Below are 98,737 nucleotides of genomic sequence, written 5' to 3'. Positions count from 1 at the left end.
GCCGTTGGAAGGAGAAGGATGCCAGACCAGCCAATGAATACGAAGCGGTCGCGCTTGAGCCAGTCATCGAGGACGTCGAACCATCCCCGCTGTGGCGCGCGTCCTACAGCGATCGTCATGAGAGGTGCTTCATGAACCGTTACACGAGCGAGCCTAGGGGGGGATCACCGAAATGGGGCGGCTCCCCGCACCCATTTGCAAGGGATGAGTAGAAATGCGCATTTCTGAACCGACGGGATGCCGCCCCCTCCGCGAAGATGACGCATCGATCTTTTCCAACGCTGTGTACGTCATCGAACTGGCCCTGCGCATGAGTCCTCTCCCTGTGTCTGTCCAGCGGAAAGAACTGGCTGATGCCGATGCGCTGTATCAGCAGATCCGCCAAGCCATCGACCACAGCCAACCCCGTCTCCTGGAGCTCACCTGCGAGAAAGTGGAGGGGAAAAAAGTGACGCTGCTGGTTAGTGAGGTTCTCGCTGTTCAGCTTTATGAGAAGGCTTCGGCGACGGGTGGCAGCAAGCGACCCGGCTTTTCCCTTGATTCCTGAAACCGCCACCGCTGAACTAAGCGTTGAGGCCGTCAGCCATCGTTGGCCGAACGGCCATCAGGCCCTCGATCGCTGCAACCTCGTGATCCCAGGCCCTGGCCTATGGATGCTGGTGGGAAGCAACGGAAGCGGCAAAAGCACCCTGTTCCGCCTGATTTCAAGACTTTTGGAACCGCAGAGCGGACAAATTCACTGCCGAACCAAAACTGCTCTGGTCTTTCAAAACCCCGACCATCAACTGTTGCTTCCCAGTTGCGGCAGTGACCTGATGCTCGGGATGGACTCCCAAGGGCTGGGGAGGCAACGCCAAAGCGCAGTGCGTGACCTGCTGAAACAGTTCGGCCTCGCTGAGATGGAGAACCGACCCATTCACAGCCTCAGCGGCGGCCAGAAACAACGACTGGCCATCGCTGGAGCCCTGGCGAGTGACGCCGGCCTGCTGCTGCTAGACGAGCCGACCGCCCTGCTGGACCCCGAGAGTCAGACCACGGTGCTGAATACCGTGCAACGCCTTTGCAGAGACGCTATCCAACCGATCACAGCCCTTTGGATCACCCACAGGCTGGGGGAGTTGAGCTTCGCTGACGGTGCAGCCCGCATGCGCGATGGTCGAATTGGCCCTTGGACGAGTGGAAGGGAACTGCAACGACGCTTGCAGGGCGGCGCATTCGAGAGGTAAGGTCTCCGGGAGCCATTCCTCGGTAGCTCAGCGGTAGAGCGGTCGACTGTTAATCGATTGGTCGCAGGTTCGAATCCCGCCCGGGGAGCTTTAAAGCCACAGCATCTGCTGTGGCTTTTTTATTGACAAAAAAAGGAATTTCGTGACGGGTGATTGCCCGAAGCGGAAGACTTCCTAAACAGCTGATCGAGAAACAAAACTAAAAAAGCCTTCACATCGCTGTCACTGCAGACGATCTCCTGCAAACAAGCCCATCACTGACTCGCCACCCAAAATCTGCAGACACTTGAAAAGCTTGAGAGAATCTGCTCAGCGTTAATCCCGACAGACAAGCGCTCCTTTTTCTCCAGCCGCATTGCCGCCGAACCAATGAAGCCTTGCATCCTGCTAATCGAAGATGACCAGGACATGCGCGACCTGGTGAGCGGTCATCTCGAGCACAGTGGCTTCGACGTGCAGCGCGCCGACGACGGCATCAAAGGTCAGGCCCTTGCTCTCCAATACACCCCCGATCTGATCCTGCTGGATCTGATGCTGCCGAAGGTGGACGGTCTCACCCTTTGTCAGCGTCTGCGGCGAGATGAGCGCACAGCGGGAATACCGATCCTGATGCTTACAGCTCTGGGTGGCACCAAGGACAAAGTCAGCGGTTTCAATTCAGGTGCCGATGACTACCTGACCAAACCCTTCGATCTGGAGGAGCTTCAGGTCAGGGTCAAGGCCTTGCTGCGTCGCAGTGATCGTGCACCCGTTGGATCGAGCAATCACAACGAAATCCTCAGCTACGGCCCCCTCACCCTTGTGCCCGAGCGCTTTGAAGCCATTTGGTTCGATCAACCCGTGCGGCTCACGCACCTGGAGTTCGAACTTCTCCACTGCCTGCTCCAGCGTCACGGACAGACCGTGGCTCCCTCGTTGATCCTCAAGGAAGTCTGGGGCTACGAGCCTGATGACGACATTGAGACCATCCGTGTACATGTCAGGCACTTGCGGACCAAGTTGGAACCCGATCCGCGCAAGCCACGGTTCATCAAGACGGTGTATGGAGCGGGCTACTGCCTGGAACTCCCCACTAGCGCCCAGATGGATGGCCTTGAGGACGTGGTGGCCATGGCCCGCGAGGAACGCAAGCAGCAAGGCGATCGGGCCTCGGCCTGATCGCCGCTCTAGGCGGCCTTTGTGACGGATGGGGTGAGGTCCAGCAGCGCCACCTCCCAGGCCAGACGAGGCTGTACGAAAGAGAGCAACTGACCGCGCAGCATGTCCAGTCGCTTGAGCATCGCAGCGGAGCTACCGCAGTGCCAAAGCCGATGTTGCCACCAGCCGATCAGCCACAGCTGCTGCTCGCCATCGAGGGCTTCGCACAGATCGCGCGCCAACGACAGCGCCTCCATCGGATTGGCAGGCAGCGCGTTGAAGCGCTGAACCAACTCCTCCGGGACACCCGCCAGGCTGCGGCGATGGTCGATCAAAGCGCCTGGAGAACCGGCAGCCAGCGCCAGCAGTTCTGGCGCGTCTTGAGCCATGGCATCGGTGCGTTCGAGTACTTGTGCCATGGCCTCGGGATTGAGCCTGAGAAAACGGATCAACTGACAACGGGAGCGAATGGTGCTGAGCAGCCGCTCAGGGGCTGATGTCAACAGGATCAGCACCCCATGGCCTGGTTCCTCCAACGTTTTAAGCAGGGCGTTTGCCGCTGCCTCCGCCATCGCTTCGGCGGCTTCAATCACAACCATGCCTCGCTGGGCCTCCACGGGCTGCCGTGCCAAACAGCGGCCAATGTCTCGAATCTGCTCCAACCGCAACTGTGGCGGGGTCCGGCGACTGAGTCCCGCCTCCTCGGCTTCCGCACGGGTGAGCAAACGCCCCTGATGCTGATACGTGGGCTCAACCCAAAGCAGGTCAGGATGATTGCGCTCCAGCAAGCGTCGCCGCTCCCGGGCAGAGGGCTGACCATCAGCCAGCAGACCCTCCAGAAAACGAACTGCCGTCAGTTGACGCCCGACCCCCTCGGGGCCGGCGAAGAGGTAGGCCGGTGCCACGCGCCCCTGGGCGAGGGCTGCCGACAGCAGATCAACGGCGAGGGGCTGGCCGATCAGATCCTCAAACAGCGCGCTCAAGCCAAATGCTCCTGAAGCTGACGTTCCAGAGCAGCACTGACGGCACTCGCTGACTGGTCAGCAGCGATGGAGCACCAGGAGCGCTGCTGCGCCAACTGCGCAAAACCCTGCGAGACCCGTTCCAGGAATGCAGCTCCCTCCGCTTCGATGCGGTCTTGCTTGTCCCCAAGGCGCCGCTCAAGACTGGCTTGAACAGGAAGGCGCAGCCAGAGGGTGAGATCGGGCTGCAAGCCGGTGGTGGCGATCTGTTCAAGCCGTTGAATCAAGTCTCGATCCAAGCCACGGCCATAGCCCTGATACGCCAGGGTTGATCCGGCGAAGCGATCACTGAGAACCCAGTCGCCAAGTTCCAGGGCCGGACGGATCAACGTTTCAACGTGCTGAGCCCGATCAGCGGCATACAGCAGCAACTCGGCGGTGGGGGCTGGTGCCTCTTGGTCGACTGTATGCAGCAGGAGTTCACGAATCGAGCGTCCGAGGGGGGTCCCTCCGGGCTCACGGGTACAAACCAAAGAAGCGCCCTTCGGCATCAGACCGCTTGTGGGCAACCAATCGACCAGATGACGAATCTGCGTGGTCTTGCCGCAGCCATCAATGCCCTCCAAAACAATGAGACGTCCAGTCATGGCAAGCGAAGAGCCAAGGCATTCATCACCACGGTGATGGAACTCAAGGCCATCAGCAGCGCTGCCAGCGGAGGCGACAACAGCACGCCGTGGCTGGGGAGCAGGACTCCCGCAGCAACGGGGAGAACGATGAGGTTGTAACCGAAGGCCCAGAACAGGTTCTGCCGCACCTTCACCAAAGTTCGGCGGGCCAGGCTGAGGGCTTCGGGAAGGTTGTCGAGCCGATCGCCAAGCAGCACAAGACCAGCGGAGTCCTGCGCGATCTGCGTTCCAGTACCGATGGCGATCCCAAGATCAGCCGCGGCCAAAGCCGGCGCATCGTTAATGCCGTCGCCCACCATCGCCACCCGCTCGAGCTGACGCAGCTGCTCGAGGCGTTGCAGCTTCTGCTCCGGGAGCATCTGCCAGCCCAGATCATGCGCCGCGAAACCCAACTGCTGACCGAGGCGGCGGACAGCCGCCTCCCGGTCACCGCTGAAGACCGAAAGGGTCAGATCATGGGCCCGCAGGCGTTGCAGCGCAGGAGCGACATCCGGACGAATCTGATCCTCGATCTGAATCAGTCCTAATAGGCGATCACCCACAGCAACCGCCACCACCGAGCCTTCAGCCGCAGAGAGCCAGCCCTGAGCTGCTGGGGAGATGTCCACACCCTGCGCCACCAACCAGTCGGGCTTTCCGACACGAAGCCTGGCCGACGCACCATCCAGATAACCTTCCAGCCCCTGACCGGACACAGTGCGCACGTCATCGCACTCCAGCAGTTGGAGCTCCCGGCCCTGGGCCTCCTGCAGCAGGGCATAGGCCAAAGGGTGACGGCTGGTTTGCTCCAGGCTGGCGGCAAGTTGCAATAAACGATCCGGGTCATCCCCGTGCACATCGGTCACCAGAGGGCGACCCAAGGTGAGGGTGCCGGTTTTGTCGAAGACCACATGATCCAGACCCGCGGCGGTTTCGATCACATCGCCACCGCGGAACAGCCAACCGCGCCGCGCTGCCAGGCCGGTGGCCACCGTAATCACGGTTGGAGTTGCCAGACCGAGGGCGCAGGGGCAGGCGACAACAAGCACAGCGATCGACAGTTGCAAGGCCAGACCAATCGGGGTACTGGCTCCATGTCCCAACCCCCCGTGATGCGTCTCATGGGGCATCGCATGGTCATGGGGCATCCCGGGCGCTGAAGCCTGCAAGACCTGGGGCCAATGCTCCGCACCGAACAACCACCAGAACAGAAACGTTGCGAGAGCCAGGCCAATAACGCCATAGCAAAAGCGGCCCGCCACACGATCGGCAAGGCCCTGGATGGGGGCCCGACGGGCCTGGGCCTGCTCCACCAAGCGAATGATCCGGGCAAGAGCGGTTTCGGCGCCAACTCGGGTGACCTTGAACACCAGGGTTGCCTCCAAATTGAGGCTGCCGGACGACAACTCGATGCCGGGCTCTGCCTGCAACGGCAAGGGCTCACCGGTAAGGCTCGACACATCAACGGCCGAAGCCCCCTCAAGCACCACTCCATCCACCGGCACGCGGTCACCCGCCAGCAACTGAACGGTTTCACCGGGCCTGAGAGCCCCGACGCGCACCTCACGAATCGCGCCGTCGGGCAACAACAGGCGAGCCGTGTCCGGCTGGAGCCGGGCCAGTTGCTGCAACGCCTGCCCGGTCCGAAAACGGGCCCGTTCCTCCAAGAAACGTCCAAGCAGGACGAAGCCCAGCAACATCACCGGTTCATTGAAGAAGCAGGGCCAACCCACCTGGGGCCAGACCAACGCCACCAGGCTCGCCACATAGGCACTGCTCACCCCCAGGCCCACGAGGGAGTCCATGCTGGGAGCCCCTGCACGGGCAGCGGCAACACCACCCACCAAGATCGGACGGCCTGGCCCGAGCAGAGCCACCGTTGCAAGCGTGGCGTGGAAGGGAAGGGTGCCGATCAGAGGCAGCGACAGCTGCCCTGCCTCACTGAGATGCCCAAGCACAGACAGCAGCAGCAGCAGTAGGGCAACCATCAGCTGTCGCCATTGCTGCCACCAGCCCGGCAATGCTTGGCCGGCAGCCGCCGCACCGATTGGGTCGTCCAAAGCGCGCTCTTTGGCCGGGAACCCCCTGTCTGCAAGGGCTTTCAATACCCCAGCAACATCACTCTCACCCGCGGTGAGATCGAGCCAGGCCGAGCGGCTGACCAGATTCACATCGGCACGCTGGACACCAGGCTGGTCCAAGAGGGTGGTTTCAACAGCGCGAACGCAACCGCCGCATTTCATCCCTTCCACATCCAGGACGACGGTCTGAACCGCAGGGCTCACAGGTGTTTACGCAACAGGGATCATTACGAGCAGGCTAGGTCGGGCTCTGATCCCGTCAGGATGGGGGCCAGTCCGCCGGAGCGCCGTGCCCCGCAGCAACCGCAACGACAACTTCATTGACAAGAGCTTCACGGTGATGGCGGACCTGATCGTCAAGCTGTTGCCGATCAATGCCCGCTCGAAGGAGGCCTACGTCTATTACCGCGATGGCCTCTCTGCACAGAACGATGGTGATTACGCCGAGGCGCTGGAGAACTATGAGGAGGCCCTGAAGCTTGAGGAGAACTCCACAGACCGGAGTGAAACCCTCAAGAACATGGCCATCATCTACATGTCCAACGGCGAGGAGGAGCGGGCCATCGAGACCTACCGCCAGGCTCTCGAAGAAAACCCAAAGCAACCCTCCTGCCTCAAGAACATGGGGCTGATCTACGAAAAACGGGGGCGAATCGCCGAGGAAGGCGGTCGGCAGGACGAAGCCGATCGCTGGTTTGACCAGGCGGCCGATGTCTGGACCCAGGCCGTGCGCCTCAATCCCGGCGGTTATCTCGATATCGAGAACTGGTTGAAGTCAACAGGCCGCAGCAACGTCGACGTCTACTTCTGAATTAGGTCGGATCGGGCTGCACAGCATCACCGAGCGCCAGCACCAAGGCCTCGGTGACGTTATCGGCCTCCAGAAGAGCTAGATCAAGGCCCGACGCCAAATCTCCGAGGCCACTGCCCCGGGGCACGACAGCCCGTCGAAACCCCAGCCGTGCCGCTTCCTGGAGCCGCAACTCCAGCTGGCCGACAGGGCGCAGCTGTCCCCCCAAACCGAGCTCTCCGATCAACACCGTGCCCGCGGGAAGGGTGAGGTCTCTGAAGCTGGCAACCACCGCAGCAGCAACCCCCAGATCCGCCGCTGGCTCCTCCACCTCCAGACCACCCGCAACGGCGAGGTAGCAATCGAAGCGCGAGAGCGGCAGTCCCATGTGCTTCTCGAGCACCGCAAGGATCTGGTGCAAACGATTCGTGCCGATCCCTGTGGCCGTGCGGCGCGGGCTGGCATAGCTGGTGACATTCACCAGAGCCTGCAGATCCACCACCAGCGAACGCGTGCCCTCACAGGCCACGATCGTCGCCACACCGGACGCACGGGCATCGCTGAGGAACAGCTCACTGGGGTTGCCCACCTCGGCTAAGCCACCGCTCTGCATCTCGAACAAACCCAACTCATGGGTGGCGCCAAAGCGGTTCTTGACGGCACGCAGCAGGCGGTGACTGGCGAACCGGTCACCTTCGAAGGTGAGCACGGCATCCACAAGGTGTTCCAACACCTTCGGGCCGGCCAGCATGCCTTCCTTGGTGACATGGCCCACCAACAGCAGGGAAATGTTCTGGCGTTTGGCCAAGCGTTGCAGGGCAGCCGCACATTCGCGCACCTGGCCAACCGACCCTGGAGCACTGGTGAGATTGGCGTCATGCAACGCCTGAATGCTGTCGATGATCGCCACAGCGGGGCGAAGCGCTTCCAGCTCTTCCAACACCAGTTCCAGATCGGTTTCGGCCAGCAACTGCAGCTCCGATGCACCTCCAGCGAGCCGCTGCCAGCGCAGCTTCACCTGCTGCGCCGATTCCTCAGCACTCACGTACAGCACCGATGCACCGGCCGCCATCGCCGAGGCGCTCTGCAGCAGCAATGTGCTCTTGCCGATCCCCGGATCGCCTCCGACGAGCACCAGAGAACCGGGTACGAGGCCTCCACCCAAAACACGGTCAAATTCAGCGGAGCCGGTCGCCAGGCGCTGCAGCGGTTGATCCTCCAGCGAGGCCATGGCGGTGGACCGTCGCGGCGCAGCAGCCACCTCTGGATCCGGGGCACTGCGGCGACGACGGCCATCGGCTGGAGGCTGAGATTGCTCCACCAAGGAATTCCAGCTGCCGCACTCGGGGCAACGGCCAAAAAACTGTCGGGCACGGGCTCCGCAGACCTGACAGATAAAAACAGCGGTGGACTTGGGCACTGCGAACTGTGAAGAAAGTTGCCGTTGAATGAACGAATCAGGGGGATGCCCTTTTATTTGTGGCGAGAAGTGACTAACGCCTCGTTGCCCATGACGGCCACGGCTCCCACCAAGGAAACGATCCTCGTGGTCGACGACGAGGCATCGATCCGACGGATCCTGGAAACCCGGTTATCCATGATCGGGTACAACGTGGTGACTGCCTGCGACGGCACCGAAGCCCTGGAATTGTTCCCGACCTGCACTCCCGACCTCGTGGTGCTGGACGTGATGATGCCGAAGCTGGACGGCTACGGCGTCTGCCAAGAGCTGCGCAAGGAGTCGGACGTACCCATCGTGATGCTGACGGCCCTCGGCGACGTGGCCGACCGGATCACAGGGCTTGAGCTTGGGGCCGATGACTACGTGGTGAAGCCCTTCAGCCCCAAGGAGCTGGAAGCCCGCATCCGCTGCGTGCTGCGACGGGTTGAGAAGGAACAGGTGGCGGGCATCCCTAACTCCGGGGTCATTCAGGTGATCGACTTGCGAATCGACACCAACAAACGCCAGGTGTTCCGTGGCGACGAAAGGATCAGGCTGACAGGCATGGAATTCAGCCTGCTGGAACTGCTGGTGAGCCGTTCCGGTGAACCGTTCAACCGCGGCGAAATCCTCAAAGAGGTTTGGGGCTACACCCCGGAACGCCATGTGGACACCCGGGTGGTGGATGTTCATATCTCCCGCCTGCGATCCAAACTGGAGGATGATCCGGCCAATCCCGAGTTGATCCTCACAGCTCGGGGCACCGGCTACCTGTTCCAGCGCATCGTCGATTCCGTTGCCTCCGAAGGTCCCTGATCCCGCCCCGGCCCCTCAGCCGCGGAACAAGACCAACCGTCCTCGGGCGATCCGTCGCCTGGTGATCTGGTATCGGCGCAACGCCGCCGTCACAACCATCGTGGATGGTGCTGCCAACTCAGCAACGGCAGCGGGATCGATGGCGGGCAACGTGGCGGAAACCGTGGTTTCCGGAGCGGGCACGGTGGCCAGCAGCGTGCTCCAACCTCTGGTGTTCGACCCTCTCCGCTGGCTGCAGGGGGGCACCGACACCGACGACATTGACGATGCGGAGCGTCTCTGGGTCGCCGTTGATGGCATGGGCGGTGACCATGCGCCGGGGCCGATTCTGGAGGGATGTCTGGACGCCATTGACCGGCTGCCTCTGAAGATCCGCTTCGTGGGGGAAATCGAGCGGGTCATGGCCGCCGCCAACAGCCTCGGCCTGCGCGAATCCCTAGAAAGTGCAAGGGCAGCAGGGCATCTGGATCTGGTGGCCAGTGGCCCCTCCATCGGCATGGATGACGAGGCCACGGCGGTGCGGCGCAAACGGGACGCCAGCATCAATGTGGCCATGAACCTCGTGAAGAAAGGGGAGGCTCTCGCGGTTTATTCAGCCGGGAATTCCGGCGCGGTGATGGCTTCGGCGATTTTCCGGCTGGGACGGCTGAAGGGCATCGACCGACCAGCCATTGGTGCACTGTTCCCAACCAAAGATCCCGGTCAGCCGGTGTTGGTGCTCGACGTAGGCGCCAACATGGACTGCAAACCCGCCTATTTGCACCAGTTCGCCCTGCTGGGGAACATCTACAGCCGTGATGTTCTCCAGGTGAGTCAACCGCGGATCGGCCTGCTGAACATCGGCGAAGAGGAATGCAAGGGGAACGATCTCTCCTTAAAGACCCATGAACTGCTGCGGGATGAATCCAGGCTGCATTTCGCCGGAAACTGCGAAGGCCGTGATGTGCTCTCGGGCAATTTCGACGTGGTGGTCTGTGATGGATTCACCGGCAATGTGTTGCTGAAGTTTTTGGAATCCGTCGGCAGTGTTCTGCTGGGGGTGCTGCGGGCGGAGTTGCCCCGGGGGCGGCGCGGCAAGGTGGGATCAGCGTTTCTGCGCAGCAACCTGAAACGCATTAAGAAGCGGTTGGACCATGCCGAGCACGGTGGGGCGCTGCTTCTGGGCGTCAACGGCATTTCCGTGATCGGCCATGGCAGCAGCCGGGCCCTCTCGGTGGTTAGTGCCCTGCGCATTGCCCACTCCGCTGCGAGCCATGGCGTGATGGAGGATCTCGCAACACTGCATCAGGGTTGTGATTGACTGACGCGACGTCCTTCAACCTCCGCTTTGGTCGAGCCGCTCAGCACAACCAGAGGGGTGTTGTTCCGAGGGTCTGGCAGCGCGACGCCCAGCCGCTCCATCAGCAACGAAGAGCTCGGCCAGCGGGTTGAAACCAGTGATTCCTGGATTCGGAGTCGTACCGGGATTGCCGCACGACGTGTGATCGATGCGGATGAATCCCTCAACGAACTGAGTGGATTAGCAGCGGAACGGGCTCTGGCCATGGCTGGTTGGTCTGCCGACAGCCTCGATCTGATTGTGTTGGCGACCTCCACCCCAGACGACCTGTTCGGCTCGGCGCCACGCCTGCAGGCTCATCTCGGTGCCACCAATGCCGTGGCCTTTGATCTCACCGCCGCTTGCAGTGGCTTTCTTTTCGCCGTTGTCACCGCTGCCCAGTACCTGCGCAGTGGGGCGATGCGCCGCATCCTCGTGGTGGGAGCCGATCAACTGAGCCGCTGGGTGAACTGGGACGACCGACGCTCCTGTGTTCTGTTCGGTGATGCGGCCGGCGCCGTGGTGCTGGAGGCATCAGACAACGGCCAAGACAATCTGGAGGGATTCCTGCTGCGCTCTGATGGCAGCCGAGGCGAGGTGCTCCAGCTTCCCCAGGTCAGCGAGCGCAAGTCCCTTGTGGGGAACGCCAGCCATCAGTGCGGCGGCTTCGAACCCATTCAGATGAACGGGCAGGAGGTCTACAAATTCGCGGTGCGCGAAGTGCCAGCCATTCTCGAGCAACTGCTCGAACAGAAAAGCGTCGCCGCAGATGCCGTGGACTGGCTGCTACTGCATCAGGCCAACCAACGCATCCTTGATGCAGTGGCAGATCGCTTCTCTGTCCCATCCGAGAAAGTGCTCAGCAACCTGGCGCACTACGGCAACACATCGGCGGCCACCATTCCCTTGATGCTTGACGAAGCCGTGCGCGATGGACGCATCCAACCCGGGCACCGCATCGCCAGCAGTGGCTTCGGAGCGGGATTGAGCTGGGGTGCAGCACTCTTCCGCTGGAGCGGGCCCGCCTAATCTCCGGCACGGTCAGCAGAACACAGCAATGGCGATCGCCTGGGTCTTTCCCGGTCAGGGCTCTCAAAAGGTGGGCATGGCAGAAGCGCTGCTCAGCATCGATGGCAGCCGCGAACGTTTCGCCACAGCCTCCGAACTGCTGGGGCGCGACCTCTTGGCGATCTGCCAGGGCGAAAGCGGCGGCGGTGATGGACCGGATGATCTCAACGACACCCGCAACACCCAGCCCGCCCTGTTCGTGATCGAATCGCTGCTGGCCGACAATCTGCAGCAGCAGGGCCGCGAGCCTGCACTGGTGGCCGGCCACAGCCTGGGCGAGCTGGTCGCCCTCTACAGCGCTGGTGTATTCGGGCTGGACACCGGCCTGCAGCTGATGAAAACCCGCTCAGAACTGATGGCGAGCGCTGGGGGCGGTGCCATGACGGCCGTGATCGGCTTCGATCGCGGTCAGCTGGACGACCTGGTGGCCGCCACGGACGGCGTCAGCATCGCCAACGACAACAGCGATGCCCAAGTGGTGATCTCCGGCGCTCCAGAGGCCGTGCAGAGCGTGAGTGAAGCCCTGAAATGCAAGCGCGCGATCCCTCTGGTCGTTTCCGGGGCTTTCCACTCTCCTTTCATGGCAGAGGCTGCTGAGCGCTTTGCCGCTGCACTGGACCAGGTGCCATTCCAAGATGCCCGCGTTCCGGTGCTCAGCAACAGCGCTGCCAGCGCCAGCACCAGCGCTGACGAGCTCAAACAGCGCCTGAAGCAACAGATGACAACAGGGGTGCGCTGGCGAGAAACCATGGCGGCCATGACCGACAGCGGCGTCGACACCCTGGTGGAAATCGGACCGGGGAACGTGCTCAGTGGCCTGGCGAAACGCAGCATGAGTGGCGTGACCACCGCCCAAATCGCCGGGGCGGGAGACCTCGGACAGTGAGTCAATCCAGCCTCGTCCCCACACCCAAGCCGAGCTTCACCTACAGGCTGGTCAGCAACCTTCTGGTCTTCCCTGTCTTTCGCTTGCTGTTCCGCGGCTCGACCGCAGGCAACAACCGAGTACCCATGCAAGGGCCTCTCGTGGTGGTGGCCAACCACGGCTCCCATCTGGACCCCCCCTTGCTGGGCCATGCCCTGGGGCGCCCTGTTGCTTTCATGGCGAAGGCAGAACTATTCAGCATCCCGCTGCTGGGACGCGTGATCCGGGCCTGTGGTGCCTACCCCATCCGGCGGGGGGCCAGCGATCGCGAAGCGATTCGAACCGCGACGGCACGGCTCGAGGAGGGCTGGGCCACCGGCGTTTTCCTGGACGGCACGCGACAAAGCGACGGCCGGATCAACAACCCACTCCCCGGAGCGGCCCTTCTGGCGGCGCGTACAGGCGCCCCACTGCTGCCGGTGGCCATCCATAACAGCCACCGCGCCTTGGGAACGGGGCGCAGCTGGCCGCGGCTGGTGCCCATCCAGCTGCGTATCGGTGACCCCATCCCGGCACCGGCCAGTCGCCGCAGGCCCGATCTGGATGCCACCACCGCCCTGCTGCAGGAACGCATCAATGCTCTGCTGGATCAGGGTCCGCAGCATCCCTGAGGTCTCGACCCGTCATCACCCAAGCCACAGCGCGCAGCCAGTCACTCCATTTCTTCAAGCGACCCTCCTGCATGCAATCCGTACGGCACTCCACGGGAACTCCGGTGAGCTGAATTCCACGGCTGCCAGCCACCACCTGGCCCACCGCCATCGAGCGGGGCAAGTGGTCTTCGCTGGTCACCAGCAAGACATGGCGAACGCCATCCGCCTGCAGCTCGTCCACGACAGAGGTGAAGTTGCTGAGGGTGTCACGGGCCCTGTAATCGAGGGTGACGCGGTCTGGATTGAAGCGCTCTTCACTGAGCATCCATTCGGCGTACTCAGGATTGCTGCCACCGCTCACCAGCAGCGGCAGATCAAGCTGACGCGCCAAGCGGGCACCCATGCGTTCCCGGTCCACATCACCTCCAAGCACAAGAACGAGTTGCGGTGGGCTGCGATCCAACAGAGCCTGGCGATAGGGAGACAGCGGTCCGGGCCCCAGCAGCCAGGCCATGAGGCCGGCACCCAGCAGCAGCCCTGTGCGCACTCCCGCCATCAGACCTGTCCAACAGGAGAGGTGGGATAGATCGGCAAGACCTTGGCCCAGGGCAGCGCAGCGCCAGCGGCATGACTGCGTTTCAACAGCTGCAACAGGCGCGCCACATCCTCAGCCACATCGAGTTGAGCCCCAAGGGCTGGCTTGGGAGAGCATCCCTCCGGCAACAACGTCGGCAGGCTGAGTTCGTGGACCTGCCCCGCGGTGACCTGGTACTGACCACCAACCACCCCCCTGCGGGGCAACTCCTGAGTGATCCAGAACGGTTGCCCATGATTCGATCCGAGCAGTTGCGACTCCAGGCGTGGCGCCATCAAGGCGTAACTGCTTACTCCGAGCAGAGGGCAATCCAGCTGTTGCGCCAGGGTGCGCGCCATCACCACCGTCAGGCGGGTGCCGGTGAAGCCGCCGGGCCCCGTCGCCACGGCAAGGCCCTGCAATTGAGGCCAACGCTCAGGGGGGAGGAGCGCCTGAACGCGCGAAATCAAACTGTTAGACAGCCCCCGTCCATCCGGATGAACCTGCACGAGCGGTCCTGCTCCAGGCTGCTCAGGATCCAGCAGCGCCATGCCAAAACGATCCGAACAGCTGTGCAAGGCGAGCAGCAGCGGCAAGGCCGTCATCGGGGCAACTCCTGTCCTGGACAGCAACGCCGCCATCGACCGGGATCTGCCTTAAAGCTTGAGCAGGACCGAACATCCCACTCAACCCCGGCCTGACCATTGGGGAGATCGATCACCGACACGTGAATTCTCGGCGCATCTGGCTCAAAATCCGGGGTCTCAGCAAGATGCGGAACGCCATGCTGACGCTCAACTGCGTGATAGGCCTGACAACGGTCGACCCAGCTGCAGTCCACGCAGATGCACATGCCTCCCAAGGCCGTTCACTCCCCCATTCTGATGGTCCAAGGCTCTGGCGACGCACTGCTTGAACAGTTGCGAGCGCGACTGGCTCCAGCGCAATGGCCGCTACCCCTGAAACGGCTCCCCAAAGGCACAGCGCTGGTGGGCGGGGCAGTTCGCGATGGATTGCTCGACCGTCTCCAGGATCAACCCGATCTAGACCTCGTGGTCCCGACCGACGCCATCGCTCTGACCCAGGCCCTAGCCCAGGAGCTCCATGGCACCTGTGTGGTGCTGGACACGGAACGGAGCATTGCTCGGCTGGTGCTCGGAGGCTGGACGGTGGACATCGCCCGACAGGACGGCGCCTGCATCGAAGACGATCTCTGGCGCCGCGACTACCGACTCAATGCCATCGCTGTTTCGCTCCAACCCTGGGGGCAGTTGTGGGACCCCACCGGTGGGCTGAACGATCTCCAACAAGGTTGCCTGACGGCTGTGTCGGAAACCAACCTCACCGACGATCCCTTGCGGCTGCTGCGGGGCTTGCGGCTAGCGGCTGAGATCCCACTCACAATATGCAGCCAAACCATGGGCTGGATTGAGCGTCATGCCTCACGGCTGCCTGAGGCGGCACCGGAGCGGATCCTCGCGGAACTGCAGCGCCTGGTGCGGGGCGAGCACGCCGATGCGGCGATCGCAACCTTAAAGAGCGTGCCGTTGCTTCGCCCCTGGGCCGCCGAGGGGCAACCTCCAGCGCCCTCTGACACGGAAGGGATGAGCAAGGAGGAAATAGCTGTCGCTCTGCCCTTGGCGCGGTTAACAGCCCTCATCAGTGATGACGGCATGATCCAACTCCGAGCCAGTCGGGCCCTGCGACAACGCTGCGAACGCCTGCGGTTCTGGCAGCAGCGCACCGGCCTGGCACCGGAGTGTCTGCCGGAAACCGATCGACTGAGATTGCATGACGAGCTTGAACGGGATCTCCCCGCCCTCGCCCTGCAACTGCCAATGCCCGAGAAAGAGATCTGGCTGCGGCGATGGCGAGACGCTGACGACCCCCTGTTCCACCCCAGAGCACCCATCGACGGCAACAGCCTGGTCAATGCCCTGGAGATCCAACCCGGCCCCCTTCTCGGACGTCTACTGCATCATCTGAAGCTTGAGCGCGCCTTCAAGAGGATCCAGACCACGACTGAGGCCATTGAGGAAGCCAAACATTTCTTGACCCGTGAAAGCGAGGCTCTGTGATTAACTTTGCAGGTGTCAATGATGACGGTCAGACACCGACAGATCGCATTTTCTTTCCTTCATGAGCATCCGCCTGTACATCGGCAACCTGCCGCAGACCTTTGAAGAACAGGAGCTGGTGGCTCTGCTCAAGTCAGTGGGAGAGGGGATTCGGTTCAAGTCGGTTCTCGACCGCGAAACCGGCAGCTGCCGTGGATTCGGCTTTGCCAATGTCGATGACGCCAAGGTCGCCGATGCAGTGATCGAACAGCTGAACGGCAAAGAGTTCGGTGGCAGCTCCCTGCGGATCGAGCGTTCCGAACGACGGGAGAACAACGCCGGTGGCAACCGTCGTGGCGCCCCCAATGCTGCAGGACAGCCTCAAGTGGCCCGCAAAGCGGTGAACAAGGTGGTTCACAGTGACGAGAAGAGCGAAGGCGCTCCCGACCCCCGCTGGGCTGGTGAGCTGTCCAAGCTCAAGGACCTGCTGGCCGACCAGAAGACGGCAGTCTGAATCCGTCAGCGATCTGGTTGAGCAAAACGCTATTCAGCCCCTGCCGGTTTTACTGGCAGGGGTTTTTTGCTGACTCGAACCTCAGCGTGCCTGGGCCAGGAGGAACGAACGCGGCAGATCGAGCAGCTTGTTGACCTTGGCCACGTAGGCACGGTGATTGAACACGTCGTAATCGACGCGTTCAATCTCATCCAAGATTCCCCGATAGAGCCGTAACGACGTCCACACCGGCCAGCGCGCATCGGCGGAGAGCCAGCGCACCCCGGCTTCAGAACGCGCAAACCAGTCGCGGGCCCGCTCCAACTGGAATCGCATCAAGGCACGCCAGGAACTGTTGAGCGTTCCTGCCATCAACTCATCTTCTGAATATCCGAAGCGCTCGAGGTCTTCTTGCGGCAGATAGATACGACCGCGGCCCCGATCTTCACCCACATCCCGAAGGATGTTGGTGAGCTGGTTGGCGATCCCCAAAGCGACGGCAGCATCGGATGTGTCTGGGGAGTCACTCCAGGGAGCTGAGGTGTACGCCTGATCGACACCCATCACTCCCTGGGTCATCAGGCCAACGGTGCCAGCAACGCGGTAGCAGTAGAGCTTGAGGTCCTCGAAGCGGGGATAGCGGGTCCAGGTGAGGTCCATCCGCTGTCCCTCAATCATGTCGAGATAAGGCTGGATGCCCTGGGGAAACCGCTCCAGGGTGTCCACCATCACCGCATCCAGATCGTCCTCCACCCGTCCGGCGAACAAGGCCCGGGTTTTCTCCTCCCAGCGGTCGAGCCGCTCAGCAAGCTCCTCCACAGGACGCGCCTGAGCCTCAGCGCTATCCATCAACTCGTCCGTACGACGGCACCAGACATAGATCGCCCAGATGGCACGCCGCTTCTCTGGGGGCAGAAGCAAGGTGCCGATATAGAACGTCTTGGCCCACTCAGCGGTCTCCCGACGGCAGGCCTCGAAGGCTGCGTCGAGATCCGGGGAGGCGAGGGGCATGGCTCAGGCCGTCACGGGCTCACTAGACGAGGTTGATGATGCCAGCTGACCTGTCTTGCGGTCCACCGCACCGGCGCAGAGCTTGCCACTCAGCACGGCGCCTTCCATCGATGCGAGATAGCGCTGCATTGTGTAATCCCCGGCCAGGAAGAAGTTCTTGATTGGGGTGGTCTGATCGGGGCGCAACTGCTGACAACCAGGGGTCGTTTTGTAGACGGACAAAGGGGTCTTCACGACCTTGTATTTGCGCAGTGTGGCGGAATTTTCACCACCAAAATGCATCGGGAACAGCTTTGTGAGCTCGCCCATGGTGGCCTCGATGATCTCTTCATCAGGACGACCGATCCAGTCCTTGGCTGGCGCGAACACCAGCTCGAGCATTGACTTGTCGGGGTCTTCATACTCCCTGCAAGTGATGCTCATGTCGGCGTAGACGCTGAGCAGGGGCGACCGGCTGAACAACAGATGGTCGATATCGGTGAGCTTGCGATCGAACCAGAGGTGCAGGTTGATCACGGGCACACCACGCAGACCATCGAGCTTGCTGAAAACCTCCATCTGCTTCCAGGGCTCGGGCAAGAGCAGCTTGAAGGGATCAACAGGCAATGCGCTGACATAGGCATCAGCGGTGAGATCGAAGCTCTCCTTGCCCTTCAAGCCGCCGATATGGAAGGCCGCTACAGAACCATCCTCATTGAGCTTGATCTCCCGCAGGGGACTATCGAGGTGCACTTCCCCTCCGAGTGATTCGATGTGCTCGACCACCGGCTGGCAAAGCCGCTCCGGGGGCGCGCCATCGAGGAAAGCCATCTTGGAGCCGTTCTTCTCCTGCAGGAAACGATTGAGCGCTGTGAGCACAACCGTGGCAGAGATTTCATCGGGATCGATGAAATTCAGCGCCTTGCTCATCGCTAAGAACACTTCATCGTTCACCCGCTCGGGAATGTTGTGGACCCGCAGCCACTCGGTCCAGGAATACTTGTCGCACTCTTCGACATACCCCTGACCCCGGAGCATCGCAGGCACAAGGCCCAGGCCGAAGCTGATTTTCTCAGGCCAGCTCAACATGTCGTTGTTTCCCAGGATCGCGGCCACACCATTCACAGGGGCTGGCAGATCAGGAAAATCAAAGCGGCTGTAGGTGCCTGGTTCCTCCTGCTGATTGAAGATCATCGAGTGGCTCTTCCACTGCAGCCGGTCTTCGATGTTCAGCTCTTTAAAGAGCTGCAGCATGTTCGGGTAAGCGCCGAAAAAGATGTGCAGGCCGGTCTCGTACCAGTCGCCGTCTTCGTCTTTCCAGGCTGCGACCTTGCCGCCGAGAACATCCCTGGCTTCGACAACGATCGGCGTGTGGCCGGCATCCGCCAGATATTTGGCACAGGAGAGTCCTGCAAGACCAGCTCCGGCAATAGCGACGCGCATGCGGCCGTCTCAAAAGTGAAACCAACCTTAAAAGGGCTTGCCCCCCGTTCGCTTCTTAAAGTCGTGACAGCTTTCTAGTGGGCGCGTCTTGGCTGACACCCTTCTCAAGTGCACCACCCGCCACGTGCGCCTGTTCACAGCGGCCCTCCAGGATGAGGATCTCGTTCCTTCGGACGACCAACTCACCTTGGATCTGGATCCCGACAATGAATTCCTGTGGGACGACGCCAGCCTCACCAAGGTGCAAGGACGCTTCAAGGAACTGGTGGATGCCGCGGCCGGCGGCGAACTGAGTGACTACACCCTGCGCCGCATCGGCACCGACCTGGAGGGATTCATCCGGCAGCTGCTGCAAGCAGGAGAACTGAGCTACAACACCGATGGCCGTGTGCAGAACTTCTCCATGGGCCTGCCCCGCACCCCTGAACTGTTGTGACCCGCTCGCGGTACGACCGAGGTAATCGCGGACCACGGGACAGCCGTTACGACCGGTCTGAGCGGGATCGCTACGACCCCCCGCAGCGTGGTGGATACGGGCGACCACCAGGTCCCCCACCGGGAGGTGGATCTCAGGGCCCCTTCCAATTCAGCACCCTCACCGTTGCTGTTTTGGCAGGCGTTCTTGTGGTGGGGATCGGCATCGGCAGTGCTGTCACCAGCACGACTCAAGGTGACCAGGGCAACATCGCCAGTTCCCAGCAACTGGACATGGCTGTGCCAGACCCGGAATTCTGCCGGCAGTGGGGGGCGAGCGCCTTCGTCATGGACATCGAGATGTACACAACGCTCAACCCTTCCAGCAGCTTCGTGACCCAGCCAACGCTGCAACCGGGTTGCGTTATCCGCCGGGAAAACTGGTCGGTGCTGCGCAAGGAGGGGGCCATCAGCTCCGAGCAGGAGCGTGAATGCAAACAACGGATGAATACCTTTGCCTACATCGGCTCTGTGCGGGACAAACCCGTGGTGCGCTGCGTTTACCAAACCGACATCACTCAGAACAAATTCCTGACCCGTGGCGTGGCTGACGACTCGGTCGGTTTGACCCCAGAAGCAGATCAGTTCTGAATCAGCGGCTCCCCCATCACCTCAGGCACAGCTTTTGGTGCCTGGCGTATGGGGCTGTCGGCACTGGCAAAGACAGGTAAGACGTCATTGCGAAAGGCCACCGAGGCCCGTGAGCAGTAGCGGGCGGGATGGGTGATCAGCTTGAGCTGGCGCCGCACCTGCAGATCGGCCACTTGAGGGCGGTGAATCGTTCCCGCCGATAACTCCCGCTCAATCGACACCACGGGAACAAAGGCGGCACCAAGGCCCGCCTGAACTGCATTCTTGATCGCTTCAAGCGAATTCAGTTCCATGTCGATGCGCAGGCGCTGCACATCCAGGCCGGAGCGGGCCAGGAGCTGATCGACCATCTTCCGGGTGGTCGATTGCGCATCCAGGCAGACGAAGCCCAGGCGATAGAGGTCTTCCTTGGTGAGTTCAGCCAGTCGGGCCAACGGGTGCTTCACCGGCAGCACAAGCGCGAGCTCGTCACTGGCGTAGGGAACCACCTGCAGCAGTTCATTGAGTTCCGCCGGCAATTCACCGCCAATGATGGCCAGATCGATCTGGCCATTGGCCACACTCCAACCGGTTCTCCGGGTGCTGTGGACCTGGAGCTGCACCGATACCTCCGGGTATTTCTGGCGGAACAAGCCGATCATCCGAGGCATCAAGTAAGTGCCGGTGGTCTGACTCGCACCGACAATCAGGGAGCCACCTTTGAGGTTGTGGAGATCATCCAAAGCCCGACAGGCTTCATGGCACTGGCTGAGGATGCGGTCGCAGTAACTCAGCAGCAAATGGCCGGCTTCCGTCAGCTGTGCCTTGCGCCCGCCGCGATCGAACAGCGACACCTCCAATTGCTTCTCCAGGTTCTGGATCTGAAGGCTGACGGCGGGCTGGGTGACGTAAAGACTGTCGGCGGCTTTCTTGAAGCTGCCCTCGCTAACAATCGCGCGAAGGATCCGCAGTTGGTCGAGGGTGAACGGCAGATCGGCCACCGCGGAACACCCGGGGGAACGTTTGAAATTTAGGACTGCCGGGGCCGCCAGCCAGAATCACGCCCTTCCCAGGCAGCCCCTATGGCCTCCACCCACCACAGCAGCATCGTGATGTTGGTGCTGCTGATCCTGTTTGCGGTGATTCACAGCGGTGGAGCAGCCCTGCGCACCCGAGCTGAGGCCGTGATCGGAGCACGGGCCTGGAGACTGATTTTCGCCGCGGCAAGCATTCCCTCGGCCGTGGTGGTGATCGGATGGTTCCTGGCCCATCGCTACGACGGGGTGCGGCTGTGGAATCTTCAAGGCGTCCCCGGGATGGTGCCTGTGGTGTGGATCGGAACAGCCGTCAGCTTCTTCTTTCTCTACCCAGCCACCTACAACCTGCTGGAGATCCCGGCGGTGCTGAAACCGCAGGTGCGTCTTTACGCCACAGGGATCATCCGCATCAGCCGGCATCCGCAGGCCATCGGTCAAATTCTCTGGTGCCTAACCCACGGCCTCTGGATCGGCAGCAGCTTCATGTTGGTGACCTGCGTGGGCTTAATCGGTCATCACATATTCGCCGTCTGGCATGGCGACCGGCGTTCGAAAGCTCGCTTCGGTGAAGCCTTTGATGAACTCAAGGCCAACACCTCCATCGTGCCCTTCGCCGCGGTTCTGGATGGACGCCAGCAGCTCCAGTGGCAGGAATTCGTCCGACCCGCGCAACTCGGCATCGCCATCGCCGTCGGCATCTTTTGGTGGGCCCATCGCTTCATTCCGACCGCTGCAGGGTTGATGCGCAATTCAGCACTCCAGAACCTCCTGGGCTGAGCTGCCTACACTCGCTTCAACCTGCTGCTTGCGGATGCCCTCGGCCGAGGAACTCGCCTGGCTCATTCCCGTTTTGCCCCTGTTCGGCGCCGTGCTGACCGGGTTGGGATTGATCAGCTTCAACCGCACGATCAACCGATTGCGCAAACCCGTTGCGCTGCTGTTGATTTCCTGTGTCGGTGCAGCTGCGGTACTGAGCTACAGCATCCTGTTCAACCAGCTCAATGGGGCCCCACCGGTCGAGCATCTATTCGTCTGGGCCAGTGCGGGCAGCTTCGTTTTGCCGATGGGCTACGTGGTTGATCCGCTTGGGGCCGTAATGCTCGCGCTGGTCACCACCATCGCCCTGCTGGTGATGGTGTATTCCCATGGCTACATGGCTCACGACAAGGGCTATGTGCGCTTCTTCACCTACCTGGCTCTGTTCAGCAGCTCCATGCTGGGGTTGATCATCAGTCCCAATCTCCTGGAGATCTACGTCTTCTGGGAGCTGGTGGGCATGTGCTCCTACCTGCTGGTGGGCTTCTGGTACGACCGCGATGGTGCCGCCCATGCAGCCCAGAAAGCCTTTGTGGTGAACCGAGTCGGTGACTTCGGCCTGCTACTGGGAATCCTTGGCCTGTTCTGGGCCACCGGCAGTTTTGATTTCCAGGGCATCGCCGATGGTCTGAAGAACGGCCTGGCCAATGGAACGGTGGCCCCATGGGCAGCACTGCTGCTCTGCTTGCTGGTGTTCATGGGTCCGATGGCCAAGTCGGCTCAGTTCCCACTCCATGTCTGGCTGCCCGATGCCATGGAGGGTCCGACACCTATTTCAGCCCTGATTCACGCCGCCACGATGGTGGCTGCAGGGGTTTTCCTGGTGGCCCGCCTCGATCCGCTGTACGCCCAATTCCCCATCATTCAAACGGTGATTGCCGTCGTCGGCACAATCACCTGCTTCCTGGGGGCCTCCATCGCCCTCACCCAGATGGACCTCAAGAAGGGGCTGGCTTACAGCACCGTCTCCCAGCTCGGCTACATGATGCTGGCCATGGGTTGTGGAGCCCCGGTTGCTGGCATCTTTCACCTGGTGACTCATGCCTTCTTCAAGGCCATGCTGTTCCTGGGTTCTGGCTCCGTGATCCACGCCATGGAAGAGGTGGTAGGTCACGAGCCCGTGCTCGCCCAAGACATGCGTCTGATGGGTGGCTTACGCAAAAAGATGCCAGTCACCTCGATCACCTTCTTCATCGGTTGCATCGCCATCAGCGGCATTCCTCCCCTGGCTGGCTTCTGGAGCAAAGACGAAATCCTTGGTCAAGCCTTCAACAGTTACCCCCTGCTGTGGGTGGTGGGCTTCATGACTGCGGGAATGACGGCCTTTTACATGTTCCGCCTGTACTTCCTCACCTTTGAAGGGGAGTTCCGCGGCAACGACACCGCCATGCAGACCCAACTGCTCACGGCAGCTGGCAAGGATCCTGCGGAACACCATCCCCATGGCGGCAGCGTGCACGAGTCCGCCTGGCCCATGGCCGCACCCTTGGCGGTGTTGGCGGTGCCTTCGGTGCTCATTGGTCTTCTCGGAACACCCTGGAACAGCCGCTTTGCAGGGCTGCTGAATCCTGAGGAAGCTCTCGAGATGGCAGAACAGTTCAGCTGGGGGGAATTCCTGCCACTGGCTGGGGCTTCAGTGGCTATCTCCGTCGCGGGCATCACCCTGGCTGTTCTGGCCTATGCCCTGCATCGGATCGATCTGGGTGAAATGGTGGCTGGCCGCTTCCCCACGGTGAATGCCTTCTTCGCCAATAAGTGGTATCTCGATGTGGTCAACGAAAAGTTGTTTGTGCGAGGCAGCCGCAAACTGGCCCGAGAGGTTCTCGAAGTGGACGCGAAGGTTGTTGATGGTGTTGTCAACCTCACCGGACTTCTCACCCTCGGAAGCGGCGAGGGTCTGAAGTATCTCGAGACCGGACGCGCTCAGTTCTATGCCCTGATCGTGTTCGCTGGAGTGATTGCTCTGGTGGTGCTGTTCGGCGTCATCGGCGGGCCGATCTCTTAAGTCTCAATCGGACATGTGTGTCATCGCCTATCGAGGTGATGACACAGCGCCCATGATTTCTACGATCCAACCAGTAAGGGTCGGATTCACAGCGTGTTCGAATTCGCAGTCGCCGGACTTGGCGACCCGGTGCAGGCCACAGTGCCATGGCTGAGCCTATCGATCCTGGTTCCGATCGTGGGTGCACTGCTGGTTCCTCTCGTTCCCGATGAAGGGGACGGCAAAAAGGTGCGCTGGTATGCCCTGATCGTGACGCTGATCACCTTTCTGATCACCGTTGCGGCGTACCTGACCGGCTATGACCCCAGCCTGAGTGGCCTGCAGCTGTCCGAACGGGTGAGCTGGCTGCCCGATCTGGGGCTCACTTGGGCGGTTGGAGCGGATGGGCTCTCGATGCCGCTGATTCTGCTCACCAGCTTCATCACAACCCTGGCTTGCCTGGCTGCTTGGCCGGTGAGTTTCAAACCGCGCTTGTTTTATTTCCTGCTGCTGGCCATGGACGGCGGCCAGATCGCCGTCTTCGCGGTGCAAGACATGCTGCTGTTCTTCCTGGCCTGGGAGCTGGAGCTGATCCCGGTGTATCTACTTCTGGCCATCTGGGGCGGCAAGAAACGCCAGTACGCAGCCACAAAATTCATTCTCTACACCGCTGGCAGCTCCCTGTTCATTCTTTTGGCCGCCTTGGCCATGGGATTCTTCGGCGGTGGCACCCCCAGCTTTGAGTACACCGCTCTTGCCGCCAAGGACTTCGGCACGGGCTTTCAACTGCTCTGCTACGCCGGGCTGCTGATCGCCTTCGGCGTGAAACTGCCGATCGTGCCGCTGCACACCTGGCTCCCGGATGCCCATGGCGAAGCCACAGCACCGGTGCACATGCTTCTGGCCGGCATCCTGCTGAAGATGGGGGGCTATGCCCTGCTGCGGTTCAACTGCGAACTGCTGCCAGCGGCCCACGCTCAGTTCGCACCGCTGCTGATTGTGCTGGGGGTGGTCAACATCATCTACGCCGCCCTCACCTCTTTCGCCCAGCGCAACCTGAAGCGAAAGATCGCCTACAGCTCGATCAGCCACATGGGTTTCGTGCTGATCGGCGTGGGCAGCTTCAGTGCCCTCGGCACCAGTGGCGCCATGCTCCAGATGATCAGCCACGGGTTGATCGGGGCCAGCCTGTTCTTCCTCGTGGGTGCCACCTACGACCGCACCCACACCCTTCAGCTGGATGAGATGGGGGGCATTGGCCAGAAGATGCGGATCATGTTCGCGCTGTGGACCGTTTGTGCCCTCGCATCCCTGGCTCTGCCAGGCATGAGTGGATTCGTCAGTGAATTGATGGTGTTTGCAGGTTTCGCAACCGATGAGGCCTACACCCTGCCCTTCCGCGTGGTGATCTGCGCACTGGCCGCTGTTGGCGTGATTCTCACGCCGATCTATCTGCTCTCGATGCTGCGGGAGATCTTCTTCGGCAAAGAGAAGGAGGAGCTGGTGTCCCACACCAACCTGGTGGATGCGGAGCCGCGTGAGGTGTACATCATCGGTTGCCTGCTGGTGCCGATCATCGGAATTGGGCTCTATCCCAAGCTGATGACCGACAGCTACCGCAGCTCAATTGAAGCCCTGGTGAACCGAAACCTGGGCGCCATGGAGCAGGTGATGTCACCAACGGCCCCCTTGATTCGAGGCCAAGCAACGGTTCCGGCAGTGATCCAGGCCCCCATCGTGGGCACTTCATAAAACACGTATCGATTCTTGTTCGGGAGCTACCAACTGTCCGTAAGTTGAATTATCGCTCCTCCAGAACATGCGCCAGATCAACTTCGGCCTGATCTTCTCCTTTGGATTGATCACCGTGTTTTTCACGCTGGCGAACACCAACGCAACCACCGTGCATGTGTTGCCAGGCATGGAATACACCCTGCCTCTTGCCGGTTTGTTGCTTCTGGTGGCTGGATTCGGTGCAGTAGCGGCGTGGTTTTTTGCCGCCTGGACGGGAATGCTCAACAACGTGGATCAATTCTCCAAAGCCAACGAATTTGAAGCGCAGCAGGTGCGCATCCAAGAGCTGGAAACCGACCTCAACCGCTATCGCTCCACCGTTGAAACCCAGTTGGGTCTCCTCCCCGCCGCCACCGTGACCGCCAGCGCTGCCGAAGGTGATGAATCCGGCGACAACTCGGCCGACTGAGGCCTGATCGCGCTGATGAATCGCTGAAACAGCCCCCTGGCAGCAACCGTTTGCGCCCGATACCTTGCCGGAAGAGGGTGAATTGACTTGCTCCAGGTGGCTCCCAACGACGGCGCTGATGCTGGAGCCCGCCTCGCGATCCGGCTGTTGCAGAACGCAGCGGAGAGTGGAGATCTCGATCCGTGGGATGTCGATGTGATCGCTGTCATCGACGGATTTCTGGATCAACTCAGACAACGCATCGAGGTTCCCGGTCAGGTGGCTGCCGTCTTGGCCGGACGGGGCGGCAGTTATGAACGGGACCTAGCCGAAAGCAGCGAAGCCTTTCTGGCCGCCTCTGTACTGGTGGGGCTCAAAGCAGAAATGCTCGAGGCCAGCATGCTGCCTCCCGCCCCGGAGATCGAAGACCACTTCGACGCAGACTTTGATGAGCAGGGCTGGCTTGATCCCGCCTTCGATCTGCCCCGACGGCCGGAGAAGCACCTGCTGCGGCGGCCCGTCGCTCCACCGCCATTAAGACGCCCCGTCACCCTTGGGGAGCTGATCGAACAACTGGAATCGATCGCAGAGCAACTGGAATCGGACGAACTGGAGGCGCGACGGCGGAAACGGCAGAAGCGCTACAGCAACCGTGAAGCCATCGCCCAGGTCGCTGGACTGGCCCACCGCGAAAAACTCCCGGAAACCACCGCAGCGCTGGGGGTGTTTCTCAACGGTTGGGAGACTGCCCTGGACTGGGTGGGCTTCGATCAACTCGTGGAGCGTTGGGAGGTCGCCGCAGCCGCTGACCTTGACCGTGACCGAGTCGGGGTGTTCTGGGCTCTGCTGTTTCTCTCCTCCCAAGGCCGGGTTGAACTCGAGCAGGAGGGCTGGCTTCACGGCCCCTTGCGACTGAAATTCATCCCTGCCAGTGGCACCGCGACACAACTACCGATCCGCAGCCTTCAGGTGCCAGATCCGTCGCCGACCCGGACAGTCGTGGCGGCTTAAGACCGGGTCTATGGTCACTACCTTGTACTGACCCCCGTGAAACGCCAATGAAGGCGATGATTCTGGCGGCTGGCAAGGGGACGCGGGTTCAACCGATCACGCATGTGATCCCCAAGCCGATGATTCCAATCCTGCAGAAGCCGGTGATGGAATTCCTGCTGGAACTGCTCAAGGAGCACGGTTTCACCGAAGTGATGGTGAACGTCTCCCACCTCGCCGAAGAGATTGAAAATTACTTCCGGGATGGCCAGCGTTTTGGCGTTGAAATTGCGTACAGCTTCGAAGGACGGATTGAAGACGGAGAACTGATCGGCAACGCGCTGGGATCCGCCGGCGGACTCAAAAAAATCCAAGACTTCCAGCACTTCTTCGACGACACCTTCGTGGTGCTCTGCGGTGATGCACTGATCGATCTTGACCTCAGCGAAGCGTTGCGTCTGCACCGTGAGAAGGGTGCCATCGCCAGCCTTGTCACCAAGCGGGTCCCCAAGGATCAGGTGAGCAGCTACGGCGTTGTAGTCACGGATGACCAGAACAGAATTTCAAGCTTTCAGGAAAAACCCAGCGTTGAGGAAGCCCTCAGCGACACCATCAACACCGGCATCTACATTTTCGAGCCGGAAATCTTCGAGCACATCCCCTCGGGTCAGCCCTTTGACATCGGCTCTGATCTGTTCCCGAAACTGGCCGAGCTCGGGGCACCCTTCTATGCCATTCCGATGGATTTCGAATGGGTGGATATCGGCAAAGTTCCCGACTACTGGCAAGCCATCCGCAGTGTGTTGATGGGCGATGTGCGTCAGGTCGGAATCCCCGGCAAGGAGGTGCGCCCCGGGGTTTACACCGGCCTGAATGTGGCCGCCAACTGGGACAAAATCAACGTCTCCGGACCCGTTTACGTGGGCGGGATGACCAAAATCGAAGACGGTGCAACGATCATCGGACCCACCATGATCGGCCCGAGCTGCCACATCTGTGAGGGTGCCACGGTGGACAATTCGATCATCTTTGACTATTCGCGCATCGGCGCCGGCGTCCAGCTTCTAGAGAAGCTGGTGTTCGGCCGCTATTGCGTGGGCAAGGACGGCGATCACTTCGACCTGCAGGAAGCATCCCTCGACTGGTTGATCACCGACGCCCGGCGTCAGGATTTAGTGGAACCGTCCCCCCAGCAGAAAGCCATGGCTGAGCTGCTGGGTACAGATCTCACCCAGGCAGCGAGCTGAGTCCGGCTCGATCCAAAATCATCGGGATACGCTCCTCCGCCTTGATCGCCATCAAGTGCACACCACTGACGATGCCGAGATAACGCTTCACCTGCTCAGCGGCGATGGCCACCCCCTCCATTGCGGGATGCTCCGAACACTCAAGCCGATGGATCAATTCATCGGGGATGCATGCCCCGGGCACAACACGGTTAATGAACCGGGCATTCTTGGCTGACTTCAACAGAAACACACCGGCCAACACCGGCAGACCCAGGGGCGCAGCCAGCTCATGCTGAAAGCGCTCAAGAGCTGAAGGATCCATCACCATCTGGGTTTGAACGAAGCGGGCTCCCGCGGCCTGCTTGCGATGCAACCGGCGCTGTAAACCGCTCCAGCTCCTGGATTGCGGATCAGCGGCACACCCGGCGAACAGCGTGGTCTCCCCGTCCGGCAGGGTGCCCTGAACGGGATCGACACCGCTGTTGAGAGCCTGCACCTGCTGCAACAGCTTCACAGACTCGAATTCATTGACCGGACGCGCATCCGCCTGGTCTCCCGCGCGCACCGGATCTCCGGTGAGACACAACAGATTGCGGATCCCCAACGCGTGGGCCCCAAGGAGATCAGCCTGCAAGGCGATGCGGTTGCGATCCCGACAGGCCATCTGCAAGACGGGCTCCAGACCGGCCTCAAGCAGCAACTTGCAGGACGCCAGGCTGCTCATGCGCATCACGGCCCGGCTGCCATCGGTCACGTTCAGCGCATGAACGCGGCCCCGCAGCGATTCAGCCATGGACAACATATGCGTCGGATCCGCACCACGAGGCGGCATCACCTCGGCCGTGAGGACCTGATTGCCGGCCTCAATCGCGCGCTGAAGCGCCGTCCTCAAATCCCGTTCCATTTCACCGGCCCACTATGCAGGATCGGAGCAACGGTCCGGACTAGCATGACGCCATCGGTGGTCACTCATGTCCTCCCTCGACGGAATTGATCCCCTTGGGATCTCCCTCTCAGCCAGGGAGGTCGAGATCATTGAACTCGTGGCAGAAGGACTGACCAATCAAGAAATCGCCGACCGTCTCACCATCAGCAAACGAACGGTCGACAACCACGTGAGCAACGTGTTCACCAAAACCGGTTCCAAGAACAGGGTTGCTCTACTCAACTGGGCGATGGACAACGGCAAGATCTGCCGGGACGGCTTCAATTGTTGCGTCCTTCCAGAAAACGATCCCCCCTCACCCTGATGGTGGAGATGACAGGTTCCGGAAGACTTTGCAAGGAGCTGGGACCGACAGGAATCCGAAACAAGGTGGCGTATTCGAGGCAAGCCTCAACACTTGATCCCGCAAAACGGAGCATTCCAGTTGTGTCGTAAAGACCCACCACTGGAAACGATCACCGATCAGAACCCCTCAAAGCTAAAGGAAATCTGAAGATAAATCCAGCCCGGCCTTAAATCCAGCCCAAACGGCATCGATCCTGCAGCGGCCAAGCCTGAATCGGGTGCTGCGACAGCACCGCATTGCTCCAACGGGACTCCCCTGTGATCTCCTGACCGCACCAGGGCGGAATCACCAGGTCAACCTGAGCCGATGCAAGCTCCACCTCCGCCAGCACCAGGGGCGCATTCTCCCCCTGAAAACAATCCACAACCCAGTCTCCACCAGGGCAATCCAGCTGATGACGGACTTTTTCCAGACGGTGCGGAGCCAGATCCCAGAGGGCCTCGGCATCCGCCACCGGAATTGGATATTCGAACTCGTGGCGTACCAGACCAACGGCATCAGCAGCAGCTTTAAGGGTGAGCCAGGCCTCATCCCTTCCGCGCAGTCGCATCCGGACCGTCACCCCCTCAGCACTAGCGGCCAGGTACCCCTGTCGTAGGGCCTGCCCGGGGCCGGCACTGCTGCGCCAGGCGTCAGAACGCACCAGAAAACGTCGTTCGATCTCCAGAGCCATGAATCAATTCTGGGACGGCTGCGCCGCCTGCAGGCTTCCCGCCCAGTGAAGCTTGTGCGACAGCGTTCTGTAATAGGAGGGACTTTGGTTCAGCAGCACCATCAGGGCATGGTGACGCGCCTGCTGAACGACACAGCACTCGCCTGGTTCCAGAACTGTGCAGCCCACACCGTCCTTCCAGAGCTTGATGCGGTGATCGCCGGCACCCAGGGGCCAAATCGTCAACCTTGCCCGGGGTGGCACCACCAGCGTTCGGCTGGAAAGACTCATCGGGCAGATCGGGGCGACGATGATGGCATCAATACCGGGATGCAGGATCGGCCCTCCCGCCGCCAGGGCGTAACCGGTGGATCCGGTCGGCGTGGACAGGATCAGGCCATCTCCACGCACCTGGTCGACCACTTCTCCATCGATCTCCAACTCCAGGGTGCAAGTGGGCGAAATCTCATCGCGATAGGCCCTCAGATAGAAGTCGTTGAAGGCCCAGTGGTGCTCTTCGTCATCTTCCAGATCCGGCTGTTGCAACAGGCCAGGGGACGCCGTTCGTTCTTCAGCGGAGCGGCGATCGACCATGGCCTGAAGCATCATGCGCCGTTCGATCGCGAACTGATCGTCCTGAAGTCGCTGCCAGATCTGATCGCCACGCAACACCCGGCGATCGTGGGTGAGAAAGCCCAGATGCCCTCCCACATTGATGCTCAGGATCGGGATGTCATGCACCGCAAGATGACGGGCAGCCCCAAGAACCGTGCCATCCCCCCCAAGCACCAGAGCAAGGTCGGGCAAAGCATCTTCAACAGCCAGCAAGCCAGGGAAAGGGTTCACCCTCGGCCCTGACATCGCGGTCACAACATGCGTTCCAAGGGCTTTGAGCTCCTTGGCGCATTGGCGAGCTTCCCTCTGAGCAGGCTGACTATCGGCCCGATAGATCACCCAGACCCGATCGAGACGCATGATCCAGGTGTGCGGGAATTACCAGCGCAGCAGGTTGAACTGCTCCATGTCGACGGTAACGCGATTGCGATAAAGCGACAGCAGGATCGCGAGACCGACCGCAGCTTCAGCAGCAGCCACCGTGATCACAAACACAGCAAACACCTGACCTCGGATCAGATCGCCATCCACAAAGGATGAGAAGGCCATCAGATTGATGTTCACGCCATTGAGCATCAGCTCGATGCTCATCAACACCCGAACGGCGTTGCGGCTGTTGATCAGTCCCCAGACACCGATGCAGAACAACATTGCGGCCACCAGGAGGTAAGCCTGCAGGGAAGGAAGCGTTGAAAGGAAATCGCTCATCAGTCCGCTCGGTTCATCAGCAAGGGAGTACGGGCCTTCTCGATCAGGCCCTGGTCAGCCACTTCACCGGTGACCACATCGGTAGCCAACACATCGCGGCGGGCCAAAACGATCGCTCCGATCATGGCCATTAGCAGCAGCACTGAAGCCACCTCAAACGGCAAGAGGTAGTCAGTGAACAGGTGTTCACCGATGCGGGCGGTGGCCTCCTCACCCACGGCGGCGGGGCCTGGAAGCGACCAAGGCGTGGTCACCACAACGCGGACCAGAAGAGCCAGCAGACCGGCGCAGACGCCAGCTGACACCACCCGTCGGGTGGTGAGGTTGGCGATGGCCTTCAAATCCTCCCGTTTGTTCACGAGCATGATCGCGAACAGGATCAGCACATTGATGGCGCCGACATAGACCAGGATCTGGGCAGCGGCCACGAAGCTCGCATTGAGCAGCAGATAGAGCCCTGCAACAGCTGTGAACACACCGCCAAGCAGAAAGGCGGAATAGACGATGTTGCTGAGTAGCACCACACCCAGGGCACCAACCACCACAACGGCAGACAGCACCAGGAAACAGATCAGCTCGGTGGTGGTCGCGATGGTCATACGTCGCCCTCCTTGTCCTCACTGGAGGATTGTCCCTCATCCTTGACGGCTGGCTTCTGCGGCGGCGTGAGGGTCTCCAGAACCTGGGAGGGAAGCTGGCCGGCCCGCGGGCGATCTGCAGGCACGGTGTGGGGATCCAACTCTCCTGCGGGGAGATATGCCAGCTCGCGCAATGGAATCACCGAAGGATCCGTGGTGACGCTGGTGGGGAGCCGCCCCAAGGCAACGTTGTCGTAGTTGAGGCTGTGGCGATCAAACGCAGCCAGCTCATACTCCTCAGTCATCGAGAGGCAGTTGGTGGGGCAGTACTCCACGCAATTACCGCAGAAAATACAAACGCCGAAGTCAATGGAATAATTCCGCAGCTCCTTTTTCTTCGTCGCCTTGTTCATCACCCAATCCACCACCGGCAGGTTGATCGGGCACACCCTCACGCACACCTCACAGGCGATGCACTTGTCGAATTCGTAGTGAATCCGGCCCCGATAACGCTCGGACGGAATGAGCTTCTCGTAGGGGTACTGCACCGTGACCGGACGGCGCTGCATGTGGTCAAACGTGACCGAAAAGCCTTGGGCCAGATTCCGGGCTGCATCGACTGCATCCCGGGTGTAATCACCGACCTGTTTGAGGAAGCCGAACATGGTCTGAAGGGGAGAGAACGAAGCGGAGCCGGAAGCGCAGAAATCCTAGGTAGGAAAACCTAGCCGCCGAATGCAACGGGGAAAGCGAGCTTGAGGGCTGCTGTCACCAGAAGATTCACCAGAGACAGGGGCAGCAGGAACTTCCAGCCCAGGTCCAGCAGCTGGTCAATGCGCACGCGGGGGGTGGTCCAGCGCAGCAGGATGGCCACGAACACCAGCAGATAGGCCTTGAGCACCGTCATCACGATGCCAACCGTCCCGGTGATCACCTGCACCACCGGTGCATCGATGGGCTGGTTCAACCAGCCAGCCAGCCACTCCACAGGGATTGGGAAGCCCCAGCCACCGAGATACAGAACACTGACCAGAACGGCGGAGAGCACCAAATTGATGTATCCGGCCAGATAGAAGAGGGCAAACTTCATGCCCGCGTATTCGGTCTGGTAGCCGGCGACCAACTCTTCTTCGGCTTCAGGGAGGTCGAAGGGAAGGCGCTCGCACTCAGCCAGGGCACAGATCCAGAAAATCAGGAAGCCCACCGGCTGACGCCAAATGTTCCAGCTGAGGATGCCTGCTCCGGTCTGCTGATCAACGATGTCGACCGTGCTCAGCGAGTTGGTCATCATCACCACGGCAAGCACTGCTAAAGCAAGGGGGATCTCGTAGCTGATCGACTGCGCTGCTGCCCTTAGGCCGCCAAGAAGCGAATACTTGTTATTGGAGGCATAACCGCTCATCAGCAGACCGATGGGCTGAATACTGCTGAAGGCGATCCAAAGAAAGATCCCAACGCCAACGTTGCTAATCAGCAGGTTCTGGCCAAAGGGGATGATCAGCCAGGAAATGATCACCGGCACCACCACCAGCACCGGGCCGAGGGTGAACAGCAGGCTGTCGGCCCGCGCCGGAATGATGTCTTCCTTGACCAACAGCTTGAGGCCGTCCGCCAGAGGCTGAAGCACGCCCAGGGCACCGGCATATTCCGGACCGATCCGCTGCTGAACGGCGGCGGAAATCTTGCGTTCCAACCAAACCGACACGAGAACACCCACCACTGCAGCCACCAGGACCAGCAGCATCGGCAGCGGCAGCCAGAGCAGTCTCGCCACTTCTGGAGAGAGGCCTAAGCCTTGCAGCGCCTGGCTAAAGCTCAATTCCAGGTCAAGTCCCGGACTCACCATGGTGTCGACGGAAGTGGGTGCAACTTAGGCGGCCGGAGCCGAAACTCGCTCCTCGATGGGCATCCAGGAGCGTGGCTGTGACCCGGAATAGATCTGCGAGGGCCGAAAAATCCGGTTCGCCCCCAGCTGCTCACGCCAATGGGCCAGCCATCCGGCGACCCTGGCGATCGCGAAGACAGGCGTGAACAGATCCCTGGGAATACCGAGCTTGCGGTAAACGAGCCCGGAATAGAAATCCACGTTGGGATAAATGCCTTTCGGGCCGAGCCGGGATTCCGCTTCCTGCTCAATCGCCCGGGCCACGTCGTAGAGGTCGTCATGGCCAAAGCTGTCAAACATCTCCTCAACCAGCGACTGAAGGATCACAGCGCGGGGATCTTTGACCTTGTACTCGCGGTGGCCGAAACCCATAACCTTCCGCTTGGACGCAACGGCATCGTCGAGGAAGGCACCGGCGTTCTCGGGGCTTCCCACTTGCTCCAGCATGGCGAGAACATCTTCATTGGCGCCGCCGTGGAGCGGCCCCGCCAGGGTGCCGACGGCCGAGGCCACCACGGCATAGGGATCCGTCAGGGTGCTGGCGGTGACACGGGCACTAAAGGTGCTCGCATTGAGGCTGTGCTCGGCATGAAGCATCAAACAGCGATCAAAAATGCGCGCCGCCAGGGGATCAGGCTCCCGCTCCGTGAGCATGTACAGGAAATTGGCGGAGTAGGCCAGATCATCCCGAGGCTGAATCGGATCTTGGCCTTTGCGAATCAGCTGAAACGCCGCCACCATCGTCGGGATCTTGGCAATCAGCCGCACCACCGCGTCATAGATGTATTGCGGGTCGTCAATGGCCCGGCGGGAATAAAACAGGCCGAGGGATGCTGCACTTGATTGCAGGGCATCCATCGGATGGCCGCTGGCCGGGAAGCACTTCATCATGTCCCGCACCCGGAAGCTGACACGCCGGTGCATCTGCACCGCGTGCTCAAACTGCGCCAACTGATCGCGGCTCGGCAGCTCTCCCCAGATCAGCAGGTAGGCCGTCTCCAGAAAGCTGCTGTTGGCTGCCAGATCCTGCATCGGGTAGCCGCGATAGGTGAGCAGCCCCTGGTCTCCATCGATATCGCAGATGCCCGACTGGGTCGCCGGAACACCGTCGAGGCCTGGCCGCAGTTCGATCCCGGTCCGCGCATGGCGCAGGTCTCCTGTCTGCTGCTGGGCCACCACCTGATTGCCTCTATCAGCAACCTAAATCTTCAATCGACAGTGCCGGGCGAAGCAAGGCCTGCAACTGCCACTGGCCCGCCGAACAATGCAGCTGGATCACGCCGGCTTTCTTCAACAGCAGGCCACCAGGGGGACACCCCAGAAGCATGCAGGCCAGGTCTCCAAGATCCGGCTCATGGCCCACCAGGCCGAGCCGTCCATCGACCGAGCTCAGCAGCGTTTCAAGGGCCCCTCCTGGCTTGAGGCGTTCGTCCACCACAAGGCGTGAGGCGAGCCCCGCCTCTAGGGCCAGTTCCGCCGTTTGCAGTGCCCTGCGGTAAGGACTGGACAACAGGCGATCGAGCCTCAGCCCCCGTCGCACCAAGGCTGCCATCACCAGTTGCGTGCGCTGACGCCCGGCCGCGGTGAGGGGGCGATCCGGATGATCCCGCCCCGCCTGGCGGGGTTCTGCGATGCCATGCCGCAGCAGAACCAGTTCAGCCGAGTTCGAGGCGGGCATGCAAAGGAATCTCGGTACCGCCCTGCTCCAGACGATCAGCGTCGACGGCGAACGCCAGACCCCTGACCTGGTCCTGCAAGGGCCGCCCTGCCATCACCTGCAGCAGCCCCCACGGCCGCCATTGACCCAACAGTGATCGAGCCGGGGCATCCGCCAAAAGAAGAGCCTGCACGGGCTGGGAGGCCGATACGAGCTCCTGCCACTGGTTCACGAGAGGCTGAAGGGCACGTCCGTTCTGACGCTGCGCCAGAGCCATCAACGACTCACCCCACCAGTTCAGAGAGGACGAGCTGACCTGAGCCACAGCCAGCTGGGCATCCACTCCAGGCTGGCGTCCCCGCTGGCGAACAAGACGCGTCCACACACTCAAGACCTCACCATCTCCGTCCAGCTCAGACCGGGTCAGGCCTTGCTCCTGCAGACGTGCATCCACCGCATCCCTGGCGGGACTTTGAGAGCGCGTGGCCAAGAGCCAGCCCTCGGACTGGTCTTGCCAGAGAAGAGGGCCTTCATCGGACTGAACAACAGCATCTGCAGCCGGCTGGTCCCGCAACTGCTGCGCGAGAACCGGGCCGAACCACTGGGCCAGCGGATGGCTTTCGCCCGGATCCAACAGACGTGCTGGACTTTGCAGCTGCGCCAGCCAACGGCCATGTCCACCAGCCGAGGCGGTCAGATCCGTCAGGTCAGGCCATGGGGCGGAAGCAATGGCTTGCTGGAACCCGAGCCGCCCATCCACCGCAAGGGTCGAACCCTCCGGCCGAAGCGAAGCCACAAGCCCGTTCAGATCCTCGCGTTGGGCTACCACCTCAGGAAACTGCAACCAATGCTGAAGGGCGTGTGGCGATGCCGTCAGCAGCGCCACACCCTGACCGAGATCAGCGACCTGACGCTGCAGACGTTCATCCCCCAGCTGATGCTGATCCGGAAGCTGAGAGACATCGAGGGCCTGCTCCAGCACGCCCCGGCCTGAGGCCACCAAGAGCAGGTCGTCATCAATCAAGGCCGTGGCCAGAGGTTGGGGGTCATGCCCCACCAAGGCCCCCTGGCCGCTGATCACACCGATGCCGCGGTAACTGCTGATCTGCAGATCGGTGCCCGCCAGGCTGCGGGTCTGCCAGAACCGTTGCAAGAAACGCCTGGCGCCATCGTCATCCCGACTGGTCAAGGCCAGAACCCAGCCGGCGTTGGAGGCGCCATCGGTGAGGGTGAGGCTGACTTCCTCACCAAGCCAGGGCTCCAGCTCAAGACCGAACTGCAGGCCCGCCAAGGCGAAGACCCCCTCACGCCACTGCCGTGCACCATCGCGGGCATCGCGGCGTTCCGATGCAGGGGCGACGGCCTGGGCATAGGCGGGCAGACGTCTGAGATCGGCCAGCCAGTGCAGGGATAAATCGGCATCCCTCGGCACAAAGCGAGCCGCCCGGGGCAGACGCAAAGGCTGCTCAGCCAGATGAAGGGGGCTCTGGCGATCCATGGTCCAAAGCAGACCAGCAGCCAGAAGAAGCAGCGACAGCAGCACAGCGCCGGCAGCGCTGAGGAAGGGGCGGGCCTTCATGGGCCGGCGTTCTCGGATCCCTTCATCTTTGTCCATCAACGCAGAATGGCGCCATGGGCCAATCCCAACCACAACCAATCCAAGCCTCCGAATTGCAGCAGTGGCTGCAAAGTGAGCAGCCTTCACCCCAGCTGGTGGATGTGCGTGAGGCGGCTGAGCTCGCGATCGCACCTTTCCCCGGCGCAGTTCTGCACCGACCCCTAAGCCAATCCAATGAATGGCTCACGACGCTGCAAGCTGACCTCAAACCCGATCAAGCGGTGGTGGTGGTTTGCCATGCAGGCGTTCGCAGCTACCACTTCGGCCTGTGGCTGCTGGACCAGCCCTGGGGCCTCGAGGTATGGAACCTTGAGGGAGGAATTGATGCCTGGAGCCTGCAGGTGGATCCCAGCGTTCCCCGCTACTGATGAGCAAGCCCCTGTCCCTTCGGCAAGAACAGGTGCTTCAGGCGACGGTGCACCATTACGTCGACACCATGGAACCGGTGGGAAGCCGCACCCTGGTGCAACGCTTCGGCATCCCAGCCAGCTCAGCCACCGTTCGCTCCGCCATGGGGGCTCTAGAACGTCGTGGTCTGCTGCATCAACCGCACACCTCAGCCGGACGCATTCCCAGTCCGATGGGATACCGGCACTACGTGAATGCGCTGCTGCCTGAACCAGGCGTTGCCGTTCAGCACCTGGAACGGGAGCTGACGGGCCTAAGCCTGCGCTGGGCGGGTCTCGATGACCTGCTGATGCATCTGGCGCGGCGACTAACGGATTTCACCGGCCTGATGAGCCTGATCACCCAACCGCAGCAGGAGAACCGCCAACTGGAGACGATCCGTCTGGTGCCGAGTGGTGATCGACTGCTGGTGATGCTGGTGGAAGCCAATGGCAGCGCCAGCCATCTCAACCTGCGCCTGCCGCACGGCGCCGAAGCCGAACTCACCGCAATGGAACGCTGGGCGTCGGCGCAGCTCGAAGAGGGCGAGCTGAACTGGGAGGCACTGCCCAGGCAGTTGCAACGCAGCGGCGCTGTGCTGCGCAGCGCCCTCGACCAGCCCACTCCCACCAACAACCCCACGTCTGTAGTGGTGCATGGCCTCTCAAGGCTGGTGAGCGAACCGGAATTTGAAAGCACGGCAAGCCTTCGACCGCTGCTGGAACTGATCGACGAAGAACCCTGCACCTTGATAAGTCGCGGTGCATCCGCACGGGTGTGGATCGGCGGCGAGCATCCGCAGCCTGCGTTGGAGGCGTGTGCGGTGGTTCAAGCCCCCTATCGCTGCAACGAGGGGCTCGGGCACGTGGCCCTCGTAGGTCCCATGCGCATGGCCTACGCCACGGCACGCGCTGCGGTGCAGTGCGTAGCCCGACATCTTGAGTTGCTGCTGGCTTGATACCTGAGCTCTAAAGCTGATCCCCCAGCTTCTCGGCCACGGTGTTGACGTCCTTGTCGCCTCGGCCGGAGCAATTGATCACCACTTCAGTGCCCTCGGCCAGGGTTGGGCAGAGCTGCTCCAGCCAAGCGAAGGCGTGAGCGGTTTCCAGGGCCGGAATGATTCCCTCCAGCTCACTCACCAACCGCAGGGCATCCAGGGCCTGCTGATCGGTGACGGCCGCATATTCCGCCCGGCCGATTTCACGCAGGTAGCTGTGCTCAGGGCCGACACCGGGATAGTCGAGACCAGCCGAGATGGAGTGGGCCTCCATCACCTGGCCGTCGCCGTCCTGCAGCAACAGGCTCATGGCGCCATGGAGAACGCCGGCACGGCCTTCGGTGATCGTTGCGGCGTGGCGGCCTGTCGCCACGCCATCGCCGGCGGCCTCAACGCCGATCAGGCGAACAGAGGTGTCCTGAACGAAGGGGTGGAACAGACCCATGGCATTGGAGCCACCACCCACACAGGCCATCAACACATCCGGCAGCCGTCCGAAGGCCTCCTGACACTGCTGCTTGGACTCTTCACCAATCACCGCGTGGAAATCCCGCACCAACATCGGATAGGGATGCGGGCCAGCGACGGAGCCCAGGATGTAGTGGGTGGACTCGACGTTGGTCACCCAGTCGCGGATGGCTTCACTGGTGGCGTCCTTAAGGGTGGCGGTGCCCGCCGTCACCGGTTGGACCGTGGCGCCCAGCAAGCGCATGCGAAACACATTGAGGGCCTGGCGGCGCATATCTTCCGCACCCATGTAGATCACGCACTCGAGGCCGAAGCGGGCACAAACCGTGGCCGTAGCGACGCCGTGCTGGCCCGCACCGGTCTCAGCAATGATTCGCTTCTTGCCCATGCGCAGCGCCAGCAGGGCCTGCCCCAGAGCGTTGTTGATCTTGTGCGCACCGGTGTGGTTGAGATCTTCTCGCTTCAGCCAGATGCGGGGGCCACCGTCGGAGCGGCGGTAATGAGCAGTAAGACGCTCAGCTTCGTAGAGCGGTGTCGCCCGACCGACGTAGTTCTTCAGCAGGCGGTTGAGCTCAGCAGTGAAGGCCGGATCATTCCAGGCCTGGGCGGCCGCCTGCTCCAACTCCGCCAAAGCCGGCATCAGGGTTTCAGGCACGTACTGCCCCCCGAATCGGCCAAAGCGACCATGGGCGCCGGGACGAACCGCCGGCTGCAAGCTGGAGGGATCCGGAGTGCTGGCGTTGGGCAAAGTGCTGGTCACGGATCGACGTTGGAGCGTCGGCTCAGCGTAAGCAGGCGATCACACGGTGCCGTGGGTCGCAGGCACGGATGCTGGGATTCCGGAACCCGGCCTCCTGCAGCGCTGCGGGCAGATCCAGGGCGAAGTACTGCTCAATGAAGGGCTCTGTGCTCTTGAGCAACGTGGCCACCGGCGCCGGCAAGCGCTGCAGCACGGACGAGCCAGGGTCCTGATCCACCATCAGCAGAACACCACCAGGCCGCAGCAACCGGGCCGCTTCGGCCAGGACAGCACGGGTCGCCCCCTGGGGAAGCTCATGGCAGACGAACTGCAGGCTGACCAGATCGACTGAACCCGAGGCCAGCCCGGTGGCTTCGGCGGCGGCATGTCGCCAGTCATGCACAAGGCCCTGGGGGTCACGCACGCGGGCCACCGACAGCATCTCTGGCGACAAATCCAGGCCGATCAGCGTCGGAGTGTGCACAGAGCTGGCTGCGGCACGGGCGTTCAGCCAGCGGGCCAGGGCCTGGGTGCTCACCCCGACGGAACAGCCCAGATCCACGACACGGTCGATCGATGCGGGGAGCAACGGTTCTGCCACAGCATGGATGGCATCGCGGAGTCGTGCCTGAGCCTCGGCAGGCTTCAGCGGCTCCTCCGGCCAAACCCGCAAGGCCATGGCATCGGTGGCCTGCTCTGCTTCAGCGGCAGCCTGCCAGCAGAGGTTGCCCTGCTCATAGGCATGGAATCGAGATAGGTAATAGGCCGGCGGGGTGAGACCTGCCGTAGTGCTGGCAGCCAGCAACGGTGCTGCCGCCTGCTGCAGCTCCTTGCGTCGGGCCCGCCAAGGAATGCCGTTGCGCTCAGCCGTACGAATGATCAGCTGCCGCGCCTGGAAGAACAGGGGACGACGCAGCAGACCGATACCGATCAAGGCCTCGATCAAACGGCCGAGGCCGCGGCTGGAGTCGGCCCAGCGCGGCGTTGTTGTGGGCGCAGCATGGGTGGTCATCGACAATGCAATTCGATTGCGACGGGTGGATGCCGAAGGGCGGCTGGCAGGAATTCAGCAGCGCTGACAGTCTGCAGCGACCGAGCGGGGCGACGACGGAGCCCACAGCAAAGTCTCAGCAAATGGTGCGGGTGCAGCCCACTCGCGGCGGCAAGGGGGGCAAAACTGTGACGGTAATTCGAGGCTTGGAGCTTGATGCTGCGGGCTTCAAGGCTCTGCTGAAGAAACTCAAAACACGCATCGGCAGTGGCGGCACCGCCAAGGATGGGGTGATCGAACTTCAAGGAGATCAGGTCGACCTGACTCTCGAGCTGCTCAGCAAAGAGGGATACCGGCCGAAACGAGCTGGTGGATAAGTGAGAATGACCGCCACTTCATGCCGTGGCCATGACTGCCAGCCCCACCTACGGAGAACTCACCAACAAGGGTGCGTCCACCAACATCGCTTGGCATGAAGCCTCCGTAGGCCGAGACGAGCGCTCGAAGCAGCGCGGCCATCGCAGCGCCATCCTCTGGTTCACCGGACTCTCCGGTTCCGGCAAAAGCACCCTGGCCAACGCCGTCAATGCGGCTCTGTTCGAGCGGGGGCTCGCCACCTATGTGCTGGACGGGGACAACATCCGCCATGGGCTCTGCAAAGACCTGGGTTTCTCCGATGCCGACCGGGAGGAGAACATCCGCCGCATCGGTGAAGTGGCCAAGTTGTTCCTGGATGCGGGGGTGATCGTGCTGACCGCCTTCGTCTCCCCCTTCCGCGCTGACCGCGACAAGGCCCGTGGCCTGGTGGAGGACGGCGACTTTCTCGAGGTGTTCTGCGCTGCCGATCTCGATGTCTGCGAATCCCGCGATCCCAAAGGCCTTTACGCCAAGGCACGGGCTGGGCAGATCAAAGAATTCACCGGCATCTCCAGCCCCTATGAAGCCCCAGAAACGCCCGAGCTGAAGATCGACACCGGCAAGCAGGATCTGGCCGACTCCGTGGAGCTGGTGATCAAGGCACTCCAGGAGCGGGGGGTGATTCCGGCGGCCTGACATCGCCAGCCCTGGCGGCATCGGCCAGGGTCTTGATGCAACTGGCCACCGGAACCGCCAATAGCAGTCCCAGGAGATCCCCAACGCCGTAAAGGGCGCCCACCCGGGCGCCGATCGGCAAAGCAATCAGCAACCAGGCCGGTTGCAGCCCAACGATGCTGCCCATCAGCCGCGGTTGGATGACCTGATCCACGATCTGACCAACGACGATCGCCGCGGCGAGCAGCTCGAATCCTGTGCGGGGATCCTGTACTGCCAAAACTGCACTCACCGAGACAATTGACACAGCGCTGGCGTAAGGCACCAGGGTGGTGAATCCGATCAGCACAGCGAACAACACTCCGTAGGGGATTTTCAGGGCGGTGAAGACCAGAAGCTGGCCGCCACTGAGGATCAACGCCAGCACAACCTGCCCGGCGAAGTAGCCCCGAAAGGTGCGCTCGAGGGTCGTCTGCACCAGCTCCCGCCAGCGATCCGGCAGCCAACGGGCCAGGCCTTCGACGATCGGATCCGCCCCAAGCAGCAGAAAAACCGCCAGCACCAGCACGATCACCACATTGATCGTGGTGCCCACCGTTGCCCCCAGAAGTCCCAACAAGCGCTGGCTCAGCTGCGTGGCCAGGCGACTGAACTGGGACACCAGATCGCTGCTGAGATCAGCGAAATCGGCGGGCAAACCATGGTCCACCGCCCAAAGCTGACCCCGGTCGATCCACTGCTCTGCGGCCGTCAGCAGGGACGGTGAGGCACTGATCAATTGGCTGAGCTGTTCAATCAGCAGCGGCACCAAGGCCACGGCCGCCCAAACCAAAAGCCCCACGGTCACCAGAACAACGCTCACGATGGCCCAGGCGCGGGGCAGGCCCCGTTGCGTAAGCCAGCGGCAGGGCAGATCCAACAGAAAGGCAATCAAGGCCGCGGTCAGAAACAGCCCAGGGAACGGCGCGAACTGAACCAGCAAGCGCTTCAGCACAAAGGCGTTCAAGCCCAGCACGGGGAGGAGAAGACCGAGACGCAACCAGGCGGGCCAGGGCGTCATCGAGAGGATGACGCATTTCGATCAGTGCTGATCAAGAGAAGAAAGCTTGGAAGCGGAACTGACGTAATGGCACCAAAAACTGAGCCAGGCGGCAATCCCAAGAAACTTGAATCCCTCTTCAAAAATCTGCACCGTCTCGTAGGAATTCGGCCAAAGCCCTTGAAGAGCATCGGTCAGAACCGACAGGCCCAACAGCACAACGGAAACCAAAAAAGTGTCGCCACCGAAGCGCCGAAGGGGGCCACGGAAGCGGAACAACAGCAGACCGGTGAAGAAGGCGTAGGTGATGTAGAGGAACGCCTCACCGAGGTAGCGGTCGTGCACCAGGAACATGTCGTCGAGGCAAAGCCATAGCGAGAAACCACCCCCACAGAAGGCAAATTGCCGGTTCAGAACGGAACCTTGGATCTGCCGGGTGGACGCCGCAAACAAGGCAATGGCAGCCGCCGCCATCCAGAGCAAATAGCCCACGCTTGAGAGAAAGCCCTCCCCCAGAGGCGCTTTGCAGGACTGGGCCAAATCCTTCAACACCATTTTGGCGCTGATGCCCTCTGAAGCACTCCAGCCCAGCGCAATCGCATAGACGATGGCCGCCGGCACCACCGCCCAAAGCAGCGTGGAACGAAGCGTGGAACGAACGGGAACACTCATGAATCCATCTGGGAGAGGTAATCCGTGCTGCCCAGATCAACCAGGCGCGCATCCTTGGCCACCACAGCATCGTGGAGGCTGCTGCGGTAAGCCTCAAGTTTCCTGGCCAAGCCAGCATCCGCCACCGCCAGAATCTGAGCCGCCAGCAAGCCGGCATTGAGGCCCCCACCGATGGCAACGGTGGCAACAGGGATCCCACCCGGCATCTGCACAATCGAATGGAGGGAGTCGACCCCCGAAAGCGCCCGGCTTTTCACCGGCACGCCAATCACGGGCAGCGTGGTGAGGGCAGCCACCATGCCAGGGAGATGGGCAGCCCCGCCGGCACCGGCGACGATCACACCGAAGCCCTGATCCCGGGCGGCCTGGGCGAAGCTCACCATCTCCAACGGCGTGCGATGGGCCGAGAGCACCCGAACCTCCACCTCCACCTCCAGCTCGCGCAGGATGGCGGCGGCGGGATCCATGGTGGGCAAGTCAGAGTCACTTCCCATCACAACGGCAACTCGGGGGAGCACTGGCGGCACAACGCAGAGGGGCAAGACTGCCATCGTCTCCCCCCATGGCTGCCGAGGCCAGTGTTGCGTTGATGCATCGGATCACCAACGTTCGTTTGCCTGGTCCCCTACCTGGCGACGGAGACCAGCGCTATGCCGTCTGTTTGGACTCCCAGGGGCTGATTTGCCGCATCGAAGCGATGGGCACTGAGGACCAACAGACTGATGAGAATTGGAACGGCGACTGGCTCAGCCCCCGAGGCGTCGATCTGCAGCTCAACGGCGGATTGGGGCTGGCCTTCCCGGAACTGACACCAGCAGATGTGCCCCGTCTTGAGGAGCTCCTGGAGCTGTTATGGCGCGATGGTGTCGAAGCGATCGCGCCAACCCTGGTGACCTGCGGCATCGCGCCGCTGCGCCAGGCCCTGGCCGTGCTGCGGGAGGCGCGGGAACATCACCGTCCCGGCCGTTGCCGGCTGCTTGGTGCCCATCTGGAGGGCCCCTTTCTGGCGGAGGCCCGCCGCGGTGCCCATCCCCGTGAGCACCTGGCACGCCCCAGCCTGAAAGCCCTGGCTGAACGGATCGGTGGGTTCGAGACGGAGATTGCCCTCGTGACCATGGCCCCCGAACTGGAGGGAGCCGCTGCGGTGATCCAACGGCTGCGGGAGCTGGGCATCAATGTGGCCCTCGGCCATAGCGCCGCCACTGCCGAGCAGGCCAGTGCCGGTTTCGATCAGGGGGTGGGCATGCTCACCCACGCCTTCAACGCCATGCCGGGCTTGCACCACCGGGCGCCAGGCCCGCTGGGAGAGGCCTGCCGGCGCGGTGGGATCGCCGTGGGGCTGATCGCCGATGGCGTGCACGTGCACCCGACGATGGCCCTGCTGCTGCAAAGGCTGGCACCGGAGCAGACGGTGCTAGTGAGCGATGCCCTCGCCCCCTATGGCCTTGCCGACGGGGAACACCGCTGGGACGAGCGGGTGCTGGTGGTGGAGAACGGCACCTGCCGCCTCGAGGACGGAACCCTGGCAGGGGTGACCCTGCCCCAACTGGAGGGGGTTAAACGTCTCGCCCGCTGGAGTGACGCCCCCAGTGCTGCGATCTGGAGCGCCACGGTGGCGCCACGCATCGCCATTCAAACCAGCCGGTCGTGCGTCGATGCGCTACTTGGCCGATCTATCCAAGACCTCCTTCGCTGGAGTATCGACCAAAAAACATTATCGTGGCGAAATGCACAACTAAGCCCATGAATTACAAAGCTTTGGGCCTGAAGCTTGGGCTAGTCATCATGACAGTGAGCGCAACAATCACAGGCGCAACAGCTATCGCAAACGAGATGCCATCCTGGGAAGGAAGCATCGTTAAAGTTGGAACAGTTGATGACTATCTCCCCTGCTCGGATCAAATCAATCAACACTTCGAAGGCCTCTCCATCGATATCTGGAGAAGAATTAGCGAAAGACTCAATATCAGTTACACAATGCAACCAATATCAAGCTTTGACCAGGCGGTCGCACTCGCAGCGAATGGGGAATTCGACCTGATCGCTTCCTGCCACGAAATCACACCCGAACGACTGCAATCCATCGAATACGCAATCCCCTACACCACCGGGGGAATCGTGATCGCAAGCCAACAAAGCAAAAAGCCAGTCATCAGCCTTGTAGGCAAAATCATTCAGAACAAAATTGTTGTTCGATGTAGCTTCCTACTTATCGTAATAACAGGCCTAACGGCATGGTCATCTAGTTACTTCAACAACTCAAGACCCGCGTCAAAGCTAAAAGCCAGGCGACTTGCGAAAGCGTGGACATTTTTGATACTCAATGATGGCATTGACACAATTGTCGGAAACAAGATCCGTGATCACATTACAGTTTTAATCACAAGCCTTGTGCATACACTGCTAATGGGAGCCATTATCGGAACGACAGCAACAATTATCTTCGAAGAAAATATCACAAAAAGAACAAACGAACTAGCCAACAAGGAACTCTACCAACTTCTCCAACAAGGCCTGGCAGTGCAAAAAGAAACATCTAATGCTCACTGGCTAGAAAAACAGATGAACAATACAGGAATCACGCGCAACATGGGCGCAACTCCGATATATGCATCAGACATGCAACACCTAATGGAACTAATTCAAGGAAAAAGTGATCCAAAGCCAAAGCACATGGTAACGAATATAACCACATACAAAACAATACTCAAGCAATCGGAACTAGAAGATGAATTCGAACTCTCCTACCAAATGCCAAGCAAAACACCGCAGGCTTTCGTCTTCGGAAGCAACATCAATCAAGAACTCAAAAAAGCGATCAATGTTGAAATAGCAAAATTGAATAGAAGCGGACTGACAGAGCAAATTGAGAAAGATTGGCGCGACTAAGGCCACCAAGGGCGGCAAGCACTCAGGAACACAGATACATGATCAGCAATATCCAGTGGTAACATGATCAAAATCGTTTAAACACAGTGGCAGCGGAACAGAAGCTTGAAATAAAAGAGAATGAAAAAAAGGTCGTCAAAGGTTATTTCGAAACCACGGGATTTGATCGCTGGAATCGCATCTATAGCGACAGTGATGACGTGAACAAGGTGCAGCGCAACATCCGTATCGGTCACCAGAAAACCGTCGATGAAGTGCTGGCTTGGATCAAGGAGAGCGGAGAACTGAACCAGGCGAGCTTCTGCGACGCCGGCTGCGGCGTCGGCAGCCTCAGCCTGCCGCTGGCGGCCATGGGGGCTGGGTCGATCAATGCAAGCGACATCTCCGAGGCCATGGCCAAGGAAGCTGAGCGCCGGGCGCGCGAGGCCGGCCTCGACATGGCCAAGCTCAACTTCTTCGCCAGCGACCTGGAAAGCCTGAGTGGCTCCTTCCACACGGTGTGCTGCCTGGATGTGTTCATCCATTACCCCCAAGAACCGGCCGAGGAGATGGTGAAACACCTCTGCAGCCTCACGGAAGAGCGGCTGATCGTGAGCTTTGCGCCCTACACGCCGCTGCTGGCTCTGCTGAAGGGCATCGGTCAGCTGTTCCCTGGCCCCAGCAAAACCACCCGGGCCTACACCTTGAAGGAAGACGGCATCGTCAAAGCGGCAGAAGCCTGCGGCTTCAAGCTGGTGCGCCGCAGCCTGAACAAAGCCCCCTTCTACTTCTCGCGGTTGATCGAGTTCCGCAAGGCGTGACATCGAGGCGTCGTCCACCCCTTCACGGGGTGGACGCGCTCAACGTTTTTGAGTTCAGAACTGGAAGGTCACACCCCCGCTCGCGCGCCATGTGGTGCCACGGTCGCTGGCCCAAAACTCCATGCCACCTCTTCCGTACAGCTTCACCGAGATGCCGTTGAAGTTCTGCACCGTGTAGTCCAGACCCGCCTCAAGCAAGGCGCCGTTCTCGGTGCCCAGCTGTGAATCGAAATTCACCGTTTTCTTGGTGAAGTTGTAGCCAATCTCCTGGCCCTCGTTCGCCTGGTTCCAATCCGCCAGCCAGGCAGCACGCAGACTCGGCACCAACAGCGACCGCTCGCCGGTACGGATCGGCACCGACAGCCTCATCCCCAATTCCGTCTCCGCAAAGTTCGTCGTGCGGCTCTTGTACTTCAGCCGCAGGTTCTTCTCCGTTCCATGGCTTTCGGAGAAGCCTTGTTCTTGGTTCCGCGTCCACACCACTTGGCCTTGCGGTTCCAGCACCACGCCACCGGTCTTGAACGGTGCACCAATCCGCAGTGCTCCCAGATAACTGGTGACGCTCTTGTCGCCCTTGGCGGTGTTGCCGCCCAAATAGCTATTGATGCGCAGGATGTGGCGCGACTGCTCGCCGCTGAATTCACTCGCCCCCAATAGACCCTGCAAATAGAAATGGCGGGTGGAGTATTGGGCAGTGATGCCGCCGCCCCATCCCTCAGGGTTCCAGCTGCCACCACCGGTATCACCGCTGAGCTGGTTCACATTCAGATCGCCGTAATTCGCATAAGCACCGATCTGGAAGCTCTCGCTCAGCGCCACATCCACACCAAAGCTGGTGCCATAGGCGCTCAGGTCGTAGTCGTTGTACAAAATCGACGACTCATCGGCCCTGCTGTTGCCGCCGAATCCCTTCACCCAAGCGCTTACGCCATCACGCTTGGCCAGATCCAGCTCGTCGTCCTGCTGATCGACAAGGCTCACCCCATCAAGCTCAATTACCACTTCTTCTGTCTCAACCTCAACAGCAACCTCGCCATTCACCTCCACATCGGCGACCTCAACCTCTGCCACCGCTCCTTCCACATAGGCAGTTGCTTCTCCATCACCAAGCTCCTCAGCCTTCAGCCACAGCGGTTGCACGGGGTCCGCCTGCTCAATCACGGCCTCTTCTTCCACAACGCTCTCCTCAACAACTTCTTCTGAAATCAGCAGTTCCTCGAACTGACGCAGCGGCTGGCGATCAAACACCGCATCCACCAGCAGGTTGTTGTGCAACGCCAAACCACGGCCCGCCGCATCCACATTCCGTGGGGCTAAGCCACTGCCCACCAACTTTGCCAATTGCCCGTAATCAAAGCCCAATAGCAGATCAATCTCCTCATCTTCTACACCGTCGAGCACGGCGTCAATAATCTCCACCGCAACCTCTTCCTCCTCTTCCCAAGCTTCATCCTCATCACCATCAATATCACTAATCACGTCGCACAAGTCGTCATCTTCTTCACAACCGGGAAGTGGATCAGGCTTATCGTTTTTGCATTCATCGCCCTCACAGACCGGCTCATCCGGGTCAGGCTTATTAGGCTCTTCTTTACACTCTTCAAGGGCAGGGTATAAGTCGCAGATCGGCGGATCCGGGTCAGGCTTATTAGGCTCTTCCTTACACTCATCAGAGTCAGGATGCAAGTCGCAAATAATCTCATCCGGGTCCTTTGCTTCAACAACAAGCTCTAAAGAGCCTTCGGCTAAATAACCCTTGTAAAGAGCTGGGCCATCTTTGGCGTTCTCTTCACCGATTCCATCGAAGGAAAAAATCTGATCTTCACTAACAACAATATATGTATTTTCGGCAAGATCATTAATATTTTCGACGTTTCCATCAATAATTTGATACCGTGCTTTGCCATCATCATCCAACTCAACATCGTGATATTCCTCAGGAATTGCAACAACAAGGGTCCCGCTATCATAGTCAAATGACTCACTCACACGTAAAGGAGGGTTCGTTCTTCCATCCAAAGAGGTGATGATCCCTCCTGGATTTGAATTCTCCAAAGAGTAAGCATCTAGCGTAATTGTCTTAGACACCAACGGCTGATCAGGAGAAACAAACACTTTTCCACCTTCTTTAATACTAAGCCGATCAATCTTGAATTCACCCTTACCCGTGGGCTCTGATCGCAGATCGAGCTGGCCAGTACCAGTCACGAATGTCGGAGATTCCCGAGGAATCGCAGACAGATTAGCGAGCAACAAAATACCATCGTCAACGGTTGTCTCGCCCTGGTAGGTGTTAACACCAGAGAAGGTGAGTGTGCCATCGCCAACTTTCATAAAGCCACCACCACCGGAGATCTCTCCAGACACAGTGGTAGCCATATCCAAACCACCAGCAGTCAGCATCTGATCTTCAGCAATAACAATATTTCCAGCACCTTCAATCGAACCAACCTCATCGCTATTAGCAACTTCATACGTCGCATCATCGGAAATAGAAACCGCTGTGGAGTTGCTCAGCGTTCCAGTAACTCGCAAAGTACCCTCAAGGATATTGGTATTACCTGTATAGGTATTTTCGGCAGCAAGAGTGGTTATACCTTTTCCCGTAAAAGCAAGATCACCCACACCCGAGAATGAAGCCACAAAAACATCCTTGAAGGCACCATTAAAGGCTGTATTAATACCGTCATTATCAATTGTTCCGCCTTCGGAACCAACCCAGAAAGGAACATCTAGTTCAGTATTAGATACTTCTCCAGGAACATCTTCAACCGTGACAAGAGTACCGCCCTCAAAGACTGGAGCGTAGCGATCTTGTGCAACCACATTCTCCCCAGAATCATAAACACAAGGATTAGTGGCACTTTTTATTAAGCCATTGGGACCATTTCCGGTTGTTGGCCTTTCGCCTGCAGAAATCGCATTAACTGCACAGCCACCAAAGGCCTGAATTCGATTATCATTACCCCCTTCAGTGTAATATTGAATTGAATTCCATTCATACATTAATCCCTCACCCCTGGTCGAATCATTATCTGGCCTCTGCGTGCCTAATAGTGGAGGAGAGCCTTTCCAATTTCCAAAAATAAATCCACCGCCATTATCATAACCGTTTAGATTTAAATCACCATTAGCATCTAGCAGGCCTTTGGTCTCTGCATAACTTCGATATCCATCCGAAAGGCGCTCTGCCAGCTTCTCATCATCTCCCCAAGGAAAGAATTTTCCTATTTTTTCGTCAGTCCACCATTGCCCTAAAGAGATTCCAGGGACTTCCTCTATTTTTGGATTTGACTTTGGATCAGACCACGTGTAGTAATTAATTGCATAGTAACCGTCATCACCCTCGACAACTGTTTGCATCTCTGAGGGCAAAGTATAAATTTTTACTACGCCGCTACTGGCTATCTCTGACCCGACCGGCGAAGGAGCCGCCTGTGCATGCGCAGCAGAAACAGATAGAGCAATGCCCAGAGAGAGACCTGAAAGCAATTTTCTGGACACCGGACACAAAAAAGATCTTTCTTGGTTTTAGCAGCGCTACCAAAGCATGCTATACAGAAAATATTGACTTTTGACTTACAGTTAGAAAGGACCATGAAAGATGCTGAACGAGCGCCTCTTTCTTGTTCATCTTTCTCAAACTACAATATTTTTACGCTAGTCATCACAGGCCTGCCTGCAACCAACACCCGATCCAAAAAAAATTGCATCTAGCAAGACTAAAAATAAGCATCTCTAGTCATCGCATTGGAATCGATGGCCATGGCCCTCCAGCCGGCAAGCATGCAACCGATAACCCCCATCACCGGGGGTTGCTGTTGCTGAAATCTCACGATTGAGCAAGTACAACGGATCGCCCAGCAATGGGCTGCCCAGCTGCGCCAGGTGGATTCGGATCTGATGCGGCCTGCCTGTGGTGATCGTCACCTGCAAGCGATCGCCCTGAGCCGTGCGCTCCAACAGCTCCAGCTCGGAGTGGGCTGAGAGCCGTTTGCGGATCGGCTTCTCCTCCAACGGTTCCGGCCCCCAGATCCAACCGAGCAGCGGATGCGGCCGTTCCACCACATCACTGCTCACCGTCAAAGACTGCCCCAACTCCAACCCCGGCACCCGCTGGCTCCAGGCCTGATACACCTTTCGGCAACCACCATCAGGCCGGAACTGCTTCGACCAAAGGGCACGGGTTTGCGGCGAACGGGCACACACCTGCAATCCAGAGGTGAAGCGCCCCAAGCGGTGCACCGGCCGCGCCCCTGTGGGTTCGAGCAAGGCGGTGAGGGTGTGGCGCAAAAAGCCACCACCGGGCATCACCGGCAAGCCCGAGGGCTTATTGATCACCAACAGGTCGCCGTCATCGTGGATCGTCTCCCACTGATCGGGGATCGCCTCCTCCAGCCATGGCGGACGCCGCCAGCAGAGAACCTCTCCACCCTGCAGCGCTCGATCCTCTGAGAGAAGCGCTCCGTTCAAATCCAGCTCACCGGCGGCGATTCTGTACTGCCACACTGCCCTATCGGAGTGGCGGTAGCGATCCGCCAACCATTCGCTCACCAAGGTGCCGGAATCGATCCGCGGCACCTTGTCGCGGTAGGTCCAGCCGTCGTTAAGCGCGGCCGCCTTCAAGTCACCAGACGGTGCTCCAGCGCATAACGCACCAGTTCCGTGCGGCTGGAGGTACCCGTCTTGTTGAACAGACGGCTCACGTACTTCTCGACATTGCGGATCGAGGTCTCCAGCTGACGGGCGATTTCCTTGTTCATCAAGCCTTCTGCCACCAGCTGCAGCACACTCGCCTCCCGCGGCGTGAAGCTGTGCACCACCGGCTCGGTGGAAGGCAGCGCTTCCGCCTGGGCCAGCAGCGAGCGGATCTCGGTGATCTGCTTGGCCATCTGGCCCATATCGGTGTCGGCAAAGCGAGCCGCTTCCTGCAGCAGCCGTTGCTGACGCTGGGCGACGTTGCGCACCCGCGCCACCAGCTCATCAGGATCGAAAGGCTTGGGGATGTAGTCATCCACTCCGGCGAGATAGCCCTGGGTGCGGTCTGCCGTCATGCCCTTGGCGGTGAGGAAGATCACCGGGGTGCCGCCGAGCCGTTCATCCGCCCGCAGCTTCTGCAGCAAGCCATAGCCATCGAGCCGCGGCATCATCACGTCGCTGATCACCACATCCGGCAGCATCTGCTGGGCCTTGGCGAATCCTTCTTCCCCATCCACCGCGGTGGTCACATCGAAACCTTCGTCTTCCAGGTAGGCCTGCACCGCTGTGCGCAGACCCGGCTCGTCATCCACCAGCAACAGCCTTGGCGTGGGCGCCGCGGCCTCTACGGATTCATCGGTGGGGGTGGGCGCGTCGCTCATGGCCGGAATCGCTCTGGTCGCAATGTATGGAGACCGAGCTCATCGAGCTAGTGCGGGTAACTGCTCCTGCTGTTCGGGAATCAGGGTCGAATAGCCCAGATCCAGAGCTTTTTGACGCAACGTCGCGGGATCGGTTCCCGCGACCTCCGGCACGCAGGCTGCCCACCAAACCAGGTGATCCTCCCTGTTGAAATCGGTGATCGGGCCGCCGGGATTAAGGGTGCGCACGTACACCACCAGCGGCGTGCGTTTCACCCGCACAGGCTTGGTGGTGGAACAGTTGACGCTCTCGATATAAACGTTCAGATCCGACGCCGACTCCTCCCACAAGCTGTAGCTGCGGGTATCGGGATTCGAAGGCGCTGGCGTCACCCCATAGATTCCGATCGACAAAGTGCCGACGGGGGCCGGTCGTTCGATCAACACCTTGAGATCGGCCGGCCGGGATTGGCGCATCTGCTCCAGCACCTGCTCACGATCAAAGCCGCTGACAGGCTGCGCGCAGACCAACCAGCCCAAGCCCAGCAGAGCCATCGGCAATCGCAGACCCATGCCAGTGCTGTTTGCAATGCAGCACCATGATCGCAACATCTGCCTGATTCGTCCTGAGCGGTTCCGCTCTCGCCTTTGATTTCCAAGCCACCACCCCCTGTGCGGCTGAGGTGGTGGAGGCGATGGCGCCCTTCTGGAGTGCGGAATGGGGCAATCCCTCCAGCCGTCAGCATCGGCTCGGCCTCAGCGCCTCTGCAGCGGTGAAGCTGGCGCGACGTCAGCTGGCGGAGGCTCTGGAGGTGACCCCGGAACGGCTGGTGTTCACCAGTGGTGCGACGGAGGCCAACAATCTGGCGCTGCTGGGCCATGCCCGCGCCCTAGGCAAGGCCCATCTGATCAGCGTGGCCAGCGAACACCACGCCGTGCTCGATCCCCTCAAGCAGCTGCAGCGGGAAGGCTTCAGCGTGACCCTGCTGACCCCAGGCCCCGATGGACTGATCACTCCGGAACAGCTGGAGGAGGCGATCACCCCCGACACCCGGCTGGTGAGCGTGATGGCAGCCAACAACGAAATCGGTGTGCTCCAGCCGCTGGAGCAGCTGGGTGCCCTCTGCCAGGCCCATGGCATCACCCTGCACAGCGACGGGGCCCAGGCCTTCGGGACGCTGCCGCTGAACCCCGACGCCCTGGGGGTTGATCTACTGAGCCTCAGTGCCCACAAGCTGTATGGGCCCAAAGGCATCGGCGCCCTGGTACTGCGGGAGGGCATCGCCATCGAACCGCTGCAGTGGGGGGGTGGCCAGGAAGCAGGGCTCCGGGCCGGCACCCTGCCCACCGCCTTGATCGTGGGCTTTGCCGCGGCAGCCCGCCTCGCGCTTGAAGAGCGGGATGAGCGCAACAGCCGGCTGCAACGCCTGCGCAATCAGCTCTGGGAAGGCCTGCAGCAGCGCCTTCCCGGCGTGCTGCTCAATGGAGCGCTGGAGCCGCGCCTGCCCCACAACATCAACATCAGCCTGCCTGGGGTGAACGGCAGCCGCCTACATCGGGCCCTGCGCCCCCACCTGGCCTGCAGCAGTGGCTCCGCCTGCAGCAACGGCGCTCCATCCCATGTGCTGCAAGCGATCGGTCGCTCACGCGCTGAAGCCGAAGCCTCGCTGCGCCTGAGCCTGGGGCGCGAAACCACAGCAGCCGAGGTGGAACAGGCCATCGCCGTGATCCACGACGCCGTCGCTGCCGCCCAGCTCTGATCCCCCTACGTTCCATTCGACTGAGCTAGATCCATGAGCAGCAGGGCCGAACTCTCCGTCGGGACCGCCATCCAGGAAGGCTGGCGTGCTTTTCGCCTGGCCCCCTGGGTCTTTGTCGGTTTTGTGCTGCTCAGCGCGCTGCTCGCCCAATTGGCCAATCTCATTCCCGTCCTGGGCGCGCTGGTGGCGACTCTGGTGAACCTTTGGGGCGGCGTCGGCCTGATCCGCGGCTCCTGGATCGCCCTGGAAGGCACCGCCCCCAGCTTCGAAGACTTCACCCGCTGGAACGGCTCTGCCGCCTGGCGCCTGTTCAGCCGACAGTTGGTGCTGACTCTGCTGCTGCTGCCCATCGCCCTGCTGGTGATCGTCGTGGCCCTCAATGCCGCAGATGCCTGGACCGTGTTTCGACCACTGATGAACCTGGCGTTAACAGTGGACCCCAACGATCCGCAGCTTGCAGACGCAGGCAGTGCGGCCGCCCTGGAGCTGGCGCTCAACGTCAGCAGCAGCCCCCTGGCGTTGCTGACCCTGGCCGTCGGCTGGCTGTTCGCCACTTACATCCAGGTGAACCAAAGTTTCCTTGGCTTCATTGCGCTGCTGGAGGATCTAAACCCGATCGCCACGATCCAACGGGGCATCACTGTGGTGCAGGGCCAGTGGTGGCAGGTGCTGGGCCTGCTGATCCTGCAGGTGCTGATCCTGCTGTTGGGGTTTCTGGCCTGCGTGGTGGGTTTGGTGGCCGCCGCTCCGGTCTGCATTTGCATCACCGGCGCTGCCTACCGACAGCTGTTTGGCCAAGAAGACAAAACCGGCTTCATCAGCCCTCACTGACCCTGCAGGCCAGGCGCCATTTGGCACTGCGGCTGCGGGGATTGGCCTCTTCCTCTTGGTCGGTGGCCACCACCGGTTTGCGGGTGATCCGTTGCAAGCGCTCATCCCGCAAGAAGGCGGTCTTGACGCGGCGGTCTTCCAAGGAATGGAAACTGATAATCCCGAGCAGGCCCTCAGGCTCTAGCCAGTCGGGGGCCTGCTGCAACAAGCGATCCAGCACCCCCAGCTCATCGTTCACCGCAATGCGCAGGGCCTGGAAGGTGCGGGTGGCTGGGTGAATCCGCCCTCGCCGCGCCTTGGGGGGGTAACAGCCCGCCACGGCATAGGCCAACGCGGCGGTGCCGCCATAGGCGCCGTTCTCCTTGATGTCGGCTTTGATCCGCCGGGCGATGCGGCGAGAGAGCCGTTCCTCCCCATAGCCATAGATCAGATCCGCCAACTCGTTTTCCTCCAGGCGGTCGATGAGCTCGGCCGCGGTCTCCCCCTCACCCCCCGCGTTCATGCGCATGTCCAACGGACCATCGAGGCGAAAACTGAAACCCCGCTCCGCCACATCCAACTGGGGACTGCTTACCCCTAAGTCAGCCAGCACCATCACGGCGGGCTCGGGCGGCACAAAGTCGGCAAAGTTGGTGGCAACGATCGAAACACGCTCTCCGAAGCACGCCAAACGCTCTGCCGCCGCCGCCCGGGCCGTGGCGTCCTGGTCCAAGCCAATCAAGCGCAGGCCTGGATGCTGTTCCAACAACAGGGCGCTATGGCCGCCACCACCGAGGGTGGCGTCAATCAACAGGCCCTCCGGGCGAGGGATCTGCCGGGCTGCATCCAGCACCGCATCGGCCAGTACGGGCACATGGCTGAAGGGGGGCACAAGCCACAGGCGAAGACTCCTTAAGATCTACTCATCGATCGGACCACCGCTCCCATGACGCAGCTGGAAACGCGCACGGAGCCCATGGTGGTGAACTTCGGGCCTCACCACCCCTCCATGCACGGGGTGCTGCGGCTCGTGGTCACCCTCGATGGTGAGGACGTGGTCGACTGCGAACCGGTGATCGGTTACCTCCACCGCGGTATGGAGAAGATCGCCGAGAACCGCACGAATGTGATGTTCGTGCCCTACGTGAGCCGCATGGACTACGCGGCGGGGATGTTCTACGAGGCGATCGTGGTGAACGCCCCGGAAAAACTGGCTGACATCCCGGTGCCCAAGCGGGCCAGCTACATCCGGGTGCTGATGCTTGAGCTCAACCGCATCGCCAACCACCTGCTCTGGCTTGGACCCTTCCTGGCGGACGTTGGGGCCCAGACACCGTTCTTCTACATCTTCCGCGAGCGGGAGATGATCTACGACCTCTGGGAAGCCGCCACCGGCCAGAGGCTGATCAATAACAACTATTTCCGAATCGGCGGCGTCGCCGCCGACCTGCCCTGGGGCTGGCTGGAGAAATGCCGCGATTTCTGCGACTGGTTCGGCCCAAAAATTGATGAATACGAAAAGCTGATCACCAACAACCCGATCTTCCGGCGCCGCATTGAAGGCCTGGGAACGATCGAGAAGAAAGACGCCATCAACTGGAGCCTCTCCGGCCCGATGCTGCGGGCCTCCGGCGTTCCCTGGGATCTGCGCAAGGTCGACCACTACGAGTGCTACGACGACTTCGACTGGCAGGTCGCCTGGGAGAAAGAAGGCGACTGCTACGCCCGCTATCGCGTGCGCATCGAAGAAATGCGCCAGTCGCTCAAGATCCTCCGCCAGGCCTGCGACATGATCCCCGGCGGCCCCACCGAAAACCTCGAAGCCAAGCGCCTCAACGAAGGCAAGGGCAGCGATGCCACTGGATTCGACTTCCAGTACGTGGCCAAAAAAGTGGCGCCCACCTTCAAGATCCCCAACGGTGAGCTCTACACCCGGCTGGAGTCGGGCAAGGGGGAGATCGGCGTGTTCATCCAGGGTAACAACGACGTCACCCCGTGGCGCTTCAAGATCCGCGCTGCCGACAGCAACAACCTGCAGATCCTTCCCCACATCCTCAAGGGACACAAGGTGGCCGACATCATGGCCATCCTCGGTTCCATCGACGTGATCATGGGATCAGTGGACCGCTGATCAACGCAGCCGGCAACGCTCCTTGCGACTGAGCCAGAGCAGGAGCACCACCAGCAATGGGGTCAACAGATCTGTGTAAAGCACCGACCCGGCATTTGATGGAGCGGTGTTGCTGTCGACCAACAGCGACACCACATGGCCGACACCATCGGCAAAAAACCAGCTGCAGTAGCCGACCATGGCTGCCAGCAGATAGTCGCGGCGTCGGTACCAAAAACTGGTGAGGCCCAGGAGGCCGATGGTGAGGTTGGCGTAGGCCACTTCGTTCTGGAAGGGGCTGTTGGACCAGCCGATCTGTTCAGCAATGAACGGACCAAACGCCAGATGAGCCACAAAGCCGTACACACCGCCGATCCCCAGAACCCAGAAGGCGATCCAAAGCAGGGATGCCTCCGCCCATCGATCAAGCCGCCAGGCTCTGCGGGTCTGCAATGCAGCCAGGACCAGAGCCAAGATCAAGCTCCAGACCGGCACATTGGCCAGCAAGGCACGACTCAGAGCTTCCATTCCCTCATCCGTCCAACACTGATCAGACTGTGGCCAGGTCAGCTGGTCGCATCAAGCTCTGAACCGTTTTCTTCGTCGGCTGCAACGCACGGGTTATCTGCTGCCCGCGACCCTGACGGGCACGTTATGGCTCAAGGGCCTGCATCCAGCCCTTCCGGGCCTTGGCTGCCCCCTTCGCGCACTCACGGGCATGCCCTGCCCCACCTGCTTTCTGACCCGAGCGACGGGAGCAGCCCTCACCGGTGATCTGAGCGGCTCGCTGCAATGGCATTTCTTCGGCCCCATTACCGCCCTAGGGCTCATCCTCTGGAGTGGCCTGGCTCTCTACCAACGCCGTCTCATCCCAAAAGGCCTGCCCCTCTGGCCCGTTCCCGTCGTTGGTGGAGCTTTGATCAGCTACTGGCTGCTGCGCCTAAGCAACAACACCTGGCCCAGCGGCTGAACCCTCAACGCAACAGGCCGCGCTCATAGGCCATGTTCTGGAGGAAAAAGCTGGCCATGGGGATCACCACAAAGCCACCTAAACCGCAGGTGATCAGGGCAAGAAACGACACAACGATGCCCGTCAACACCTCAAGGCCCACAAAGCTCAAACCGTTCTCCGAGCGGTAGACCACCTGAAACGACTGGGCGAACGCTTCACCGATGCCCATGTCGGTGACAAAAATGCGATTCACAAACACCGGCGTGACCAACGCCACCGCAATGCCGGGAAGGATGCAGAGCAGAAAGCCAATGGTGGTGGCGAGCGAAAAGAACAGCCCCGCCAAGAGATAGCGCCCCCAACGGCTTGTGAGCAGCTGAGCAACCGCTGAAATCGTCACCACCTCACCACGCTCGTAATAGAGGGCAGGAACAGCCACCAGCAACACCGACAACAGGCTGGCCAGGAGCGAGAAGGGCAGCTGAACCAATTGGGCCAGAACAGCCCCGAGCCCCAGCGCCGCATCGCTGCTGCCAAGGGTCGCGGACACCACGACGATGATCAGGGCATAAGCGAGAACACCGAGCAGCGACAGCACGATGGAGCCCACCCAGATCACCAGAACCACGGGGACGTGCTGCAGAAAGGCCTGCCAGGCCTTCTGAATAGAGGGGCGCTCATGAGCGATCGGCGCGGCCATGGTTCAAGCTGAACTTCTGTCAGGGTGACAGTCGGCACCAGCTTCAACAACACAACGCCATGACCTCTGCCCCCTGGCTGGAGCTGAGCCGAACCGTGCGCTTCAGCGACACCGACGCCGCCGGTGTGATGCACTTTCAGCAGCTGTTGGGCTGGTGCCACCAGGCCTGGGAAGAAAGCCTGGAATGCTTTGGTCTTCCGGCTGGTTCGGTGTTCCCCGGCGGACGCGGAGAGCAACCCGGCGTGGCCCTGCCGATCGTGCACTGCCATGCCGATTTCCGTGCCCCGGTGCAGGTGGGCGACAAGCTGCTGATCCGCCTGGAACCAGAACGGCTCGATCCCAGCAGTTTTGCGGTGAACAGCCAGGTACTGCTGGAGGAGCAGCTTGTCGCCCTTGGCTGCCTGCACCACATAGCCATCGACGCCAAAACGCGTCGCCGCTGTGCCCTGCCCGATGGGGTGGAGCGGTGGCTGGAAGCATCAAGCATGGGCCGAATCCAACCGCTGTAACCACTCCCGCCAGCGCTGGCGCTGCCATTTCCCCAGCGCAGAAGGGGCCAAGTCGGGGCACAACACCCAACGCCGTGGTGTCTCCGGCGGCTCCCAGTAACGCGTAAGGGTCGCAAGGCGCTGAAGCACCGCATCGTCAGCGCTGCCCACCAGCGCCACCAGCGTCTGCCCCCACTCCGGATTGTCAACACCCAGCAACAACACGGAACTCACCGGAAGCGATGCCGCCTGCACCGCCGCCATCAAACGCTGCTCGAGCTGCTCAGGAAACACGGTTTCACCACCGGAATGAATGGCGCCATCCATTCGCCCCACGATCTGAAGGCCTGGGGTGAAAGCGGCTCGATCCCCAGAGCGCCACCAGCCATCCGCATCCGTGAGCTGTTCGAACCGATCCGGCTGATCCGCACACCAACGTCCATGGGCCAGCCGATCGGTGCGCACCTCTAGGGCGCCATCAGCGGCCAGGCGAAGCTCCACATCTACCAATGGATCCCCACAACCCTGCTCACCATCCAGGAAGCGGGCCGGCGGCAAGGCCGCCACCATCGCCGCCGTCTCAGTGGAGCCGTAACAAGGCGCCAGGGGCAGCATCAAGGCGCGAGCCTGCTCCGCCAACGCAGGCGGCAGAGCAGCACCACCGATCCATATCAGCTGCATCTCCAGCAGGAAGGCCACCCCGTCGGGATGGACCAGCAGCCGCGCCAGCTGCGTGGGCACCAACGAAAGCAACACAGGCTTGGTCCCCCAGGCGGGCAGGCTCCGGCAACACGCGAGCAATTCGGTGGGGTTTTTCATCAACCCCGGCTGCAACTGCTGATGCGAGGCACCCCAGCAACGGGCTCGCCACCAAGGCATCAGACCACTGACATGCGCCATCGGCAGTGGATTGAGCAGCAGGGTGGCGGCGGGGTCGAGAGCCATTCCCTTTATCCAGTGCGCGGTGGCTGCTGCCGAACGGTCCAGATGGTCCAGGGGCTGGGCGCAACAACGGCTGCCGCCACTGCTGCCACCACTGCGCACCAGCACCCCCGGCCCTGGCGGCAGATGATCGATGGGAGCAGCATCCGCCTCCGGCGACAGGCTCACCCACTGCCCTGCCGCCAGACCGCGCTCCAGCTGCTCGAACTCGCTCATATCGCCGCGGCCCAGACCACCTCTGGATCGGTGGAAAACAACGCCCCCGATGGCGTCCAGCCGGGGGCAAGACCCGGTGCCGCCGGCGTAGGGCCCTGCGCCTGAAGCCCGGCCAGATGCTCCAGCCAACGCCGACCGATACCGGTTTCGAAGGCTGTGCTCACCATCCGTTGGGGCACCCCCGCCTGCAGCTCCCGCAACAGCACTCTGGGATCACCCTCCAGCGCGGGCCGCCGCACCTGCCAGCCGCTCCAGCTGCGCCGCAGCTCCGGCCGCTGGTGGAGTGATTCATCCAGGGCCACCGGTCCAAGCGCCGCCAACTGCTCCAGACCGGCTTGATCCTCCACCGCCAGAGGTTGTTCCAACCAGGCCAGGCGTGGGTCATCGCACAACCGTTGCATCCAGGCCTGCGCCGTGCTGCGATCCCAACCGGCATTGGCATCCAGGCGCAATCGAGCCGTGGGCGGCAGGTGCTGGAGCAGCTGATCGAGCAGGTGGCGCTCCAGGGAATCCGCCTCCGTCGCCACCTTCCACTTGAAGGTGCGCCCCTCAAGGCCTCTCGCTGACTCCGCCACAGCTTCGAGGGCCGTGAGCATGGCCTCTCCTGCCGGCAACAACAGCGCCGGCGTAGGAGCTTTCAGCCACCCCTGGGACGCCTGACCTCCCACCAGCCCATCCAACTCCGCCAGCGCCGCACCAAGGCCAAAGCCCACAGGCCCCGGCGCATCGCGCAGCACGGCCTCCAACTGCACCCTGGAGGGCACATCCGGCAGGGAGGCGAGGGCGCCCTCACAAGACGACCACGGCGACGTGAACTGCTGCTGCTGAAGCGGTGCCACTTCTCCCCAGCCCACCGCCCCTTGTTCGTCGTCGAGACGCAGCAACCAGCCACAGCGCTCTGTCAGAACGCCTGCTGCCGTTCGCAGCGGCTGCAGCAAAGCAAAGCGAAAGGAGCAACGCTGCAACCGGAGCGTCATCCGCCGCTCCAGACGCGGGCCAGGGCCAGGCCCACACTCAACCCCAGACCATTCCAGCCCTGAAAGCGCAACGCCAGAAACTTGCTGCTGCTGATCTGCTCGGGCCGGTCGTGATGGCGCTGAAGCAGACGCATTAGCTGCACCCCCGCAGGGAGACCGAGTCCGCTCAACACCACAGATGCAGGCCAGTCCCCATGCAGCACGGGCACCCACTCCAAAGCGAGCGTCAAGGCCACAAACCAGGGCACCAGTGCCGCCGCCCTTCGTGTGCCAAGACGCACCACCGGCGAGCGTTTGCCATGGGCCGCGTCCTCCTCCACCTGATGGAAGTGGGAACAGAACAACACCAGGGTGGTCGCCAGAGCTGGGCCTGCCCCCAACATCCAGGCAGTGCCCCATGGGATCGACACAGCCCCCCTGGGCTGCAACACCAACAGGGCAGCAGCGGTAGCAAAGGGCCCAAACGCCAGCCAGCACAGGGGCTCACCCAAGCCGCGATAGCCCAATCGAAACGGAGGGCCCTGGTACACGTAGCCCAGGCCGCAACACACCAACACCAGGGCCAACACCGCCCAGGTGCTGCTCCAGGCCAGCAACGCCATCAACAGCAACCCCACCACCAACGCGGCGGTCGCCCCCTGGGCGACGCGATCCCTGCGGCCGGTGAGGTTCACCACCGAATGGGGCTTGCCGGTGGCATCCACACCCGTCGCCGCATCAAAAACATCGTTGCTGAGGTTTTCCCAGAGCAACAACAAAATGGCCGCCAGCAAAAAGCCCCCCAGCTGCAGCCATCGCAAGGACCCTTCAACACCGAAATGCCATCCAGCCGCGACCAGCACTGGCATCACGGCGACGGAATACATCGGCCACTTGATGGCTGCCTTCCACAAACGGCGCCGATCGGCGTAACGGGATGCGACAGCCTGCGGCTCAGACATGGACAGGACCCGTTCCCGCAGGGCGAAGACCCATACATTTGAGCAGTAACCCTGGCCAAAAACGCCGCGGATGTCGGCTGATTGTTGTTTCAGCTCCCTCCTCTCCGCAGCCCAGCGGGGATGGATGGCCTGTGACGGCGATGAAGCGCTGCTCAGCCTGGCCCTGCCGATCGCAGGGGTCGACCCGCTTCTGGCCTTGCCGCAGCTGGCGGAGCAGGAAAACTTGCAGGTGCTGTGGGACAGCGCCCCGGGCCTCTGCCTGGCTGCAGCAGGGCCCTGCCAGGAACTGGAGCTGGCTGGCAGTCGTCGCTTTGAACAGGCCCAGCGCTTCGCTGACATCTGCCTCAGCCGCCTGCACGACACAGCACCGGAGAGCCCGGCCCATGCACGCCCCCGGGTGCTGCTGCGCTTCCGCTTCTTCGATCAGGTGAGTGAACGCCGCCGAAGTGAAGCGGTGGTTCCTTCAGTGCATGCGGTGCTGCCCCGCTGGCAACTCAGCCGTCAGGGACGCCGCGGCTGGCTGCGGCTGAACGGGATCGTGAGCAGTGCAGCGGACTGCCGCGAGCTAGCAGAACAGCTCTGGCTCAAGCAGGAACAGCTGCTCCAGACGCCAACCACGCCAACAGCGCTCAAACCCCAGGCGCTGGTGGCGGCAACGGAACCGGAAACCTGGCGGCAGCGGTACGCCGCAGCACTCACCCACGGGATTGATCTGGTCAACAACGGCGACCTGCACAAACTGGTGCTGGCCGTGCAGCACCGCATCGTTTTGGCCGAAACGTTCGACCCCTTGCCGCTGTTGAAACGGCTCCGGCGACAACAGGCCGGCAGCTGCCGGTTCCTCTGGCAGCGCCATGCGGGGGATGCCTTCTTCGGTGCATCCCCGGAACGGTTGCTCAGCCTTCGCGCCGGTTGGCTGCGCAGTGATGCCCTGGCCGGTACGGCTGGGCAGGGGGATTCGGGCGCTCAGCTACTGCGCTCAGACAAGGACCGCCGCGAACACGAACTGGTGGTGGAAACCATCACCGACCAACTGCGCCGCAACGGACTGTCCCCACGACGCCGCTGGCAACCCCAACTGGCCCGGCACGGCAACCTGACCCACCTGCACACCCCAATCACGGCGGAAACCCACGGTCAGCCCGTGTTGTCGCTTGCCGAACAACTGCACCCCACACCCGCCGTTGCCGGGTTGCCCCGCCGAGACGCCATGGCCTGGTTGCGCACCCTGGAACCGTTTGAACGGGGCAGTTATGCCGCACCGATCGGCTGGATCGACAGTGCCGGGGATGCCGAACTGCGGGTGGCCATCCGCTGTGGACACGCCCGGGGCTGCGACCTGGATCTCACCGCTGGAGCCGGTCTGGTGCGGGGATCCGTTGCCGAGCGAGAGCTGCAGGAAGTGGGACTGAAACTGGCCGTACTGGCCGACCAGCTGGAACTTCAGACCAGCGCACGCAACCGCTCGATCGTCTGATCGGCCAGGGGCTGGTTCATCAGCCGCTCCACTTCACGCACCCCCGTGGGACTGGTGACGTTGATTTCGCTGAGCATGCCGCCGATTACATCGATGCCCACAAAGAAGAGCCCCTCCGCCCGTAACGCCGGGGCCAGGGCGGCGCAGATCTGACGTTCCCGGTCGGTGAGTTCTGTGGCTTCCGCCTGGCCACCGACGGCCAGATTGCTGCGGAATTCCCCGGCTGAAGGGCGCCGATTGATCGCTCCCAGGGGATCGCCATCCACCAACAGGATGCGCTTGTCGCCTTCGCTCACAGACGGCAGGAACGCCTGGGCCATGACCGGCAACCTCTCCTGCTCCGTCACCAACTCCAGCAGGGCCTTCAAGCCCGGGGACTGGCCATTGACCCGAATCACGCCGAGGCCCGCGCGCCCCCCCAGCGGTTTGAGCACAATTTCCTGCTGCTCCTGGGCAAATGAGAGCAATTCAGACACCCGCCCCGCCACCAGCGTTGGAGCCATCCAGCGGCTGAAGCGCAACGCCCCCAGCTTTTCGTTCCAGCTGCGCAGCGCACTGGGGCGATTGAGCACACGAACCCCAGCCCGCTCGGCCACCTCCAACAGATGGGTGGCGTAGAGATACGCCTCATCCACGGGCGGATCCTTGCGCATCCAGATCACATCAAAGCCACCCAGGGCCTGACGTTCAGCCACCCCAACCGTGATCCATGGCTCCGGCGTCACAGGCAGGGCGAGCGCGAGGGGTTCATCCCCCCGGGCAATCAAATCGGAGGGCGTGCAGGCCCACACCTCATCGCCGGAACGATGGGCGGCCTGCATCAGCGCAGCGGAAGAATCCTTGGCTGGATTGATCTGCCCCAGCGGATCCAGAACAAACAGCTGGCGCATCGATCAGGCCTTCAACAGCGCATCGAGCTCACCGGAGCGATCCAGGGCGTGGAGGTCATCGCAACCGCCGATGTGGCGATCATCGATGTACACCTGCGGAACACTGCGGCGACCATCACCACGCGCAGCCATGGCATCACGGCCGGGCTCATCCCCATCCACGCTGTGTTCGGTGTAGCTCACCCCCTTGCGATCCAAGAGTCCCTTGGCGCGGACACAGAACGGACAGGTGCGCCAGGTGTAGATCTCAACCTTGGCCATTGCGTTGTACATACCAGTGGTCGGATCCTATGCAGCAACTGCGCTGATAGCGTCAGAAGCTGATCAGGACCGAGTCCTTGCTGGATCTCACCGACTTCAAACGCGATCTCTCCGAGCTCACTGACCGCCTGGGCAATGCCCAGGACTGTCTTTGACGTTCCTGCACTGAACGCACGACAACAAGATCTCGAGCAACTCGCCGCCCAGCCTGATTTCTGGGATGACCAGCAGAACGCCCAGAAGCAGATGCGGCGCCTGGATGAGGTGAAAGCTCAGCTGAGTCAGCTGGCCGGATGGAGCGGCGCTGTGGACGATGCCAAGGCCACCCTTGAGCTCTACGAGCTGGAACCCGACGAAGACCTGCTGCAGGAAGCCCAGAACGGCCTGAACCAACTGCGCCAGGGACTGGATCGCTGGGAACTCGAGCGCCTGCTATGCGGCGAATACGACAAAGAGGGGGCCGTCCTCAGCATCAATGCAGGAGCCGGTGGAACGGATGCCCAGGACTGGGCGCAGATGCTGCTGCGCATGTACACCCGTTGGGCCGAAGACCACGGCATGAAGGTGACCGTCGACGAACTCTCCGAAGGGGAAGAAGCCGGGATCAAGAGCTGCACGATCGAGATCGAAGGGCGCTACGCCTACGGCTACCTGCGCAACGAGAAAGGTACCCATCGCCTGGTGCGCATCTCACCGTTCAACGCCAACGACAAGCGCCAGACCAGCTTTGCCGGTGTGGAGGTGATGCCCAAGATCGAGGAGGACGTCAAGCTCGACATTCCTGAAAAGGACCTGGAGATCACCACCTCACGCTCCGGTGGCGCCGGTGGCCAGAACGTGAACAAGGTGGAAACGGCTGTGCGCATCCTTCACATCCCCACCGGGCTGTTTGTGCGCTGCACCCAGGAGCGCTCCCAGCTCCAGAACAAGGAGAAGGCGATGGCGTTGCTGATGGCCAAATTGCTCGTGATCGCCCAGGAGCAACGGGCGGCCGAAATCGCCGACATCCGCGGCGACATTGTTGAAGCAGCCTGGGGAAACCAGATCCGCAACTACGTGTTTCAGCCATACCAAATGGTGAAAGACCTGCGCACCAATGAAGAAACCAACGATGTGCAAGCGGTGATGGATGGGGCCCTCGACCCCTTCATCGACGCGTCTCTGCGCCAAGGTGTCGACAGCCCCGGCGCCGACACCGATTCCTGATCCCATGGCCTCCGACAGCACTCCACCGCCGAGCTTCATTAAACAGGCGATGCGCAACATGGTGCGCAAGGGCAGCAAGAGCCTGTTTCACCTCGGCCTCACCGCCATGGGATTCCTCGGCTTTATCACCCTCGTGGCTTGGCTAGGTCGACCGACCCTGCCGGGCTAGGCATGGAGCTCGACCTCGCATTGGATCGAAACGAGGCGCCGCTAGAGCCCTGCGACGCCTCCGACCTGCTCGACGAGACAGCCTGGATCCACCAGGTAGAGCATTGGCTGAGCACTCTTTGCGGGGATTCGCGCCTGGACTGTCCGACCCTGGTGCGCACGGCAGAGGAACTGAGCCTGGGGCTGCGCTTCACCGATGACGCCAGCATTGCGGCGTTGAACAGCACCTGGCGCCAGAAAACGGGCCCCACGGATGTGTTGTCCTTTGCCGCCCTCGACGACGCCGGCGACTGGATGGACGGACCCAGCATCGAACTCGGAGACATCGTGGTCTCTCTGGAAACGGCCCGGCGTCAGGCCCAAGAGCAGGGGCATAGCCTGAAGCGGGAATTGCGCTGGCTCGTGAGCCATGGCCTGCTGCACCTGCTGGGCTGGGACCATCCCGATGACGACAGCCTCGCCGCGATGCTCGCCCTGCAGGAAAGGCTTCTTGAGGGTGGGTGATCTGGACAACCCGGGTAGGCTTCGATGAGCGGGCGTTCGCCCTGCGGATGCCGAATTCCGTTCCGATGACCAGCGAATCGCCCCGGACACCATCCGCAGACGCAGCAGCGGAGGAGGTGGCCATGGTGCCCAACGGAATGCGACGACGGGGCAGCTGGCGCATCGCTGGCGATCTGCCGGCAAGCTTTCGCTACGCCGCCCAAGGCCTCGGCTACGCCTTCCTCACCCAGCGCAACTTCCGGATCCATGTGGTGACGGGGCTGGTGGTGTTTGGTCTCGCCGCCTGGCTTCAACTGGATCTGATCCGCCTGGCCGTGCTGGTGCTTACGGTGGCTGCCGTGCTGGTGTTGGAGCTGCTGAACACAGCGATGGAAGCGGTGGTGGATCTGGCCATTGGCCGGCGTTATCACCCATTGGCCCGCATCGCCAAAGACTGTGCTGCTGCAGCTGTGCTCACAGCGGCTATCAGCTCTTTATTGATCGCTGTGTTTCTCCTGCTTCCGCCGCTCTTGCTCCGCCTGGGGCTCTGACTCCCGATTCGCACGCAGATGCTGCTGGTCATCGACAACTACGACAGCTTCACCTTCAACTTGGTGCAGTACTTCGGTGAGCTGGCCGCCCAGCATCCGCTGGCGGCGGAGCTGCAGGTGCATCGCAATGACGCCATCAGCCTTGAGCAGATCAGAGCCTTGAACCCCGACGCGATCTTGTTGTCGCCCGGCCCGGGGGACCCCGATCAATCGGGCGTCTGCCTGGACATCCTCCAAGAGCTGTCGGCAACCGTGCCCACGCTGGGGGTATGCCTGGGCCATCAGGCCATCGCCCAGGTGCATGGCGGCCGGGTGGTACGCGCCCAGCAGCAGATGCATGGCAAGACCTCGCCTGTGCTGCACAAAGGCGACGGCGTGTTCGCAGGCCTGCCCCAACCGCTGACGGCCACCCGCTACCACTCCCTCATCGCCGAGCGCGACACCCTGCCGGACTGCCTTGAGGTGACCGCCTGGCTTGAGGACGGCACGATCATGGGCCTGCGGCACCGGGAGCATCAGCACCTGCAGGGGGTGCAGTTCCATCCCGAAAGCGTGCTGACCGATCAAGGCCACCAACTGCTGGCCAACTTCCTGCGGGAAGCCGAGGGATAACGCTGTTAGCGTCCAGAGCAAGTTCATTCCCGCCCATGTCCGTCCTGCGTTCCGCTGTGACCGCCGCTGCAGGCCTGGCACTGAGCCTGATCTCTCCAGCCTTGGCGGGCGGTGGGGTGTCGATCAGCAGCTACGGGCAACGGGCCCTGCTGATCCAAGGCGGCGGCCAGTCGGTGCTGCTCAACCCCTACAAGGCAGTCGGTTGTGCTGCAGGGCTTCCTGAACCCCGGCTGACGGCCGGCGTTGTTCTGGCCAACTCAGAACTCGCCGATGAAGGGGCCCGCGACATCGCCGGTGGCCGCTTTCTGGCACAACCGGGGTCGTATCGCATCGGTGGCCTAAGCCTGGAGGGCTTTGCCAGCCCCCACGACCGGATGGGCGGACGCCGCTTTGGCAATGCCACCATCTGGCGCTGGCAGCAAGGGGGCCTCAGCTTTGCCCACCTCGGTGCCACCGCTGGAGAGCTCACCGCCGCCGACCGGGTGCTGCTGGGCAACCCCGATGTGCTGATCATCGGCGTTGGCGGTGGCAGCAAGATCTACAACGCCGAGGAAGCCGCGGCGGTGGTGAATCAGCTGAACCCCAAACGCGTGATTCCAGTGCAGTACGTCAACGGGGACGCGCCCGAAGGGTGTGATCAGGAGGGTGTGCAGCCCTTCCTCGATGCCATGGGCGGAACCGCTGTGCGCCGTGTTGGCCGGTCACAAACCCTGCCGGGCAGCCTCGACGACACCACCGTGATCACGGTGATGCAGTAATCAGCGCAGCCAGCTGAACACGGTTCCAACCCGCCAGCACAGCAAGCAACAACAACACCCTCGCTTTCTGGGGATTGAGGTTGCCTGCGGGCAGCAGCCCAAGCCGTTCATCCTCGTAATGGTGGTGCACGGGTCCAGACCCGCAGCGGTTTGCCCGCAACATCAATGCCCGCTTCCCTGGCCAAGCCTGAAGGGCCGAACGCTCCGCTGCCGACAACTGGCCGGCGCCAGTGCCGGTGAACACCAGGCCCGCAACACCCGCTTGAAGACAAGCGGTGAGCATGAGCAGCTCGGGCTCAACAGAGCCGTAAACGATCGGCACCTGGGGCCATCGCTCGGGTAATGGGAGCCCAGCGAAGGGCACCTGCCGGGATCCGCTCGTCGTTGGCAGGTGAACGCCAACGTCATCGACCCAACCCAACGGCCCGCTGCCGAGACTGGCAAAAGCCCCCACCCCCTGAGTGGCCACCTTGGTGACAGCTCGAGCGCCATGGATCTGGCCATCCATCACCACCAAAACGCCGTGGCCGCGGGCTTCTCTGCTCAAGGCCACCTGCACCGCCTGCAACAAATTCAACGGGCCATCGGCACTGAGAGCCGTGGCCGGACGCATCGCCCCCACCAGCACCACCGGCCGGGGATCATCGATCAGCAGTTGGAGCAGCCAGGCGGTTTCCTCCAGCGTGTTGGTGCCGTGGGTGATCACCACCCCTGCCAGCTCTGGGTCCGCCGCAAAGGCATCACGAATACGCCCCACCAGAGCGCGCCAATGCGCAAACAGCAGATCGGCGCTGTCGACATTGGCGACCTGCTCCACCGCGATCGACGCCAGGTCCTGCAGCTGCGGCACCGCCGCCAGCAGGGCATCACCCCCGAGCACGCCCGCGGTGTAACCGTTCAGCGTTGTGCTGTCGGCGGCACAGCCGGCAATGGTGCCGCCGGTGGCCAGCAGCAACAGACGGTTCATTGCTCCAGGGGGAGGAACGCCTCCATGAAGCGCTGCATCTGGCTGGTGGTGCCGATACTCACCCTGAAGCACCCATCAATCAGGGGCTTACCCGCCATCGAGCGCACCAGGATTCCCGCCTCGCGCAACGCCGCATCAACTGCATCAACGGGTCGCTGGGGCCAGATCAGCAGATAGTTGCCGCCATCGCAGTGGTGGCGAACGGCAGCATCCCGCAGCGCCTGCAGGGTCCAATCGCGAGCCCGCAGCACCTCGGCCACGTAGGCATCCACATACGACTGATCCGCCAAGGCAGCGAACGCCGCGGCCACGGCCACGCTGTTGACGTCATAGGGGCCGGTAACGCGGCTGACCCGATCGACCACATCGGCATGGCCGATGGCAAATCCGATGCGCAGCCCCGCCAAACCAGCCGTTTTGGCCAGGGAACGGAACACCAGCAGGTTCGGTGTGGCCATGAAATCAGCGCTCGGCAAGACGCTGTCTCCGGTGAAGGCCTCATACAACTCATCCACCACCACCAAGGTGCCCGGGGCTGAGGCAGCCAAAGCGATCACCTGATCCGCTGGCAAACGCGTGCCGGTGGGATTGTTCGGATTGCAGATCAACAGCAACCGCGGCGTGCGAGCCGCCAATGCCTCCTGAATGGCGGCCAGGGGGAACTCGAACGTCTCGCCTTGGTAGGGGATCGCCTCGATCGTCATGCCCTGCATCCCGGCGCAGGGGCTGTAGTACCCGAAGGTGGGTACTGTCGTCAGCAACGTCTCACCGGCATCGCCATAGGCCTGAAACACGGCATGAATGGCGGCATCCACACCGTTGAACAGGCCCACCTGATCAGCCTGCAACCCCAGCCGGCAGCCGGTCTCCACCAGGTTCTGGAGCAGCGCCTCCCGCAGGCCGTCGTACTCCGGATACACGGCAATCTCTTCGGTGCTGAAGTTGCGCAGCGCCTGGGCCACCAGGGGGCTGGGGCCAATCGTGTTTTCGTTGAAATCCAGCCGCAACATCGTGCGGCGACCCTCCAGCGGAGCGCTGTAAGCCTTGAGCTGCTCAACGGCACCACGGGCCGCAGGAGCGCCATCGGGTGTGAACGGTTGGATGTTGTCGTTCACATGCGGTCCAGGGTGGCGATGCCCAGCAGTCCGAGCCCCAGTCTGAGGGTGTCCGCCGTCAAACGACAGAGGGCCAGGCGGGATGCCAGAGCTTCCGGATCTGCCTTGAGCACCGGCACCTGGTCGTAGAAGCGGTTGAACACCTGGCTGAGCTCGAACAGATAGCTGCACAAACGATTGGGCAGCAGCTCCTCCTCCACCTCAGCGATCACAGCGTCGAACTTGAGCAGCTCCCGCACCAGGGCCCACTCCTGGGGCTCACTGAACTGCAGTTGTGCGGTGGTGGCGGCAAGGTCACCACCCTTGCGGGCGATGCCGGCGATGCGCACCACGGCATAAAGGAGATAGGGCGCCGTGTTGCCCTGCAACGCCAGCATCCGATCGAAGGAGAACTGGTAGTTGGTGATCCGGTTCTGGCTGAGGTCGGCATATTTCACCGCGGCCAAACCCACGGTTCCCGCCACATGCTGGATGAACTCCTCCGACTCGCTGCGCTCCTCCTCCTTCAGGCGTGAGCGCAGATCGGTCTCGGCGCGCTCGACGGCTTCATCGAGCAGATCCCGGAGTCGCACCGTGTCGCCCGCGCGGGTCTTGAGCTTCTTGCCGTCTTCCCCCTGCACCAGGCCAAAGGGCACGTGCTCGAGGCGAGCGCCTTCAGGGATCCAGCCGGCCCGTTCGGCCACCTGGAACACACCGGCGAAATGGTTCGCCTGGCCGGCATCGGTGACGTACACCACACGGCGGGCACCATCCCCCTCAGGAGCAGCACCAAAGCGGTAGCGGATTGCCGCCAGATCGGTGGTGGCGTAGTTGAAGCCGCCATCGCTCTTCTGCACGATCACCGGCAGGGGGTTGCCGTCCTTGCCCTGCACGCCTTCGAGGAACACGCACTGGGCGCCGTCATCGGTGACCAACAGCTCGGCGGACTTCAACCCATCAATCACCGCCGGCAGGAAGGGGTTGTAAAACGATTCACCGCGCTCACTCAGGCGAATGTCGAGCCGGTCGTAGATCTTCTGGAACTCACGCCGCGACTGATCGCAAAGCAGGCCCCAGGCCTTGAGCGACACCGGATCGCCCCCCTGCAGCTTCACCACCTCATCGCGGGAGGTGGACTGGAAGGCTTCATCGTCATCGAAGCGCTTCTTGGCCTCGCGGTAGAAGGCCACTAGGTCTCCGAGATCCACCGCATCGGCGGTCTCAAGTGCTTCCGGCGCCACCTGCTTGAGATGGGTAATCAACATGCCGAACTGGGTGCCCCAGTCGCCCACGTGATTGAGGCGCAGCACGGGATGGCCACGGAACTCCAGCACCCGCGCCAGCGAATCGCCAATGATCGTGGAGCGCAGATGCCCCACATGCATCTCCTTGGCGATGTTGGGGCTCGAGAAGTCGACCACCACCGGTGCCTTGTTCGTCACCGCCGGCACGCCGAGCCGCTCGTCCCCCAGCCGCACCGACACCTCCGCCGCCAACCGCTCCGGGCGAATCGTGAGGTTGATGAAACCAGGCCCGGCGATCTGGGGTTCCAGGCACAGTTCCGTGAAGGCCGTATCAGCCTGCAGCTGCTCCACAATCGCCGTGGCGATCTGCCGTGGGGCCTGCTTCAGCGGCTTGGCCAGGGGCAGAGCACCGTTGGCTTGAAAGTCGCCAAATTCCGGCTTGCTCGCCGGTGCCAGCTGGGGATCCAGCACCGCTTCCGCCTCAGGGAAGGCCCGTTGCATGGCACCGCGCAACTGGGTTTCGAGGGCCTGGGCGATGCGCAGCATGGAGGGCAGCGGTGACAAGGTCAGCCCCCGATCATCCCGCGGCACTGTCAACCGAGGAATGTCAACGGGGGCACGCCCCCTCTCCCCACCGCTAAAGCGAGGGAGCGATCACAGCTCCGTCATGGCATCACCAACGATTCCCTACTGGCGCGTCTGGGTGGATGACGACGGCATCAGCAGGCAGTCACGGCATGCCTTGGAGGGCCATGAATTCGCTAACTTCGCGGCTGGTGCTGCTCCTCTTTGGTCAACCCGCCATGGCACGGAAACAACCACCCTCATCACCCTGGTGCTGCCTGCAGGAGGCATCTACGACTGGCATGAAAATCCGAAACCCCAATGGATCGTGCCGCTCCAGGGCTCCTGGGCCGTTGAAACCATGGACGGACAGACCGTGACGATGGGGCCCGGTGATCTGTCTTTTGGAGGCGACCAGGGCACGCGCGCTGGTCGAGGTCACCGGTCGTGGACGGTCGGATCGGAGGACGCCATGCTGCTGCTGCTTCAGGTGGAAACCAGCCCTTCCTGGGCGCCTCTCTCCAACGGGGGTTAACGCTCTGGAGAGGAAAAGCGCATACTCAGATCGAGCCAGCGGCTGCGGGTAACCGGCGCACTGGTGGAGATCAGATCGATACCGGTGGCGGCGTAGGCCTGCAGCTGTTCGGGCTGAATGCCCGAGGCCTCAAGCACCACCCCACCAGTGCTGCAGTCACGCAGGCGAGGCACCAGGGCACTGAGCTGCTCAGGGGTGAACTCGTCGAGCAGCACCCCATTGGCGCCCGCCTGAACCGCTTCCAGCGCTTGGACGTCGGTCTCTGCTTCCACAATCACGGACGTGGGCCAAGGCGCCTGCTCGCGCACGGCTGCGATGGCCGCTGTGATGCCCCCCGCCCAGGCGATGTGGTTCTCCTTGAGCATGGCCGCGTCATCAAGCCCCATGCGGTGATTGATGCCCCCACCACAGCGCACGGCGTATTTCTCCAGCGCGCGAAGCCCAGGCGTGGTCTTGCGGGTGTCGGCAAGACGAACACCCGTGCCCTGGAGTTGGGCCACCAGATCAGCGGTGGCTGTGGCAATGCCCGACAGGCGCATGGCCAGATTCAAGGCGGTGCGTTCTCCTGCCACCAAAGCCGTTGCAGGTCCCTGCAGCTCCAGCAGGCATTCGCCCTCAGCGACGGCGGCGCCGTCCTCCCGCAGCAAATGCACGCTCACCCCAGGATCAAGGCGCTGAAACAAGCGCTGCACCAACGGGCCACCGCAGAACCGCCCCGCCTGTTTGGCGACCCAATGGGCTTGACCCTGCTGGCCCTTCAACGCAGCAGCCGTCAGATCACCGCGACCGATGTCTTCCTCCAGCCAGGTCTCCAACGCAGCGGTGAGTGCCGGGGATTGCCAGTCCAAACGGTTCCTGAAGTCCGATGCATCTATTTTCCGATGCAGAAGCGCGAAAACACCCGATCCAGCACCGCTTCGGTGAGCTCTTCCCCGGTGATCTCCCCCAACGATCGGATCGCCTCGCGCAGGTCGATGGTCCAGAAGTCCCAGGGCAGCTGCTGCGCTGCCACCTCTTGGCTGCGGGCCAGGGCCTCGACAGCCCGGGCGGCGAGATCACGCTGACGTTGGTTCAGCGCCACCAACATGCCGTCGGTTCCTGCCGCACCACAACGCTCGAGCAGGGCCTGCACCAGGTCTGCCTCCCCCGTGCCCTCCAAGGCAGACAACTGAACATCCACCGGCTGGGGGAACAAACCCGCAGGGAGATCCGCCTTGTTGGCGACCAGGATCCTGGGGATCTGCTCCGGAATGCGCGCCAACAAGGCTGCATCTTCGGCGGTCCAGCCCGCATGGCCATCCAGCACCAACAGCACCACATCCGCCGTGGCCAGTGCTTCCTCGCTGCGGGCAATGCCCAGCTGCTCCACCGCATCGTCGGTGCTGCGGATGCCGGCGGTGTCGAGCAGGGTGATCGGCACCCCCTCCAGAACGATCTCGCTCTCCAGCAGATCCCGGGTAGTGCCCGGAAGATCGGTCACGATCGCCCGCTCGCGGCGGCTCAGACGATTGAGCAGGGAACTCTTGCCGACATTGGGGCGACCCACCAAGGCCACGCGTAGGCCCTGGCGCAGGGCATCTCCCCGCTCTCCATCCCGCACCAGCTGCTCAAGCTCGACGCGCACAGCTTGCAGCTGCTGCAGCAAGGCATCGCCATCCAAAGGGGGTAAATCCTCCTCGAAATCCACCCGAGCCTCCAGCTCGGTGAGCTGGTCGAGCAGCCGTTCCCGCAGATCTGTGATCTGGGCCTGGATCCCGCCATCAAGGCCCGCCATCGCCAACTCGGCCGCCCGGCGGCTGCGGGCCGCCACCAGCTCACTCACCGCCTCGGCGCGAGTGAGGTCGAGCCGACCGTTGAGCACCGCCCGCTGGCTGAACTCGCCAGGCAGGGCCCGACGAACTCCCGGCTGCCCCAGCACCTGTTCGAGCACCCGCTGAACAGCGATCACCCCGCCGTGGCAATGGATCTCCACCACGTCCTCCCCGGTGAAGCTCCGTGGGCCCCGCATCAGCAGCACCAACACCTCATCAAGACGCCGGCCTGCGCCATCGATCACGTGGCCATACACCACCCGGTGCGATCCCCACTCCTGACGGCCCGGGCAATGCACAACGGTGCGCCCCGCCGTTTCCGCATCAGGCCCGGAGAGACGAATCACGGCGATCCCGCCCTGGCCTGGAGCCACTGCGGTGGCCACCGCCGCAATCGTGTCGGTGCTGGGCACAGCCATCGCTGCTGGTGATCCATACCTAAGATCCGGCCGTCTTTCGCTGGGTTCATGCGCCGGTTGCTGCGCCTCAGTCGCCTCCGGATGCGCCGCGGGGTCCTCTGGCTGTGGAAACAGGAAGGAACACCAGCCCAACGGGCCCGCGGCCTAGCCGCCGGCGTGTTCTGCGGCTGCTACCCCTTCTTCGGGCTGCAGATTTTCCTCAGCGTGGGCGTCGCCACCGTGGTGCGTGGTAACCACCTTCTCGCCGCCGCCGGCACCCTGGTGAGCAATCCCCTCACCTACCTGCCCCTCTACTGGTTCAACTATCTGGTGGGCTGTCAGCTGCTGGGCCCTGGCCGAGGCGGGATCAACCTGGCGGAGCTCAATCGCAGCAGCCTGTGGTCCCAGGGCTGGGACTTCACCCAACGCATCCTGCTGGGCTCGACCGTTGTGGGGATGATGCTGGCCATCGCCAGCGGCTGGATGGCCTACCGCCTGTTTGTGCGGCGCGGGGCCCGTCCTGTGGTGAGCAGCAGTCGCTAACCCGTTCCCACCCGAGCAATCCCGATCACATCCGCCATCGAGCGGATCTGGTCCATCGTGCGGCTGAGCTGATCCGCACCGTCCAACTCAACCCGCAGATCAATGCGGGCGGGCCGGCCCGCTGCGGTGGTCACCCTGGCATCACTGACGTTGATGGCGCCATCGGAGAGACGCATCAGGATGTCCTTGAGGATGCCGACGCGATCGATCACTTCGATCCGCAGCTGCACCGGGAAGCGTTGCTTCTCCCGTTCGGCGTGGGTGGTGTTCCAGCGCACGGGCAGACGCCGTTCCCGCGGAATCGTCTCCACATTGGAGCAGTCCTGCCGGTGAATGGTGATGCCGTGGTTGCCGAGGGCCACCGTGCCCACGATCAATTCGCCCGGCAGCGGGCTGCAGCAGCCTCCTAGGCGGTAATCCAATCCCTCCAGCCCCAGGATCGCCCCTTCGCCTCCAGAACGATCCGGCGCGACATCCCGCGATGGCACCAGAGCCATCGCCACCTCCTCATTGCTGGGCGGCGCCTGCTGCTGTTCCGCCAGCAGGCGCATCTCCTCCCGCAGACGGTTGAGCGCTTGCTGCAGCGTCACATCACCGAACCCCAGTGATGCCAGCAGATCCTCGGTGGTGGGCACATTGCAACGTTGCGCCACCCGCTGCATCGCCTCACTGTTCAGCAGGGCATCGAAGCCATCACGCCCCAGCTCCCGCTCCAGCAGATCCTTACCCCGCTCAATCGTTTCATCACGGTGGCTGCGCTTGTACCACTGACGAATGCGATTACGCGCCGTCGGCGTGGCCACAAAGTTCAACCAATCCAGGCTGGGGTGAGCCGTCTTGCTGGTGAGCACCTGAACGAAATCGCCGTTTTGCAGTGGTGTAGCCAGGGGGCAGAGCCGATCATTGATACGGACGCCATGGCAGTGGTCGCCCACTTCGGAGTGGATGCGATAGGCGAAGTCGACAGCGGTTGCCCCCTTGCGCAAACCGAGCAGATCACCCTTCGGTGTGAACACGAACACCTCTTCGTCAAACAGGTCTTCCTTGATCGACGAGAGGTAGTCGTTGTGATCGTCATTTCCGCCTTCCTGTTGCCAATCCACCAGCTGACGTAGCCAGTTGAACCGCTCCGCATCACTGCTGCTGCTGGCCGGCGAGCCTCCTTCTTTGTATTTCCAGTGAGCCGCAATCCCGAATTCGGCCACATGGTGCATTTCAAGGGTGCGGATCTGCACTTCGATCGGGCGATGCCGACCGATGACCGCCGTATGGAGGGATTGATACCCATTGGGTTTCGGCAACCCGATGTAGTCCTTGAACCGACCAGGAATCGGACGAAAGGTGTCGTGAACCACCGCCAGCGCGCGGTAACAGCTTTCGACATTGGTGGTGAGAATCCGCAACGCCGCCACGTCGTAGATCTCGTTGAACTCCTTCTGCTGACGCTGCATCTTGCTCCAGATGCCATAGAGATGCTTGGGACGACCCGTCACCTCGCAGTGCTCTAAGCCAGCTCGTTCCAGCCGCTCATTCAGCAGCCCCACCGTGACACCGAGCCGTTCCTCCCGCTCGCTGCGCTTGGTCGCCACCTCCTCTTGAATCTCACGGAAGGCTTCCGGTTCCAGCAATTTGAACGCCAGATCCTCCAGCTCCCACTTGAAGCGGCCAATGCCGAGCCGGTTGGCGAGGGGTGCATAGATCTCGCGCGTTTCACGGGCGATCCGCTGGCGCTTTTCCTCCTTCAGAGCACCAAGGGTGCGCATGTTGTGCAACCGGTCCGCCAGCTTCACCAACACCACGCGGATGTCGCTGGCCATCGCCAGGAACATCCGCCGCAGGTTCTCCGCCTGAGCTTCCGTGCGGTCGTTGAAGTGAATTCCGCCGAGCTTGGTGACACCCTCCACCAGTTCACGCACCTCTGAACCGAAGTACTGCTCGATCTGATCGGGGGTGACGTCGGTGTCCTCGACCACGTCATGGAGGAACCCAGCAGCAATCACGGGGGCACTGGCGCCGATATCCCGCAACAGATCCGCCACCGCCACCGGATGAACGATGTAGGGGTCACCACTGGCCCGGAACTGTCCCTCATGGAGCTGAAAACCGAAATCGAAGGCCGACACCAGCAGCGCCTCAGAATCCGTAGGGCAGCTCTGACCGATGCCGGGCGGCACATTGGCGATGCACTCCCTCAACCAGTCCGGCAGAGAGATGTCGTAGTCATCCGGATGGCGGATGGGATGGCGCCGGACTTCTGGCAACACACACGCCACCGCAGCCGAACCAGTGCTGGTTCGGGGCTCTTTGGGTGTTGAGGCGGCGTTGAGCATCCGACCCAGCGGATCAATCCATGGTATTCAGTGCAGGACCTCCCGTCTTTCCTGCCGCACTGTTCATGGGCCGGCCTGTTCTGGAACTCGAACAGCTGCGACTGCGCTACCCCGGCAGTGAGTGCTGGACGCTGGATGGGCTGAATTTGAGCCTCGAGCCCGGGGAGACCCTGGCCTTGGTGGGATCTTCCGGATGCGGCAAAAGCACCGTGGCCCGCGCCGTGATGCAGCTGCTGCCGCGGGGAACCGTCTGTGAAGGACGGCTGGACTTAACCGGCCAGGATCCACGCCAGCTCAGGCGACCGCAGTTGCGACAGCTGCGCGGTGAGGCGGTGGGTCTGGTGTTCCAGGACCCGATGACGCGGATGAATCCGCTGATGACCGTGGGGGGACATCTGATCGACACCCTCAAGGCCCACCGGCCTGACACCAGCAACACGGCCCACCAAGAACGGGCCCGAGAGCTGCTGGAGCGGGTGGGCATCGGTGCCAACCGCTTCCGCGCCTACCCCCATGAGCTCAGCGGTGGCATGCGACAACGCCTGGCCATTGCCCTGGCGATTGCCCTGGAACCGCCGCTGCTGATCGCCGATGAACCCACCACCAGCCTGGATGTGGCTGTAGCAGGGCAGGTGATGGCGGAGCTCAGCGGTCTCTGCAAAGAACTGGGCAGTGCCTTGCTGCTGATCAGCCATGACCTGGCCATGGCCGCCCGCTGGTGCGACCGCATGGCGATGCTCGACAACGGACGCAAGGTGGAGGACGGCCCCAGCCATCAGCTGCTCACCAGGCCGAAGTCGTCCGTGGGGCAACGCCTGGTCGCCGCAGCACAGGCCCGGGAAGGTGGGAGGTCGCCGGCGCGTCCTGACAACAGCAGCGTGCTGAAGGTGGAGGAACTGCGCTGCTGGCATGCCGTGGGTGGCGCGCCTTGGTCTCCTGTCTGGCTTAAGGCAGTGGATGGGGTGAGTTTCGAGCTCAGGGCCGGGGAAAGCCTGGGAGTTGTCGGAGCATCCGGCTGTGGCAAAAGCACCCTCTGCCGGGCCTTGATGGGGCTCAATCCCATCCGCGGCGGACGGGTCGACCTGCTCGGCCAGGCTCTGCTGAGCCTCCGCGGAGAAGCGCTGCGGTCAGCCCGTCGGGCCCTTCAGATGGTGTTTCAAGACCCTCTGGCCTGCCTGAACCCCGCCCTGCAGGTGGCTGATGCCATCGCCGATCCATTGCTGATCCATGGCATCTGCTCCAAAGCTGCAGCCCGGGAGGAAGCCCGACGCCTACTGGAACGGGTCGGACTCAGCCCGGCAGAACAGTTTCAGGAGCGCCTGCCAAAGCAGCTCTCCGGTGGCCAGCAACAGCGGGTGGCGATCGCGCGCGCCCTGGCCTTGAAGCCCAAGGTGCTGATCTGCGATGAGAGCGTCAGCATGCTTGATGCGGAAGTGCAGGCGGATGTTCTGGGCTTACTGAGGGAGCTGCAGCAGGAGCTGGGCCTTGCGATCGTGTTCATCACCCACGACCTCTCGGTGGCCAGTGGGTTCTGTCACCGGGTGATGGTGCTGGACAAGGGAAAGGTGGTTGAGGAGGGCCCAGGGGACCGGATCTTCAGCGCACCTCAGGCACCGATCAGCCAGACGCTGGTGGAGGCCTGCCCAAGGCTGCCCCGCTGAACTCAGGCAGTCTGTGAAAGGTCAACCACGATCAGGTGCCGGCGCAAGGCAGCAGGAAGCACCTCACGGCGCACGGAACGGATCAAAGCGGAGACCCAAGTTCTGTTGCAACGAACCCGTATGACCATCGATCGGCCTGTGGATTATTCACCATAAAAAAGCGGATTCAGCACTTGTCGAGTGCGCCACTAAACCTGCAACTCTCCCCATCAACCCGACGCGGCGCGCCGCCGCAACACCCCCAATAACTTCTCCAACACAGGCGGGAGGGGTGCCTCAAACACCATCCGTTCGCGACTGATTGGATGGTCCAGCCCCAACTGCACGGCATGCAGCGCTTGGCCGGGCAGTTCGATCGGCAATTTGCGGCAGCGGCTGTAGGTGGGATCCCCCACCACGGGGTGATTGATGTGGGCGCAGTGGACGCGAATCTGATGGGTCCGCCCGGTGTCGAGCTTGAACCGCAGAAGTGAGTAGTCCCCGAGACGCTCCACCAGGGTCCAGTGGGTGCAGGCGTAACGACCGTTTTCAGTGCTCACCACGGCGTACTTCTTGCGATCCACCGGATGACGACCGATGGCGCCGACGATCGAGCCGGAGTCGCCGTCGGGCACACCGTGGACAACGGCGAAGTACTCACGGGAAGCGATCCGTTTCTGGATCTGAACCTGCAACCGCACCAGGGCCTCCTGGCTCTTGGCGATCACGATGCAGCCGGTGGTGTCTTTGTCGAGACGGTGGACAATCCCCGGGCGCAGCTTGCCGCTGATCCCAGGCAGATCCGGGCAGTGATGCAGCAGACCATTCACCAAGGTGCCGTCCTTGTTGCCCGGTGCCGGGTGCACCGTCAGACCTGCGGGCTTGTTGAGCACGATCAGATGATCGTCTTCAAACAGCACATCCAGATCCATCGGCTCTGGCTTGAGATAAGGCAACGGTTCCGGGGGCGGCATCCACAGCTGCACTTCGTCGCCCTGACGCAACGGTGTTTTGGCCTTGCCGGTCTTGCCGTTGACGCGCACATACCCCGCGTCGATGAACTTCTGAATCCGGGCTCTGCTCTGCTCCGTGCGCTGACTGACCAGCCAACGGTCCAGCCGCATCGGCAGCGGTTTGGGATACGTCAGCGTGAGCAGCTCTCCCTCACCCTCCCCAAAGCGATCGGTAAAGGTCTCTTCCGGCAGCGGAGGACGCTTCCACTGCGGACTCATGCCGGCAGCTCCAGGGCGATGCTGCCGAGGGCCGATTTACGGAAATCATCCAGCAGCCGCTGGGCCATGCGCGCTGTTTCCCCAGAGGTGTGGCGGGACGCTGCGGCCTCCAGCCAAAGGGCGGGGTCCGCCGTTTCACCGCTCAATGGAATGCCATAACGCTCCTGCAGGAGCGGGAGCGTCACTCCGGCTGCGGCCTGCGATTCGGCATCAATCAACAGCTGCAGAAAGGCCTGAGCCACCAGTTCACCGTCGTAGGCGGCCTGGCCGATGTCGTCACAAAGGGCGAGCCGCAGGGCCGCTTGCTGGTTATCGAGCCGGGGGGGCAGAACCCCTGGTGCATCAAGGAGATCCAGGTCTTGCCCCAGCCGCACCCAGCGCAGGGTTCGCGTCACCCCCGCCCGCCGGGCACTGGCCACCACCTTCTGCCTCACCAAACGATTGATCAATGCGGACTTGCCCACGTTGGGAAATCCGAGGGTGAGGGCCCGCACCGGCCTGGGCCGCATGCCCCGGTTGCGACGGCGTTCGTTGAGCTGATCTCCGGCACGGATCGCGGCCTGCTGCACCTGCTTCACCCCAGTACCGGCCTTGGCATCACACCAAACCGTCTTCTGACCCTGGGCCTTGAACCAGGCCTCCCAGGCCTCCTTGGCGGCCGCTGTGACCATGTCACGCCGATTGATCACCAAGAGGTGCTGCTTGCCCTTCAGCCAGCGGTTGAGATGGGGGTGACCTGTGGCAAGAGGAATCCGGGCATCGCGGACCTCAATCACCAGATCCACCTTGTCGAGATGGCGTTTGAGCTGCTGCTCCGCCTTCGCGATGTGGCCGGGGTACCACTGAATCGTTGGGGTGCTCACAAACGCAAACGCACAGAACAGGTGGCCCGCTGAAACACATTCACATTGAACTCGCCGGCGCTATCGCCCTTCACACGGGTTAATGTCACCCCGTTTTCTTACCGCACGAGACAACCCTATGGCGAAGCGTTCCCTGGCCAGCCTCCAAGCCGGCGACCTGAGCGGCAAACGCGTTCTCGTGCGGGTTGACTTCAACGTGCCCCTGAACGATGCCGGTGCGATCACCGACGACACCCGCATCCGTGCCGCCCTGCCCACGATCAAAGACCTGATCAGCAAGGGCGCCAAGGTGATCCTTTCTGCTCACTTCGGCCGTCCCAAGGGCCAGGTCAACGACGCCATGCGCCTGACCCCCGTGGCGGCTCGCCTGAGCGAACTGCTGGGCAAATCCGTAACCAAGACCGACAGCTGCATCGGCCCTGATGCCGAAGCCAAGGTGGGCGCTATGGCCAACGGCGATGTGGTGCTGCTGGAGAACGTTCGCTTCTTCGCTGAAGAAGAGAAGAACGAAGCAGGCTTCGCCGAGAAACTGTCTGGTCTGGCTGACGTGTATGTGAACGACGCCTTCGGCGCCGCCCACCGTGCCCATGCCTCCACCGAAGGCGTGACCAAGTTCCTCAAGCCCTCCGTCGCCGGCTTCTTGATGGAGAAGGAGCTTCAGTACCTGCAGGGTGCTGTCGACGAGCCCAAGCGTCCCTTGGCCGCCATCGTCGGTGGCTCCAAGGTGAGCTCCAAGATCGGCGTGCTCGAGGCCCTGATCGACAAGTGCGACAAGGTGCTGATCGGCGGCGGCATGATCTTCACCTTCTACAAGGCCCGCGGCCTCTCAGTGGGCAAGAGCCTGGTGGAAGAGGACAAGCTGGAACTGGCCAAGGAGCTGGAAGCCAAGGCCAAGGCCAAGGGCGTGCAGCTGCTGCTTCCTACCGATGTGATGCTGGCCGACAACTTCGCCCCCGACGCCAACAGTCAGATCGCTGACATCAACGCCATCCCTGATGGCTGGATGGGCCTCGACATCGGCCCCGACTCGATCAAGGTGTTCCAGGACGCCCTGGCGGATTGCCAGACCGTGATCTGGAACGGCCCCATGGGCGTGTTCGAGTTCGACAAGTTCGCTGCTGGCACCAACGCCATCGCCACCACCCTGGCGGACCTGAGCGGCAAGGGCTGCTGCACGATCATCGGCGGCGGTGACTCCGTTGCAGCCGTTGAGAAGGCTGGCCTGGCCGAGAAGATGTCTCACATCTCCACCGGTGGCGGCGCCAGCCTTGAACTGCTGGAAGGCAAGGTGCTGCCTGGTGTGGCTGCCCTCGACGCCGCCTGATCAGACGTTCAGGCCTGGAGCTTCCTGCCTTTGGCATCGCGCTTCTTGCCGGTGCGCGCCGGAAGCCCCAGCTGATTCCGCACTTTGTTCACGTATGCCCGGTAGTCCTGCTTGAGGGACTTCCGGGCTTTTTTCATGTCCTTACGACACGTCTTGATCGCATTCGCGGATGCTGCCGAATCAACACAGAGCTGATGGCTTTGCAGGAGATCCAGTCGACGCTGGTAGTTGTCTTTGAACCAGGTCTTACGGGCCTGGAATAGAACCTGGCTCTGCTCGGGGGACTGATCCCGCCCAGCCATTGCCGATGGGGCCATCGTCATGACCGGTGCTGCCATCAGTGCAGCCAGAGCCAGAGAAGCGTTGGAGATGCGCATGGATGAAGCCTTCGCAATGCATCCATTCTGGTGACACTTATCAATCAGGATCTGAATGGTCTGCCATGAGTCATGACCAGATCTGACTTAAGCCTCGGCTTCGTGGGGCTAGGAGCGCTCGGCTTGCCGATGGCAATCAACCTGCACCGCGCCGGCTTGCGGCTGAGGGTGCACACCCGCAGCCGCAAAGCCGAAACCAGGCCAGAGCTCGAGGGTGCAACTCGATGTTCCAGCCCAGCCGAGGCCAGCGCCGGCGTTGACGTTCTTCTTCTGTGCGTCAGCGACGACGAAGCCGTTGAGGAGGTCTTGTTCGGACCCCACGGAGCTGCGTCACAACTCACCACCGGCAGCGTGGTGCTGGATTGCTCCACCATTGCTCCCGCCACAGCCGAACGCTGTGCGGAGCGCCTGGCACGCCAGAACGTCCATTACCTGGATGCCCCGGTCACCGGCGGCACGGAGGGCGCCAAACGCGGCAGCCTCACAGTGCTGGTTGGAGGAGCCACCGAGCCGCTCGAGCGTGTTCGGCCGATTCTCGAGGTGATCGGCTCCTCCATCCACCACTTCGGCAGCGTGGGACGAGGGCAGCAGGTTAAGGCGGTGAACCAGGTGCTGGTGGCCGGCAGCTATGCCGCCGTGGCTGAGGCAGTGGCCCTGGGCCAGCGCCTGGATCTACCCATGCCAATGGTGGTCGACGCCCTCAAAAACGGAGCAGCCGGGTCCTGGGCTCTGGAGCATCGCAGCACCGCAATGCTTGAAGGCAGCTACCCCCTCGGCTTCCGGCTCAGCCTGCATCGCAAGGATCTCGGTATCGCCCTCGACACAGCCAGAGCAGTCAAACTGGATCTCCCCGTGACGACGCTGGTGGAACAGCTGGAACTCGATCTGATCAACGGCGGCCATGGCGATGAGGACGTGTCGGCTCTGCATCGCTGGAACCCTGCGATGGGAGAGAGCTAATGGCTGTTGACCACGCGCACCCGCTTGGTGGCCGTCACCACCCCATCGGGATGCACCAGCATCACGGCCCAAGTTTGTGAACCAGGTTGCTGTGGTGCCTGAACGCTCTTGAACAAGCCACCACCACCCAAAGGCGCCAGCGGCAGATTGGGGCGAATCTGAGCCGACAACTGCTCATCGGTGAGGTCGAGCAAGCCGCCCGCCACCAGTGCCTGGCCCAGCGGCTCTTCAACCACCAGATCAATGTCGTAGCGACTGCCGGTCAGCACCACATCGGGGATCGAGACGTTGACGGCCAACGGGCGTTCACCGCTGCGCAGCAACGACTGCTGTGCCAACAGTTCTTGCTCCACCAGCTGCCCCCCCTCCAGACGAATCGCAATCTGCTCCGAGGCTTCCAAGGCGTAGTTCAGCCCCTCGGATTCGGCTGCACCACGCACCCTCAAGGTGAGGGTCTGACGGCCATCCGGCGTTGGCTCTGCAGGCTCCACCTGCCAGGTGACCTCAGGGAAATCCTGACGAAATCGCTGATAGCGCTGGGCCAATACGGGCTGCAGCTCAACGCTGGCCACCGTGTCGAACGCCGTAGGGGCACCACTCGCAGGACCGCTGCTGTTCAACACCGTTTGCAGACGCGAGCTGAAGCTCTCCACCGCACTGCCCTCACGACCGGGCTGCTCAAGGGCATGGACCGGAGATAGCACCAGCGCTATGGCCGACACCAGCGTGGCTCCCAGGAAACGACGCACGGGCCGGAACGCAACAACCCAATTAAGTTAGGCGTGGTGAGCGGAGACGGCCGACGCGATGACCCGGCTTCTGATTGCTGCCAGCGGCACCGGCGGCCATCTCTTTCCAGCTCTGGCTGTTGCAGAAGCCGTTGAAGACCAGTGGCCCGTGCGCTGGCTTGGGGTGCCCGATCGACTCGAAACGCGCCTGGTGCCCGAACGCTTTGGCTTGGTGTGCGTGAACGCCGGCGGCCTGCAGGGGCGTGGGCTGACCAAGTTGCTGCAGCTGCTGCGTCTGTTGCTGGCCAGCGTCAGCGTGCGGCGGGTGATCCGCCGGAACGCGATCGATGTGGTCTTCACCACCGGCGGCTACATCGCTGCCCCGGCGATCCTTGCGGCGCGCTGGTGCGGCATTCCCGTGGTGCTGCATGAATCCAATGCCATCCCGGGGCGCGTCACGCGGTTGCTGGGTCGCTTCTGCAGCGCCGTGGCCATTGGCCTCCCCGCTGCCGCCAAGCGCATCCCCGGCAGCCAGCCGGTACTGACCGGCACGCCAGTGCGTTCCAGCTTCCTGGCAGCGCAACCCTTGCCGGCCTGGGTCCCCTCGGGCGAAGGCCCACTGTTGCTGGTGATGGGCGGCAGTCAAGGCGCGGTGGGCTTGAACCGCATGGTGCGTGCTGCGGTGCCGGCCCTGTTGGAGCAGGGCTGCCGGGTGGTGCACCTCACCGGCGACAACGATCCCGACATCGAGCAGCTGCAGCATCCACAGCTGGTGGAACGCCGCTTCAGCGACGAGATTCCCGGGCTGCTGCAACATGCCGACCTGGCCATCAGCCGCGCGGGGGCCGGCAGCCTCAGTGAACTAGCGGTTTGCGGGACTCCCAGCGTGCTGGTGCCGTTCCCGCAGGCGGCAGATCAACATCAGGAGGCCAATGCCGCCTGCGCCGCGTCTCTGGGTGCTGCCGTGATCGTGCATCAACACCAGCCGGATCAGCCCGTGTTGTTGAACACTGTTCAAAGGCTCCTGGCAGCACGGCTGGGGCCAACCAATGCTGCCTCCGATCCCCTGGCCCAGATGCGTGAAGGCATGCAGGCCCTGGCGGAACGGGATGCCGAGCGGCAACTGGCTGCCTTGCTTCAGACGCTGGTGGACTGAGTCAAGTCAGAGGGTTGCGCTGCAACTCCTCACGCAACGCCCTGACGATGCGGCGGTTGTTGCGGCGAGATTGCAACCCGATCCGTAGCCAGGTTTCACCCAAGCCCTCGAAGGAGCGGCAATCGCGAAGAAGGATGCGATACCGCTGCTCCATCGCTTCCCGCAACGGCACCAGGGAGCTGTTGGCGCGAATCAGCAGGTAATTCACCGCCGACGGCATGGGGGTGATGCCAGGCAGCGCCGCTAACTGCTGCTGCATCCAGGCGCCTTCTATGGCCACCCAACGCTGAACCCGCTCACACCAACGGCGGTAACGCCGAGGCGATGCCAACAACCTTTCGCCAACAGCCAAAGCGATGCCATTCACAGGCCAGGGATCCCGCCACTCAGACCAACGCTGCAGCCGCTGCGGGTGCGCAACGGCGTAACCCAGCCGAAGCCCGGCGATGCCATACAGCTTGGTGAGGCTGCGGATCACCACCAGATTGGAGTGGTCGGCCACCAACGGAATCAGCGACTGCTGTTCGCCATTGGGGACCAGGGGCAGGAACGCCTCATCGCAGATCACCAGTGCATAGCGCTCCAACAGCGGCTCCAACGAGGCACGGCTCCAGAGCTGACCGGTGGGATTGTGGGGATTGCAGATCCACAACACAGCCCCCTTCAGGGCGGGATGCACCAGCGGGCCGGCGTGATCCCAGGTCAATGCCAAGGACCCGTCGATCCGAGAAGCGTTCCAACACTTCAAAGCCCGCCGGTAGTCGGCGAACCCGGGAGCGAGAAGCGCACTGACGCCAGCAGCAGCAGCGTCGCGCGCCGCCCAGGTGAACAACTCAGCTGCCCCGTTGCCAGGAAGCACAGCATCAGGATCCACGCCATGCAAGCCCGCCATCGCCTGGCGGAGGGACGTCTGACCACGATCGGGGTAGTCGCGGATGGCAACTAGGGGGATACGGGAGCAGCTCGGGCTCCAGGGAGTAAGGGAGGCACTGGCATCCAGTAACTGCGATGGCCTGCAGTTCAACCTTGCGGCGGCTACTTCGCGGTTGCCGCCATGGCGTAGGTCGACGCCCATCCCGACTCCCGATAGAACGCAGAGACATCACCAGAGTGGCCCACTGCCGATGCCAGCCCGAGTGCTGCTGTTCACACTGCTCCTCGCTGCACCATTGGCGGCACGAGCAGACGACCTAATTGTTTTGCTGCAGCAACGAAATTGTCCGGACTGTCACCTTGCAGATCTGGATCTTGTCCACGCCGACCTCCGCGATGCCGACCTTCAGCGTGCCCAACTACAACGCGCCAACCTCGGACAGGCACGCCTTGACGGAGCAGATCTGCGGAAGAGCAACCTGCAGTTCACCAACCTCCGGGGGGCTTCCCTGCGCGGCGCTGATCTGAGGGGCAGCACGCTTTACGGAACAGACCTGCGCCATGCCGACCTCAGTGGAGCTCAGCTCGATGACGGGGCTCTCGAACAGACTCACTGGCAGGGGGCCCAAGGGATTGCAAAAGATGTGCTCAGCCATGCATCTCTCCACAATGCCGGCGTCGCAGCTGCAGAACAAAGCCAATGGAAACGAGCTGAAGAGCTGTTCAGTAGCGCGCTTGCCGTAGCGCCAAGCGAACCATTGAGTTGGGTCGCCCGGGGGCTGTGTCGAGGAGAACTCGGCGACAACAAACGAGCATCACAAGATTTAAAATATGCAAGCCAGCTCTTCAAAAACAATGGAGATTTAATCAAATCTAAGCAACTAGAGCTGGCCAGTAAAAACGTTGATGCACCTGCGGACGAAAGCTCACATCAAGGCAATGGAATCGGTTCAGTGGCCATCTCAGGGACAATTAAAGCTTTTCAAACACTTGCGCCACTTGCTCTACGACTGATTTCACCTTAGGCCGAGTTTAGCGATAACCAGCGCCTAAAACTGTCCTGACCTGTTGGGTCCCTGGGACATAGCCATAGCCATATGCTCCACCTTGATCATCATTTAAAATATATGGGGTGACGACAATCACAAGCTCTTCTTTTGTTCTTGTGGAAGACGACCCCCTAAAAAGGCTACCGATTAACGGCAGGTCTCCCAAAATGGGCCACTTCGTAACACTTTCAGTCTGCCTTTCGGACATTACACCGCTGACAATAAGAGTCTGCTGATCTCGCAAACGGATGCCCTTAGCGACCAACTCACGTGCATCAATATTGAAGAATGGAATTCCGTCTCGCTCCCCTGCAGAGACCGGAAATCCCAATCTTGGGAGAACACTCATCGACACAAATCCATTGTCGTCAATCTTGTCAACACCAACAGTGAGAGTGAGCCCGGCAGTTTCTTTTTGATAGGTCGTTGACACATCGGTCACAGTACCGTCCTCATCCCTTTCGACATTGCGCACTATATTGGTAACAACTTCCAGCCCAGTCTTGGTCGCGGAAGTCTGACCTTCCCCAACCAATAGCGTCGGCTGAGCCAATATTTTTGCACTTCGAGATTGAATTTTTGCTTCAAGATAACTGTAGAAAGAATTACTCGGCTGCCTATACTGATCAGCAGAGCTTACGTACTTAGGCCTTCCTTTCTTGTCGTATACAGGATGCAATACCTGAGGCGAGCCTGGATTCGTGTCAGGAACATAAATCGGCCTGCCTTGAGAGTCATAGGCATAGACTGGATCATCCGGATCAACAGGAACAAAAATTTGCTCACCATTAGGGGCGACAAAAGGAGCAACGACCTGCTTTTGAAGCGTTGGATCAATAACACGCTGCCGCGGAACTTTTCCAGACAAGGGATATGTTCCAGGAACACCCGACACTCCTTCCCCATATAGCCCAGTCCCATCAGAGCCACCAGGCTTGTAGTCCCCAAAATTGAGATGCCCCTTTCCACTATCACTGACAATAAAAGTATTACCCATACGAGATGAGAAGCTTGATTCAAGCGTCTTTTCATTATCCAATTTCACACTAATAATTTGCACTTTGATAGCAACTTGCCTCTGACGCAAATCAATTTGCCTCAGATAACTTTCAGCCAATGCAATCAAGCGGGATTCGCCAACAAGCGTGACAGTGCCTAAACGTCCATCGGTTGTACCAACTAATCCAAGCAAAGGACCCTTTTGAGCAGCAATCGTTTCCACTTCACTTAAAAACTGCTTTGTTTGAGATACCTGGGCACTCAACTCAGACGTATCAGCGGATGCCGCTTCTCCTCGTGTCACCTCAATCTGCCTCACCTTGCTCATCTGAGCACCCAAGCTCGAAAGATAATTAGCCGCAGTATCTGTTTTCGCTTGGTTCAAACGAAACACCTTCGACATCTGGGGGCCGAGACCGCTTGACTCCAAGGTCTCACCGACCAACAAGGTCCTGCCCTCCAATTTGGCTTGGAGCCCCGAAGCAAGCAGTACACTATTTAATGCACGACCGAAAGGTTCATCTTTAAATGCCAAACTGACCAAACGAGTTGAATCCTGATCTTGATTATTCTGATCTTCGGAAGACGCTCTTGGATTGACGTACACAAAACCGAGCCCGCCCAACCTTGCTAGAGACATCAACGCATTTTTTGCTGGAGCATTATTCAAGGCCAGAGTGACAGGTGGCCCTGAAGCAGCAATCAAACTTTTCTGATTGACAAGCATGGTCCCAACCGCTATGTCACCAAGAGGCGGCGCAGAAGCACGCTCCCGCATTGGTGGAACAAAGCTGGACTGAGCAACTCTTCCAGGCTGACGAAGATCAAGTTGACCTGTCGTCGAAGCTTGCTCAACCCCCCGTAGCCCAACAAAGGTAACGATTAAATCTTTTCCATTCGCACTGATCTGGGGCCGAGAGAGCAACCCTTCGCTTAAGGTCGTCACCACAAGTTCAAGCTCAGACGCGTTGTTCTGACTGAGACGAACAGATCGAAGTCCTGCCGATGACAATGTCGCCTCTTGCGGTGCGCTCAAAGAGAGTGTTGATGCGACCTGGAACCGCCCCTGCCAACGGTGGGGAGAAAGCGATTTGCCAATGACGCGGGTGTCTTCACCCACTCCCGTCACGATTAGATCGACACGGTTGCCAGATTGGCGCAGTCTCAACGCAACAGGCGATCGAGCCACAGCCTGCGGGGCGGCGACCAGTGCAAACAGCTCTGTGCTGGGTGTACCAATCCCAAGAGCGATGGCAAGAGGAAGTATGCGTCGAACTACGAAGCTCCTCACCTTGCCCTTCACTATCCAACTGTGTTGAGGGAATGGTATCGATCGATATTGATATGCACCAGCTCATGACAGAGATGAAGCGGAGACATCTGGTGGAGGATCCGCGCTAGGGGCTAAGTCGTAGAAACTCAGCTTCAACGTGAGCTGCGTTCGAATCACAGCGGACTGGGCTGAATCAGCATCTTTTTTATCTTTTTTCTCGACCACCGCCTTGAGTTCAAGTTCACTGCTTTCGACCGGCAACTCCAGCGCTTCCATCCGCTGCAAAAAGGTGTGCAAACCGCCGAACGGGCCGCTGACTTCAAGAGCAACAGATGTCTTTCGATAGCCAAGATCGTGCCAAGGATCTGGCGGCAGCTCAGTTTTCCCCTTGGATTGCTTGTGCTTCCGCGGCGATGAGCCCTCCTCGGCAGCAGCGTTTGGCACTGCCGTTTTGAGCGGTTCGTAGCGCTGCAACTGCACACCCGATGCCACTGCCTGTTGATTCAACAGCGCTAAGAAGGTCTGCACACTCTCACGCCCGGCCAGCAAACCCACCAAGACAGCCTGCATTTCTTCCGCAACCCGAAGTTCAGCCTCCGCTTGGGGAAGCTGGAGTTCCAAGGCAGGACGAATGCGTTGAAGACTGAGCAAGGCGTCCCGCCTTTGTTCCAAATCCCGCGCTGACTGAACAGCAGGTAACACCGCCCCCAACACAACGACAGCGCTCACCACAGCACCCACCCCAAGGGGCAGGCCCACCAAAAGGCGGCCCCGCGTGAACCATCGCTGGCGTGGAGTCGCCAACAGATTGGTCATGGCAACACCCCTTCGTCTTGAAGCAACTCCAAACGACGAGCCAAGCCTTCGGCACCAAGGCCACGCAACTGTGCCGGTGTGGGTTTGCTTGTTCGATCGAGCTTGGCCTCGAGAGTGAACGCAATCAGTCCATCCTGGTTGGCCTGAGCTTTCACCACAGTTGTTCCATCGGGGAGCATCCCCGACAACGCTTCAAGGTTGAGATCCAAAGCATTGATCCGTTCAAAGGCATCTCTTCCTTGGGCTTCCCCCTGGATCGCCAACTTGGATGGGTTGGCGTCGACCGACACAAGGCGTACATCCTGAGGCGTGACCTGTCGCAACTGCTCCAGCAACGCCGACCCCGAACGCAGCGCCACCAATTGTTCGGCGATGGATTGCGTCTGCTGCTCCAAGGTGGACCGGCGCGAGGTCAGCGCTTTGAGCCGTGCCTTGGCGTCACCAACACGCTTCTCCACGGGATTGAGGGCAGCAACCTCGCCCTGCACCACCTGTTGACGATGCTGCAATACCAACACGGCAAGCAACGACAGCATCACCAACACCACCGCACTGATGCCCCCCTTCAAGAGAAGGGACAGCATTGACGGAACCGGTGCCGGCTCAAACGGCAAGCCGAGCTCAACCCGGCGTTGCTGCAATAAATCCGGCTTGGGCCAAGCCTGACGCTCCGTCATCGCTCCTCCTCTTGCAGAGCCAACAGCGCCAAATGCTGAAAGGGTGAAAGCGCATCAACAGCAGCGGCTTCATCCCACGATTCGGCCAAAGCGGGCAAGGGCTGGTTCAAGCAGCACTCTCCTGCCGCACCCTCAACCAGAGGCAACCACGCATCGACCTGCTCCACCTTCACCGAAAACCACCATCCAAGTGGTGGTGGCGTGGCCACATGAGCCTGCCAAGCAGCCACACAGGCCCGAATCTCGCGTTGACAGGCAACAGGCTCATCCGCTTCAAGGAGGTGGTCAACCTCAGAAACCCTCTGGCGAAGCAACACCAAACGAATGCTCTGCTCCTCCACCACGAGCCAAGCCAGATCGCCATCCCACGCCTGCGTGAGTTGCTGTAAGGACCGCTGGGCTGCCGTCAGAGACCAATCAACGCGGCGCAGGGGCAAATCAGCGAGTTCAGCAACCTCACTCCAGCCTTGAATCAACGAACGGGGCACACCCACCACTGCCAAAGCGTCCTGCATCGGCGAGGACGTGACGTAACTGTCAGCAAGATCAAACGGCAGGTCGACAGACGGCAAGGACGGGGGCAACACGCCAGGCGCCCCATCCAATCCGTAGCCGTCGACCACGCACCAGGCAGCAGCGCGCAGGGGGAGACAAAGAACAAGTTCTGCCCCGGGAAGATCGCAGTCAAAGATCAAATCAGCGATGAACTCACCAACCGCTTCCCGTTGCAGCGGCACACCATCACGACACACACCATCGGGCCAGTCGACAACGCGTTGCCACCAACGCCCCCCCTTGTCCCAACAACACACCAAGCGCGTGTTCGTCACTGTGATCAACACCGGCTTGATCTCGACAAGCCGCCGCCAAGCCAAGCTCAATGCTGTGAGTTGAGGCAGCTCAGCGAGAGCAGGCAGTGGCACACAACTCTTTCCACTGTCTTCATGCTATCGACGATCACCCGCTTGAATCACTCTCCCAAAGAGACATTCAAAGGCACAACATCAAGCAGATGAGATGGCTTTGATGCATCCAGTTCAGTCCTGCCAGGGCAAACCGCTGCCGGATGCCTCCGCAATGTTGCGGAGGCCATGGCGATCCAACTGCAACAGCAGACCCTCCAGAATCCGCGGCACCAGATCCGGCCCCTGAAAGATCCAACCGGTGTAGAGCTGCACCAGGGAGGCACCTGCGGTTATGCGCTCCCAGGCGGCTTGCGCGGAGTCAATCCCACCCACGCCGATCAACGGCAACGCAGGGCCGGCACTGGCCCGTAACCGACGAACCACCTCCTGAGCTCGGTGACGCAGGGGGGCACCGCTGAGGCCACCGGCCTCCTCCGCCAGGGTGCGTCCCGTCTGAGGCAGACGCCGTTGCTCCAGGCCAAGCCGATTGAGACTGGTGTTGACAGCGATCACGCCAGCCAGGCCTTCCTCAAAGGCCAGGCGAGCAATGGCATCAATCGACTCATCATCCAAATCCGGCGCGATTTTCACCAGCAGCGGAGGGCAGGCCGCCAGGCGTCGCAGCCGCTCCACAAGCCGTCGCAGCTGGGTGGTGTCTTGCAGATCCCGCAGCCCGGGGGTGTTGGGGGAGCTGACGTTGATCACTGCGTAGTCCGCCAAAGGAGACAACAACTCCAGGGAGGCCGCGTAGTCATCCGGAGCCTGCTCCAGGTCTGTGATCTTGGATTTACCGACATTGATCCCCAGAACAGATGGACGACGACCCGGCGGGTCCAAACGTTGTCGCTCCAGGGTTTTCAACAGCGCCTTGGCACCATCGTTGTTAAATCCCATCCGGTTCAACGCTGCCTGTTCTTCCGCCAAACGAAACAGGCGTGGTTTGGGGTTGCCCGGCTGGCCATGCCAGGTCACCGTGCCCACTTCAGCGAAACCAAAGCCGAAGCGATCCCAGATACCAGCCGCCACGCCGTTTTTGTCGAATCCCGCTGCCAAGCCCACCGGGTTGGGGAAACGGCAGCCAAACAACATCTGCTCCAAGCGCAGATCACGCCGTTGCAGATCAGCCGCCACGCCATCGAGCACCGTGGACACCCCTGGCCAACGACGCCGCAGGCTGGCCTGAGCCAGCGCCGTGAGCGCTGTACGCGATAGCTGTTCAGCATCCAGACCGTCGTCTCGCGCCAAGACCGGGCCAAGCCAACGTTGATAGAAGACACCGCTGCTGAGCGGTCCGGCCGAAGAGGACGGCGACATGCTCTGCCTCAGGACTGTCCTGATCCTGCCTCGCGGCGTTGCAGGGTCCAGCGGCCATCCTCCTGGGGATGGACAGTCCAGTCCCTCCAGATCCAGCTCTCCCGCTTGGTTTCCAGCTGTTTGAACGGCTGTTCCACCAGCTGCGCCAGCTCCAGCAACGACAGGCTGTATCCGCCCTGCGCCAAGCGATCCGCCAACTCCAATCGTGACAACAACTGCAGCAAAGGCTTGGGAGCGGCCTCTGGGGCAGCCTCTAGAGCAGCCTCCGCAGACGGCGGCTCGGATGATCCCTGCTGCAGGGCTAAATCCGGCTGGACGGCATGGGAGAACGCCACAGCGATGCGATCCACCCGTTCATTGTCTGGATCGCCGCTATGGCCTTTGACGTACCGCAGCGGGACGTCATCCAAGCGGGCGGCATCCAGAGCCTTCCAGAGATCCTGATTGAGCACTGGCTTGCCGGCAGCCGTCTTCCAGCCTTTGCGCTTCCAGCCTTTGATCCAGGAGCCCAGCCCATCAATCAGGTATTTGCTGTCGGTACGCAGAGTGAGGTCCGGATGACGGGGCAGCTGCTCAAGGCGTTGCAACACCTCCAAAGCCGCCTGCAATTCCATGCGGTTGTTGGTGGTGTCGGGCGCATGGCCCCCGAATTCCTCAACACTGCCGTCTTCGAAACGCAACAACGCGCCCCAACCTCCCGGACCTGGGTTGCCGCTGCAGGCGCCGTCCGTCGCTGCAGCCACGACACGTCCCCGTCCTTCGGCCATTGATCTGTCCCAACACTGTTCGGTACAACACAGTTTCTGGCGTCACCGTGCATGAGCCGAACCTACCTGCGGGCTGCCGGCCTGACTGCCGTGGGGCTGATGGGCGCTGGCCTACCGCAGGAGGGCGCGGCGCGGCCCCTGTTTGAGAGCACAGCAGTTCCACAGGAGCGCTTCGCTGTACTCGCACAACCCGTTGGGAGGGCCCAGTGGAAATTGCTGGTTCTGGAACAAATCAAGCCCCAACCGCGCTGCTGGACGCCACGCCAGGACGGACTGGTGGAGCCCAGCCTGAATCGCTTCGACTTCACCAGAATCTGCAAGCGCTACCTGGACAGCAATGGCTACTCGTTGCGCAGCGATGACCAAGATCTCGGAACCCGCTTCCGCTTCCGTCTCAAACAATCCGGCGCATCACTGAAACTTGAGGCCCTCGACCCCCAGCAACGGGCACCACTCCTGGTCGGGCAGGCCCCGGTCCACCGTCGTGATCCCAACGGATTCGTCCCCCTGCAACTGGAACCTGGCTGGGCACTGGAACGGCGCGTTTACCAAGGGCGCAAGCTGAACCATCTGTACTTTGCCCACAAGGCACCGGTGAACCTGCTGCTCGCACGGGCCAGCAGCCATGGCCAACGTTCCGGATTCAGGCGATTGGGAACGCCGATGCCACCGGTCGCACCACCTCCCCTCCCTGCCGCAAGACCAACGCGCAGAAGAGCAGGTCGAACAACAGCCAGCCGCATCGTTAGCAGTGGCCCGATTCGATTGCAGGTGATTCCCTACGGCCGTTGACGGCAAACCGGCACAGTGCCAGTCGAGAGAGCGACCAGAAAGGGGCTGACAATCAAATCCTCGCTCTTAGTTTGCATTTGTGTGAGGAGTGCTGAACGCCTCTTCAGGGTCGAAACAAGGACAGACTCCTGAACGTGTTCCTCTCGACGAAAGCTCCGCCTTTGGCGGGGCTTTTTTGTTGGCAGCCGAAAAACATAAAAAAACCGGCCCACGAGGGACCGGTGGCTGAGCGACAACAAGCGGGGGAGAGGGGCATGCCCTCTCCCTAGGCGATCACTTGAGGGTGACCTTGCCGCCTGCTTCTTCGATCTCTTTCTTGAGAGCTTCGGCGTCGGCCTTGGAGATGCCTTCCTTGACGGGCTTGGGGGCAGCTTCCACCAGAGCCTTGGCATCGCCGAGGCCGAGGCCGGTGGCGTTGCGGACGGCCTTGAGGACCTTGATCTTGGCTGCAGCGTCGAAGCTTTCGAGGATGACGTCGAATTCAGACTTCTCCTCAGCGGCTTCGCCACCGCCACCACCAGCAGCGCCGGGGGCAGCCATCACAACACCAGCAGATGCTGCGGCAGACACACCGAAAGCCTCTTCGATCTGCTTAACGAGCTCGGAAGCTTCAAGCAGGGAGAGGGATTTCAGCGATTCGAGAATTTCGTCGGTTTTTGCAGACATGGTTTTGAAAGGGGAAGCAACAGATCAATGAACAGTGGTCTCGGCAGAGCCGAATCAGCCTTCGCCGCCTTCGGCGTGCTGCTTGAGCGCCCTGGCCATACCAGAGGGAACCTCGTTGATGCCCACAGCGACCTTCGTGGCCACGGCGTTGATGGCACCGGCGATCTGAGCCATGAGCTGCTCCTTGGAGGGGAGATCAGCAATGGCTTTAATCTCGTCCTGCGACAGAAGCTTGCCTTCGAAAAGGCCGCCCTTGGTCTCGGACTTTTTGAGTTCCTTCTGGAAGGTCTGAACGGCCTTCACACCAGCACCAACATCGCCCTTCACCAGGACGAAGGCGTTGGTACCGGTCAGCAGGGAGTCGAGGCTGGCCCAGTTGCTGTCGCCATCAATGGCACGGCGCATCAAGGTGTTTTTGGTCACCTTGCAAACGCTGTCGCTGGCCCGCAGACGATCCCGCAGGTCAGACATCTCCTTGATGGACAGGCCCTTGAAATCAAGGACAAGTGCCAGTTCGGCGTCGGCGAGGAGCTCCTTGAGCTCTCCGACGATCTGCTGCTTGTTCTCCAGCGTGCGGCCCATAGGGATTGGATCGGATCAAAGGAACAAGCCGGGCACACGGCCGATCGAGTCTTCTGAACGAAGACGAGGCCGCGTGCCGATCCAACCCCGAATGGGACAAAACCGTGTCGCGTCTGCCTCGGCAGGGATTACATCAATGGGAATGACTGACGTCATGCCCAGAGACATCCTGCTGTCTCTGGCCGGGCGCGTGCCCGATTTGGCTTTCGCCAAAGGTTGAGTGTAGAGGAGAGCCTGATCAGCTCCCCTGCTCAATGTCCTGCAGGGCAGAGAAATCGACCTCAACGGAGGGCCCCATGGTGGAGGTCACATACAGGGACTTCCAGTAACGGCCTTTGGCACCACTGGGCTTGTTGCGGTCAATGGTCTCTTGCAACGTCTTGAGGTTCTCAAGCAGGGCCTCAGGACTGAAGCTGGCCTTGCCGAAACGGACATGGACGATGCCGGTGCGGTCGGCACGGAATTCAAGTTTGCCGGCCTTGAATTCCTTAATCGCAGCCGCAAGATCCGTGGTGACGGTGCCCGCCTTGGGGTTGGGCATCAAGCCGCGGGGGCCGAGGACCCGACCCAACTTGGCCACCTTGGGCATCATGTCTGGGGTAGCGATCAGCAGGTCGAAATCCATTTCGCCCTTGCTGATGGTTTCCACCAGTTCTTCTTCACCGGCGAGTTCAGCACCCGCGGCCTTGGCTTCAGCCACCTTCTCACCACGGGTCACCACAGCGATGCGCACGCTCTGGCCGGTGCCATTGGGCAGGGCCACAGTGGTGCGCAGCTGCTGGTCGGTGTACTTGGGATCGATGCCGAGGCGCACATGGGCCTCCATCGTCTCGTCGAATTTCGCGTTGGCGTTGTCCTTTACCAGGGCAATCGCCTCGAGGGGGGCGTAAGCACGTTCCTCGATCTTGCCGGCCAGGCTGGCCAGGCGCTTAGAGATTTTGGGCATGTTCAGAGGTGGGGTTCAGGCGACATCAGCGATGTCTCCCCCGAATGGGTTGGAGAAGAGATGCAGCGACGTCAGTCGCTGATGGAAACGCCCATGTTGCGGGCGGTGCCTTCGATGATCCGCATAGCGGACTCAACGCTGGTGCAGTTGAGGTCAGGGAGCTTGGTCTTGGCGATTTCCTCGAGCTGAGCCCGACTGATCGATCCAACACTGCCCTTGGCAGACTCACCGGATCCCTTTTGGATCTTCGCGGCCTTGGTGATCAACACCGACGCCGGAGGCGTCTTGGTGATGAAGGTGAAGCTGCGGTCTTCAAATACCGAGATCTCCACCGGAATCACATAACCGGCCTTGTCCTGCGTCCGAGCGTTGTACTCCTTGCAGAACATCATGATGTTCACACCGTGCTGACCGAGGGCAGGGCCCACCGGCGGCGCGGGGTTTGCTTTGCCGGCATCTAGGGCCAGCTTGATCACAGCTACGACTTTCTTGGCCATCGGCTGGGTGGTTTGGACAGCTGCGGATCACCAGACCCTCGGGTCGGGTGCGGCGGAATGGTTGCCCACTCCTGAGGCCGCCCTCCGCAGGGAGACGGCCGCCGCATGGATCAGTTCTGTTTGCTGATCTGAGAAAACTCCAGTTCAACCGGCGTCTCTCGACGAAAGATGGAGAGCAGGGCCTTGAGCTTGTTGCGCTCGCCGGACACCTCGATCACCTCTCCCTGGAAATCCTTGAACGGACCCGCCGTCACCAAAATTTGATCGCCTTCGGTCAGATCCACCTTGACG

The 98,737-nt window shown here is 61.5% G+C and carries 106 protein-coding genes, 1 tRNA gene and 1 pseudogene; 48 read left to right on the top strand and 60 right to left on the bottom strand.

Annotation, left to right across the window (positions count from 1 at the left end; translation table 11 throughout):
* Positions 1-119, bottom strand: a pseudogene (locus NCN06_RS09770) (photosystem II D2 protein (photosystem q(a) protein)); the annotation flags it as partial.
* 164 nt (positions 120-283) lie between these two features.
* Between NCN06_RS09770 and NCN06_RS09765 the strand changes: the two are divergent.
* The 4 genes from NCN06_RS09765 (at position 284) to NCN06_RS09750 (ending at position 2,384) form a co-directional block, all read left to right on the top strand.
* Positions 284-547: a UPF0367 protein family gene (locus tag NCN06_RS09765; RefSeq protein WP_226397559.1), complete on the top strand. Its 264-nt coding sequence runs from the start codon at positions 284-286 to the stop codon at positions 545-547.
* Positions 489-1,226: an ABC transporter ATP-binding protein gene (locus tag NCN06_RS09760; RefSeq protein WP_250398888.1), complete on the top strand. Its 738-nt coding sequence runs from the start codon at positions 489-491 to the stop codon at positions 1,224-1,226. Before NCN06_RS09765 ends, NCN06_RS09760 begins: the two co-directional genes overlap by 59 nt.
* 16 nt (positions 1,227-1,242) lie before the next feature.
* Positions 1,243-1,314 (top strand) — tRNA-Asn (locus tag NCN06_RS09755).
* 281 nt (positions 1,315-1,595) lie between these two features.
* Positions 1,596-2,384 carry a response regulator transcription factor gene (locus NCN06_RS09750; protein WP_115024390.1) on the top strand — a complete coding sequence of 263 codons (789 nt, stop codon included), beginning with the start codon at positions 1,596-1,598 and terminating at the stop codon, positions 2,382-2,384.
* An 8-nt stretch (positions 2,385-2,392) separates the two neighbouring features.
* Here the strand turns inward: NCN06_RS09750 and NCN06_RS09745 are convergent, their stop codons facing one another.
* From NCN06_RS09745 to NCN06_RS09735, 3 genes are read right to left on the bottom strand one after another with little or no spacing between them, the layout of a single operon-like run.
* Complete coding sequence (locus NCN06_RS09745; RefSeq protein WP_250398887.1) at positions 2,393-3,346, bottom strand: DNA polymerase III subunit delta'; 954 nt, start codon at positions 3,344-3,346, stop codon at positions 2,393-2,395.
* Positions 3,343-3,972 (bottom strand): dTMP kinase, encoded by a 630-nt coding sequence (tmk, locus tag NCN06_RS09740; protein ID WP_250398886.1) that lies wholly within the window; start codon positions 3,970-3,972, stop codon positions 3,343-3,345. The genes NCN06_RS09745 and tmk overlap by 4 nt, the downstream gene beginning before the upstream one ends.
* Positions 3,969-6,278 carry a heavy metal translocating P-type ATPase gene (locus tag NCN06_RS09735; protein ID WP_350223190.1) on the bottom strand — a complete coding sequence of 770 codons (2,310 nt, stop codon included), beginning with the start codon at positions 6,276-6,278 and terminating at the stop codon, positions 3,969-3,971. Before NCN06_RS09735 ends, tmk begins: the two co-directional genes overlap by 4 nt.
* A gap of 85 nt (positions 6,279-6,363) precedes the next feature.
* Here NCN06_RS09735 and NCN06_RS09730 point away from each other — a divergent pair, with 85 nt between their 5' ends.
* Positions 6,364-6,885: a photosystem I assembly protein Ycf3 gene (locus tag NCN06_RS09730; protein ID WP_115024398.1), complete on the top strand. Its 522-nt coding sequence runs from the start codon at positions 6,364-6,366 to the stop codon at positions 6,883-6,885.
* Position 6,886: 1 nt separating this feature from the next.
* Here NCN06_RS09730 and radA read toward each other — a convergent pair whose 3' ends face one another.
* Positions 6,887-8,284, bottom strand: a complete 1,398-nt coding sequence (radA, locus tag NCN06_RS09725; protein WP_226409749.1) for a DNA repair protein RadA — start codon at positions 8,282-8,284, stop codon at positions 6,887-6,889.
* Positions 8,285-8,374: 90 nt separating this feature from the next.
* Between radA and rpaB the strand changes: the two genes are divergently transcribed.
* From rpaB to NCN06_RS09700, 5 genes are read left to right on the top strand one after another with little or no spacing between them, the layout of a single operon-like run.
* Positions 8,375-9,121 (top strand): response regulator transcription factor RpaB, encoded by a 747-nt coding sequence (gene rpaB, locus NCN06_RS09720; protein WP_115094937.1) that lies wholly within the window; start codon positions 8,375-8,377, stop codon positions 9,119-9,121.
* The gene (gene plsX, locus NCN06_RS09715; protein ID WP_226397366.1) at positions 9,102-10,421 is read left to right on the top strand and encodes a phosphate acyltransferase PlsX; all 1,320 of its coding nucleotides are present in this window, start codon (positions 9,102-9,104) and stop codon (positions 10,419-10,421) included. The genes rpaB and plsX overlap by 20 nt, the downstream gene beginning before the upstream one ends.
* A gap of 57 nt (positions 10,422-10,478) precedes the next feature.
* Positions 10,479-11,468 (top strand): beta-ketoacyl-ACP synthase III, encoded by a 990-nt coding sequence (locus NCN06_RS09710; protein ID WP_226422718.1) that lies wholly within the window; start codon positions 10,479-10,481, stop codon positions 11,466-11,468.
* Positions 11,469-11,496: 28 nt separating this feature from the next.
* Entirely contained in the window at positions 11,497-12,393 is an 897-nt protein-coding gene (gene fabD / locus NCN06_RS09705) for an ACP S-malonyltransferase (RefSeq protein WP_226397368.1), read from the top strand.
* Positions 12,390-13,043 carry a lysophospholipid acyltransferase family protein gene (locus tag NCN06_RS09700; protein WP_226397369.1) on the top strand — a complete coding sequence of 218 codons (654 nt, stop codon included), beginning with the start codon at positions 12,390-12,392 and terminating at the stop codon, positions 13,041-13,043. The genes fabD and NCN06_RS09700 overlap by 4 nt, the downstream gene beginning before the upstream one ends.
* Here NCN06_RS09700 and NCN06_RS09695 read toward each other — a convergent pair.
* From NCN06_RS09695 to NCN06_RS09685, 3 genes are read right to left on the bottom strand one after another with little or no spacing between them, the layout of a single operon-like run.
* Complete coding sequence (locus NCN06_RS09695) at positions 13,006-13,581, bottom strand: YdcF family protein (RefSeq protein ID WP_115024411.1); 576 nt, start codon at positions 13,579-13,581, stop codon at positions 13,006-13,008. The genes NCN06_RS09700 and NCN06_RS09695 overlap by 38 nt on opposite strands.
* Positions 13,581-14,240 (bottom strand): tRNA (adenosine(37)-N6)-threonylcarbamoyltransferase complex dimerization subunit type 1 TsaB, encoded by a 660-nt coding sequence (gene tsaB, locus NCN06_RS09690; RefSeq protein ID WP_226422719.1) that lies wholly within the window; start codon positions 14,238-14,240, stop codon positions 13,581-13,583. Before tsaB ends, NCN06_RS09695 begins: the two co-directional genes overlap by 1 nt.
* A complete protein-coding gene (locus NCN06_RS09685) occupies positions 14,201-14,452 on the bottom strand; it encodes a Ycf34 family protein (RefSeq protein ID WP_115024415.1) in 252 nt (83 codons plus the stop codon). The genes tsaB and NCN06_RS09685 overlap by 40 nt, the downstream gene beginning before the upstream one ends.
* Before the next feature lie 31 nt (positions 14,453-14,483).
* Here NCN06_RS09685 and NCN06_RS09680 point away from each other — a divergent pair, with 31 nt between their 5' ends.
* Positions 14,484-15,677 (top strand): tRNA nucleotidyltransferase/poly(A) polymerase-related protein, encoded by a 1,194-nt coding sequence (locus NCN06_RS09680; protein ID WP_250398885.1) that lies wholly within the window; start codon positions 14,484-14,486, stop codon positions 15,675-15,677.
* A gap of 61 nt (positions 15,678-15,738) precedes the next feature.
* Positions 15,739-16,170 carry an RNA recognition motif domain-containing protein gene (locus NCN06_RS09675; RefSeq protein ID WP_226397372.1) on the top strand — a complete coding sequence of 144 codons (432 nt, stop codon included), beginning with the start codon at positions 15,739-15,741 and terminating at the stop codon, positions 16,168-16,170.
* Between the two features lie 81 nt (positions 16,171-16,251).
* Here NCN06_RS09675 and NCN06_RS09670 read toward each other — a convergent pair whose 3' ends face one another.
* Positions 16,252-17,160: a phytoene synthase gene (locus tag NCN06_RS09670; protein ID WP_226397373.1), complete on the bottom strand. Its 909-nt coding sequence runs from the start codon at positions 17,158-17,160 to the stop codon at positions 16,252-16,254.
* A gap of 3 nt (positions 17,161-17,163) precedes the next feature.
* Complete coding sequence (gene pds / locus NCN06_RS09665) at positions 17,164-18,582, bottom strand: 15-cis-phytoene desaturase (RefSeq protein ID WP_226397374.1); 1,419 nt, start codon at positions 18,580-18,582, stop codon at positions 17,164-17,166.
* Positions 18,583-18,670: 88 nt separating this feature from the next.
* Here pds and NCN06_RS09660 point away from each other — a divergent pair, with 88 nt between their 5' ends.
* Positions 18,671-19,018: an NAD(P)H-quinone oxidoreductase subunit M gene (locus NCN06_RS09660; protein WP_115094927.1), complete on the top strand. Its 348-nt coding sequence runs from the start codon at positions 18,671-18,673 to the stop codon at positions 19,016-19,018.
* Positions 19,015-19,647 (top strand): DUF3172 domain-containing protein, encoded by a 633-nt coding sequence (locus NCN06_RS09655; RefSeq protein ID WP_226397375.1) that lies wholly within the window; start codon positions 19,015-19,017, stop codon positions 19,645-19,647. Before NCN06_RS09660 ends, NCN06_RS09655 begins: the two co-directional genes overlap by 4 nt.
* Here NCN06_RS09655 and NCN06_RS09650 read toward each other — a convergent pair.
* Positions 19,638-20,627, bottom strand: coding sequence for a LysR family transcriptional regulator (locus tag NCN06_RS09650; protein ID WP_115094925.1), 990 nt, complete (start codon positions 20,625-20,627; stop codon positions 19,638-19,640). The two genes, NCN06_RS09655 and NCN06_RS09650, sit on opposite strands and share 10 nt — an antisense overlap.
* Positions 20,628-20,708: 81 nt before the next feature.
* Here NCN06_RS09650 and NCN06_RS09645 point away from each other — a divergent pair, with 81 nt between their 5' ends.
* The 6 genes from NCN06_RS09645 (at position 20,709) to NCN06_RS09620 (ending at position 27,882) form a co-directional block, all read left to right on the top strand.
* The gene (locus NCN06_RS09645; RefSeq protein WP_226397376.1) at positions 20,709-21,440 is read left to right on the top strand and encodes an NnrU family protein; all 732 of its coding nucleotides are present in this window, start codon (positions 20,709-20,711) and stop codon (positions 21,438-21,440) included.
* 34 nt (positions 21,441-21,474) lie between these two features.
* Positions 21,475-23,484 carry an NAD(P)H-quinone oxidoreductase subunit 5 gene (locus NCN06_RS09640; RefSeq protein WP_226397377.1) on the top strand — a complete coding sequence of 670 codons (2,010 nt, stop codon included), beginning with the start codon at positions 21,475-21,477 and terminating at the stop codon, positions 23,482-23,484.
* A 93-nt stretch (positions 23,485-23,577) separates the two neighbouring features.
* Positions 23,578-25,215, top strand: coding sequence for an NAD(P)H-quinone oxidoreductase subunit 4 (locus NCN06_RS09635; RefSeq protein ID WP_226397378.1), 1,638 nt, complete (start codon positions 23,578-23,580; stop codon positions 25,213-25,215).
* Between the two features lie 67 nt (positions 25,216-25,282).
* Positions 25,283-25,666 carry a lipopolysaccharide assembly protein LapA domain-containing protein gene (locus NCN06_RS09630; protein ID WP_226397379.1) on the top strand — a complete coding sequence of 128 codons (384 nt, stop codon included), beginning with the start codon at positions 25,283-25,285 and terminating at the stop codon, positions 25,664-25,666.
* 87 nt (positions 25,667-25,753) lie between these two features.
* Entirely contained in the window at positions 25,754-26,656 is a 903-nt protein-coding gene (locus NCN06_RS09625; RefSeq protein ID WP_226397380.1) for a segregation/condensation protein A, read from the top strand.
* 47 nt (positions 26,657-26,703) lie between these two features.
* Positions 26,704-27,882 (top strand): nucleotidyltransferase family protein, encoded by a 1,179-nt coding sequence (locus tag NCN06_RS09620; RefSeq protein ID WP_115024437.1) that lies wholly within the window; start codon positions 26,704-26,706, stop codon positions 27,880-27,882.
* Here the strand turns inward: NCN06_RS09620 and NCN06_RS09615 are convergent.
* Complete coding sequence (locus NCN06_RS09615) at positions 27,863-28,768, bottom strand: methylenetetrahydrofolate reductase (protein ID WP_226397381.1); 906 nt, start codon at positions 28,766-28,768, stop codon at positions 27,863-27,865. The two genes, NCN06_RS09620 and NCN06_RS09615, sit on opposite strands and share 20 nt — an antisense overlap.
* 67 nt (positions 28,769-28,835) lie before the next feature.
* On the opposite strand from NCN06_RS09615, the gene pedR reads away from it, so the two are divergent.
* Positions 28,836-29,114, top strand: coding sequence for a photosynthetic electron transport-dependent transcriptional regulator PedR (gene pedR, locus NCN06_RS09610; RefSeq protein WP_115024441.1), 279 nt, complete (start codon positions 28,836-28,838; stop codon positions 29,112-29,114).
* 208 nt (positions 29,115-29,322) lie between these two features.
* Here pedR and NCN06_RS09605 read toward each other — a convergent pair whose 3' ends face one another.
* Genes NCN06_RS09605 through NCN06_RS09565 form a run of 9 tightly spaced genes read right to left on the bottom strand, consistent with a single transcriptional unit; the run spans position 29,323 to position 36,866 of the window.
* Positions 29,323-29,829, bottom strand: coding sequence for a CYTH domain-containing protein (locus tag NCN06_RS09605; protein ID WP_226397382.1), 507 nt, complete (start codon positions 29,827-29,829; stop codon positions 29,323-29,325).
* Positions 29,830-29,832: 3 nt separating this feature from the next.
* Complete coding sequence (locus NCN06_RS09600) at positions 29,833-30,783, bottom strand: NAD(+) kinase (protein WP_226397383.1); 951 nt, start codon at positions 30,781-30,783, stop codon at positions 29,833-29,835.
* A gap of 18 nt (positions 30,784-30,801) precedes the next feature.
* Positions 30,802-31,131, bottom strand: coding sequence for an NADH-quinone oxidoreductase subunit NuoK (gene nuoK / locus NCN06_RS09595; protein ID WP_115024448.1), 330 nt, complete (start codon positions 31,129-31,131; stop codon positions 30,802-30,804).
* Positions 31,131-31,730 (bottom strand): NADH-quinone oxidoreductase subunit J, encoded by a 600-nt coding sequence (locus NCN06_RS09590; RefSeq protein WP_115024450.1) that lies wholly within the window; start codon positions 31,728-31,730, stop codon positions 31,131-31,133. The genes nuoK and NCN06_RS09590 overlap by 1 nt, the downstream gene beginning before the upstream one ends.
* The gene (gene ndhI / locus NCN06_RS09585) at positions 31,727-32,374 is read right to left on the bottom strand and encodes an NAD(P)H-quinone oxidoreductase subunit I (protein WP_226397384.1); all 648 of its coding nucleotides are present in this window, start codon (positions 32,372-32,374) and stop codon (positions 31,727-31,729) included. The genes NCN06_RS09590 and ndhI overlap by 4 nt, the downstream gene beginning before the upstream one ends.
* A 59-nt stretch (positions 32,375-32,433) precedes the next feature.
* Complete coding sequence (gene nuoH, locus NCN06_RS09580) at positions 32,434-33,552, bottom strand: NADH-quinone oxidoreductase subunit NuoH (RefSeq protein ID WP_226397560.1); 1,119 nt, start codon at positions 33,550-33,552, stop codon at positions 32,434-32,436.
* Positions 33,553-33,579: 27 nt separating this feature from the next.
* Positions 33,580-34,770: a citrate synthase gene (locus NCN06_RS09575; RefSeq protein WP_115094999.1), complete on the bottom strand. Its 1,191-nt coding sequence runs from the start codon at positions 34,768-34,770 to the stop codon at positions 33,580-33,582.
* Between the two features lie 16 nt (positions 34,771-34,786).
* A complete protein-coding gene (locus NCN06_RS09570) occupies positions 34,787-35,272 on the bottom strand; it encodes a SixA phosphatase family protein (protein ID WP_226397385.1) in 486 nt (161 codons plus the stop codon).
* Positions 35,250-36,866: a DUF3352 domain-containing protein gene (locus tag NCN06_RS09565; protein WP_226397386.1), complete on the bottom strand. Its 1,617-nt coding sequence runs from the start codon at positions 36,864-36,866 to the stop codon at positions 35,250-35,252. The genes NCN06_RS09570 and NCN06_RS09565 overlap by 23 nt, the downstream gene beginning before the upstream one ends.
* 17 nt (positions 36,867-36,883) lie before the next feature.
* On the opposite strand from NCN06_RS09565, the gene NCN06_RS09560 reads away from it, so the two are divergent.
* Together NCN06_RS09560 and NCN06_RS09555 are read left to right on the top strand one after the other, a co-directional pair.
* Positions 36,884-37,237 (top strand): rhodanese-like domain-containing protein, encoded by a 354-nt coding sequence (locus NCN06_RS09560; protein WP_226397387.1) that lies wholly within the window; start codon positions 36,884-36,886, stop codon positions 37,235-37,237.
* A complete protein-coding gene (locus tag NCN06_RS09555) occupies positions 37,237-38,214 on the top strand; it encodes an HrcA family transcriptional regulator (protein ID WP_226397388.1) in 978 nt (325 codons plus the stop codon). Before NCN06_RS09560 ends, NCN06_RS09555 begins: the two co-directional genes overlap by 1 nt.
* A gap of 10 nt (positions 38,215-38,224) precedes the next feature.
* Here the strand turns inward: NCN06_RS09555 and trpB are convergent, their stop codons facing one another.
* A complete protein-coding gene (trpB, locus tag NCN06_RS09550) occupies positions 38,225-39,481 on the bottom strand; it encodes a tryptophan synthase subunit beta (protein WP_226397389.1) in 1,257 nt (418 codons plus the stop codon).
* A 22-nt stretch (positions 39,482-39,503) separates the two neighbouring features.
* The gene (locus NCN06_RS09545; protein WP_226397390.1) at positions 39,504-40,472 is read right to left on the bottom strand and encodes a class I SAM-dependent methyltransferase; all 969 of its coding nucleotides are present in this window, start codon (positions 40,470-40,472) and stop codon (positions 39,504-39,506) included.
* 29 nt (positions 40,473-40,501) lie between these two features.
* Here NCN06_RS09545 and NCN06_RS09540 point away from each other — a divergent pair, with 29 nt between their 5' ends.
* Both NCN06_RS09540 and cysC read left to right on the top strand, forming a co-directional pair.
* On the top strand, positions 40,502-40,828 hold the full coding sequence (locus tag NCN06_RS09540) for a translation initiation factor (RefSeq protein WP_115024994.1): 327 nt from the start codon (positions 40,502-40,504) through the stop codon (positions 40,826-40,828).
* Positions 40,829-40,859: 31 nt separating this feature from the next.
* Positions 40,860-41,504 carry an adenylyl-sulfate kinase gene (cysC, locus tag NCN06_RS09535; RefSeq protein WP_115024469.1) on the top strand — a complete coding sequence of 215 codons (645 nt, stop codon included), beginning with the start codon at positions 40,860-40,862 and terminating at the stop codon, positions 41,502-41,504.
* Here the strand turns inward: cysC and NCN06_RS09530 are convergent.
* From NCN06_RS09530 to purE, 3 genes are read right to left on the bottom strand one after another with little or no spacing between them, the layout of a single operon-like run.
* Positions 41,464-42,543: an AI-2E family transporter gene (locus NCN06_RS09530; RefSeq protein ID WP_226397391.1), complete on the bottom strand. Its 1,080-nt coding sequence runs from the start codon at positions 42,541-42,543 to the stop codon at positions 41,464-41,466. The genes cysC and NCN06_RS09530 overlap by 41 nt on opposite strands.
* Before the next feature lie 21 nt (positions 42,544-42,564).
* The gene (locus tag NCN06_RS09525) at positions 42,565-43,194 is read right to left on the bottom strand and encodes a DUF8692 domain-containing protein (protein WP_226397392.1); all 630 of its coding nucleotides are present in this window, start codon (positions 43,192-43,194) and stop codon (positions 42,565-42,567) included.
* Positions 43,191-43,745 carry a 5-(carboxyamino)imidazole ribonucleotide mutase gene (purE, locus tag NCN06_RS09520; protein ID WP_226397393.1) on the bottom strand — a complete coding sequence of 185 codons (555 nt, stop codon included), beginning with the start codon at positions 43,743-43,745 and terminating at the stop codon, positions 43,191-43,193. The genes NCN06_RS09525 and purE overlap by 4 nt, the downstream gene beginning before the upstream one ends.
* 38 nt (positions 43,746-43,783) lie before the next feature.
* Between purE and NCN06_RS09515 the strand changes: the two genes are divergently transcribed.
* From NCN06_RS09515 to bchM, 3 genes are all read left to right on the top strand, one after another.
* Complete coding sequence (locus NCN06_RS09515; protein WP_502988834.1) at positions 43,784-44,941, top strand: amidohydrolase family protein; 1,158 nt, start codon at positions 43,784-43,786, stop codon at positions 44,939-44,941.
* Positions 44,938-46,083 carry a substrate-binding periplasmic protein gene (locus NCN06_RS09510; protein WP_226397395.1) on the top strand — a complete coding sequence of 382 codons (1,146 nt, stop codon included), beginning with the start codon at positions 44,938-44,940 and terminating at the stop codon, positions 46,081-46,083. The genes NCN06_RS09515 and NCN06_RS09510 overlap by 4 nt, the downstream gene beginning before the upstream one ends.
* An 86-nt stretch (positions 46,084-46,169) precedes the next feature.
* Positions 46,170-46,883 (top strand): magnesium protoporphyrin IX methyltransferase, encoded by a 714-nt coding sequence (bchM, locus tag NCN06_RS09505; protein ID WP_226397396.1) that lies wholly within the window; start codon positions 46,170-46,172, stop codon positions 46,881-46,883.
* A 54-nt stretch (positions 46,884-46,937) separates the two neighbouring features.
* Here bchM and NCN06_RS09500 read toward each other — a convergent pair whose 3' ends face one another.
* The 4 genes from NCN06_RS09500 to NCN06_RS09485 all read right to left on the bottom strand — a co-directional run bounded on the left by NCN06_RS09500 (position 46,938) and on the right by NCN06_RS09485 (position 52,795).
* Positions 46,938-50,246, bottom strand: coding sequence for an autotransporter domain-containing protein (locus NCN06_RS09500; protein ID WP_250398884.1), 3,309 nt, complete (start codon positions 50,244-50,246; stop codon positions 46,938-46,940).
* Between the two features lie 375 nt (positions 50,247-50,621).
* The gene (locus NCN06_RS09495; protein ID WP_226397398.1) at positions 50,622-51,509 is read right to left on the bottom strand and encodes a pseudouridine synthase family protein; all 888 of its coding nucleotides are present in this window, start codon (positions 51,507-51,509) and stop codon (positions 50,622-50,624) included.
* Positions 51,506-52,243: a response regulator transcription factor gene (locus NCN06_RS09490; protein ID WP_115024484.1), complete on the bottom strand. Its 738-nt coding sequence runs from the start codon at positions 52,241-52,243 to the stop codon at positions 51,506-51,508. Before NCN06_RS09490 ends, NCN06_RS09495 begins: the two co-directional genes overlap by 4 nt.
* A gap of 39 nt (positions 52,244-52,282) precedes the next feature.
* Complete coding sequence (locus NCN06_RS09485; RefSeq protein ID WP_226422730.1) at positions 52,283-52,795, bottom strand: hypothetical protein; 513 nt, start codon at positions 52,793-52,795, stop codon at positions 52,283-52,285.
* Between the two features lie 53 nt (positions 52,796-52,848).
* Between NCN06_RS09485 and NCN06_RS09480 the strand changes: the two genes are divergently transcribed.
* Positions 52,849-53,982, top strand: a complete 1,134-nt coding sequence (locus NCN06_RS09480) for a cysteine desulfurase family protein (protein WP_226397561.1) — start codon at positions 52,849-52,851, stop codon at positions 53,980-53,982.
* A 33-nt stretch (positions 53,983-54,015) separates the two neighbouring features.
* The gene (locus NCN06_RS09475; protein ID WP_226397400.1) at positions 54,016-54,813 is read left to right on the top strand and encodes a hypothetical protein; all 798 of its coding nucleotides are present in this window, start codon (positions 54,016-54,018) and stop codon (positions 54,811-54,813) included.
* On the opposite strand, the gene rsmH is transcribed toward NCN06_RS09475, so the two are convergent.
* Positions 54,800-55,684: a 16S rRNA (cytosine(1402)-N(4))-methyltransferase RsmH gene (gene rsmH, locus NCN06_RS09470; RefSeq protein ID WP_370629790.1), complete on the bottom strand. Its 885-nt coding sequence runs from the start codon at positions 55,682-55,684 to the stop codon at positions 54,800-54,802. The two genes, NCN06_RS09475 and rsmH, sit on opposite strands and share 14 nt — an antisense overlap.
* Positions 55,685-55,738: 54 nt before the next feature.
* Between rsmH and NCN06_RS09465 the strand changes: the two genes are divergently transcribed.
* On the top strand, positions 55,739-56,923 hold the full coding sequence (locus NCN06_RS09465) for an NAD(P)H-quinone oxidoreductase subunit H (protein WP_226397402.1): 1,185 nt from the start codon (positions 55,739-55,741) through the stop codon (positions 56,921-56,923).
* Here NCN06_RS09465 and NCN06_RS09460 read toward each other — a convergent pair whose 3' ends face one another.
* The gene (locus NCN06_RS09460) at positions 56,924-57,430 is read right to left on the bottom strand and encodes a DUF6790 family protein (protein WP_226397403.1); all 507 of its coding nucleotides are present in this window, start codon (positions 57,428-57,430) and stop codon (positions 56,924-56,926) included.
* A 79-nt stretch (positions 57,431-57,509) separates the two neighbouring features.
* On the opposite strand from NCN06_RS09460, the gene NCN06_RS09455 reads away from it, so the two are divergent.
* On the top strand, positions 57,510-57,872 hold the full coding sequence (locus NCN06_RS09455; RefSeq protein ID WP_226397562.1) for a DUF2752 domain-containing protein: 363 nt from the start codon (positions 57,510-57,512) through the stop codon (positions 57,870-57,872).
* A gap of 4 nt (positions 57,873-57,876) precedes the next feature.
* On the opposite strand, the gene NCN06_RS09450 is transcribed toward NCN06_RS09455, so the two are convergent.
* The gene (locus NCN06_RS09450; protein ID WP_226397404.1) at positions 57,877-58,554 is read right to left on the bottom strand and encodes a hypothetical protein; all 678 of its coding nucleotides are present in this window, start codon (positions 58,552-58,554) and stop codon (positions 57,877-57,879) included.
* 59 nt (positions 58,555-58,613) lie between these two features.
* Here NCN06_RS09450 and NCN06_RS09445 point away from each other — a divergent pair, with 59 nt between their 5' ends.
* Positions 58,614-59,063: an acyl-CoA thioesterase gene (locus NCN06_RS09445; RefSeq protein WP_226397405.1), complete on the top strand. Its 450-nt coding sequence runs from the start codon at positions 58,614-58,616 to the stop codon at positions 59,061-59,063.
* Here the strand turns inward: NCN06_RS09445 and NCN06_RS09440 are convergent.
* Genes NCN06_RS09440 through menA form a run of 3 tightly spaced genes read right to left on the bottom strand, consistent with a single transcriptional unit; the run spans position 59,034 to position 62,118 of the window.
* Positions 59,034-60,200 carry an AMP-binding protein gene (locus tag NCN06_RS09440; protein WP_226397406.1) on the bottom strand — a complete coding sequence of 389 codons (1,167 nt, stop codon included), beginning with the start codon at positions 60,198-60,200 and terminating at the stop codon, positions 59,034-59,036. The two genes, NCN06_RS09445 and NCN06_RS09440, sit on opposite strands and share 30 nt — an antisense overlap.
* On the bottom strand, positions 60,197-61,177 hold the full coding sequence (menC, locus tag NCN06_RS09435; RefSeq protein WP_226397407.1) for an o-succinylbenzoate synthase: 981 nt from the start codon (positions 61,175-61,177) through the stop codon (positions 60,197-60,199). The genes NCN06_RS09440 and menC overlap by 4 nt, the downstream gene beginning before the upstream one ends.
* Positions 61,174-62,118, bottom strand: coding sequence for a 2-carboxy-1,4-naphthoquinone phytyltransferase (gene menA, locus NCN06_RS09430; RefSeq protein WP_226397408.1), 945 nt, complete (start codon positions 62,116-62,118; stop codon positions 61,174-61,176). Before menA ends, menC begins: the two co-directional genes overlap by 4 nt.
* Positions 62,119-62,188: 70 nt before the next feature.
* Here menA and NCN06_RS09425 point away from each other — a divergent pair, with 70 nt between their 5' ends.
* Positions 62,189-63,595, top strand: coding sequence for an isochorismate synthase (locus tag NCN06_RS09425; RefSeq protein WP_226397409.1), 1,407 nt, complete (start codon positions 62,189-62,191; stop codon positions 63,593-63,595).
* On the opposite strand, the gene gshB is transcribed toward NCN06_RS09425, so the two are convergent.
* Entirely contained in the window at positions 63,562-64,485 is a 924-nt protein-coding gene (gene gshB / locus NCN06_RS09420; protein WP_250398882.1) for a glutathione synthase, read from the bottom strand. The genes NCN06_RS09425 and gshB overlap by 34 nt on opposite strands.
* A 3-nt stretch (positions 64,486-64,488) precedes the next feature.
* On the bottom strand, positions 64,489-64,746 hold the full coding sequence (gene grxC, locus NCN06_RS09415) for a glutaredoxin 3 (protein ID WP_166016408.1): 258 nt from the start codon (positions 64,744-64,746) through the stop codon (positions 64,489-64,491).
* Positions 64,747-64,823: 77 nt separating this feature from the next.
* Between grxC and prfB the strand changes: the two genes are divergently transcribed.
* From prfB to NCN06_RS09385, 6 genes are all read left to right on the top strand, one after another.
* Positions 64,824-65,952 (top strand): peptide chain release factor 2 gene (gene prfB, locus NCN06_RS09410; protein ID WP_115024503.1). Its coding sequence is split into 2 segments (ribosomal slippage): positions 64,824-64,898 and positions 64,900-65,952, totalling 1,128 coding nucleotides; the frame shifts between segments, so codons are not numbered across the junction.
* Positions 65,953-65,956: 4 nt separating this feature from the next.
* Entirely contained in the window at positions 65,957-66,121 is a 165-nt protein-coding gene (locus NCN06_RS09405; protein WP_115024505.1) for a DUF3285 domain-containing protein, read from the top strand.
* A 2-nt stretch (positions 66,122-66,123) separates the two neighbouring features.
* Positions 66,124-66,624 (top strand): rRNA maturation RNase YbeY, encoded by a 501-nt coding sequence (gene ybeY, locus NCN06_RS09400; protein ID WP_226397411.1) that lies wholly within the window; start codon positions 66,124-66,126, stop codon positions 66,622-66,624.
* A 122-nt stretch (positions 66,625-66,746) separates the two neighbouring features.
* Entirely contained in the window at positions 66,747-67,154 is a 408-nt protein-coding gene (locus NCN06_RS09395) for a diacylglycerol kinase family protein (protein WP_226397563.1), read from the top strand.
* A gap of 18 nt (positions 67,155-67,172) precedes the next feature.
* Positions 67,173-67,766 (top strand): anthranilate synthase component II, encoded by a 594-nt coding sequence (locus NCN06_RS09390; RefSeq protein ID WP_226397412.1) that lies wholly within the window; start codon positions 67,173-67,175, stop codon positions 67,764-67,766.
* A 35-nt stretch (positions 67,767-67,801) separates the two neighbouring features.
* Positions 67,802-68,524 (top strand): MBL fold metallo-hydrolase, encoded by a 723-nt coding sequence (locus NCN06_RS09385; protein WP_226397413.1) that lies wholly within the window; start codon positions 67,802-67,804, stop codon positions 68,522-68,524.
* Here the strand turns inward: NCN06_RS09385 and NCN06_RS09380 are convergent.
* The 3 genes from NCN06_RS09380 to argS are packed head-to-tail and all read right to left on the bottom strand — an operon-like array spanning position 68,508 to position 72,375.
* Complete coding sequence (locus NCN06_RS09380) at positions 68,508-69,491, bottom strand: asparaginase (protein WP_250398881.1); 984 nt, start codon at positions 69,489-69,491, stop codon at positions 68,508-68,510. The genes NCN06_RS09385 and NCN06_RS09380 overlap by 17 nt on opposite strands.
* On the bottom strand, positions 69,488-70,606 hold the full coding sequence (locus NCN06_RS09375; protein WP_226397415.1) for a pyridoxal phosphate-dependent aminotransferase: 1,119 nt from the start codon (positions 70,604-70,606) through the stop codon (positions 69,488-69,490). Before NCN06_RS09375 ends, NCN06_RS09380 begins: the two co-directional genes overlap by 4 nt.
* On the bottom strand, positions 70,603-72,375 hold the full coding sequence (gene argS, locus NCN06_RS09370; RefSeq protein WP_226397564.1) for an arginine--tRNA ligase: 1,773 nt from the start codon (positions 72,373-72,375) through the stop codon (positions 70,603-70,605). The genes NCN06_RS09375 and argS overlap by 4 nt, the downstream gene beginning before the upstream one ends.
* 121 nt (positions 72,376-72,496) lie before the next feature.
* Here argS and NCN06_RS09365 point away from each other — a divergent pair, with 121 nt between their 5' ends.
* Positions 72,497-72,928 carry a cupin domain-containing protein gene (locus tag NCN06_RS09365; protein ID WP_226397416.1) on the top strand — a complete coding sequence of 144 codons (432 nt, stop codon included), beginning with the start codon at positions 72,497-72,499 and terminating at the stop codon, positions 72,926-72,928.
* Here NCN06_RS09365 and nadC read toward each other — a convergent pair.
* Together nadC and mnmE are read right to left on the bottom strand one after the other, a co-directional pair.
* Complete coding sequence (gene nadC, locus NCN06_RS09360; protein ID WP_250398880.1) at positions 72,925-73,776, bottom strand: carboxylating nicotinate-nucleotide diphosphorylase; 852 nt, start codon at positions 73,774-73,776, stop codon at positions 72,925-72,927. The genes NCN06_RS09365 and nadC overlap by 4 nt on opposite strands.
* A 23-nt stretch (positions 73,777-73,799) precedes the next feature.
* On the bottom strand, positions 73,800-75,158 hold the full coding sequence (gene mnmE / locus NCN06_RS09355; RefSeq protein WP_226397418.1) for a tRNA uridine-5-carboxymethylaminomethyl(34) synthesis GTPase MnmE: 1,359 nt from the start codon (positions 75,156-75,158) through the stop codon (positions 73,800-73,802).
* Positions 75,159-75,206: 48 nt separating this feature from the next.
* Between mnmE and NCN06_RS09350 the strand changes: the two genes are divergently transcribed.
* Positions 75,207-75,680: a DUF2062 domain-containing protein gene (locus NCN06_RS09350; protein WP_250398879.1), complete on the top strand. Its 474-nt coding sequence runs from the start codon at positions 75,207-75,209 to the stop codon at positions 75,678-75,680.
* Here the strand turns inward: NCN06_RS09350 and NCN06_RS09345 are convergent.
* Positions 75,677-78,010 (bottom strand): RelA/SpoT family protein, encoded by a 2,334-nt coding sequence (locus tag NCN06_RS09345; protein WP_226397420.1) that lies wholly within the window; start codon positions 78,008-78,010, stop codon positions 75,677-75,679. The two genes, NCN06_RS09350 and NCN06_RS09345, sit on opposite strands and share 4 nt — an antisense overlap.
* 20 nt (positions 78,011-78,030) lie before the next feature.
* Between NCN06_RS09345 and NCN06_RS09340 the strand changes: the two genes are divergently transcribed.
* On the top strand, positions 78,031-79,671 hold the full coding sequence (locus NCN06_RS09340) for a dipeptide ABC transporter ATP-binding protein (RefSeq protein ID WP_226397421.1): 1,641 nt from the start codon (positions 78,031-78,033) through the stop codon (positions 79,669-79,671).
* Between the two features lie 209 nt (positions 79,672-79,880).
* Here the strand turns inward: NCN06_RS09340 and NCN06_RS09335 are convergent, their stop codons facing one another.
* Together NCN06_RS09335 and ylqF are read right to left on the bottom strand one after the other, a co-directional pair.
* Positions 79,881-80,882, bottom strand: a complete 1,002-nt coding sequence (locus tag NCN06_RS09335) for an RluA family pseudouridine synthase (protein ID WP_226397422.1) — start codon at positions 80,880-80,882, stop codon at positions 79,881-79,883.
* Entirely contained in the window at positions 80,879-81,745 is an 867-nt protein-coding gene (ylqF, locus tag NCN06_RS09330; RefSeq protein WP_226397423.1) for a ribosome biogenesis GTPase YlqF, read from the bottom strand. The genes NCN06_RS09335 and ylqF overlap by 4 nt, the downstream gene beginning before the upstream one ends.
* Before the next feature lie 118 nt (positions 81,746-81,863).
* Here ylqF and NCN06_RS09325 point away from each other — a divergent pair, with 118 nt between their 5' ends.
* Positions 81,864-83,069 (top strand): phosphoglycerate kinase, encoded by a 1,206-nt coding sequence (locus NCN06_RS09325; protein WP_226397424.1) that lies wholly within the window; start codon positions 81,864-81,866, stop codon positions 83,067-83,069.
* 8 nt (positions 83,070-83,077) lie between these two features.
* Here NCN06_RS09325 and NCN06_RS09320 read toward each other — a convergent pair whose 3' ends face one another.
* A complete protein-coding gene (locus NCN06_RS09320) occupies positions 83,078-83,446 on the bottom strand; it encodes a hypothetical protein (protein WP_226397425.1) in 369 nt (122 codons plus the stop codon).
* 72 nt (positions 83,447-83,518) lie between these two features.
* Between NCN06_RS09320 and NCN06_RS09315 the strand changes: the two genes are divergently transcribed.
* A complete protein-coding gene (locus NCN06_RS09315; RefSeq protein WP_226397426.1) occupies positions 83,519-84,406 on the top strand; it encodes an NAD(P)-dependent oxidoreductase in 888 nt (295 codons plus the stop codon).
* On the opposite strand, the gene NCN06_RS09310 is transcribed toward NCN06_RS09315, so the two are convergent.
* The gene (locus NCN06_RS09310) at positions 84,403-85,155 is read right to left on the bottom strand and encodes a DUF8623 domain-containing protein (protein WP_226397427.1); all 753 of its coding nucleotides are present in this window, start codon (positions 85,153-85,155) and stop codon (positions 84,403-84,405) included. The genes NCN06_RS09315 and NCN06_RS09310 overlap by 4 nt on opposite strands.
* 58 nt (positions 85,156-85,213) lie before the next feature.
* Between NCN06_RS09310 and murG the strand changes: the two genes are divergently transcribed.
* Entirely contained in the window at positions 85,214-86,290 is a 1,077-nt protein-coding gene (gene murG, locus NCN06_RS09305; RefSeq protein WP_226397428.1) for an undecaprenyldiphospho-muramoylpentapeptide beta-N-acetylglucosaminyltransferase, read from the top strand.
* A 1-nt stretch (position 86,291) separates the two neighbouring features.
* Here murG and NCN06_RS09300 read toward each other — a convergent pair whose 3' ends face one another.
* A complete protein-coding gene (locus tag NCN06_RS09300; RefSeq protein ID WP_226397429.1) occupies positions 86,292-87,365 on the bottom strand; it encodes a threonine-phosphate decarboxylase in 1,074 nt (357 codons plus the stop codon).
* 49 nt (positions 87,366-87,414) lie between these two features.
* Between NCN06_RS09300 and NCN06_RS09295 the strand changes: the two genes are divergently transcribed.
* Entirely contained in the window at positions 87,415-88,188 is a 774-nt protein-coding gene (locus tag NCN06_RS09295) for a pentapeptide repeat-containing protein (protein WP_226397430.1), read from the top strand.
* Positions 88,189-88,195: 7 nt separating this feature from the next.
* Here NCN06_RS09295 and NCN06_RS09290 read toward each other — a convergent pair whose 3' ends face one another.
* From NCN06_RS09290 to rnhA, 6 genes are all read right to left on the bottom strand, one after another.
* Positions 88,196-90,331: a secretin GspD/PilQ domain-containing protein gene (locus NCN06_RS09290; protein ID WP_250398878.1), complete on the bottom strand. Its 2,136-nt coding sequence runs from the start codon at positions 90,329-90,331 to the stop codon at positions 88,196-88,198.
* A gap of 234 nt (positions 90,332-90,565) precedes the next feature.
* On the bottom strand, positions 90,566-91,300 hold the full coding sequence (locus NCN06_RS09285; RefSeq protein WP_226397432.1) for a hypothetical protein: 735 nt from the start codon (positions 91,298-91,300) through the stop codon (positions 90,566-90,568).
* Positions 91,297-91,977: a PilN domain-containing protein gene (locus tag NCN06_RS09280; protein ID WP_226397433.1), complete on the bottom strand. Its 681-nt coding sequence runs from the start codon at positions 91,975-91,977 to the stop codon at positions 91,297-91,299. Before NCN06_RS09280 ends, NCN06_RS09285 begins: the two co-directional genes overlap by 4 nt.
* Positions 91,974-92,900 carry a hypothetical protein gene (locus tag NCN06_RS09275; RefSeq protein WP_226397434.1) on the bottom strand — a complete coding sequence of 309 codons (927 nt, stop codon included), beginning with the start codon at positions 92,898-92,900 and terminating at the stop codon, positions 91,974-91,976. Before NCN06_RS09275 ends, NCN06_RS09280 begins: the two co-directional genes overlap by 4 nt.
* Positions 92,901-93,014: 114 nt before the next feature.
* On the bottom strand, positions 93,015-94,196 hold the full coding sequence (locus NCN06_RS09270) for a quinone-dependent dihydroorotate dehydrogenase (RefSeq protein ID WP_226397435.1): 1,182 nt from the start codon (positions 94,194-94,196) through the stop codon (positions 93,015-93,017).
* An 8-nt stretch (positions 94,197-94,204) separates the two neighbouring features.
* Positions 94,205-94,963, bottom strand: coding sequence for a ribonuclease HI (gene rnhA, locus NCN06_RS09265; protein WP_226397436.1), 759 nt, complete (start codon positions 94,961-94,963; stop codon positions 94,205-94,207).
* A gap of 51 nt (positions 94,964-95,014) precedes the next feature.
* Here rnhA and NCN06_RS09260 point away from each other — a divergent pair, with 51 nt between their 5' ends.
* A complete protein-coding gene (locus tag NCN06_RS09260) occupies positions 95,015-95,755 on the top strand; it encodes a DUF3747 domain-containing protein (protein WP_226397437.1) in 741 nt (246 codons plus the stop codon).
* 273 nt (positions 95,756-96,028) lie between these two features.
* Here NCN06_RS09260 and rplL read toward each other — a convergent pair whose 3' ends face one another.
* The 5 genes from rplL to nusG form a co-directional block, all read right to left on the bottom strand.
* On the bottom strand, positions 96,029-96,421 hold the full coding sequence (rplL, locus tag NCN06_RS09255) for a 50S ribosomal protein L7/L12 (RefSeq protein ID WP_115024546.1): 393 nt from the start codon (positions 96,419-96,421) through the stop codon (positions 96,029-96,031).
* A gap of 54 nt (positions 96,422-96,475) precedes the next feature.
* Complete coding sequence (gene rplJ, locus NCN06_RS09250; protein WP_006851480.1) at positions 96,476-97,003, bottom strand: 50S ribosomal protein L10; 528 nt, start codon at positions 97,001-97,003, stop codon at positions 96,476-96,478.
* 238 nt (positions 97,004-97,241) lie between these two features.
* On the bottom strand, positions 97,242-97,949 hold the full coding sequence (gene rplA, locus NCN06_RS09245; protein WP_226397438.1) for a 50S ribosomal protein L1: 708 nt from the start codon (positions 97,947-97,949) through the stop codon (positions 97,242-97,244).
* 71 nt (positions 97,950-98,020) lie between these two features.
* A complete protein-coding gene (gene rplK / locus NCN06_RS09240; RefSeq protein ID WP_006851160.1) occupies positions 98,021-98,446 on the bottom strand; it encodes a 50S ribosomal protein L11 in 426 nt (141 codons plus the stop codon).
* A gap of 110 nt (positions 98,447-98,556) precedes the next feature.
* A partial coding sequence (gene nusG, locus NCN06_RS09235) for a transcription termination/antitermination protein NusG (protein WP_250398877.1) occupies positions 98,557-98,737 on the bottom strand: 181 nt, incomplete at its 5' end.

Origin of the sequence: Synechococcus sp. MU1648 (assembly GCF_023630615.1) — a bacterium.
Lineage (GTDB): Bacteria > Cyanobacteriota > Cyanobacteriia > PCC-6307 > Cyanobiaceae > Parasynechococcus.
This window is presented reverse-complemented; position numbering and strand designations above follow the sequence as displayed.

Coding starts and splice junctions, on each gene's coding strand:
- NCN06_RS09630 (WP_226397379.1), top strand. CDS start 25,283: ATGCGCCAGATCAACTTCGGCCTGATCTTCTCCTTTGGATTGATCACC.
- ybeY (WP_226397411.1), top strand. CDS start 66,124: ATGGAGCTCGACCTCGCATTGGATCGAAACGAGGCGCCGCTAGAGCCC.
- NCN06_RS09555 (WP_226397388.1), top strand. CDS start 37,237: ATGAGCAAGCCCCTGTCCCTTCGGCAAGAACAGGTGCTTCAGGCGACG.
- menA (WP_226397408.1), bottom strand. CDS start 62,118: ATGTCTGAGCCGCAGGCTGTCGCATCCCGTTACGCCGATCGGCGCCGT.
- NCN06_RS09270 (WP_226397435.1), bottom strand. CDS start 94,196: ATGTCGCCGTCCTCTTCGGCCGGACCGCTCAGCAGCGGTGTCTTCTAT.
- NCN06_RS09285 (WP_226397432.1), bottom strand. CDS start 91,300: ATGACCAATCTGTTGGCGACTCCACGCCAGCGATGGTTCACGCGGGGC.
- NCN06_RS09405 (WP_115024505.1), top strand. CDS start 65,957: ATGGCCTCCGACAGCACTCCACCGCCGAGCTTCATTAAACAGGCGATG.
- NCN06_RS09300 (WP_226397429.1), bottom strand. CDS start 87,365: ATGGGCGTCGACCTACGCCATGGCGGCAACCGCGAAGTAGCCGCCGCA.
- NCN06_RS09380 (WP_250398881.1), bottom strand. CDS start 69,491: ATGAACCGTCTGTTGCTGCTGGCCACCGGCGGCACCATTGCCGGCTGT.
- NCN06_RS09565 (WP_226397386.1), bottom strand. CDS start 36,866: ATGGACAAAGATGAAGGGATCCGAGAACGCCGGCCCATGAAGGCCCGC.
- NCN06_RS09545 (WP_226397390.1), bottom strand. CDS start 40,472: ATGACCACCCATGCTGCGCCCACAACAACGCCGCGCTGGGCCGACTCC.
- grxC (WP_166016408.1), bottom strand. CDS start 64,746: ATGGCCAAGGTTGAGATCTACACCTGGCGCACCTGTCCGTTCTGTGTC.
- rplL (WP_115024546.1), bottom strand. CDS start 96,421: ATGTCTGCAAAAACCGACGAAATTCTCGAATCGCTGAAATCCCTCTCC.
- rplJ (WP_006851480.1), bottom strand. CDS start 97,003: ATGGGCCGCACGCTGGAGAACAAGCAGCAGATCGTCGGAGAGCTCAAG.
- rpaB (WP_115094937.1), top strand. CDS start 8,375: ATGACGGCCACGGCTCCCACCAAGGAAACGATCCTCGTGGTCGACGAC.
- rplK (WP_006851160.1), bottom strand. CDS start 98,446: ATGGCCAAGAAAGTCGTAGCTGTGATCAAGCTGGCCCTAGATGCCGGC.
- NCN06_RS09510 (WP_226397395.1), top strand. CDS start 44,938: ATGAATTACAAAGCTTTGGGCCTGAAGCTTGGGCTAGTCATCATGACA.
- argS (WP_226397564.1), bottom strand. CDS start 72,375: ATGCTGCGCATCGCCCAGGCCCTCGAAACCCAGTTGCGCGGTGCCATG.
- NCN06_RS09615 (WP_226397381.1), bottom strand. CDS start 28,768: ATGGAACGGGATTTGAGGACGGCGCTTCAGCGCGCGATTGAGGCCGGC.
- rplA (WP_226397438.1), bottom strand. CDS start 97,949: ATGCCCAAAATCTCTAAGCGCCTGGCCAGCCTGGCCGGCAAGATCGAG.
- nuoK (WP_115024448.1), bottom strand. CDS start 31,131: ATGAGCGATTTCCTTTCAACGCTTCCTTCCCTGCAGGCTTACCTCCTG.
- tmk (WP_250398886.1), bottom strand. CDS start 3,972: ATGACTGGACGTCTCATTGTTTTGGAGGGCATTGATGGCTGCGGCAAG.
- NCN06_RS09620 (WP_115024437.1), top strand. CDS start 26,704: ATGAAGGCGATGATTCTGGCGGCTGGCAAGGGGACGCGGGTTCAACCG.
- NCN06_RS09695 (WP_115024411.1), bottom strand. CDS start 13,581: ATGGCGGGAGTGCGCACAGGGCTGCTGCTGGGTGCCGGCCTCATGGCC.
- pedR (WP_115024441.1), top strand. CDS start 28,836: ATGTCCTCCCTCGACGGAATTGATCCCCTTGGGATCTCCCTCTCAGCC.
- NCN06_RS09315 (WP_226397426.1), top strand. CDS start 83,519: ATGACCAGATCTGACTTAAGCCTCGGCTTCGTGGGGCTAGGAGCGCTC.
- NCN06_RS09540 (WP_115024994.1), top strand. CDS start 40,502: ATGCCGAAGGGCGGCTGGCAGGAATTCAGCAGCGCTGACAGTCTGCAG.
- purE (WP_226397393.1), bottom strand. CDS start 43,745: ATGGCAGTCTTGCCCCTCTGCGTTGTGCCGCCAGTGCTCCCCCGAGTT.
- NCN06_RS09500 (WP_250398884.1), bottom strand. CDS start 50,246: ATGCAAACAGTTGTCGAGGGTGATGACGGTTACTATGCAATTAATTAC.
- NCN06_RS09530 (WP_226397391.1), bottom strand. CDS start 42,543: ATGACGCCCTGGCCCGCCTGGTTGCGTCTCGGTCTTCTCCTCCCCGTG.
- NCN06_RS09425 (WP_226397409.1), top strand. CDS start 62,189: ATGTCGGCTGATTGTTGTTTCAGCTCCCTCCTCTCCGCAGCCCAGCGG.
- NCN06_RS09590 (WP_115024450.1), bottom strand. CDS start 31,730: ATGACCATCGCGACCACCACCGAGCTGATCTGTTTCCTGGTGCTGTCT.
- pds (WP_226397374.1), bottom strand. CDS start 18,582: ATGCGCGTCGCTATTGCCGGAGCTGGTCTTGCAGGACTCTCCTGTGCC.
- NCN06_RS09280 (WP_226397433.1), bottom strand. CDS start 91,977: ATGACGGAGCGTCAGGCTTGGCCCAAGCCGGATTTATTGCAGCAACGC.
- rnhA (WP_226397436.1), bottom strand. CDS start 94,963: ATGGCCGAAGGACGGGGACGTGTCGTGGCTGCAGCGACGGACGGCGCC.
- NCN06_RS09385 (WP_226397413.1), top strand. CDS start 67,802: ATGTCCGTCCTGCGTTCCGCTGTGACCGCCGCTGCAGGCCTGGCACTG.
- NCN06_RS09445 (WP_226397405.1), top strand. CDS start 58,614: ATGACCTCTGCCCCCTGGCTGGAGCTGAGCCGAACCGTGCGCTTCAGC.
- murG (WP_226397428.1), top strand. CDS start 85,214: ATGACCCGGCTTCTGATTGCTGCCAGCGGCACCGGCGGCCATCTCTTT.
- NCN06_RS09645 (WP_226397376.1), top strand. CDS start 20,709: ATGGCCTCCACCCACCACAGCAGCATCGTGATGTTGGTGCTGCTGATC.
- NCN06_RS09335 (WP_226397422.1), bottom strand. CDS start 80,882: ATGAGTCCGCAGTGGAAGCGTCCTCCGCTGCCGGAAGAGACCTTTACC.
- ndhI (WP_226397384.1), bottom strand. CDS start 32,374: ATGTTCGGCTTCCTCAAACAGGTCGGTGATTACACCCGGGATGCAGTC.
- NCN06_RS09325 (WP_226397424.1), top strand. CDS start 81,864: ATGGCGAAGCGTTCCCTGGCCAGCCTCCAAGCCGGCGACCTGAGCGGC.
- NCN06_RS09350 (WP_250398879.1), top strand. CDS start 75,207: ATGCGCCGGTTGCTGCGCCTCAGTCGCCTCCGGATGCGCCGCGGGGTC.
- NCN06_RS09525 (WP_226397392.1), bottom strand. CDS start 43,194: ATGAGTGTTCCCGTTCGTTCCACGCTTCGTTCCACGCTGCTTTGGGCG.
- NCN06_RS09390 (WP_226397412.1), top strand. CDS start 67,173: ATGCTGCTGGTCATCGACAACTACGACAGCTTCACCTTCAACTTGGTG.
- NCN06_RS09395 (WP_226397563.1), top strand. CDS start 66,747: ATGGTGCCCAACGGAATGCGACGACGGGGCAGCTGGCGCATCGCTGGC.
- NCN06_RS09260 (WP_226397437.1), top strand. CDS start 95,015: ATGAGCCGAACCTACCTGCGGGCTGCCGGCCTGACTGCCGTGGGGCTG.
- NCN06_RS09460 (WP_226397403.1), bottom strand. CDS start 57,430: ATGGAAGCTCTGAGTCGTGCCTTGCTGGCCAATGTGCCGGTCTGGAGC.
- NCN06_RS09640 (WP_226397377.1), top strand. CDS start 21,475: ATGCCCTCGGCCGAGGAACTCGCCTGGCTCATTCCCGTTTTGCCCCTG.
- NCN06_RS09440 (WP_226397406.1), bottom strand. CDS start 60,200: ATGAGCGAGTTCGAGCAGCTGGAGCGCGGTCTGGCGGCAGGGCAGTGG.
- cysC (WP_115024469.1), top strand. CDS start 40,860: ATGACTGCCAGCCCCACCTACGGAGAACTCACCAACAAGGGTGCGTCC.
- NCN06_RS09485 (WP_226422730.1), bottom strand. CDS start 52,795: ATGGGTCTGCGATTGCCGATGGCTCTGCTGGGCTTGGGCTGGTTGGTC.
- NCN06_RS09475 (WP_226397400.1), top strand. CDS start 54,016: ATGAGCAGCAGGGCCGAACTCTCCGTCGGGACCGCCATCCAGGAAGGC.
- NCN06_RS09670 (WP_226397373.1), bottom strand. CDS start 17,160: ATGCCCCTCGCCTCCCCGGATCTCGACGCAGCCTTCGAGGCCTGCCGT.
- NCN06_RS09605 (WP_226397382.1), bottom strand. CDS start 29,829: ATGGCTCTGGAGATCGAACGACGTTTTCTGGTGCGTTCTGACGCCTGG.
- fabD (WP_226397368.1), top strand. CDS start 11,497: ATGGCGATCGCCTGGGTCTTTCCCGGTCAGGGCTCTCAAAAGGTGGGC.
- NCN06_RS09295 (WP_226397430.1), top strand. CDS start 87,415: ATGCCAGCCCGAGTGCTGCTGTTCACACTGCTCCTCGCTGCACCATTG.
- NCN06_RS09560 (WP_226397387.1), top strand. CDS start 36,884: ATGGGCCAATCCCAACCACAACCAATCCAAGCCTCCGAATTGCAGCAG.
- NCN06_RS09490 (WP_115024484.1), bottom strand. CDS start 52,243: ATGAGCGACGCGCCCACCCCCACCGATGAATCCGTAGAGGCCGCGGCG.
- NCN06_RS09515 (WP_502988834.1), top strand. CDS start 43,784: ATGCATCGGATCACCAACGTTCGTTTGCCTGGTCCCCTACCTGGCGAC.
- NCN06_RS09685 (WP_115024415.1), bottom strand. CDS start 14,452: ATGTGCATCTGCGTGGACTGCAGCTGGGTCGACCGTTGTCAGGCCTAT.
- NCN06_RS09340 (WP_226397421.1), top strand. CDS start 78,031: ATGGTATTCAGTGCAGGACCTCCCGTCTTTCCTGCCGCACTGTTCATG.
- NCN06_RS09365 (WP_226397416.1), top strand. CDS start 72,497: ATGGCATCACCAACGATTCCCTACTGGCGCGTCTGGGTGGATGACGAC.
- NCN06_RS09320 (WP_226397425.1), bottom strand. CDS start 83,446: ATGCGCATCTCCAACGCTTCTCTGGCTCTGGCTGCACTGATGGCAGCA.
- NCN06_RS09570 (WP_226397385.1), bottom strand. CDS start 35,272: ATGCCCGCCTCGAACTCGGCTGAACTGGTTCTGCTGCGGCATGGCATC.
- NCN06_RS09750 (WP_115024390.1), top strand. CDS start 1,596: ATGAAGCCTTGCATCCTGCTAATCGAAGATGACCAGGACATGCGCGAC.
- NCN06_RS09465 (WP_226397402.1), top strand. CDS start 55,739: ATGACGCAGCTGGAAACGCGCACGGAGCCCATGGTGGTGAACTTCGGG.
- NCN06_RS09345 (WP_226397420.1), bottom strand. CDS start 78,010: ATGCTCAACGCCGCCTCAACACCCAAAGAGCCCCGAACCAGCACTGGT.
- NCN06_RS09600 (WP_226397383.1), bottom strand. CDS start 30,783: ATGCGTCTCGATCGGGTCTGGGTGATCTATCGGGCCGATAGTCAGCCT.
- NCN06_RS09675 (WP_226397372.1), top strand. CDS start 15,739: ATGAGCATCCGCCTGTACATCGGCAACCTGCCGCAGACCTTTGAAGAA.
- NCN06_RS09680 (WP_250398885.1), top strand. CDS start 14,484: ATGGTCCAAGGCTCTGGCGACGCACTGCTTGAACAGTTGCGAGCGCGA.
- NCN06_RS09450 (WP_226397404.1), bottom strand. CDS start 58,554: ATGGCCGCGCCGATCGCTCATGAGCGCCCCTCTATTCAGAAGGCCTGG.
- NCN06_RS09760 (WP_250398888.1), top strand. CDS start 489: ATGAGAAGGCTTCGGCGACGGGTGGCAGCAAGCGACCCGGCTTTTCCC.
- mnmE (WP_226397418.1), bottom strand. CDS start 75,158: ATGGCTGTGCCCAGCACCGACACGATTGCGGCGGTGGCCACCGCAGTG.
- tsaB (WP_226422719.1), bottom strand. CDS start 14,240: ATGGCGGCGTTGCTGTCCAGGACAGGAGTTGCCCCGATGACGGCCTTG.
- menC (WP_226397407.1), bottom strand. CDS start 61,177: ATGACGCTCCGGTTGCAGCGTTGCTCCTTTCGCTTTGCTTTGCTGCAG.
- gshB (WP_250398882.1), bottom strand. CDS start 64,485: ATGCGCCAGCTGTTTGTTCTGGATCCGCTGGGGCAGATCAATCCAGCC.